The following is a 112,204-nucleotide window of genomic DNA, read 5'->3' as shown; positions in this document are numbered from 1 at the left end:
GCGAGCTGCGCGACGCGGGCGTGGTCCTCAGCGATCTGGGCGTCGCCACCTGGGTGGTGCCCTCGCTCATCGCCTACGGCACGGACGCCCAGCGCGAGCGCTTCCTGCTGCCGACGCTCCGTGGCGAACTGCGCTGGTGCCAGCTGTTCTCCGAGCCCGACGCGGGCTCCGACCTCGCCGCCCTGCGCACCCGCGCCGAGCGGACGGCGGAGGGCTGGTGGCGGGTCAGCGGGCAGAAGGTGTGGACATCGGGGGCCCGGACGGCGGACTACGGCATCCTGCTGGCCCGTACGAACCCGGAGGCGCCCAAGCACAAGGGGCTCGGCTACTTCCTGGTCGACATGAAACGGACGGCCGGGATCACCGTCCGCCCGCTGCGCGAGATCACCGGCGAATCCCTCTTCAACGAGGTGTTCTTCGACGACGCTCTGCTCCCGCCGGACGCGGTGGTGGGCGAGGTGGACGCGGGCTGGGCAGTCGCCCGTAACACCCTCGGCAACGAACGCGTCCACATGGCCGACCAGCTGACCTTCGACACCGGCCTGGAGGCGCTGATCGCACACGTTCCGGATACCGGCCCGGAGCGCGAGCGCGTCGGCGGGCTCATGGCCGAGGCGCACGCCCTCGCCTGCATCGCGCTGCGCACCACCCTGCGCCAGGTGTCCGGGGTGGAGCCGGGCGCGGGCGCGAGCGTCCGCAAGCTCGTCCAGACCGCCCACCAGCAGAAGGTCGCCGAACTCGCCCTGGAGCTGCTGGGACCCGGCGGCGCGGTGTGCGAGGGCGCGGGGGAGCGGGCCGTGCACGGCTTCCTGATGTCACGCTGTCTGACCATCGCGGGCGGTACGACCCAGGTCCAGCTGAACGTCGTCGCGGAACGGCTGCTCGGCCTGCCCCGCGACCCGGCGCCCACCGGATGACGGCCGCCCGCCGCTGGTCCGGGGTCCGCCGCTGGTCCTAGGACCGGCAACCGTCCGCAAATGCGCAGAATTGCCGATGCGTGGGGTCCGCACACAGTGCGAGCATCACCGCCATGCCCACCCCAACTCCGCCTCCGCCTGCCCTTCCCTCCACAGCCGACCCCGCCCCGCGCCCGCCGCGCGCCTCGCCGCCGGTCTGGGCGGTGCTGCTGGCCGCCTGCGCCGGACAGTTCGTGGTGGTCCTCGACATCTCGGTGGTCAACGTCGCCCTGCCGTCCATACGCACCGACCTGGGGCTCGGTGAGACCGCGCTGCAGTGGGTGGTCAACGCGTACGCGCTGACCTTCGCCGGGTTCCTGCTGCTCGGCGGCCGCGCCGCCGACCTCTTCGGACGCAAGCGGGTCTTCCTCACCGGGCTCGGGCTGTTCACCGCCGCCAGCCTGGCCGGTGGCATCGCCCAGCAGCCCTGGCAACTGGTCGCGGCCCGCGCCCTGCAGGGCCTGGGCGCGGCCGTGCTCTCCCCGGCCACGCTCACCATCCTCACCACCGCCTTCCCGCACGGCGCGGCCCGCACCCGCGCCATCGGCACCTGGACGGCGGTCGGCGCGGGCGGGGGCGCGGCGGGCGGGCTGGTCGGCGGGGTGCTCACCGAGTACCTGTCCTGGCGCTGGGTGCTGCTGGTCAACGTGCCGGTGGGCGTGGTGGTGCTGGTGGCCGCGGCGGTGTGGCTGACCGAGGGCCGCTCCGGGGCGGCGCGACGGCTCGACGTACCCGGCGCGGTGCTGGTCACGGCGGGCGTCGCGGCGCTCGCGTACGGCATCGTGCAGACCGAGCCGTACGGCTGGGGCGCCGCCGCCTCGCTCGGGCCGCTGCTCGCCGGGGTGGCGCTGCTCGCGGTGTTCGTGGCCGTCGAGGCGCGTACGGAGGAACCGCTGATGCCGCTGCGGCTGTTCCGCGTCCGGGCGGTCACGGCGGCGAACGCGGTGATGGTGGTGTGCGGCGGCGGCATGTTCGCGATGTGGTACTTCATGACGCTCTACTTGCAGAACGTGTTGCACTACAGCCCGGTCAAGGCCGGACTCGCCTTCCTGCCGCACGCCTTGTCGATCATCCTCGGCTCGAAGCTCGCGCCCCGGCTGATGGCCCGGATGGACGGAAAGCTGCTGGCCATGGCGGGCGGAACGCTGGCCGTCGTCGGGTACGCGTGGCAGAGCCGGATGGACGCGGACGGCACCTTCGCCGGTACGGTGCTGGGCCCCGCGATCGTCATGTCGTTCGGGTCCGGGCTGATGATGACTCCGCTGGCCGCCTCCGCCACCTCGGGCGCGGCCCCCTCCGAGGCGGGATTGGTGTCGGGCCTGGTCAACACCTCGCGGCAGATCGGCGGCGCGCTCGGTCTGACCGTGCTGGCGACGGTCGCGGCCGAGCGGATCACCGCCCGGGGCGGGGTCGGGCCGGAGGCGCTGGCGGCCGGGTACGGCCACGCGTTCGTCGTGGCCACGGGGATCATCGCGGCGGCGGTGGTGCTGATGGCCGTGGCCCTGCCGCGTACCCCGGCCGCGCCCCGCGTGGACACCGCCTAGGACTACAGCCAGCCGTTCTGGCGGGCGGCCCGGACCGCCTCCATGCGGTTGCGGGTCTGGGTCTTGCCGATCGCCGAGGAGAGGTAGTTGCGCAACAGCAGCGGGAAGTACAGCAGCCAGTTCCCGGCGTAGCCGATGCCCAGGGCGAAGGTGACCGCGGCCAGCCCGGCGAGGGCCAGGACCGGGGACGTTTGTCCCCGGTGCGGTGACGAACAGCCCGGCCTGACCGGACACCCGTAACTGACGGCCTGTCAGCAGTCTTCCTCCTCCAGGGGGATTGGGTTATACAGGTGCCATCGGCTAGAACGCGTTCTAAACGCGACGCGGCCCTGCCGACCAGTGACGACCCCGGCGCGGCCGACGGTGCGGACGGGCGGGCCGGGGTCTTCCCGCCCCTCCCGCCAAGGAGTGCTGTCGCCCTATGCCCATCGACGCCGCCACGGCCGTCTCGGCCGAGCCCCGGACCACCGCCCTCGCCTGGGGACACAAGGACATCCAGCTCTACCACCTGGGCATCGGCGCCGGAATCCCGGCCACCGATCCCGATGAGCTGCGCTACACGCTGGAGAGCGAGCTGCACGTCCTGCCCAGCTTCGCCACCGTCGCGGGCGGCCGCATGGCGCTCGCCGGGGGGCTGAACGGCCCGGGCGTCGACGTCGACCTCGCGGCCGTCCTGCACGGCGGCCAGACCGTCGAGGTGCACCGGCCGATCCCGGTGGCCGGGGACGCCACCCAGACGTCCCGGGTCGCGGCGGTGTACGACAAGGGCAAGGCGGCGGTCATCGTGCTGCGCACCGAGGCGGCCGACGCGGACGGTCCGCTGTGGACCTGCGACAGCCGCATCTTCGTCCGCGGCGAGGGCGGCTTCGGCGGCGAGCGCGGCCCCTCCGAGCGGCTGGAGACCCCCGCCCGCGAACCCGACCGCACGGTGGAGCGGGCCATCCGGGAGGACCAGGCGCTGCTGTACCGGCTCTCCGGCGACTGGAACCCGTTGCACGCCGACCCCGGGTTCGCCAAGGTCGCCGGGTTCGAGAAGCCGATCCTGCACGGACTGTGCTCGTACGGCATGGTCCTCAAGGCCGTCGTGGACACCGAGCTGGGCGGCGACGTCGCCCGCGTGCGCTCGTACACCACGCGCTTCGCCGGGGTGGCGTACCCGGGCGAGACCCTGCGCGTCCGGATGTGGCGGGAGGCCGAGGGGCGCGTCCAGGTGACGGCGAGCGCCGTCGAGCGGGACGACGCGCCCGTCCTCAGCGACACGGTCGTCGCACACGCCTGACCTTGTGATCCCACTCATTCAAGCTCATTCAAGAGGAGCCGCTGTGCGCGCAGCCGTAGTGCACGAGACGGGACAGGACAAGCTCGAAGTCCTCGACGACATCGAGGCGGTGGGCTTCGGCCCGGGCAAGGTCCGGCTGCGCATCCGGGCCACCGGGCTGTGCCACTCCGACCTCTCGGCGATGAACGGCGTCCTGCCGCAGCCCGCCCCCTTCGTCCCCGGCCACGAGGGCGCGGGCGAGGTCATCGAGGTCGGCGACGGGGTCACCGGGCTGAGCCCCGGCGACCGGGTGCTGGTGTGCTGGCTGCCCGCGTGCGGCGGCTGCCCGTCCTGCAAACGCGGTCAGAGCCAGCTGTGCCTGTCCGGGTTCATGAACGCCGGAACGCCCAACTTCAAGCGCGCGGGCGACGGCGCCGACCAGGTCTTCGGCATGGCCGGGACCGGCACCTTCGCCGAGGAGGTCGTCCTCCCCGCGCCCTGCGCCGTGCCGATCCCCGACGACGTCCCGTACGACATCGCCGCCCTCATCGGCTGCGGCGTGACCACCGGGCTCGGCGCGGCCCTCAACACGGCGCGGGTGGAGGCCGGTTCGTCGGTCGCCGTCATCGGCTGCGGCGGGGTCGGCATCAGCGTGGTGCAGGGCGCCCGGGCGGCGGGCGCGGCCCATATCGTCGCCGTCGACCCCGTCACCTCGCGGCGCGAGGCCGCGCTGCGCTTCGGCGCCACCGAGGCGGTCGCCCCGGAAGGGCTGGACGACGCCAAGAACAGCGTCACGGCGGGTGAGGGCTTCGACTACGTCTTCGAGGTCGTCGGCAAGTCCGCCACCGCCCGCCGGGCGTACGAGACCACACGGCGCGGCGGCACGCTGTGCGTCGTCGGGGCGGGCGCGGTGGACGACTTCCTGCAGCTCAGCATGTTCGAGCTGTTCTTCGACGAGAAGCGGATCCTGCCGTCCCTGTACGGCGGCGGCGATGTGCTGCGCTCGTACGAACGGACCATCGCGCTGTGGCGGGCGGGCCGTATCGACCTCGCCGGGCTCATCACCCACCGGGTGCGGCTCGCCGAGATCAACGACGCGCTCGACCAGATGCGGACGGGGGAGGCGCTGCGCACATGCATCGAGATCTGACGCGACCTCTGGCGGGCAGGACCGCGATCGTCACCGGCGCCGGGCGCGGACTCGGCCGCGCCGAGGCGCTGGAGCTGGGCCGGCTGGGCGCCGCCGTCGTCGTCAACGACTACGGGCAGGGCGGCCGCGACGGCTCGGGCGAGGCGTCCTCCGGCCCCGCCGAGGAGGTGGCCGAGGAGATCCGCGCGGCGGGCGGGCGCGCCACCGCCCACGTGGGCGACGTGGCCGACTTCGACGCGGCGCGCGGACTGGTCCAGCTCGCGGTCGACACGTACGGAGCGCTGGACATCCTGGTCAACAACGCGGGCATCCTCCGCGACCGGATGGTGTTCTCGATGTCCGAGGACGAATGGGACGCGGTCATTCGCGTCCACCTCAAGGGCCACTTCAACACCACCCGTTTCGCCGCCGCGCACTGGCGCGAACGCTCCAAGGCCGCCGGGGGCGGGCCGGTGCACGGCCGCATCGTGAACACCTCGTCCGAGGCCTTCCTCGCCGGGTCGCCCGGCCAGCCCAACTACGCGGCCGCGAAGGGCGGCATCGTCGGCCTGACCCTCTCCACGGCGGGCGCGCTCGCCAAGTACGGGGTGACGGCGAACGTCATCTGTCCGCGAGCCCGCACCCGCATGACCGAGGACGTCTTCCCTGACGCCGATCTCGGGGCGGACGGCCGCCCCGACCCGCTCTCCCCGGAGCACGTGGCCCCGCTCGTCGGCTACCTCGCCTCCCCGCGCGCGACGGGGGTGAACGGCCAGGTGTTCGTGGCCCACGGGGGCATGGTGGCGATCGTGGAACGGCCACGGGTGGCCGCGAAGCTGGACGCGAAGGGGGACGTCTTCGGCTTCGAGGAGCTGGACGGGCTGCTCACGCCGTACTTCGGGGAGCGGGCCGGGGAGGGGTTCGCGGCGGTGGAGGTGCTGAGCCTGAAGCGGGGGTGACGTCCCAGCGGGGGCGAAACGGCCCACCCCTCCCCACCCCACAGCCGTGCACGCGTGCCGCGTGTGCTGTGGGAAGGGGAGGGGTGGGGGAAAACGCGCTCCCGAGCGCCCTACGAGCCCCTACGAGGCGTTCTCGTTCGGACGACGGTGGCGGCCGTGCGCCGGAGCCTGCGGCTCCTCGGACGCGGCCTGCTGACCCCGGTGCTTGCCCTGGCCAGAGGCGGCATCGGCCTCGGCCGCCTCCTGCGAGCGTGCCTGGGTCATGTCTGTTCGGGCTTCGGACATGTGGGAAGTCACCCCGGTAAGTTCGCTCCGTACTCTGCGCGAGGGGCCCGCCACGACGTCGATACACGCCGTGCCAACCGGCTGCGCAACCCCAGCGGCCGAGTCTAACCAGGGCGGTGATCGCGGACCCAGCGGGGTGGCCGGGGCTCCGCTGACCTGGCGAGAGGCGCCTGCTGCAGCGGAACGGGCCGGGGGGCGACCACCGTCAGCCCGGAGTCCTGCCCGGTCTCCTGCTCAACCCCGGGCCAGCACCCCGTCCCCACCCAAGGCTCAACCCCGGACTCCCCGCGCGTGCCGTCGGCGCCCGCGCCGGGGGCCATGGTCACGCGCACACTCAAGCTCGCGCCCGATCCCAAGCCCGCGCCCGGGTCCAGTCTCGCCCGCGCCCCGGAGCCCGCGTGGGCCTCCATGCCCGCCCCCGGGCGAGCCCCGCCCGCACCCCATCGCGCCCCTGCACCCAAGCCCGGGCCCAGGTCCACGCCCGCACTGAGGCCCGCGCCCGCGCCCGCCGCGAGGTCCGTGCCCGTCGCGCCCGGGCCGATGCCCGCCCCCAAGCTCGCGCCCGCGCTGAACCTCACACGGGGGTCCGTGCTCACTCCCGGGCCCGCGCCCCTGCTCACGCCCGGGGCCGCGCCCGCTCCCGAGTCCGCCCCCGGGGCTGCGTCCAGGCTCATGCCCGCACCCGGGCCCCGGCCCGCGCCCCTGCCTGGGTACGCAGTCACGCCCGCGCCCGGGCCTCTGCGCGCGCCCGCGTGGGTCGCCGCCTCCGCGTCCTCGCCGGCGCCGCTCACCTGCCGCCATGGCGTGATCCCCGTCGTCTCCGCCGCGCGGGCGGTGGGGCGGGGGGTCCGGCGGATCACCCGCGGGGCGGCGGCTGCCCGCGGGGCGGGCTCCGGGAGCCAGACGCGGGCCAGGCCGCAGGGGGCCTGCCGGGTCGCGTACGGCAGCCACAGCTCGGCGTCCCGGGTCCACAGACCGGCTCCGGCCAGCCAGCCTTCCGGGGCCGAGAACTGGCGCAGCCGCCGCTCGGAAGGGCGCCAGACGCCCACCCATGGCCGCCCGCCCGCCGCGGCGTCGATCCGGAACGCCACCGCGCACGCCTCAGGCGTCAGCATCTGGCCCGGCTGGATCGCGACGGGGGTGGCTGTCGCCTGGGCGGCCGGGCGCAGGCAGTCCGGGAAGCGGACCGGGAGGGTGCTGCCCAGGACGCCCCACCCCAGCCGCTCGTCGCCGGGCGCGTCGGACCGTACGAGCAGCAAACCGCTGTCGGGGTCGGCGAGCAGCAGCCGGTCGTTGCTGCGCTCGGTGATCTGCAGCAGCGGGCTGGTCTCGCCGCCGCGCCCGAGGTCGACGACGATCGTCTTCGTACGGCCGTCCAGCTCGCGGTCGAGGGCGAGCAGCCGGCCCATGCGGTCCAGCCAGGCGCCGCCCGTGCAGCGGCCGGGCACCTCGGCGAGGTGCTGGAGCCCCCGGGCGCCGCCGTGGATCAGCCAGACGGACGTGGACCGGGGGCCGCGCCCCAGGGCGTACGCGCAGGTGCCGCCCGGCGCGGGCGGCAGCAACGAGACGTCGGCGCGGTCGATGCCGCCGAGCACCCGCTCGCCCGTCCCCGGGCCGGTGGGGTAGAGCAGCGAGAAGGCGTGGTGCCCGGCCACCCGTCGGTGGATCAGCACCTGCCCGTCGGAGAGCGGCAGCACGTCGCTGTCCGGCTCCTCGGGCTGGGTGCCCGGCAGCGGCACGGCGTACGGCTCGGGCCCGTCGAGCGTCCAGCGCTCGGGGAACCAGCAGCCGGTGTCGCCGCTGAGCGCGAGCCGCGCACCGTACGAACGGTCCGGGGTGATGGTGAAATCCGTGGGCCTTTCTCGTGGCCGGGCGCTGACTCCCGTGGTGAGGGCGGCGTCGAAGGCACAGGCGGTCATCGTTCAGTCACCTCCGGCCACTGAACGTAGGTTTCGTACCCCCTCCCGGTGGCCGATAAGAGGTCGGCTCCACCCTTACGTGTGGCTGTTGACCGATTCGACTGAGAGGTCGGGGATGAATGTGCTGTAAGGGTCCGATCGGCGGTGCGATTAAAGTAAGGCACGCCTAAGTGCCACCTTCCGCACGATCCCTGGAGCACCAGATGTCCGTACACCGCCGCGGCAGCGCCGCCCTCGCCCTGGCCCTGGCCGGGGCCCTCTCCCTCGCCGCCTGTGGCGCGTCCGACGGCGGTGGCGAGGACGGCGCCAAGGGGAACGGCGGCGGGGGCAAGTCCGTCGCGCAGGGCGGCAAGGACTTCGGCAAGGCCGCCGAGCAGACGGCGAAGATGGGCACCGACGCGAAGCCCGGCCAGTTCCCGCGCACGGTCACCCAGGCCATGGGGAAGACGGAGATCAAGAGCAAGCCGAAGCGGGTCGTGGTGCTCGACGTCGGCGAGCTGGACAACGTCGTCTCGCTCGGCCTCAAGCCGGTCGGCTACGCCCCCTCCGAGGGCGACCAGGCCATCCCCGGCTACCTCAAGAAGGAGGCCGGGAACCCGAAGAACGTCGGCACCATCAACAACCTCAACCTGGAGGCCATCAACGCCCTCCACCCCGATCTGATCCTCGGCAGCAAGCTGCGCGCCGAGCCGCTGTACGACGAGCTGAAGCAGATCGCCCCGACCGTCTTCTCCATCCGCCCCGGCTTCACCTGGAAGGAGAACTACCTCCTCAACGCGGCGGCCCTGGACCGCACCGCCGAGGCGAAGCGCAAGCTCGACGCGTACGAGGCGAAGGCGGAGAAGCTGGGCGAGGACATCGGCCCGAAGAAGCCGACCGTCACCATGCTGCGCTTCATGCCGGAGATGACGCGGCTCTACGCCAAGGCGTCCTTCATCGGCACGATCCTCCAGGACGTCGGCCTGCCCCGGCCGGGGAACCAGCGGGTCGACGATCTGGCCACGGAGATCGGCCCGGAGCGGATCAACGAGGCCGACGCGGACTGGATCTTCACCGGGGTCTACGGCGACGCCAAGGCCACCAAGCGGGACCAGGCGGAGTCCAACCCGCTGTGGAAGAAGCTCAAGGCGGTCAAGGCGGGCCGGGCCAAGAACGTGCCGGACGAGACCTGGTACCTGGGCCTCGGCGTCACCGCCGCCGACCGGGTGCTGGACGACCTCCGCGGCTACCTCGTCCGCTGACCCCCCTTCAGGTCCGTTCCCCGAGCGGGCGTCGCGCTGAGTGAAGGCAGGGGCAAGGCTTCCCGGTGATCTGGGAGGTAGCCTTGCCCCGTGCCCGCTCTCACCGATGTCCTCGCCGCCCTCGACGCCCTCTGGCCGCCCGAGCGGGCGGAACAGTGGGACGCCGTCGGGACGGTCTGCGGGGACCCCGATGCCCAGGTCAGCCGCGTGCTGTTCGCCGTCGACCCCGTCCAGGAGGTCGCCGACGAGGCGGTGGCGCTCGGTGCCGATCTGCTGATCACCCACCATCCGCTCTATCTGCGGGGCACGACCACGGTCGCCGCCTCCACCTTCAAGGGGCGGGTGGTGCACACCCTGATCAAGCACGACATCGCGCTGCACGTCGCGCACACCAACGCCGACCGCGCCGACCCCGGCGTCTCCGACGCCCTCGCGGGCGCGCTCGACCTGCGAGCCGTCAGCCCGCTGGTGCCGGACCCGGCCGACCCGACCGGACGCCAGGGGCTCGGCCGGATCTGCGAACTCGACCGTCCCGAGACGCTGCGCGAGTTCACCGAGCGCGCCGCCGCCCGGCTGCCCGCCACCGCGCAGGGCATCCGCGCCTCGGGCGACCCGGACCGTACGATCCGTACGGTCGCCGTCTGCGGCGGCTCCGGCGACGGCCTGTTCGCCGAGGCGCGCGCGGCCGGTGTCGACGCGTACCTCACCGCCGACCTGCGCCACCACCCGGCCTCCGAGGCGCGCGAGCACAGCGATCTCGCGCTGGTGGACGCCGCGCACTGGGCCACCGAGTGGCCCTGGACCGAGCTGGCCGCGGCGCAGCTCGACGAGGTCTCCGACCGGCACGGCTGGGGCCTGCGCACCCATGTCTCCCGTAAGGTCACCGACCCCTGGACGGCCCACGCCGCGGCCGCCGCCCCGTTCCGGGCCTTCGCGCCCGCCCCCGCCTCGGCCTCATCGGCTTGAGGCCCCGCAATCCTTCGTCCCCTTCAACCACCCCTGGAGCCCCCCGCTGAACGCCGCGCCCGCCGACCAGATCCGCCTGCTCGACGTCCAGGGCCTCGACGTACGGCTCTCGCAGCTCGCGCACAAGCGCACGACGCTGCCCGAGCACGCCGAACTCGACACCCTGACCGCCGACCACACCCAGCTGCGTGACCTCCTCGTCGCCTCGCAGACTGAGGAGAGCGACACCGCCCGCGAGCAGACGAAGGCGGAGCAGGACGTGGACCAGGTGCGCCAGCGCGCCGCCCGCGACCAGAAGCGCCTGGACTCCGGGGCCGTCACCTCGCCCAAGGACCTGGAGAACCTCCAGCACGAGATCGCCTCCCTGGCCCGGCGCCAGAGCGCCCTGGAGGACGTCGTCCTGGAGGTCATGGAGCGCCGGGAGTCCGCCCAGGAGCGGGCCGTCGAGCTGACCGGCCGGGTGGAGTCCCTCCAGGCCAAGATCATCGATGCCACGGCGCGGCGTGACGCGGCGGCCGAGGAGATCGACACCGAGATCGCGACCATCACCAAGGAGCGCGAGGTCATCGCCGGGACCATCCCCGCCGACCTGCTGAAGCTCTACGACAAGCTGCGCGGGCAGCAGGGCGGCGTCGGCGCGGCCCGGCTCTACCAGGGGCGCTGCGACGGCTGCCGCCAGGAGCTGGCCATCACCGAGCTGAACGAGGTCCGGTCGGCCGCCGCGGACGCCGTGGTGCGGTGCGAGAACTGCCGCCGCATCCTGGTCCGTACGCCGGAGTCGGGGCTGTAGGCGATGTCACGCCGCCGCTTCATCGTCGAGGCCGACGGCGGCTCCCGGGGCAACCCGGGGCCCGCCGGGTACGGCGCGGTCGTCCTGGACGCGGCGACCGGTGAACCGCTCGCGGAAGTCGCCGAGTACATCGGCACCGCCACCAACAACGTCGCCGAGTACAAGGGCCTGATCGCCGGTCTGCGGGCCGCCCACGCCCTCGACCCGGAGGCGGACGTCCAGGTCCGCATGGACTCCAAGCTGGTCATCGAGCAGATGTCCGGCCGCTGGAAGATCAAGCACCCGGACATGCGGCCGCTCGCCACCGAGGCCAAGGGGCTCGTACCGCCCGGCCAGGTGACGTACGGCTGGATCCCGCGCGAGAAGAACAAGCACGCGGACCGGCTCGCCAACGAGGCCATGGACGCGGGCAAGCGGGGCGAGCAGTGGCAGCCGAAGGTGCCCCCGGGCGGCACCCTCGCGGCGGCCGCTCCCGAGGCCCCCGCCGACGACGCCCTCGCCGAGCCCGCCGCCCCCGACGCCCCGTCGGCGGCGGTGGCCCCCGTCCGGGGCTGGGGCACCGCCGACCTCGGCGCGCCGACGACGTTCGTCCTGCTCCGGCACGGCGAGACGCCGCTCACCCCGGAGAAGCGCTTCTCCGGCAGCGGCGGCACCGACCCCGGCCTCTCGCCGGTCGGCCACCGCCAGGCCGAGCTGGTCGCGGCGTCCCTCGCCGCGCGCGGCACCATCCAGGCCATCGTCACCTCGCCCCTGAAGCGCTGCCGCGAGACCGCCGAGGCGGTGGGCGCGCGCCTCGGCCTCGACGTCCACGTCGACGAGGGGCTGCGCGAGACGGACTTCGGTGCCTGGGAGGGCCTGACCTTCGCCGAGGTCCGCGACCGCCACCCGGACGACCTCGACGCGTGGCTCGCCTCCGCGAAGGCCGCCCCCACGGGCGGCGGCGAGTCCTTCGCGGCGGTCGCCCGCCGGGTGGCCCTCTCCCGCGACAAGCTGATCGCGCGCTACGCGGGCCGTACGGTGCTCCTCGTCACCCACGTGACCCCGATCAAGACCCTGACCCGCCTGGCCCTCGGCGCCCCGCCGGAGTCCCTGTTCCGCATGGAACTCTCGGCGGCGTCGCTGTCGGCGGTGGCGTACTACGGCGACGGCAACGCGTCGGTCCGCCTCCTGAACGACACGTCACACCTGCGCTGACGGCACGTCCCACCTGCGCTGAGGCCCTATCGCAGGGCGGCTGCCTCCCGGGCCAGGGACTCGACCCGCTCCCAGTCGCCCGCCGCCACCGCGTCCGGGGGCAGCATCCAGGTGCCGCCCACGCAGCCCACGTTGGGGAGCGCGAGATAGCCGGGGGCGCGGGCGGCGTTGACGCCGCCGGTGGGGCAGAAGCGGGCGTCGGGGAGCGGTGAGGCGAGCGAGCCGAGGTAGGCCGTACCGCCTGCCGCCTCCGCCGGGAAGAACTTCATCTCGGTCACCCCGCGCTCCAGCAGGGCCACGACCTCGGATGTCGTCGAGACGCCCGGCAGCGACGGAATCCCCGAGTCGCGCATGGCCCCCAGCAGCCGGTCGGTCCACCCCGGGCTGACCAGAAAGCGCGCCCCGGCCGCGACGGCGGTGTCCACATGCCCGGGCGTGAGCACCGTCCCCGCCCCGACAACCGCCTCCGGCACCTCGGCCGCGATCGCACGAATGGCGTCGGCGGCGGCCGGGGTGCGGAAGGTGACCTCGATCGCGGGAAGACCCCCCGCGACGAGGGCCCGGGCCATGGGGACCGCGTCGGCCGCGTCGTCGATGACGACGACGGGGATGACGGGGGCGAGGTCGAGCAGGGAGGGGGAGGGCGCGTTGTCGTCAGTCACGGAACCATTCTGCGGGCGCGTGGCATGACCCGCAACGCACGTTGCGGAGGGCGCAATGAACGGGGTGGCGTCGGGCTCTCCGGGCCGCCGGGTAACCCCAGCTCCAGCCCGGACCAGGGCTACAGCTCCGTCACCACCACGTCCAGCGCCCACGGCCGCCCCGCCCGCTCCGGAGCCGTCGCTTCCACCACGTACCCGAACCCCCGCAGCGCCTCCACCAGCTCCTCGGGGCCCTTCGGCTCGGCGCCGGCCGTCAGCAGATCCCGCACCATCCGGCCCTTCGTCGCCTTGTTGAAGTGGCTCACCACGGACCGCTTCTCGACCCCGTCCACGATCTTCGACTGCAGCACCCGCACCGTCGCCGTGCGCTCGGCGACCTCGCCCTTCGGCTTCCACGCCGTCGCGTACGCCGCCGACCGCAGGTCCAGCACCAGCCCGTCCCCCGCGGCCTCGGGGAGCACGGTGGCCATCGGCGTACGCCAGTAGGCGCCCAGCGCGCCGAGCCCCGGCAGCTTGACCCCCATCGAGCAGCGGTAGGAGGGGATGCGGTCGTCGGTCCGGACCGCGCCCCACAGCCCCGAGAAGACCAGCAGCGAGCGTTCGGCGCGGCGCCGGGCGGCATCCGGGAGGGTGGCGAGGCCGAGCGCGTCGTACAGCACACCGGTGTAGATCTCCCCGGCGGGGCGCGTCCCGGCCGACCGCAGCGCCGCGTTCTTGGCGACCTCACCGCGCAGTCCCGCGCTCAGGCCCAGCACCTCGGCCGCCTTCGCCTCGTCGCCCGAGCACAGCGTGACCAGCTCGTCCAGGGCCCGGGCGCGCGCCTCGCCCAGTCCCGGCAGCGACAGCGATCCCAGGTCCAGCGGGGACCCGGAGCCTCCCGTGGCCTTTCCCTCGGACGGCGGCAGCAGGACGAGCACGGGTTCTCCTCGGAGCTTCGGCGGCGGTACGGCACGGGGGCGGCGCTGGACGGCGCCACCCCAGCCCCGCAGCCTACGGCCTACGCGCCCGCCTCCCGCAGCCAGACCGTGGCGTACGGCGCCAGCCGGGCACCGTCCGCCGCCCCCGGCTCGCTGCTCAGCACCACCTCGCCCACGGCGGGCAGCGGCACGGCGGACGCCGACAGGTTGGTGACGCTGTGCCAGCCCCCGGAGCGGCGGAAGTGCAGCAGCCCGGCGCTCAGCTCCGCGACCGAGCCCAGCCACTCCACGGACTCGTCCCCGCGCAGTTCCCGCCGCAGCCGCAGCGCCTCCCGGTACAGCTCCAGCGTCGAACCGGCCTCCCCGTCCTGCGCCTCGACCGACAGCTCCCCGAACCCCTCCGGCTGCGGCAGCCACGCGCCGCCGGTGCCGCCCGCGCCGAATCCGTACGACGGGCCGCCACGCGTCCACGGCAGCGGCACCCGGCAGCCGTCGCGCCCCTTGACCCGGTGGCCGCTGCGTTCCCACGTCGGGTCCTGGAGCGCGTCCACGGGGAGGTCGGCGACCTCCGGAAGGCCCAGCTCCTCGCCCTGGTAGAGATACGACGAACCGGGCAGGGCCAGCATCAGCAGCGTCGCGGCACGGGCCCGCCGCAGCCCGAGCGCGAGGTCGGCCTCCGGCTCCCGGCCGTCGGCCAGCAGCCAGGCGTCCCGGCCCGCGCTCGTCAGATCGTCCGGCAGGGCGAACCGGCTGCGGTGCCGGATCACATCGTGGTTGGAGAGCACCCAGGTGGCCGAGGCCCCCGCCTCGCGGGCGGCGGACAGCGCGCCGTCGATGACGGCGTGCAGGGCGGGGGCGGTGAGCGGGGCGCCCAGGAAGTCGAAGTTGAACGCCTGGCCCAGCTCGTCGGCGCGGGCATACGACACCCGGCGGGAGTTGCGCACCCACGCCTCGGCGACCGCGATCCGCGGTGGGTCGTACTCGTCGAACACCCTGCGCCACTCGCGGAAGATCCCGTGCACCTCGTCGCGGTCCCACAGCGGATGGCTGCCGTCCTCCGGCAGGTCCTCCGGCTCGTAGCCGGGCACGTCGCCGATGTCGCGCAGCGGCTCCGCCAGGTCCTTGGCCAGCCCGTGGGCGACGTCCACCCGGAATCCGGCCACGCCCCGGTCGGACCAGAAGCGCAGCGTGGTGAGGAAGTCGGCGCGCACCTCCGGGTGGTCCCAGTTGAGATCGGGCTGCTCGGGGGCGAAGAGGTGCAGATACCACTGCCCGTCGGGCAGTCGGGTCCACGCGGGGCCGCCGAAGCACGAGACCCAGTCGGTGGGCGGAAGCCCCCCGCCCGGCCCCCGCCCCTCGCGGAACACGTACCGCTCCCGGGCCGCGCTGCCCGGGCCCGCGCGCAGGGCCTCCTGGAACCAGGCGTGGTCGTCCGAGGTGTGGTTGGGGACGATGTCCACCATCACCTTGAGCCCGAGCCGGTCCGCCTCCGCGACCATGCGGTCGAAGTCCTCCAGCGTCCCGAGCCGCGGATCGACATCGCGGTAGTCGGCCACGTCGTAGCCGCCGTCGGCGAGCGCGGACGGATAGAAGGGGCTCAGCCAGACGGCGTCCACACCGAGCCCGGCGAGGTACGGCAGCCGACTGGTCACCCCGGGCAGATCGCCGATGCCGTCGCCGTCGGAGTCGGCGAAGCTGCGGGGATAGACCTGATAGATGACGGCCTGCCGCCACCAGTCGCTGTTGTTCTCGCTCACGATGTCCTCGCTCCTGGTGTCGGCGTTGGTGCCCAGCCGTCGAAGCAGTGTCCCGGGACACTGCGCGCCATGTCGAGAGGGCAAGATCGCCCGCCGGAGCCGCCCCGGCGTGCGCGCTTCTGTGCCACGATCGAGTGAGGAAGACTCTTTCCGCCGGGTATCGACCCCCTCGGTACCTAGGCTGGCGGCGAGACAGGGAAGAGGGTGGCATGAGCGCCATGGCACACGAACCGCTCACGCAGGACCACGACCACGTCCTGCTGGAGGGTTTCTTGGCCCTGGATACGCCGGAAGGCTTCCGGGCCGAGCTGATCGAGGGGGAAATCGTCGTGACACCGCCGCCGGACGGGGACCACGAAGATCACATCAGCGTGATCGCTGAGCAGGTGTTCATGCAGTCTGAGACGCGCATGCGGTTCTCGGGCAACAAGGGGCTCAAGGTTCCGCGTGGCGGGCTCTGCGTACGCAACCATGTGATCCCGGACGGCACCTTCGCACCCAGAGAGCTGAGGCTCTTCAGGGGCGCCGACTCCTGGATGCCCTGCGAGGGCGTGTCCATGGTCGTTGAGGTCACCTCGACCAAACCGGACCGGGACCGCAAGGCCAAGCGCCACTGCTACGCGCGCGGTGGCATCCCCCTCTACCTCCTCGTCGATCGGGACAACAGCGACCTGACGCTCTTCAGCGACCCGGAGGGCGCCGACTACCGCCAGCACGTCACGGTCCCCTTCGGCAAGCAGCTCGACCTGCCCGCTCCGTTCTCCTTCTCGCTGGAGACGACCGACTTCGTCTGAGCCGCCCCGCACGGGCCGGTACCATGGTCACTACGGCGGACGAGCCGGCCGGGCGGTCGCGTCGGGGTCCTTCGGGATCCCGCCGAGGAACGTCCGGGCTCCACACGGCAGGGTGGTGGGTAACGCCCACCCGGGGTGACCCGCGGGACAGTGCCACAGAAAACAGACCGCCGGGGCCGCAAGGCGCCCGGTAAGGGTGAAACGGTGGTGTAAGAGACCACCAGTGCCCAGGGTGACCTGGGCAGCTAGGTAAACCCCACCCGGAGCAAGGTCAAGAGGAGCCACCGCAAGGCGGCTCTGCGCGGATGATCGAGGGCTGCCCGCCCGAGTCCGCGGGTAGACCGCACGAGGCCGGCGGCAACGCCGGCCCTAGATGGATGGCCGCCTCCTCGCGGGCCGTAAGGCCCACGGGAGACAGAACCCGGCGTACAGGCCGACTCGTCCGCCCTTCCCCCTTCCGCCGTATGCGGCGTGCCGCCACGCACCTTGTCCGTGGCGCAATTCTCCGTGCCGTTATCGGGCGCACAAGGGAAAGAATCACGAAATTCCGCCGCCATATCGCCAGGGCAACGGGGACTGCCGCCAAATGGACAAGGGTGCCGATAGCGGGTGCCTGTGAATACTTTGTGGATGTGCTGTAAGGGATGTAATGGAAGTGGAGATCATGCGGTCGCGGCGCCCGGCCGCTCATTACGCGCTCACCCCCTCGCCGCAGAAAGCGGCAAGGGGGTGAGCGCGGTGTCGGCCTGAATTGGGCCGACACCACCCTCACCCCCGGAGCTGTGCGCGCAGGAAGGCGCAGCCGCGGCAGTCGCCGACTTACTTGCCGAGCTCGTGGTCGATGTTCTCGAAGGAGTCCGCCGCCTTCTCCAGGTACTGGGCCAGGCCGTCGAGACCCTCGTTGGTCTTCGACATGCCCTGCTTGAACTCGCTGAAGTCCTGGCCGAACTTCTTCGAGGCCGACCGGGTGACGAAGCCGTTCTCGAGCAGGTCGTCGATGTAGGACTTCAGGTCGTGAAGCTTCTCCTCGATGCGCTCCTTCTCGCGGTTCATCTTCTTCGCGGCGGCCCGCATGTCCTCATATGTGACATCAAGGTCCTTGGCCATAACGCTTGTTCCCTCCGTCAGACAACCGCGAGGTTCCCCCTCCCGGTATACGCGTGGCGTGCACCGGGTGGGGCACGCGCCGTTGGGCACCTTAGTCGCTAGTCCGCACAGGGTGCACATAAGGGCCGGACGACGGCCGTTATCTCGCTCAAAATGGGCGGTTGTTGACATATACGGCGGGTGCGCGGACGAGTTTCCGGGAGGATATTCTCTCCTCCGAGAGAGGTATTTCGAGGAGGAGCTAAGTGTGCGTTTGAAGCTGACTGTCGTCGATCTCTATACGAACGCCAGCAAAGACCTCGTCCTCGATGCCGATCCCGAGGCCCGAATCGACGCCGTCGCATGGGAGTTGGCAGTTCGGGTGCGCGGCGGGGTCGCGCCCGGACAGCCCGGTCCTGTGCTCTACGTCGACAACCACCCAGTGGACCCCCAGCACACCGTCGCCACCTCTCCGCTGCGCGACGGCGCGGTGGTGAGCCTGGACGACCCCTCCGGCACGCTGCCCGGCGAACACTCCGGTGTCATCGAGCTCCGGGTGGCCGGCGGGCCCGACGCCGGTGCCGTGTACCGGTTCGGCATCGGCCGGTACGACATAGGGTCCGGCGAGGGCTGCCAACTGATCGTCAATGACCCGGAGGTGCCCCAGCGCGTCCTGACGCTCTACGTGGTGGCCCCGGATGACCTCCGCCTGGCCGTGCACGTCGGTCAAGGCGGAGAGCCCGGCAAGCCCGGCGCGGCGCCCGGGAGCAAGGGGCCCACGCGCGAGGTGCGGGTCGACGGCAAGCCGATCGAGGGGCAGCAGCAACTGCGCGTCGACTCCCAGCTCGCCATCGGCAACACTCTGATCGACGTGGCCCATTACACGCCCCCGGACGCGGCCCTCAAGTGGTCCGACGACGGCTCCGGGCTCGACTACAACCGCCCGCCGCGGCTGCGCCCGCCGGAGCGCACCACCAAGTTCCGCCTGCCGGCGCCCCCGAAGGAGTTCGAGGCCCGGCCGCTGCCCTGGCTGATGGCGCTGTCCCCGCTCGCCATGGCCGTCACCATGGCGTTGGTGATGGGGCGCACGACGTACCTGCTGATCGCGCTCTTCAGCCCGCTGATCATGATCGGCAACTACTTCTGGGACAAGAAGCACGGCCGCAAGTCCCACGCCAAGCAGGTCAAGGAGTACGAGGAGCACAAGGCCAGGATCGAGCTCGACGCTCAGGAGGCGCTGGTCCTGGAGCGCGGCGACCGTCGCCTCGACCACCCGGACCCCGGCAGCATCTGGGCCAACGCCACTGGCCCCCGCACCCGTCTGTGGGAGCGCCGCCGCAGCGACGCCGACCACCTGCTGCTGCGGGTGGGCACCGGACGGCTGCCCTCCGCCGTCGTCCTCGACGACCCCGAGCAGGACGACCACCGCCGCCAGGTCACCTGGGACATCGCCGACACCCCCGTCGCCCTGCACCTGGGCCAGCTCGGTGTGATCGGCTTCGCGGGTCCCGACGACACCGCCCGCAGCCTGGCGCGGTGGACGGTGACGCAGACGGCCGCCCTGCACAGCCCGCTGGACGTGCAGTTCTACGTGCTCACCGAGATGAACGCGCAGCCCGGTTGGGACTGGGTCCGCTGGCTGCCGCATGCCCGTCCGACGGCGCAGGACACCAACGTCCTCATCGGGAACGACGCCGAGACCGTCGGCGCCCGAATCGGTGAACTCACCCAGATCCTTGAGGCCAGGCAGAAAGCCGCCCAGGAGAACCGCGGTCAGGTGGGCTTCTCCGACCCCGACATCGTCGTCGTCTGGGACGGCTCGCGTCGGCTGCGCTCGATGCCCGGCGTCGTACGGCTGCTGCAGGAAGGCCCGGCCGTATCGATGTACGCGATATGCCTGGACGCCGAGGAGCGCTTCCTGCCGGGCGAGTGCAAGGGCATCGTGATCGCGGAGCCGCGCACTGCCCGGCACGCCCGGCACGAGCAGAAGGCCGGCGGCGGCGCGAGCGACGCTGTCGAAGCGCTGCGGCAGGCCGCCGAAGCGGAGGAGCGGAAGAAGGCGGCGGCCGAGGCCGACAGGTCGCGTCGGAAGGGGAAGGGGAAGGGGAAGCGGAGGAAGTCGGCCGCGACGCCCGACAATCAGGGGCTGACCAACACCGCCGCCGTGCTGCTCTCCCTCGACAACCAGAGCGGCGCCCCCACACCCGCGGCGATGACGGCCGCGGATCAGATCGACCCCTCCGTGTTGCGGCTGCGCGTGCAGCAGGAGGGCAAGGACAAGATCCTGGGCGTACGGCCCGACTTCGTCTCGCCGGCCTGGTGCGCCCGGGTGGCCCGGGCGCTCGCCCCACTGCGCGACATCAGCGGTGAGGCGACGGACAGCGCGCTGCCGGACGCCAGCCGCCTCCTTGACGTCATCGGGATGGAGCCGCCGACGGCCGGGGCGGTGGTCGGCCGCTGGCAGACCGGCGGGCAGTCCACGCTGGCGATGGTCGGCGAGTCGTACGATGGTCCCTTCGGCATCGACATCCGCAAGGACGGGCCGCACGGCCTCATCGCGGGTACGACGGGTTCCGGCAAATCCGAGCTGCTGCAGACGATCGTCGCCGCGCTCGCGGTGGCGAACACGCCGGAGAACATGACCTTCGTGCTCGTCGACTACAAGGGCGGCAGCGCGTTCAAGGACTGCGTCCACCTGCCGCACACCGTCGGCATGGTCACCGACCTCGACGCCCACCTCGTCGAACGCGCCCTCGAGTCGCTCGGCGCCGAGCTGCACCGCCGCGAGCACATCCTGGCCCAGGTCGGCGCGAAGGACATCGAGGACTACCAGGACTTGGTGCGCCGTAATCCGGGGACGGCTCCGCTGCCCCGACTGCTCCTCGTCATCGACGAGTTCGCGTCCATGGTCCGCGACATGCCGGACTTCGTCACCGGCCTGGTCAACATCGCCCAGCGGGGCCGCTCCCTCGGCATCCACCTGATGCTGGCCACCCAGCGGCCGTCCGGCGTGGTCTCGCCGGAGATCCGGGCCAACACCAACCTCCGGATCGCGCTGCGGGTCACCGACGGCGGCGAGTCGACGGACGTCATCGACTCGCCCGAGGCCGGCAACATCTCCAAGAACAACCCGGGCCGCGCCTACGTGCGCACCGGCGCGGCCTCCCTCATTCCCTTCCAGTCCGGCCGCGTCGGCGGCCGCCGCCCCGGCACCGTGGACCCGATGGCCCTCGCCCCGTGGACCGGGGAGCTGGACTGGGCCGACCTGGGCCGCCAGGCGCTGGTGAAGCCCGCGGCCGCCAAGAGCGAGGAAGAGGAGATCACCGATCTGAAGGTCCTGGTCGACGCCATCCGGGAGGCCAACGCCCACCTGCAGATCCCGCAGCAGCACAGCCCGTGGCTGCCGGCCCTCGCGGAGACCGTGCTGCCGGAGGACCTGCCGCCGGTGCAGGGTCAGGGCGCACTGCCCCCGGTGCCGTACGGCATCGAGGACCTTCCGGCGAGCCAGTCCCGCCGCGCGGCCGCGATCGACTTCGCCACCTTCGGCCACCTGCTCGTCGCGGGTGCGCCGCGCAGCGGCCGCTCCCAGGTGCTGCGAACGATCGCGGGCTCCCTGGCCCGCACTCTCTCCTGCGCCGACGTCCACCTGTACGGCATCGACTGCGGCAACGGCGCACTGAACGCGCTGGCCAAGCTGCCGCACTGCGGCGCGGTGGTGGGCCGCAACCAGAGCGAGCGGGCCACTCGCCTGGTCCGCCGCCTTTCGGCGGAGACGAGCAGGCGGCAGGAGCTGCTCGCGCAGTACGGCTTCGCGGACATCGGCGAGCAGCGCGCCGGGGCGCCGCAGGACCAGCGGCTGCCGCACATCGTGCTGCTGCTCGACCGCTGGGAGGGCTGGGTCTCGTCCCTGGGCGAGCTGGAGCACGGCGAGTTGACCGACGAGTTGCTGACCTTGATGCGCGAGGGCGCGAGCGTCGGCATCCACTTGGTGATCACGGGCGACCGGCAGCTCCTCACCGGCCGGATCTCCTCGCTGACGGAGGACAAGCTCGCCCTGCGCCTTTCGGACCGTACCGACTTCTCGATGCTGGGCCTCAACAGCCGCAAGGTGCCGGACGAGATCGCGCCGGGTCGCGCGTTCCGCAACGAGACGGGTACGGAGATCCAGTTCGCGCTGCTGGGCGAGGACGCCACCGGGCAGGGCCAGAACGCGGTGATTGTGGCCATCGGAGAGGGGGCGGCCCACCGGGACGCGGCAGTGCCGCGGGCCCTGCGGCCGTTCCGGGTGGACTCGCTGCCCAGCCGCATCACCTTGAACCAGGCGTGGCAGTACGTCGACCCGGCGGTGTCCGCCTCGCGGCTGTGGAGCCTGGTGGGCGTCGGCGGTGACGACCTGACGGCCTTCGGCCCGGACCTGGCACAGGGACAGCCGGGCTTCGTGATCGCGGGCCCGGCGAAGTCGGGTCGCTCGACCGTGCTGATGAACCTGGCGGCCACGTTTGTGGGCCGCCGCAGCGCCCGCCTGGTCATCGCCGCCCCACGGACCTCTCCGTTGCGCCAACTGGAAGGCTACAAGGGGGTGTTGGCGGTCTTCACGGGCAGCGACATCGAGGAGGACGAGCTGAAGGAGGCCGTGGCCACGGCGTCTTTGGAGCATCCGATCGTGGTCCTGATCGACGACGGCGAACTCCTTGAGGACTGCGATGCGGAGGACGAGTTCAAGAGGCTGATCGCGACCGGCGCCGACCGCGGCATCGGCATCGTCATCGCCGGCGACGAGGACGACGTCTGCTCGGGCTTCAGCGGCTGGCAGGTCGACCTGAAGAAGTCCAAGCGCGGCCTGCTGCTTTCCCCGCAGGACACGTCGAGCGGCGAACTGATCGGCGTACGCCTGCCCCGGAGCGCGGTGGGCGGCCCGGTGACCCCGGGCAAGGGCCTGCTGCACCTGGGGAACGGCGAGGCCTTCACGGTGACTGTACCGGTGGGCTGAGGCCCATAGAACGAGCGATACGCCTGCCGGCCCGCGGGTGCGCGGGGCGGCAGGCGTCCCTTCCAGGAAACTCCACGGGGGCAATAGATGAGCAAGCTGATCGTCTCCTACGACGAGCTCCAAACGATCAAGAAGAACTTCGCAACCCTCAAAAGGGAATTCGAGTCATGTGCAGCCAATCAGGATTCGATGGCGGAATCGTACGGACATGATTCGATCAAGTATGCGATGCAGGACTTCGCCGACAGCTGGGACGAGTACCGCAAAGACCTCATGAAGCAGATGGAGGACGTGGAGAAGCGGGTAAGAAAAACCATCAGTTCGTTCAAGCAGGTCGACGGCGACAAGGAGTGAGGTTCTCGTGAGTAATCGTCCAGTGAATTGGTCCCCGCTCGCCGAAAAGGATCCGACCCCGGGCGACCCGCACGAGATCAGGGGTGAGGCCCGCCGGCTCGAAGGCATCGGGAAGACCATTCGGGAGCAATCGAAGAAACTCCGCGAGGTCGGCAAGGGCGAAAATCTCAAGGGAAAGTACGCCGATAAGCTCAAAGAAGGCGCGGACGATCTGGCCGGAAAGCTCGCCAAGGCCGAGGGCAGGTACGACGAGGTGGGCGGCCTGCTCCGCGAGTGGGCGGGCGAACTCGAACATGCCCAGAGCGAGACAAGTAAGGCTCGCACCAAAGCCCTGGCCGACGAGAAGGACGAGGATGCGCTGAAGGAGGCCAAGGACCGGATGGACGAGGCCGTGGCCAACTACACGACCGCCGGCTACAGAATCGCGAACCAAATTCGGCGGGCCCTCGACGACGCGGTCGAGGACAGCCTGTTCGACGACGTGGCCGGCTTCGTCGAGGAGCACGCCGACGACTTCAAGCTGGTCGGTGACCTGCTGAGCGATCTGACCGCGGTTTTGGGCACGTTGGCGATCCTCACGCTTCCCTTTCCGCCTCTCGCGGCGATATTCGGCACCGCCGCTCTCATCGCGGGTGCGGGCGCGCTGGCGGCGCACGGGCTGGCCAAGGCGGGTGGCGCCGATGTGAGCTGGCTGCAGATGGGGCTGGACGCGGTGGGGTTGCTGCCGGGAATCGGGTTGTTCGGTAAGGGCGTCAAGGTGGTCGGCAAGGTGGACGGCGTGGTCGCCAAGTTCGGCAAAGGGTTCGCGGCCACGAAGATTCCGCAGCGTGCGACGAAGATTATCGCCTGGGGAAAGGACTCGAAGGGTCTCACGGGCGGAATCGGCAAGGCTGGCCTGCTGAAGATCGGTGGCGGCTCCAACAAAATGTTCCAGATCGCGCATGAGAGTAGCGGTCTGATGTCCCGCATGGGTGGTGTCGCCAAGGCCGGATATCTCGATGGTCAGCTCATCGGATCCAAGGGGCTCAATATGATCCCGGGGGTGAATATCAACCCTGCGGGCGCAGGAATCGCCATCGATGCCGGAATCAAGATTGCCCCCAAGATCTTGAGTATCCCGCAGCACGTGGGAGAGGCCCTTTTCCCGGGTGACCAGCTCCAGAAGTCGGCTGCGGCTCACTGAGCGGCCCATCAGAATCAACGGATGCAGGCTCAGAGCCCTCACGCAGGAAGACGCATACGCACATGAGCATCTGGCAGCCCGAACCGGGTGAAACCCTCCTCGCCCGAACCCCCGTCCGGTTCGCCACGGGCGCGGCGATGACCGTCAAGGGCATGCGCTGGTTCCGCGACACCGAACGCCGCGACATCCAGAGTGAACTCCCGGGCTGGCCCGACGGTCCGAGCTACACGGCCCGCACCCAGGCGAACGCGGGAGCCCGTAACACCGTCAAAGGGGTTCTCATCGCGGTGGGGGTCATCGTAGGAGGGATCCTGACCTCACAGGGCGGGAGCCCTGGCGGCGGCACTTGGCGGGATCCTTCCGACCCGGACGCCGGATCGGACACCAGCCACGACCGGCCCGACGAGATCGAGGACTTTCCCGTGATGTGGGCGGCGCCCGGCACTGTCGCTCGTACCCTTCCCTGGCAGCTGGATCCTGGTCGCGTGGACGAGAAGAAGTACACCACCCACGCCATCGTCACCGACCGTCGCCTCGTGATCGTCGGACTGCCCGTTCACAAAGACACAGAAATCATCGAAGACGAGATGCTCTGGGAGGTGCCGCGCTCCGCCATGGCAGCGGTCGAGCGTAAGAACTTCAAGGACGGATGGGACATCAAATTCGTCTTCAAGGACGGCTCCTGGTGCAGGCTCCAGGCCCACTCGCGATCTGATCTCACCGAATACCTCATCGGTCCTCTCGACCTGATTCCGCTGGAATCGCTCCCACCGGCCCATCAGGCGACCGCCCAGGCCTTCGCGGCGGCCCAGCTCTGGGATGCCGGGCCTCCGACCGTCACTCGGTACACATGCGGGTGTTACCGGATTGCCGTGGCGGAGCCGACGACCGACTCACGCTTCGGTATCAGCGGCGACTACACAATCATGGATGCCGAGGGCACGGAACTCGAAGGACAGGCGCTTCTCGCCCACGTCCGGCACCTCTACTCCTCCTCCGCCGAGAATGGCCCTACCTCATGACAGCCCCCTCCGCGCCCGCCAGCCCCTCATTGCCGGTCTCAGCCGACGCGTTCGAGCGCCCTCCCATCTGGTTCCTCGTCCCCGACGGTTTTTTCGCGTTGCCCCTCGCCGACACGGCCGAGGAACGTGCCGAGCGGGCCCTGGAATTCGTCCGCGGGCTCTACTCCCGTGGTGACGAGAGTATCTGGGAACCCGCTGCGGAATATTACGCCGCGATAGCCGAGACCATGGAAGGTACCGGGGCTTCGTACGCCGCGATGGGTCTCTTTTCCACGGCGGAGGACGGCGCGCTGGAGGGCGCAACGGCGGAGGGCGACACTGCCGCATCGAAGGACCAGCCCGATGGCGGACACGAACCCGCCCTCGGCGTCGTCCAATGCGCCTTCACCCTGGCCGTCGTCCCGACGGAGCGGCACCCGAATGATCCGAGCCAGGCCGCTACGCACATTCTTGAGACTTTCTCTCGCGACCAGCACAACGACGCCCGTCCGCTCGATCTGCCGTGCGGTCCCGCGGTTTCCTGCGTCACGCTGACCGAGTACCGGCTCAATCCGGAAATCACGGCGACCGGCGAGGCGACAAAGCTTCTCACCGGACAGATCCAGGTCCATATCCCCTTCCCCTCGGGCCCGTTCACCGCGGTCTTCACCCTCCACACCGCATCCACGGACTACTGGGCCGAGTTCTGCGACGTCATGACGGCGATCCTCCAGACGGTGTCTTTTGAAGAGCCGGAGATCGAGTTCGTGGACGAGGACGGGGACGAGCCCGCGGGCGCGGAAAGGGATGCGAGCCGGGAGCCGGCCGAGAGATGATTGCGAGGCGCCGCAAGCTGCTGCCCGTGCGGGACTCCGGACTCTTCGACACCGTCATGACGACCTTCCGATGGAGCGCGGCATGAGCATGACGTACGCACTCGATTTCACCGAAGACCCGGCGGACGGGTGGATCGCCGTTCCCATCCTTGAGGGAAGGGGCGCCGGCTCGGTCAACTACGGATGGCGCGTCGACTCCTACGGCATCGATCTGTCTCTGCGCACCGTCAGTGACGACATCGACTGGGTGACCGCGAACGCCGACGCGTTCGACGCATTCGCTCGCAGCATGAAGGTGGTGCATCCGGGCGACATCGTCGTTGATTGACAGCAAGGGCGACTCCGTTGGTTACCCGGGTGGTTTTGTATCTGCGATGGCTGTTGTTCTACCTCGTGTGCTTGGCGTAGCAGGTTCTGCTGCCGCTCTTCATTGGCTCGGTGCTGGGTTTTGTGGCACAAGGGGCAGGCGAGAATGCAGCGTTGAGGGAGCGCGGCCGTTGGGTCAATGCCAAGGTCGTGGCAGTAGCGAATGACAATTCATTACCGCAGAGAGACAGTATGAGACACCCCGCCGATCCTCCTGTGACCCGTCACTCCAGCATTGTGCCCTCTCCCGCCACCGGTGACACTGCCTGGCAGCACGCAGCCACCCGTCGTGCCTGCCAGGTCCGCCTCGCGCTCCATCTCCTTGGCGTGCCTCTCGGACTTGTGGCAAGCGTCGTCGTCTTCTTCGTCATCTTGCCCACGCCGTTGTGGTTGATCTGGATTCTGGGGATGACGCACTTCGTCGCCGGAATCTACGGAGTCTGCGTCCTTCAAGTCCCCCGAGTCAGGCGCATGTTCGAGCTGCGCCGCATTCTGCGCACCTATCCGTGGCAGGTCCATGAGAGGGGCCTTCCGCACTCGAACGGTCAGCTCCATTCCGCCCATCGCGGAACGCCCTGGTTCCAGGTTCCGGATCCGGATAGACCGGAATCTTGGGTACGGGTCTACCTGGATCACAGTCGGCGCACCCGCTGGTGGCTTGAGCGGATGTCCCCGCAGGCGGGGCGCGAAGCCAAGGCGGAGATCGGGACGTTGTGGTTCGCCGGGGATCCGCGTTTCCGGGCCATCCTCGCGGTACCGGGCAAGCGCGGGCCGCAGCGCATGCTGGAGGTTCCGCGCGCGGTAGGGCGGGGCACCACCGTCACGGAGACGGGCCTGGCCTCTGACGAAGCGCTGACACGAGCCCTCAAGGCAGGTGTGCCCGTGTCGGAACTCGCCCGTCCGGCCGAGGCATCGGACCGTATCCCCATGGTGCGGGCTCCCGCACCACCACCGGGCCCGGCCTTGTCCTTTCCGGCCACGCGCCGCTCGATGCGGCTGCTGTTGCTGCGAGGTGCGGCCGTTCTGGTCGTCGCGCCGGTACCCTTCCTCGGGCTGCTCTCGCTCGGGCCCTACACCGTCGCCGGCGCCAAGGGCCTCGGCATGCTGCTGCTCGCCACCGTGGTCCCGGCCTTCCAGCGTTTGCGGACCCGCTTCAAGCTGCAGAGGAACGTGCGGGGCGACGGTCAGCCCTGGCGCACGCTGAATGTCGAGATACGGCACCGTGGGCGTGCTGTCGTGCTGGTCACCGGTAACGAGGCCTTGCGCACGCAGCTCGTTCTGCGCCGACCACCGGCTGGGAGGGCGCAGGTCTGGTTCGCGGGCCATCTCCATAGCGACGGCGTGGTGTCGCTGCGTGCCGACGGTGCCGTCGTCCCTGTGCGCTGCGTGGAGAAAGGACACGCACGGCTCAGGCGCGGGCCGGGCAGGAAGCGTAAGTGGCCACCAAAGTAGCCACGGAGGCGGCCGCCCGGCTGTTCCCGCAGGTGGTAGCGCTGAGGTGATGCTCCCATACAGGCCGACTCGTCCGCCGCCATCGCTCCCCACCTGGTCAAACCGGGTGGAGAGCGCTTCTGCATAACTCCCAGGGGGTTCTGAGGGGGTTCCAGAGGGCGTTGCACACCCGGCCCTCATTCGCTGGCCTGCGGGCTCTTCGGCCGGGCGACCAGTCGGACATCCGGTCCGGAGCGGGAGACGTCCACCAGCTCGCATCGCAGGATGTCGTCCATCGTCTCGATGGTGCCGCCCTGCAGCGCGCTCTTGCCACGGCCCAGGAGCGCGGGCGCGATGTAGGCGATCATGCGGTCGACCAGCCCGGCCGACACGAACGATGCGGCCAGGGTCGGGCCGCCCTCGAGGAACATGCCGCGCACGCCCCGCCCGTCCAGCTCGCGCAGCAGCGCGTGAAGGTCCAGGCCCTCCTTCGCTCGGGGGAGCCGGAGGACGGTCGCCACGTCGTCCAGGTGCGTGGCGTCCGCGTCGTCGGCGACGGCGATGATCGTGGGGGCCGCGTCGTCCAGCACCCGGGCGGCGGCGGGTGTCCGCGCGTTGCTGTCGACGATGACGCGCCACGGCTGCTCGTCGACCGGCACGGCCACCTTCAGCTCCGGGTCGTCCTTCGCCGAGCGGACGGCGAGGTGGGGGTTGTCGGCCTGCTGGGTGCCGGAACCGACCACCGTCGCCTGGCATGCCGCGCGCAGCGCGTGGACCTCTGCCCGGGACTCGGCGCTGGTGATCCACTGGCTGGTGCTGTCCGCCGCGGCGATCCGCCCGTCCAGCGTGGCCGCGTACTTGTAGACGACGTACGGCCGCCCTTCGACGGCGTGCCACTCGTCGGCGCCGACCAACTCGCTGATGTGCATGGGCTCCTCCAGCAGATCTTGGTTCCGGGCAGCCTAGTCACACCGCGGCGATGGCATCCGTCAGGTCGCGCACCATCGCCGTACGTCGCCATGGCGTCAGGCTGGTCACCACCCGGCGAAGCTCTTCGGTTGTCCGGCGCGACTCCGTCTCACGGCTGATGTTCAGCGCTTCCATGGCGGCGGTACAGGCTGCGTCCGGGGCCCGGTGGGCGGCGTGTGCGTTGGCGAGCCGGGCCAGATGCAGGCCGCGTTCACGTTGGTATATGGCGGGCCAGCGTTTTAAGGCCTGCTGGTAGGTGGCCACGGCGTTCGTCGGGTTTCCCAGGCGCAGATGGCACGTGGCGCGCTGGGCGTCGGCGTAGGCGTCATTGCAGTAGCCGCCGAGCTGATCGTTTACCGCTTCGTCGCCGTCGACGAGTTCCTGGGCGGCGTCGAGCGCGCGGAGGGCTGGCAGCTCGCCTCCGAGGAGAGCGTGGCCATGTGCTGCTTGAAGGTGGGCGGAGGCGCGGATACGTGCGGGCACGTCGCCACGGACTCGCAGGGCCGCCGCCGCCAGGCCGATGGCCCGCTGCCGCTGTCCGAGCCCGACGGACTGCTGCGCCTTGCGCATCAGAATGAAAGCTTGGCGCACGGGATCGTCGGCTTCCTGAGCCCATTCCATCGCCCGGTCGGACCACCACAGGGACTGCTCGGGGCGGCCGAGATCCTCGTACAGCCAACCGGCGAACTCGGCCCACTCCGCACCGGTTTTGAGGATCTCCCGGCGGAGGGGACCACGGGCTGCGGGCAGCAGTTGCTGCTCGATGACCGTGAGGTGGTCGTGGACGGCGCTGATCGCGGCGTGCGGTCCGTAAAGCCCGTCTGACTGGACCAAGGTGGCGCGGAGCTGCTGGAGGTGGCCAACGACAGCGGGGTTGACCGGGCGGCGGCGGGGCGCGGCGCTGGCCTGGAGGGGAAGGATCCCCAGACTTGCTGCTGCCGTTGTGCCCAGGAAGTCACGACGTTTCACGTCGGGATGGTGCGGGGCCTCTCCGGCGAGCCCGACTTCGGAAGGGGCCATACCGAGCCGGTCGGCGACGAGAGCAAGCACCTCGATGTCGCGCGCGGACTGTCGGCCGCGTTCCAGACGGCTGATCGTGCTCTGGCTGTACCCGCACACATCGGCCAGATGCTGCTGGGTCCAGCCGCGTTCGTGGCGGGCGGCGGCGATGGCCTCACCTGCGTGGTGGTTCGCTGACTGCACCATGTCCGGTCCTGGTGTGCGGTGGTGTGGCTCGACGATGGATACCCACAGTAGTGGCCCGGGTCGCTTGCGTATGCAGGTTCCGCATACGTGCAGCGTGTGCCGCATGCGCCTGAGACGGCGGCCGGGGAGTCGCGTTTGTCTGCATACACGAGGCGAAACGCACCCGCCGGAGGTTTCTGCATGACGTTTACTCAACCCGCGGCCAGGCCATGGACCCCGCCGCGTGGCGAGGTCGAGATGGTCAAGGTCGGCCCGTACTGGGACGTGGTACGCGCCCCCGTCGAGATCGGCGAACGAGCCCTGGAATTACTCGGAGACGAGACCGGTGCCGTCATCGCCGACTACGGCGTCATGTACTGGCTCATCCACACGGGAAGCGCCCAGCAGTGGCGGCGCCTGCGGCGTGGGATCCACGCTCTCGGCGGGCACGGCGCCGGGACCACCTACGTAGGCGCGCCGCCCGGGGATTGGACAGAAGGACCGCGCCTCCACTGGCGCGTCCCAGTGGGCCCCAACCGGTACCTGACCGACGCCAACCGGCTCCGCGAGGCCCTGGCGTGGGCGATCGCCGCCGAGTCCTCCGGGGAGGCGACGGCCCCGTGACTTCCCAGGTCTGCGCCCGCTGTCAGACGCCCACCAGGGAACCGGTCGTCGTCGCGATCGGGTACGGCGCGAGCGCCGGCGGCGGCACCGTCTACGCCTGCCCCGGCTGCGCACCCGACTTCCCGAAACAGCGCGACCCGTTCGACAGCCTCCTCGCCCGCCGCGAGCCCATCAGGCGACAGTCGTGAAGGCTTTCTGGAAGAAGGCCCGCCGGGAGCCCGTCATGCGCCCCACCCGTACGCCCTGGAGGCGGTTCCTCGGCCACGCCTTGGGCTGTGCCGAGTGCCGATCCGGCGCCTCGGCGCCAGGGGCTGGGCTTGATCAAGCCCGTCGCGGGACAGGGCCCGGCGTTACGGCCGACTCGTCCGGCGAGAGCCATTCGGGGGCGAGGATCGCCCAGAGTTGTTTGTCGTAGCGCACGCCCTCGTACGGCCAGGCCTCGCGCCGTACGCCCTCCAGCGTCATGCCGAGCCGCCTGGCCACCGCCGAGCTGCGGTTGTTGTCGGCTCGGCAGTGCCACTCGGCGCGGTGCAGGCCCCGGGTCGTGAAGGCCCAGTCCAGCAGCGCGGCACACGCCGGTGTGATCAGACCGTGGCCCTCGGCGGACGGCTCCAGCCAGCAGCCGATCTCGCACGAGCCGAAGGCGGCGTGGACATCGGTGAACATCACGCCGCCGACCAGTACGCCGCCCCGCCAGATGCCGCAGAGGCGGGCGCCGTCGGCGGCCTGGCGTTCGGCGTACCGCTGGAGGGTGGCGCGCGCCCCGTCCACGTCGTCGGTGACGAACGTGGGGCCGACCCAGGGGCGGATGTGTTCGCGGGCCCGGTCCAGGTGGTCGGCGAACTCCTCGGCGTGCCAGACCTCCAGCGGACCGAGGCGAGCACCGTCGCGCAGCGGCAGCGAGAACATCAGGGCCTCCCCATTCACGTAACAGGTGTTATGAAAATGTACCGTGGCGGCATGCCACGTACCAAGGGAGATCACGAGGCCCGCCGACGCGACGTCTCCGAAGCGGTCTGGCAGGTCATGGCCACGCGCGGCTTCGCCGGGCTGACGCTGCGCGCCGTCGCCGCCGAACTCGGGGCGACCACCGGGCTGCTCACGCACTACTTCCCCACCAAGAACGCCTTGGTGGAGTACGCCCTCGACCTGCTCGAACAGCGCACCATCTCCCGCCCCCGCCGTCAGACGGGCGACGGTCTGGCCGCGCTCAGGGGCGCGCTGCTGGACATCCTGCCGCTGACCCCCGAGGCCACCGACAGCAACCGCGTCTGGGTGTCCTCCTGGGACGCCGCGCTCTCCGACACCGGCCTGAGCGCCGACTACGCCCGCAAGTACGGCCAAAGCCGCGAGCGGCTGGGCGAGCGGGTGGCCGCGGCCCAGGAGTTGGGCGAGCTGGCCCCCGGCGACCCCGCGCGCATCGCGGCCGGGGCGCAGTCCTTCGTGCTCGGCCTGGTGGTGCAGGCGCTGTTCGACCCGGCGGCGTTCCCGCCAGCGCGGCAAGTCGAGCTGCTGGACGACTACCTGGCCGCTCTGGCCACGTAACGACCGGGCGCGTGCGATCAGCCTTTGGACGGCGGCCGCCCCGCGCTCCTGGTCCACGACACCGGCCACGGCCGCACCGTGCTGGCCACCTACCCGCTGGAGCACATGGCGGCCCGCACCGACCGCGCCAACCCCGAGCAGACCCACCGGCTGTACGAGGCGCTCGCCGACCTCGCCGGTGTGTCCCGCCCGGTGACGGTCGGCACCCCGTACGTCGGCGCCGATGTGCTGGTGCACGAGGACGGGCGGCGCTTCGTGTGGCTGATCAGCCAGTCCCCGGAGCCGCTGACGGCGCGCCCGTCGGCGGACGGCCGTCTGCACGACCTAGCGACGGGCGAACCGGTCGCGGACATCGGACTGGACGCGTACGGGGTGCGGGTCCTGGAGCTGATCTGAAGGCGGAGACGGAAGCCGGGGACCGCAACTGACGGACACCCTCACGGCGTCTGTACAGGACGACCAGAGGCACCGAAGGAGCACATCCCATGGCAACACCCCTGAGCGCCGACAGTCTTCTGAAGGCCCTGCGTGACGAGGGGCTGACCGTCCACGAAGTGCGCGACTGGCGCTCGCACAACCGCGACGACAAGGGCCCGTGGGGGCCGGTGAACGGCGTCATGATCCACCACACCGTCACCTCGGGCACCGAGAGTTCCGTCCAACTCTGCTACGACGGCCACGCGGACCTCCCCGGGCCGCTGTGCCACGGCGTCATCGACAAGAAGGGCGAGATCCACCTCGTCGGCAACGGCCGCGCCAACCACGCGGGCCTCGGCGACAGCGACGTCCTGAACGCGGTGATCAACGAGACCGAGCTGCCAGAGGACAACGAGGCCGAGGAGGACGGCAACGCCCGCTTCTACGGCTTCGAATGCGTCAACCTCGGTGACGGTGAGGACCCGTGGCCGGAGGAGCAGAAGCTGGCGATCGAGAAGGTCTCCGCGGCCCTGTGCCGCGCGCACGGCTGGAGCGAGCGGTCCGTGATCGGCCACCTGGAGTGGCAGCCGGGGAAGTCGGACCCCCGCGGCTTCACGATGGACTCCCTGCGCACGCGCGTCGGCGAGCGGCTCGGCGCCAAGCCGGACAGCACCGCGCCGGAGAGCGCCGACGAGACGAAGCCCCAGCCCCCGGCGGAGTACGTGCCCTTCCCGGGCGCCGACTTCTTCCGTGACGGCCGGGACAGCGAGATCGTCACCGCGATGGGGAAGCGGCTCGTCGCCGAGGACTGCGACCACTACGGGGAGGGTCCGGGCCCGCAGTGGACGGACGCCGACAAGGAGTCGTACGCGGCGTGGCAGCGGAAGCTGGGCTTCTCCGGCGATGACGCCGACGGCATCCCGGGTGAGAAGAGCTGGGACAAGCTGCGCGTCCCGAACGGCTAGCCCAGCGGCTAGCCGTCCGGCACCCAGGGCCTCGCGCCACGGCGCGAGGCCCTTCCCGTACTCCCCGGCCGGTCAGTCGAGGCAGAACTCGTTGCCCTCCGGGTCGGCCATCACGAGGTGGCCGGTGAAGAGCGGGGGAGCGGGCTCGTGGCGCTCCAGGCGCGTGGCGCCGTGGGAGACGAGCCGTTCGGCCTCCGCCTCCAGGGCCGCCATCCGCGCGTCGCCTTCGAGCCCGGGGGCGGCCCGTACGTCGAGGTGCACGCGGTTCTTGGCCCGCTTGCCCTCCGGCACCCGCTGGAAGAACAGCCGCGGCCCGGCGCCCTCCGGGTCGACCAGGGCCGAGGCGTCGTTGCGTCTCTCGGGCGGCACGCCCATCGCCGCCAGGGCCTGGTCCCAGGAGTCGAAGCCCTCGGGCGCGTCCTGCACCCGGTAGGCCAGGGCCTCGGCCCAGAACGCGGCCAGCCCGGCCGGGTCGGCGCAGTCGTAGGTGATCTGGATGTCGCGGGCCATCTCAGCTCGCCTCCCGTGGGGTCCGGTGGGTGTGCAGATACAGGTCGCGCAGCAGACACACCTCGGACAGATGGTGGATCATCTCCCGGTTGATGTGCAGCACGAGCGCCGCCATCGGAAGGTCGGCGTACGGACCCTCCGCCTTCCCGCAGGGGCGGGCGAGGCCGGATTCGCCGAGGGCCTCGACCCCGGCCTGCCAGGTGGCGTACTCCGCGTCGAGCTGGGCGAGCGCCTCGGCCGCGGTCGCGGCGTACGGATACGACTGGTAGTCGGTGGGGGTGCGGCCGAAGTGCGAGGCGTTGCGCATCGCCAGGACGCCGACGATCACGTGCCCGAGACGCCAGGCGATCGTCGAGAACGGCGGCGGGTCGGGCTCCGGCATCGCGAAGTCGATGGTCATCGCGCCGGACCCGGCCTGTACGGGGGCGGTGCCGGTGCCGCGCGGGCGCACGTTCCAGCAGTCGGGCACCGGCTCCCAGAAGTACTCGGCGTCGGTGAGTCCCTCGAGCCGGTCCCGCAGCTGATAGCTCCAGTGCCAGCCGATCTGGTCGCGCAGCAGGGTGTTCCACGTCTGGTCGGTCATGAGTCCAGCCTTCCGCAGATAGCGGACAGCTTCCTTCCGCGATCGGTGGAACGATGAGGACATGACCGTCGAGGGGACGACCGAACGGGTGCTGCGGCTGCTGGCGCTGCTCCAGCGCCGGGCGTCGTGGACCGCCGCCGAACTCGCCACCGAGCTGGGCGTCACCGACCGCTCGGTGCGCCGCGACGTGGAGCGGCTGCGTACGCTCGGCTACCCCGTCCACGCGGCGCCGGGCGTCGGCGGCGGCTACCAGCTCGGCGCGGGCACCCGACTGCCGCCGCTGCTCCTCGACGACGAGGAGGCGATCGCGACCGCGGTGTCCCTGCGGCTGGCGTCCGGCGGCACGGTCACCGGGGCGGGCGAGGCGGCGCTGCGGGCGCTCACCAAGCTCGACCAGGTGATGCCGCCCCGGCTGCGCGCCGAGGTGCGGGCGGTGCACGGCGCCACCGAGACACTGGTCGGCCCCGGCGTCGAGATCGACGCCGAACTGCTGGTGACCCTCGCGCGGGCCTGCCGCGACGCGGTGCGGGTGCGGTTCCGGTACGCCGCCCGTGGCCGCGACGAGCGCGAGCGCACGGTCGAGCCGGTACGGATGGTCACCACCGGCCGCCGCTGGTACCTGATGGCCTGGGACACCGACCGCGCCGACTGGCGCACCTTCCGGCTGGACCGGATGCGCGAGGCGGCGGCGACGACCTGGCGCTTCCGTCCGCGCGAGCACCCCGACCCGGTCGCCTATGTGCAGCAGTCCGTGACCGGCGCCCCGTACCGCCACGTCGCCCGCGTCCGCCTGCACGCCCCGCCCGACCGCGTACGCGAGCTGGTCCCGCCCCAGGTGGGGCGCGTCGAGGACGACCGCGACGGCTGGTGCGTACTCGTCGCGGGCGGCGACGACCTGGACTGGCTCGCCGTCCACGTGGCCCGCCTGCCCTTCGAGGCGCAGATCCTGGACCCCCCGGAGCTGCGCGAGGCCGCCACCCGGCTCGCCCGCCGCGTCGCGGCGATGGCGACCGGGCCCGGCTGACGGATGCCGGAACCCGTCAGCCGCCGGACGACGGGGTGAGGACGGTGCGGTCGAACGGCCCGCCGTGCGCGGCGGCGCAGGCGACGGTCGCGCCCGCCGCCGAAGACCTCCCCGGCGTACGGGAGGACACCGGCGGCGAGGACCCGCACCAGCACCTCGCCGCCGCCCGCCCCGGGGTCGGGGACCTCCCGCACCGTGAGCGGGGCACCGAACTCCGTCAGAACCGCTGCGCGCACCTGCCGACCTCCTTGGTCGTTCACTCGGTCTGTTGCGAGGTTAGGAAGGCGGGGCCCATGCGCCAAGCGACGATCTGGCATATCTGGTATGCGTAGGTCGCATGGACTTCTCCAGTACCGCTCTGCGGGTCCTGCGCCAGGTCGCGGAGTCGGGCAGCTTCACCGCGGCGGCCACCCGGCTGGGCTACACCCAGTCGGCGGTCTCGCGCCAGGCGGCGGCCCTCGAACGGAGCGCGGGCGCCGTCCTGTTCGAGCGCCACTTCGACGGGGTGCGGCTCACCCCCGCCGGTCTGAGTCCCGCATGGCGCCGGTGCTGCCGCAGGGCGTGAGCCTGCTGCGCGTCGAGGGCGCGCCCCCGGAGGTGCGCCGGATTCTCGTGGCACGGCTCCCCGGCCGCCCGGCCCCGGGGATCGCGGCCGTGAGCGAGGCGCTGAGAGCCCTGGTGTGAGCCGGCGGCCCGGCCGGCCGAAAACGCGGTGCCCTGGCCGGGCGGCTGCGCTATCGTGACCGCGTCCTGTTGTCTCCGATAGAGGTGGACGTTGCGCATCTGAGGTTCGCGATCACCGCGTGGTACGGCGTTGCCGTACGCGTGTGGCGACCTCGGTGCATGAGCCGTCCCTCACCCCGACAGGCACCGCACCCCCGCTCCTCCCGGCTTGGCCGCCGCGTGGTGCTCGCATACGACGCCCCTGCCCCAGCGCTGACGACTGCGAGAACACCATGGCTGATACCCCCACGTCCGGCGCCGCCGTGACCTGCTCCAACCTGACCTTCCAGTGGCCCGACGGCACGACGCTCTTCGACGGGCTGTCCCTCGGCGTCGGCCGGGGCCGTACCGGGCTGGTGGGCTCCAACGGCACCGGTAAATCCACCCTGTTGCGGCTGCTGGCCGGTCAACTGCGCCCCTCCCACGGGTCGGTGACCATCGGCGGCAGCCGCGCCTATCTGCCGCAGAACATCACCCTCGACACCGCGCTCCGCGTCGACGCCGCGCTCGGCATCGCCGAGCGCCGCGCCGCGGTGCGGGCCATCGAGTCCGGGGACGTGAGCACGGAACACTTCGAGACGGTCGGCGACGACTGGGACGTCGAGGAACGGGCGCTGGCGACACTCGGCTCGCTCGGGCTCGGCGGCCTCGGACTGGACCGCACCGTGGGCGAGATGTCCGGCGGGGAGACCGTCCTGCTGCGGCTGGCCGCACTGCTGCTGGAGCGCCCCGATGTGCTGCTGCTCGACGAGCCGACCAACAACCTCGACCTGTTCGCGCGCCGCAGGCTCTACGAGGCCGTCGACTCCTGGCGCTCCGGCGTGCTGATCGTCGTCAGCCACGACCGTGACCTGCTGGAGCGGGTGGATCGGATCGCCGAGCTGCGGTCCGGGGAGGTCGGCTGGTACGGGGGCGGCTGGTCCGTGTACCAGGAGGCCCTGGCCGTCCAGCAGGAGGCGGCCGAGCGCCAGCTGCGGGCCGCCGAGGCGGACGTCCGCCGCCAGAAGCGCGAACTGGAGGAAACCCAGGTCAAGGTGGCCCGCCGGGAGCGGCACAGCAAGAAGATGGACGCCCAGCGGCGGGCCCCGCGCATCGTCGCGGGGATGCACAAGCGGTCCGCCCAGGAGTCGGCGGCGGGGCTGCGCGGACTGCACGAGGACCGGCTGCGGGAGGCGCGCGAGCGGCGCGAGGAGGCCGCGGAGGCGGTCCGCGAGGACGCCGAGATCCGGGTGGACCTGCCGCACACCGCCGTCCCCGCGGGCCGCACCGTGCTGAACCTGAGCGCGCTGCGCCCCCGCTTCGGCCGGTTGCGCGGGGCCGAACTCACGGTGCGCGGCCCCGAACGCATCGCCCTCGTCGGCCGCAACGGGGCGGGAAAGACGACACTCCTGCGCACCCTCGCCGGGGAGGTGGGCCCGCTGTCCGGCGAGGCCACGGCCCTCGTACCGCTGCGGTTCCTGCCCCAGCGCCTGGACGTGCTGGACGACGCGCTGAGCGTAGCGGCCAACGTGTCCCGCATGGCGCCCGGCGTCACCGACAACCACATCCGCTCCCAGCTCGCCCGCTTCCTCTTCAAGGGCGCGCGCGCCGAACAGCCCGCGGGCACCCTCTCCGGCGGTGAGCGCTTCCGGGCCGCCCTCGCGGCCACCATGCTCGCCGCCCCGGCCCCGCAGCTGCTGATGCTGGACGAGCCCACCAACAACCTCGACCTGGCCAGTGTGCGCCAGCTGACCAGCGCGCTCGCGGCGTACCGGGGCGCGCTGCTGATCGCCGGTCACGACCTGCCGTTCCTCGCATCGGTCGGCATCACCCGCTGGCTGCTCGTCGGCGAGGAGCTTCGGGAGACGTCCGCCGAGGAGGTGCGCGCACTGCTGGAGGAGCCGGAGCCGGAGCCGGGCGAGGGCCCCGCATGACGCCTACGTGCCCTCGTTGCCGCGCAGCTCCTCCACGGCGGTACGGGCGGCGGCGCCGATGACCGCGTCGGCGCGCGGCAACCGGCTGTCGGCGCGCGCCGCCTGGGTGAACACCACGGCGGTGTACGCGCTGCCGTCGGCGAGTTCGATCACTCCGGCCTCGTGGCGCATCGACCCGAACGTCCCGGTCTTCCCCGACACCGTCACGTCGTCGTACGGAAACCCGGAGGCGAGCCGGTGCGTCCACGCCTGCCTGCCCATGGCGTCGCGCATGAACGCGCAACTGTCGGCGGACGCCGCCCGGCCGGTCCAGATGGCGCGCAGCAGCCGGGCCATGTCCGAGGGCGTGGCGGAGGCCTTGAGGAGGGGGCTGTAGACGACGGGCGGAACGGTCGCGTCGTTGTCCGCGAGGTGCCGCATCGCCGCGCCCAGCGACTCGGTCCCGGTCTCCGCCATCAACTGCGCGAACGTGGTGGCCACTCCGCCGTGGATACGGGTGAACGGCAGGCCGAGGTCCCGGCACACCGCGTCGACCGCCTCGGTGCCGACCCGGCGCAGCACCGCGTCGGCGGCGGTGTTGTCGGAGACGCTCATCATGAGGACGACCAGGTCGCGCAGGGAGAGGGTGATGTCGTCCCGCAGGATGGAGATGCCGGTGGGCCCGGGCATCCGGTCGGAGGGGCCGAGCGTCATCCGCTCGCGCGGATCGAGCGTTCCGGCGTCCACGAGTCGGCAGAAGGCGACCATCAGCGGCACCTTGTAGACGGAGCCGACCGGGACCGGCTCGTCGGGGTCGATCGCCACGCACGCCTCGGGGCGGTGCAGATCGGCCACGTGGAGCCAGCCGCGGACCCCGGCGTCGGCGAACATGCCGCGGATCGCGCGCCGCGCCCGGGCCTCCCAGCCGGTGGCCCCGCCCCCGGCCCCGTCATTGGCCCTGCTCATCGCGCCGCCTGTGCCGGTGCCGATGCCACGTCGAGGGCCGCCGCCTGCGCCGCCGCCTGCAGCGACAGGGCCTCCACCAGCAGCCGCGCCGTCCGCTCGGTCCCCTCGCCGTCCGGCTGCCGGGCGTCCCACACCACCCGCAGCCGCAGCGGCAGTGGCGGATCGACGGCCCGGGTGCGCTCGATGCCGTGGGCGGTCAGCGTGTGGTCGGCCGTGACCAGCACCGCCTGTCCCGCCGCCACCAGGGCGAGCCCGGCGCGTTCGTCGGTGACCGTGACGGTCTCCACCCGCCGCCCGCGGCTGGCCAGGGTGTCCACGAACAGGTCGTACGCCGCCGGAGCCTCCTCCCTCGGGCGTACGGCCACGGGCAGCCGCGCCGAGGCGGGTTGGTCGGCGGGCGAGAGCACCCAGGTGGGGAAGAGCACCACGCGGCCCGCCGCCAGGCCGTGGAGCACCGCCGGATGCTGCACCAGCGCGACATCGAGCCGCCCCGCCGCGGTCTCGGACAGCAGCGTCGCGGTCGGTGCCGTCACCACCGTGATACGGCCGCCCTCCCCGGCCCGGCCCGGTGCGGAGGCCACGGCCGCCGCGACCCACGGCGGCACCTCGGGGGCCAGCCCGAGCCGTAGCCGCCGGCCATCGGCCCGTTCCCGGGCCCCGGCCTCCCGCAGCTCCGCCAGCGCGGCCAGCGCGCGGCGCGCGTGGGGCAGCAGCAGGGCCCCCTCATCGGTGAGGGCGACACCCCGGGTGCGGTCGAAGAGGCGGACGCCGAGCAGCGCCTCCAGACGGCGAAGCCCCTGGGACAGCGGTGGCTGGGTGATGCCCACGCGCTGCGCGGCGGCGCCGAAGTGCTGCTCCTCCGCCAGCGCGACGAAGATTTCCAGATGTCGTTCCGTCAGCAACGAGCCCCCTGACATGCGCGGATATCCAGATGGAATCGCACGGGAGTCGAGAGTGTATTCGACAGGGCGGTGCGCCGGAGCTTCACTGACGGCGTGCGATTCCGGCACGAACCACGAACCCCACCCACCCGAAACGAGGACGCCTGTGCACCCCACCACACCCGCCCCCTCCCGCCGGAAAGTGCTGGCCCTGGGCGCCGGTACGGCTCTGGCGGCCCTGGTGTCCGTACCGGGCAGCGCATACGCTTCACCGTCCCGCACGGACATCACCGCGCGACTGCGCGCGCTTGAGGAGGAGTACGCGGCCCGGCTGGGCGTGTTCGCGTTCGACCCGGCCAGCGGGGCGGCGGTGTCCTACCGCGCCGAGGAGCGCTTCCCGATCTGCTCCGTCTTCAAGGCGCTCGCCGCCGCCGCGGTCCTGCGCGATCTGGACCGCGACGGCGAATTCCTCGCCAAGCGCGTCCACTACACCGAGGAGTTCGTCCGGAAGGCGGGCTACGCCCCGGTCACCGGGGAGCCGGAGAACATCGCGGGCGGGCTGACCGTCGAGCAGCTGTGCGCCGCCGCCGTCAGCGAGAGCGACAACGCCGCCGCGAACCTCCTGCTCCGCGACCTGGGCGGCCCGACGGCCGTCACTCGCTTCTGCCGTTCCCTCGGCGACGGGACGACCCGGCTCGACCGCTGGGAGCCGGAGCTGAACTCGGCCGAGCCGTGGCGGGACACGGACGTCACCAGCCCCGCCGCCATCGGGAAGACCTTCGCGCGCCTCGTCCTCGGCCGTGCGCTCACCCCCGGGGACCGCGGGAGGCTGACCGGCTGGCTGGTGGCGAACACCACCAACACCGAGCGGTTCCGCGAAGGGCTGCCCGCGGACTGGATCCTGGCGGACAAGACGGGCGGCGGCGCGCCGTACGGGGTGGCCAACGACGTGGGCGTCGTGTGGCCCCCGGAGCGCACCCCGCTGGTGCTGTCGGTGCTCTCGGTCAAGCACGACCCCCAGGGCCCGACGGACAACCCCCTGGTGGCGAGGGCCGCCGCCCTGGTGGCGGACGCGCTCACCTGACCCGGGTATCGCGGGGGTCAGATCACCGGCGGGCGGCCCAGCCTGGTCATCCGCCACACCGTGCGCCACCGCATCGGCCGCCGGGTGCCGCACGGGGTGCGGACGCCCTCCACGAAGCCGCCCGCCCAGGCCCGCAGCCCGTCGAGGGCGCGGGTGCGGGCGAGGGTGAGCAGCGTCCACGTACCGAGGTAGACGGGGACCAGGGGCAGCGGAAGGTGGCGGCGGGCCAGCCAGACGCGGTTGCGGGCGGTCATCCGGTGATAGACCGCGTGCCGGGCGGGGGAGGTGCGGGGGTGCTGGAGCAGCAGTTCGGGGGCGTACAGCACCTTCCACCCGGCGTCGAGCGCCCGCCAGGCGAGGTCGGTCTCCTCGTGGGTGAAGAAGAACTCGTCCGGCCAGCCGCCGACCTGGTCCAGCATCGGCACGGAAAGGGCGTGTCCGCCGCCGAGGAAGGTGGTCACCTCGCCGCCGCGCATCGGGTCGCCCGCCCGGAGCCGGGGGACGTGGCGGCGCTGGGTCTCGCCCAGCTCGTCGGCGATGCGGAAGCTGACGATGCCCAGGCTCGGGTCGTCCGCGTACAGGTCGCGCACGGTACGGAAGACATCGGCGTCGACGAGCAGTCCGTCGTCGTCGAGGTCGATGACGACGTCGACGTCACCGAAGGCGCGCAGCCGCCGCCAGGCGACGTTGCGGCCGCCGGAGACGCCGAGGTTCTCGTCCAGTTCGACCGCGGTCACGCCGTCCGGCATCTCGGGCAGCGGGGATCCGTTGCCCACGACGACCACACGGGTGGGCGGTACGTCCTGTTTCGCGACCGACTCCAGCAGGGCGGCCACCTCTCTGGGCCGGTTGCCCATGGTCAGGATGGCGACGCCCAGGCGTGGTTCGGACACGGTGGTACTCCAGAGGTTGGTTACGGTGCGGTGATCGTAACCAGTCGCCGAAGCGTCCTGTCGAAACACAGCGCATGTTCATCGACATACGCGAAAACGGTCATTCGTCGAGGGCGGAGAGAGCACTCTTCGCAGCGCTGATCGCTCCGTCGCGTACCACCTTGGACGAAGGGGCCTTGTGGCTCTCGAAGTCGCCGCCGTTGTAGGTGGCGACGATGGTCGCGTTGTCCTTGCGGACGGTGACCACCGCCTCGCGCACCTGCTGGTCGTCGTCGCTGGTGAGCTTGTCGCTCACGGTCGCCTTGTCGCCGAGGCCGGACACCGGGTCGCCGGAGCCCCCGGGCGCCCGGCCGGTGACGTCGAAGCTGATGTCCAGCCAGCGGTAGTCGAAGCCCTCCAGCGCGTGCCAGGAGCAGCCCGAACGGCGGGAGAGATCGCTGCTCTTCATCGCGTCGCCGCTGGTCTTCGCCCCCGGCACCAGCTTCTTGACGGTGGCGGCCGGGAGCGCGCCGCAGGCGTCGGTCGGCGGCTTGGAGTAGCGCCCCGCCGTACTCGCGCCGCCTCCGCCCCCGTCCGGGGAGATCCCGGACCCGCCCCCGTCCGGGTCGCCGCCCTCCGGGGGGCCGTCCTGGTCGGCGGCGGACGGGGTCGGGGAGGCGTCGGCCGCTTGAGGGCGCGCGTCGTCCGGGTCGGCAGGGGAGGTCATGGCCACGCCTGCGACGGCGAGGACGGCGACGGGCAGCAGCCGGGCGACCAGAGTGAGCGGAAAGGAACGCAATGCGGTCTTCTTCGATCGTGGGGCGGTCGGATCTGCGGGCGGGGCTGATCTCTTGGGGTGAATTTCCGCTCGGTCACATTATTCGATCGGGCCGGGGGTTATCTACGATCGGTGACGACCCACCGCCCGTCAGCCGCGACCGATGTACGGCATCGCCGTCGCCAGCACCGTCGCGAACTGCACATTCGCCTCCAGGGGCAGCGACGCCATATGCCGCACGGTACGTGCGACATCCGCCACGTCCATCACCGGCTCGGCCACCACCTCCCCGTTCGCCTGGAGTACACCGGCCTTCATCTGCCCGGTCATCTCCGTCTCCGCGTTGCCGATGTCGATCTGTCCACAGGCGATGGAGTACACCCGCCCGTCCAGCGACAGCGACTTGGTCAGCCCGGTCAGCGCATGCTTGGTCGCCGTGTACGCGACGCTGTGCGGACGCGGAGCATGGGCGGAAATCGAGCCATTATTAATGATCCGTCCGCCCTGCGGATCCTGATCACGCATCAGCCGGAAGGCGCCCTGCGCGCACAGGAACGCGCCCGTCAGATTGGTGTCCACGACCGCCTGCCAGTCCTCGTGGCCCAGGTCCTCCACCGGCACCCCGCGCGGGCCGAAGCTGCCCGCGTTGTTGAACAGCAGATCGAGCCGGCCGAAGCGGTCCCGTACGGCCGCGAAGAGCGCTTCCACCCGCTCCGGCCTGCTCACATCCGTCGGCACGGCGAGGAGCGAGGGGCCCTCGCCCGCCCGTCGCGCCGTCTCCGCCAGGGTCTCCTCGCGGCGCCCCGCGAGCACCACCGACCAGCCCGCCTCGCAGAGTTCGAGCGCCACCGCCCGGCCGATCCCGGAGCCCGCGCCCGTCACCACGGCGACCTTCGACACCACCGGCACACCATCGCTTGGGTTCATGGGGCCGGAGCGTACGCCACGTCACATCCCTTCTCGCGCAAGGTATATGACGGTAAACGCCCTATCCGGAAACGGACCTCACCCAGCCGACATGTGTGCGTCGTGTATAGGCAAGCGTGCGGCCTCCCCTCGACACTCCAATTCCTCTGACGTCACGAGCCAGGGGAGAGCACATGGCACACGCCGCACATCAGCAGGCGATACGAGCCGCGGCAGCACACCTGGGCCGCCGCCGCTTCCTCACCGTCACCGGAGCAGCCGCCGCACTGGCCTTCTCCACCAACCTGCCCAGCGCCCAGGCCGCGCAGGTTCGTACGGACGCGCTCACCGAAAACCCCTTCACGCTCGGCGTGGCATCCGGCGATCCACTGCCCGATGCCGTCGTGCTGTGGACCAGACTCGCGCCCCGCGCCTACGAGCCGGGCAACGGACTGCCCGAGGAAGGCGCCGTCAAGGTCGAGTGGCAGATCGCCCGCGACGAGCACTTCCACCGGGTGGTCCGGCGCGGAACCGCCACCGCACACGCCGAGTTCAACTACACCGTGCACGTGGACGCCAAGGGCCTCGACCCCGACCGCGTCTACTGGTACCGCTTCCGCGCGGGCAAGTGGACCAGCCCCGTCGGCCGCACCCGCACCACCCCGTCGTACGGCGCCCGGGTCCGTGACATGAGCTTCGGCCTGGTGTCCTGCCAGGCGTACCACGACGGCTACTACACGGCCCTGAAGCACCTCGCGACCGAGGACCTGGACGCCGTCTTCCACGTCGGCGACTACCAGTACGAGTACGCCGTCAGCGCGGTCGGCGGCGCCCGTAACTACACCGACCGCACCCTCCCCGCGCACTTCAACACCGAGACCATGACCCTCGGGGACTACCGGCTGCGCTACGCCCTCTACAAGTGCGACCCGGACCTCCAGGCCGCCCACGCCGCCTTCCCCTGGTTCGTCACCTGGGACGACCACGAGACCGAGAACAACTACGCGGGCGACATCGACGACAACGACGACCCGCCCGAGGAGTTCCTCATCCGCCGGGCCGCCGCCTACCGGGCGTACTGGGAGAACATGCCGCTGCGCATGCCGCAGCAGCCCGACGGCCCCGACATGCGGCTCTACCGGCGCTTCCACTACGGCCGCCTGGCCCAGTTCGACATCCTCGACACCCGCCAGTACCGCTCCAACCAGGCCTACGGCGACGGCTGGCAGTACCCGGGACCCGAGTCCGAGGACCCGTCCCGCACCCTCACCGGCGCCACCCAGGAGCGCTGGCTGCTCGACGGCTTCCAGCGCTCCACCGCCACCTGGAACGTCCTCCCGCAGCAGGTCACCTTCTCGCAGCGGAAGAACACCACCGCCGACCGCTCCAAGCTCTCCATGGACTCCTGGGACGGCTACCCCGCCTCCCGGGAGCGCATCATGGCCGGTGTCGAGCAGGCGGGCATCGAGAACTTCGTCGTCCTGACCGGCGACGTCCACGTCCACTACGCCTTCGACATCAAGAAGGACTTCAACAACCCGTCGTCCCAGACCCTGGGCGTCGAGTTCGTCGGCACGTCGGTCACCAGCGGCAAGGACGGCGCCGACAAGCCCGCCAACTGGTCCACCTACATGGCCGCCAACCCGCACATGAAGTTCTACAACGGGCGCCGCGGCTATGTGACGGTCCAGCTGGACGGCGACCAGGCGCGGGCCGACTACAAGACGGTCTCCGCGGTCACGACCCCGGGCGCGCCCCTCACCACAGCGGCGTCGTTCGTCAGCGAAGCCGGAAACCCTGGGCTTCAGCAGGTCTGACCGGTGATGGCCCGCGGCGCCGCGATCCGGGCGCCGCGGGCTCAGCCGACACTAGCCCTCGCCGGGGTAGCGGACGCCGATCTCCGCTCGGGCCCTGTCCAGGGTGCGCATGACCGCGAGGGTGCCCGACAGGGGGACCAGGGGGGATTCGCGTTCGCCGGCGCGCAGGCAGCGCATCACCTCGGCCGCCTCGCGCTGGTAGGCATGCAGGCCGTCGGGTGCCGTGAACTCCTCAGGGGCGCGGTCCGGGCGGTGGAGGACGAAGTGGTCGGGATGGAAGAAGCCGCGGGGGATCTCGATGCGGCCCGCCGAGCCCGTCACCGCGGCCGTCATGGGCGTATCGGCGGTGATCGAGCAGCTGAGCAGGGCCACCGCGCCGGTGTCCCAGCCCAGCAGCAGGCCCGTGTTCACGTCCACGCCCTCGGGGGACAGCTCGGCGTGGGCCTGGACGCTGGACGGTTCGCCCAGCAGGAGCTGGGCGAAGGACACCGGGTACACCCCGAGGTCGAGCAGGGCGCCGCCGCCCTGGGCCGGGTCGCGGAGGCGGTGGGCGGGTTCGAAGGGGCCGGGGAGGCCGAAGTCCGCGTGGACCGCGCGGATCTCGCCGATGGCGCCGTCCTGGATGAGGTCGGTCATGCGCCGGATGACCGGATCGCAGTACGTCCACATCGCCTCCATCAGGAAGCGGTCGTGGGTCCGGGCGAGGCCGACCAGCTCGTCCGCCTCGCGCGCGGTGAGGGTGAACGCTTTCTCGCACAGCACCGACCGGCCCGCCTCCAGGCACAGACCGGCCGCGGCGCGGTGGGCCGCGTGCGGGGTAGCGACGTATATCACGTCGAGTTCGTCGTCGGCGGCCAGCTCCGCCCAGCTGCCGTAGGAGCGGGGTATCCCGAACCGTTCCGCGAACCGCTTAGCGCCCTCGGGGCTGCGTGAGCCCACCGCCATGACCTGCGCGTCTTCCATCTCCAGCAGATCTTTCGTGAACGATGCGGCGATGCCGCCGGTCGCCAGGATCCCCCACCGCACGGGCTCGCTCTTCGGTCCGGACATCCTCGCCCCTGACTTATTCGGTCGTGAGCACTCCAATTCAGCTGAGAGCATAGACAACGATTCAACGACTCATGGAAGGTCAGCATGCAGCAGCCCGGCCTCACGGCCGCCGCTCCCGACCGGGCCCACAGACCCGAACTCTCTTCTTCTCCCTCCTCCGCCGCCGCGCCCCAGGTCACCGCTCCACTGACCGCGCAGCGCCGCGCGAGCCTCCTCGTCACCTTCGTCCTCGGTGGGCTCACCGCTCTCCCCGCCCTCTCGATGGACATGTACCTCCCGGCCCTGCCGGAGGTCACCGACGCGCTCCACAGCTCCGCCGCCACCGCCCAGCTCACCCTGACCGCCTGCCTGATGGGCATGGCGCTCGGTCAGCTCGTCGTCGGCCCGATGAGCGACAAGTGGGGCCGCCGCCGCCCCCTCCTCATCGGCATGGTGATCTACGTCATCGCCACCGCCATCTGCGCCTTCGCACCCTCCGCCGAGATGCTCATCGGCTTCCGGCTGCTCCAGGGGCTCGCCGGGTCGGCCGGGATCGTGATCGCCCGCGCCGTCGTCCGTGACCTGTACGACGGCATCGCGATGGCCCGCTTCTTCTCCACCCTGATGCTGATCTCCGGCGTCGCGCCCATCGCCGCCCCCGTCATCGGCGGCCAGATCCTGCGCTTCACCGACTGGCGCGGCGTCTTCCTCGTCCTCACCGTGATCGGCGCGCTGCTCACCCTCGTCGTCTGGCGCTTCCTGCGCGAGACCCTGCCGCCCGAGCGCCGCCACGACGGCGGGCTCGGCGAGACGCTCCGTACGATGCGCGGGCTGCTCGCCGACCGCGTCTTCACCGGCTACATGCTCGCGGGCAGCTTCGCCTTCGCCGCCCTCTTCGCCTATGTCTCCGGTTCGTCCTTCGTCGTCCAGGAGATCTACGGCGCCTCGCCGCAGACGTTCAGCCTGCTCTTCGGGCTCAACTCGATCGGCCTCATCGGCATGGGCCAGGTCAACGGCCGGATCCTGGTCGGCCGCGTCAGCATGGACAAGGTGCTGGCCGTGGGACTGGCCATGATCACGCTCGCGGCGACCGCGCTGCTGGCCCTGTCCGCCGGGCTCTTCGGCGAGGTCGGTCTCGTACCGGTCGCGGCCTGCCTGTTCGTGCTGATGTCGTCGATGGGCCTGGCGATGCCCAACACCAACGCCTCGGCGCTGATGCGCACCCCGCACGCCGCCGGTTCCGCGTCCGCGCTGCTCGGCACCTCCACCTTCCTGCTCGGGGCCACGGCCTCGCCGCTGGTGGGGATCGCGGGCGAGACCACGGCGGTGCCGATGGCCGTCGTCCAGCTGGTGTGCGCGCTGGCCGCCATGGGCTGCTTCATGGGACTCTGCCGCCCGTGGCAGCGACGCACGAAGCAGAGCGTGACGGTGGCCTGAGCCTCCTTCTGCGCACCGTGGAGGCGCTCCCCGAGGGGGAGCGCCCCTGGTGCGCGGGCGCGGTGGTGACGGCCGGGACCGGCTCCGGGCCCCTGGCGGAGGGCGCCTTCGGCTGGGCCGTGCGGTACGCCGCGTACGACCGTGAGCTGCCGCGCGCGCGATGGGTCCCGGCGCGCGCCGACACCGTCTTCGACCTCGCCTCGCTGACCAAGCTGTTCACCGCGATCGTGGCGGTGGGCTCGCTGGAGCGCGGGGAGATCGCGCTGGACGCGCCGGTCGCCTCGTACGCCCCCGAGTGCACCGCGGCCGCCGAGTACGGCATCACGGTGCGGCAGCTGCTCACCCACCGCTCGGGGCTGGTCCCGGAGCTGCCGCTGTACGACTGCGCGGGGGACGAGGCCCGGTGGGCGCGGCTGTACGCCGAGCCGCCCGGCACCCCACCGGGGACCGCGCGCCGCTACTCCGACCTCAACCTGCTGCTGCTCCAGCGGGTCCTGGAGCGGGTGACCGGCCGCCCGCTGGACGGCCTCGTCCACGACCGGATCACCGGCCCCCTGGCCATGGCGTCCACCCGCTTCCGCCCGCCCCGCGCCTGGCTGCCGCGCATCGCCGCGACCGAGGACCAGCGGCGTCCCTGGGGCAAGCTCGACCGGGGCATGCTGCGGGGCGTGGTGCACGACGAGAACGCGTACGCGCTCGGCGGTGTCGCGGGCCACGCCGGGCTCTTCTCCACCGCGGCCGACCTGGCCGTGCTGTGCCGTGCGCTGCTGGCGGGCGGCGGGCCGGTGCTTTTCCCCGCGTCCGTGGACCTGATGCTGACCGCCCCGGGGCTGGGCTTCGAGGTCGACCAGCCCTGGTTCATGGGCGAGTTGGCGGGTGGCGGCGCGGCCGGGCACACCGGGTTCACGGGCACCAGCCTGGTGCTGGACCGGTCCCGGGGCTGCTATCTGATCCTGCTCGCCAATACGGTCCACCCGCGCCGCCGCCCCGGCGACAGCGCGCCCCGCGCGGCGGCGGCCACCGCGCTGGCCCGCGCCCTGAGCTGAATCACTGCTCGGGCGGCGGCCAGGTGTCGCCCCACGTGGTGTCGCGGGCGGCGCGGTAGAGGGGGCCGTGGCGCTTGGTGAGGGTGCGGCGGGTGAGGCCCTCGTCGGGGGTGCACAGGTCCAGCAGCACCTGGCCCTTGCGGGTCTGGGGGTGGCGGGTGACGCGAGCCGTCCCGTCCGCCGCCGGGGCGGGGAAGCGGGTCGCCGCGACGTACGCGAACTTCTCGTCCTCGTACCCCAGCGAGCCCCCCTTCACCTGGCGGTGCAGCGACGAACGGCTCACCCGGGCCGCGAAGTGGCACCAGTCGGCGCCCGGTTCGATGGGGCAGGCGTCACTGTGCGGGCACGGGGCGAGGATCTGGAAGCCCGCCGATACCAGCTGGTCGCGGGCCTCGCGGACGCGCAGGTAGCCGTCGGGGGTGCCGGGCTCGACGAGCACCACGGCCTGGGCCGTCCGCGCCGCCTCGCCGACGACCGCGCGGCGGTCGGGCGCGGTGAGTTCGCCCAGCACGTAGGAGACGGTGACCAGGTCCGTCGCGTCGGGCAGGGCGAGGTCGGAGGTGAGGGCGCGGCGCTGCCAGCGGGCCTCGCGCAGCGGGGCGGCGGGGGACTGCCCGGCCAGCTCGCGGCCGAGGGCGAGGGCGGGTTCGGCCCAGTCCAGGACGGTGGTGCTGTGGCCCCCGTCCGGCCACGCGGCGGCCACGGCCCAGCTGGCCGCGCCCGTACCGCCGCCGATGTCGAGGTGCGAGGCGGGCTCCCACGCGGGGGCGCGCTCGCGCAGCGCGTCGAGGGCGGCGCGCACGGCCTCGAAGGTCGCGGGCATCCGGTACGCGGCGTACGCGGCGACATCGGAGCGGTCCCGCAGAACGGGCGCGTCGGTCGGGGTGCGGCCCCGGTAGTTGGCGATCAGCCGGTCGACCGCCTGGGCCGCCTGGCGGGGCGGCAGTCCGTCGAGAAGCCCGGCGAGCGCGGCGCGCAGCGTCTCGGCGGTGGGGGCGGCGTGCGGGGCGTGCATTCCGTGAATTCTACGGGGTGGCCCGCGCGGCCCCGGACGCGAGCCGGGCCCGGCCAAAAGGGGCGGCTACATTGACGTGCATGGCTCCCAACGCGACCCGCCGCAATGAACGTTCGCACCGCGCGATCCTCGATGCCGCGCTCGAACTCGTCGCCGAAGCGGGCTATCCCAAGCTCACCATCGAGGCCATCGCCGCCCGCGCCGGGGTCGGCAAGCAGACGATCTACCGCTGGTGGCCGTCCAAGGCGGCCGTCCTGCTGGACGCGTTCGTCGCCCTCGGCGAGCGGGCCGCGCGGGAGGCGGGGGAGGCCGGGAGCGGGGATCCGTACGCGGTCCCCGACACCGGGGACCTGGAGGCCGACCTCCGGTGCGTGCTGCGCGCGACGGTGGACGAGCTGCTGTCGCCCACGTACGACCTGCCCTACCGGGCGCTGGCCGCCGAGGGCATCATCAACCCGGAGATCGCCGCGGAGTTCGCGAGCCGGGTGCTGGAGCCGTCGGCCCAGCTCTACGTCGAGCGGCTGCGCGCCGCCCAGCGGGCCGGGCAGGTCGCGGCGGACCTCGATCCGCGGATCGCCGTGGAGCTGGTGATCGGCCCGATCACCGCCCGCTGGCTGCTGCGGACACTGCCGCTCACCCATGCGTACGCGGACGCCGTGGTCGGCATGGCACTGCGCGGCCTCAGCCCCCGCTGAGCGCCCGCGCCCGCACCGGGGTGGTGATCATCAGGCTCGGCGCGTCCGTGATGATCCCGTCGCACCCCAGCCGCACCATCCGGTCGCGCTGACCCGTGGTGTTGACGGTGTGCGCCCACACATGGGGCACGCCGGAGGCGACGGCCCGCCGTATGTCCGCGTCCCGGGCCCGGTAGTCGACGTCCAGCAGGTCCACGACGCCGCGCCAGTCGCCGGGCCGGTCGTGGCGCATCTGCCGGGCGGACCGCCACAGCTGGGCCAGCAGGCCCATCCGGTGGGCCTCGCGGGCCACGTCCGGGTGGTTGGAGTTCACGTAGACCGAGCGCGTCAGGTCCCGGTCGCGGATCATGCGGGCCAGCTCGGGCAGTCCGGCCGGGTCCTTCGTCTCGACCATCAGGGTCGTACGTCCGCCGAGCCGGTCCAGCGCCTCGGCCACCGTCGGCGGCCGCTCGGGCTTCCAGGTGCCGCGCAGGGCGCGGGCGGGGCGCAGGCGTACGGTGCGCCACTGGGCGGCGGTGAGGGCGTTCACGGGCCCGGCCTGGGACGTCGTACGGTCCAGCGTCGCGTCGTGCATCACGACGAGCGTGCCGTCGCGCAGAGCGCGGATGTCGAAGTCGAGGACCTGGGCGTCCTTGCGGGTCAGGGCGGTGGTCAGCCCGGTCATGCTGTTCTCGGGCACTTCGAGGGCGCCGCCGCGATGGGCCGTGTAGATGATCCGCGGGGGCGCGGGCAGCGCGGCGGGATGATCGCCAAGGCCTGTGCCGAGGTCTGTGCCGAGGCCCGCGTCGAGGCCTCGTACCGGCGGGCGGGCGGTCGGGGAGACGGCCGGCCGGGCGGTGGGGTCTGCCAGGAAGACCGCTGGTATGGAAAGGGTGAGGACCGCCACACCGGTCAGAAAATACCTGGTGATCATAAAGGGAACGCTAGGGGCGCTCGTTCGGTTATGTCCTGATATCGACACCCGGACGTGGGTCCCGGCGTCACCCCGGATGCGGACACCGGCCACCTCGGGCTCAGGATGGTGGCAGCATTGATCGGGTACCGGCGGTACCGCCGGTCGCGGCGGTGAAGCGAGGCGATAGATGGAACGCAAGAGCAGGTTCACCCAGTGGCTGCGCCGGCCGAGAAGCGCGACGGGCGGCGATAGCGGCTCGGGAGCGGTCGCCGCGAGCGCCCGCGAGGACCTGCTCATGGCCGCGGCCGCCGCCGGATTCCCGCTCGCGCCCGCCGCGTACCCCTCCGGCTACGGCTGTTCCTGCGACCGCATCGGCTGCCCGACCCCCGCCCGGCACCCCGTCTCCTTCGCCTGGTCGACCCAGGCATCGACCGACCCCGACAAGGTCGCCCACTGGCTGCGCACCGATCCGCAGGCCAACTTCATCACCGCCACCGGCCATGTCCACGATGTGCTCGACGTACCGATCGACGCGGGGCGGCAGGCCCTGGAGCGGCTGGGGGCCTCGGAGGTGGAGGTCGGGCCGGTCGCGACGAGCGGCGGGGACGTGCGGCAGGGGCGGATGCTGTTCTTCACGGCGACGCGCGGGACGCCGGATGACGAGGACGAGTGGTGGCCGTGTGAGCTGGACTGCCACCCCGAGACGATGGACGAGCACCCGGGGCTGCGGTGGCATTGCCGCGGGAGCTATGTGCTGGTGCCGCCCGCGCGGCTGCCGGGGGACGGGCGGGTGGCCTGGCTCCTCGGGCCGGAGCGGCCGTTGCCGGATCCGCTGACGCTGCTGGAGGCGCTCACGGACGCCTGCGCCCGCTTCGCCGCGGAGGAGGACGACGAGCACGAGTCCGCGGCGTGGCCGATAGGGCGCTAGCGGTCGGCGTCACTCGCCCTTCGCCGCTGTGACGCCTTCCAGACGGTTCAGGAAGACCACCTTCGGGTCGGCCGCGTCCTTCGCGGGGACGCGGACGGCCGACTCGGCGACCCGGGTCAGCGTCACCGCCCGCTTCGCCTCGCCCGTCATCAGCGCCTTGACCTGCGCATCCGGGTTGGGCCGGAAACCCTTCGCCATGGTCTGCTTCTGCCGGTGGTGCGAGGTGAAGAAGACCACCGCGCCGCCGTCCTCCGTCCGCAGGCCCACCGGGGCCTCGGAGCCGCCGCCGGACGCCGGGGTGTCGATGTACTGCGTCCAGAACTTCGGCGTCTTCTTGAACTTGCTCCGCGAGTCCCGCAGCCCCGACGTCGCCTGGCCGTCCGCGAAGGTGCCGCCCTCGCCCGTCATCAGGTAGTCGGCGTACGCGCCGCTCAGCTTGTCCGGCCGGACGGCGAGCCGGGGCGCCGCGCCCGCGGCCTTGACCGGCTTGGCCCAGCCGTCCTTGTCGGTCGCGAAGTCCGGTACCTCGTCCTGGCTGAGGATCGACAGGTACGCGGCCTTCCACGGCTCATCGATGCCGTCCCGGATGAAGACCACCAGCCACCGGTTGCCGTCCCGGTTGCTGTCGGTGTCCGCCACGAAGAACTTCGGCCACCCGATCTGCCGGGGGATGTGGAAGTTCGCGTCGGACAGCTTCAGTGCCGGGTAGTTCGGGTTGCCCTGCGGGGAGTTGGCGTGCTGTGCCTTCAGGTCGGCCGTGCTGATCGCCTTCAGCGGGCCGGTCTCCACCTGGCTCACCACCGACGGATCCAGCTCCTGGTACGCCTTGTTGTACGTGGCGGTGAAGTCGCGGAGCGCCTCGGCGGCCTCAGCCTTGTCCACCGACGGGATGTTCTCCCGCTCGCCGTGCACCGTCATGCAACCCGTCAGTGTCATCCCCAGCGCCAGCACCGCCGCTGCGGTCGGAAGGATGGACGGCCGGCGGGATGACCTGCGTGTCATGGGGCTGCGGCTCCTTCGGGGCTGCGTCGGACGGCGCCACCCTACCCGGGGTGAAGAAGAAGGTCAGCGTGGGGACCAGATAGAGCAGCCACACTGTGACCTGGAGCCAGGTGGGATCCGGCTGGAAGTTGAAAACGCCCTTGAGCAGGGTGCCGTACCAGGTGTCCGGCGAGATCGTGGCGCTGATGTCGAACGCCTGGGAGTGGAGCCCCGGAAGCCAGTTCGCCTCCTGGAGGTCGTGGAAGCCGTACGCGAGGACGCCCGCCGCCACCACGACCAGCATGCCGCCCGTCCAGGTGAAGAACTTCGCCAGGTTGATCCGCAGCGCGCCGCGGTAGAACAGCCAGCCCAGCACCACCGCGGTCAGCAGCCCCAGGGCCACCCCGACCAGCGGGTCCGCCGAGCCGTCGTTGCTCGACCGCACCGCGGCCCACACGAACAGCGCGGTCTCCAGGCCCTCCCGGCCCACCGCCAGGAACGCCGTGGCCACCAGCGCTCCGGTGCCCATGGCGAGCGCCGCGTCCAGCCGCCCGTGCAGCTCGTGCTTCAGGTGGCGGGCGGTGCGCCGCATCCAGAACACCATCCAGGTCACCAGGCCGACCGCGATGATGGACAGCGAGCCGCCCAGCGCCTCCTGCGCCTCGAACGTCAGCTCCTGCGTACCGAACTCCAGTACCGCGCCGAAGGACAGCGCCAGCGCGACCGCCGCGCCGATGCCCAGCCACACCGGCCGCAGCGCGCCCCGGCGGTCGGTCTTGACCAGGTAGGCGACCAGGATGCACACGATCAGGCTGGCTTCGAGCCCTTCGCGCAGCCCGATCAGGTAGTTGCCGAACACGGGGTTCGCCTTCCTCTCGTTCTCTGTCCCTGTGTGCTGTGGGAGGTCAGGTGAACAGCGCCCGGCCCCACCAGTCGTCCGCGTCCCGGACGCCCGGCGGGATGGCGAACAGCGCCGAACCCACGTGCTGGATGTACTCGTTGAGCGCGTCGGTGCGCGCCAGCCGCCGCTGCAGCGGTACGAAGCCCTCGCGCACGTCGTGCTGGTACGCGAGGAAGAACAGCCCCGCGTCCAGCCGCCCCAGACCGTCCGTACCGTCGGTGAAGGAGTAGCCGCGGCGCAGGATGCGGACGCCGCCGTTGGAGTCGGGGTGGGCGAGGCGGACGTGCGCGTCGGGCAGCATCGCCTTCAGGTTGGGCGTATCGCGCTCGTGCTGTTTGCCGTACGGCGCGCCCTCGCCCTTGTCCCGCCCGAACACGTCCTCCTGCTCCTTGAGGGAGGTGCGGTCCCAGGTCTCGATGTGCATGCGGATGCGGCGCGCCACCAGGTACGAGCCCCCGGCCAGCCACGCCGGGCCCGCCTTCTCGCTGACCCACACATGCCGCTTCAGGGCGGCGGCGTCGGTGCCGGGGATGTTCCGGGTGCCGTCCTTGAAGCCCATCATGTTGCGCGGTGTCTGCGCGTCCGGGGTGGTCGAGGACGTCTTGCCGAAGCCCAGCTGCGACCAGCGGACCGCGACCTTGCCCATGCCGATGCGGGCCAGGTTGCGGATCGCGTGCACGGCCACCTGCGGGTCGTCGGCGCACGCCTGGACGCACAGGTCGCCGCCGCTGCGCGCCGCGTCGAGGTCGTCGCCGGGGAAGGCGGGCAGGTCGATCAGCGCCTCGGGGCGGCGCCCCGCGAGCCCGAACCGGTCCTTCCCCTTCTGGTCCTCGAAGAGGGTGGGCCCGACGCCGAAGGTGAGGGTCAGCCGGGAGGGCTTGAGGCCCAGCGCCTCGCCGGTGTCGTCCGGCGGCGCCTCGACGAGGTCGCTGACGGCGCCGTCGCCGACCGCGTGCCCCTGCGTCATCCGGGCTGCCGCCCGCGTCCATTCCTTGAGCAGGGCGATGAGTTCGGCGCGGTCGTCGGTGGTGACGTCGAACGCCGCGAAGTGCAGCCGGTCCTGGACGGCGGTGGCGATGCCCGCCTGGTGGGCGCCGTGGAAGGGGACGGCGCCGCCGTTGTCGGCCACCGGCCCGCTGCCGTCGTCGCCGGTGAGCGCGGCGGCCGTGCCGCCCGCGGCCGCGGCGCCGAGCGCGAGCCCGGCACCGCCCCAGCCGATGAGGGCGCGGCGCGAGGGGGATGCGTCGGTCATGACCCGCCCCTCACTTCGAGACGACGGCGGCGGCGAGCTTGGACAGCGGCTCGGCCAGCGCGTTGACCCCGTCCGACAGCTCCTTGCGCTTCGTCTCCGAGACAGTGTCGTACGACACGAAGCCATCGCCCTCGCGGTACGCGTCCAGCTGCTTCTTCACCGCGGCGAACTGCTTGTCCAGCTCCTTGGCCAGCGCCGGGTCGTTCTTCGCGGCCACCGGCTTGAGCAGCTTGTACGAGGTCTCGGCGCCCTCGACGTTGGCCTCGAAGTCCACCAGGTCGGTGTGGCTGTAGCGCTCCTCCTCGCCGGTGACCTTGCCGGTCTGCACCTCGTCCAGCAGCTCCTTGGCGCCGTTCGCCATGCCGGTGGGGGTGATCTCGGCCGTGCCGACCCGCTTCTGCCAGTCCTTGAGGTCCGTGATCAGCTGATCGGCGAGGTCATGGTCGGCCTGGGTGATCTTCTTCGTCTGCCACAGCGACTTCTCCAGCCGGTGCCAGCCGGTCCACTTCTGCCCCTTCTCCAGCCCGTCCGCGCGGACGTCGACCTTCGGGTCGATGTCCCCGAACGACTCGGCGACCGGCTCGGTGCGCTCCCAGCCGACGCGGGAGGGCGCGTACGCCTTCTTGGCGGCCTCCAGATCGTCCTTCTTGACCGCGTCGGCGAACGCCTGGACCTTCGGCAGCGTCTCGTCGGCCTGCGCCTGTGCGTACGCGCGGTAGCCGGCCACCGCCTTGTCCAGCCGCGGATTCCGGTCGGCCGCCGCGCCCTTGCCGGTCGCGGACACCTTCTGGCGGATGCCGTGGCCCTTCATCCCGGGCTTGCAGGCGATCTCGTACGAACCGGTCTTCACCTCGGCGTTGACCACGGCCTTGGTGCCCGGCCCGATGTTCTCCCGCTCGGTGACGATCCGGTCGCCGGGGGCGTAGACGTAGACCTCGGTGACCTTGGAGCCCTTGTTCTCCACGGCGAGCTTCACGTGCCCGGCCGGGAACGAGGTTTTCGAGACCTCGCACGCGCTGTCCGACGCCGTGACCTGGACGGCACCGGAGCCCTTGGCGTCGGACTTCTCGGCGCAGCCTGCGACGGCGGTGAGGGTCGTCAGCGCCGATATGGCGGCGACGACGGAGGTGCGGGCGGCTCGCATGCGGGCGGCTCCAGACGCGGTTCAGAGGGTAAGGCGGGCCTAACTTAGTTGAGGCTTGCCTATGTAGCGTCTATGTAAGCCCAAGGAACTGCTTGCACATGGCAAATTTTCGGCCAAGTGGCCGGTATGCGGCATGGGGCCCTCGGGCGGGCCGCGATGGGCCCGCTCAGGCGCTGAGCGGGAATCGGTGGCCGAGGTCGTGCAGGAGCGCGGCGTTGAGGGCGTAGGCGTGCTTGCACTCGTCGACGACGCGCTGCTTCTCCAGGTCGTCCACCGGCAGGGCGTCCAGCAGGGTGCGGTAGTCGCGCTTGAACGCGGCCGGGTTGGGGATCGACTCGAAGACGTAGAACCGCACCCCGTCGCCCTTGCGGTCGAAGCCCCACGTCTTCTCGGCCATCCCGCGGACGATCTGGCCGCCGGAGAGGTCGCCGAGGTAGCGCGTGTAGTGGTGGGCGACCAGCCCGGCGGGCCAGTCCCGCGCGCACGCCGTTATTCGCTCCGCGTACTCCGCCGTGGCGGGCAGCGGCCGCGGGCCGGAGCGCCAGTGGGGGCCGCCGAGGTGGGCCAGGTCGCGCTCCAGCTCCGCGGTGCGGGCCAGGTCGAGCCGTACGAACGGACCCGCGACCGGGTCCTCCGCGAGGCGCTCGGGGGCCGACTCCAGGGCCCGGTAGACGAACCACAACTGCTCGGTGTACTGCCGATAGGCGTCCACGCCGAGCCGCCCGCCGAGCAGGTCGCCCATGAAGGCCGACCCGGCGACCTGGGTGTGCTGCTCGTGCGAGGCGGCGCGGAGGAGTGCGGAGAAGGGCGTGGGCGTGGCGTCCAAGACGGCCTCCGAGGTAGGTTAGGGCGACCTAACCACACCCTTCCCGACGCCCTGTCGGCAAAACCTCTGGCTCACGCTTCACTCACGGGATGACTCAGGGGAGCGTCAGGATCTCCGCCCCGGTGTCCGTCACCACCAGCGTGTGCTCGAACTGAGCCGTCCGCTTGCGGTCCTTGGTGACGACCGTCCAGCCGTCCTCCCACATGTCGTACTCGTACGTCCCGAGCGTCAGCATCGGCTCGATCGTGAACGTCATTCCCGGCTTGATCTCGGTCGTGTGGTGCGGGCTGTCGTAGTGCGGCACGATCAGGCCGGAGTGGAACGACGTATTGACGCCGTGGCCGGTGAAGTCGCGGACGACGCCGTAGCCGAAGCGCTTGGCGTACGACTCGATGACCCGGCCGATGATGTTGATCTTCCGGCCCGGCTTGACCGCCTTGATCGCGCGGGTGAGCGACTCCCGCGTCCGCTCCACCAGCAGCCGCGACTCCTCGTCCACGTCGCCGCACAGGTAGGTGGCGTTGTTGTCGCCGTGCACGCCGTGGATGAACGCGGTGACGTCGAGGTTCACGATGTCGCCGTCCTGGAGGACGGTGGTGTCCGGGATCCCGTGGCAGATGACCTCGTTGACCGAGGAGCACAGCGACTTCGGGAAGCCGCGGTAGCCGAGGGTGGACGGGTACGCGCCGTGGTCGCACATGTACTCGTGCGCGACCCGGTCCAGTTCGTCCGTCGTCACCCCCGGCGCGATCAGCTTCGCGGCCTCCTCCATCGCCCGCGCGGCGATCCGCCCCGCGATCCGCATCCGCTCGATCGTTTCGGTGTCCTGCACCTCGGGCCCCTCATACGGTGCGGGGCCCTCCTTCCCGACGTACTCGGGCCGCGGGATCGAGGCGGGGACGGGGCGGGTGGGGGAGAGCTTCCCCGGAACAAGGAGTGACTGGCCAGACATATCAGCGAGTGTATCGGCGCCGGATCGGGCACCATGGCCGCGAGGAAAGACCGCGGCGTGAGGTATCGAGACGGAGGCCAGGATGGCGCTGTTCAGGAAGGGTCCCGTCGGAAAGCCGGGCGAGTGGTACTACTGCGTCAAGCATCACAAGGTCGAAGAGGGCCCGGAATGCCGGGCGGCGGACCGCCTGGGCCCGTACGGCACCCCGGAGGAGGCCGCCCGCGCCCTCGAAACGGCGCAGGAGCGGAACGCCGAGTGGCAGAACGACCCCCGCTGGCAGGATGACGCCCCGGACGGCGGCGCGTCGCGGGGCGGCACTCCCCCGGCATGAGGCTCGCCTTGGTCCTCCCATCGGATCGGAGAACCGCCGCCCGAGACGGAGCGGGCCTATCAGCCGGACAGGATCTCGACGTACCCGTCGGTTCCGTGGACGCGGATCCGCTGGCCGTCCCGGATCAGCCGGGTGGCCTGCTCCACGCCCACGACGGCTGGCAAGCCGTACTCCCGGGCGATCACCGCGCCATGGGTCATCAGGCCGCCCACTTCCGTCACCAGGCCCGTGATGCCGACGAACAGGGGCGACCAACTGGGGTCCGTGTAGGTCGTGACCAGGATGTCGCCCGCCTCGAGATCGGCCTGCGCCAGGTCGAGGATGACGCGGGCCCGCCCCTCGATGGTCCCGGCGGAAACCGGTAGGCCGACCAGGGCGCCGGCCGGCACGTCGTCGCGCCGGTACGCCCCGGTGACGGCTTCGCCGTCCGAGGTGAGCACGCGGGGCGGTGTGAGCGCCTGGTACGACCGGAACGCGTCCTTGCGCTCCTGGATGAGCTGGTCATCCACCTGGTGCGAGCGCACGGCGTCGTGGAACTCGTGGAACCTGAGATAGAAGACGTCCTCCTTCTCAGTGAGCACGCCAGCCCGCACGAGGCGCTCGGCCTCCGCCAGCAGGGCCTGCTTGTAGACGAAGTAGCGGCTGACGATGGCGTACTTCGGGTACTCCCGGTACCCGATGAAGGTTCGGACCTGGTCGATCATCCGCTTGGCCTCGTCGGCCTTCCGGTCCCCGTCCGGCAGGGCCCGCAAGCGTGCCAGCACGTCCTGTTCCTTCTTCCGCGCCTTCTGCCGCCCTTGCTCGAAGCGCCGCTCGGCGGCGCCCGGCTCGAAGTTCCTGACGTTGTCGAGGATCACGGGCACGAGCGTGGTGGGGCGTTCGCGCCAGCGTGGCCTCGTGACGTCGATCTCGCCGACGCAGCGCATGCCGTACCGGTCGAGGTAGCCCTCTATGGCGTCGCGCGCCTCGGTCCCGCCCGCGAGCTTTGCCAACTCGTCCAGGAACGCCGCGTCCTCGACGCCCTCGATGTCCCGGAGGAACGCCACCACCTCCGGATGCGGGCGGATCACGTCCGCGACGTCGAGCAGCGCCAGCCCCATCTCCGACGTGATGTTGTCGGGGGCGGACAGCGTGAGCGTGTCAGCCGCGTTCTTCTCGCCCAGCCACTCGTGCAGCTTGTCGTTGAGCCACCACGTGGCTTCCATCCCCGCCATGATCGCCTGGAAGTTCAGCGGATCACCGAGGACCCGCTTGTGCTCCTCGAAGGCATCCAGCAGGAAGTCGAACAGCGCCGGTCCGGTCTTCGTCCGGATGCCGCGCTCCAGGGCGGCGATGGATGCCTGGCTGCGCTCGATCAGCTCGGCGACGATGGCCGGATCGGCCTCGACCGGGGCGTGTGCGTTGGCGGCCGACGGCCCGCCGGGCCGCGGCGTGCCGGGAGGGGCGTCCGGGAGCGACGGGACGAAGTCGTCGCGGTCGAGGACGGTCTCCAGCGCGTCCCTGACCAGCGGATCGCCTCTTCCCATGAGGTCCAGGAGACTGGCGCGGCTCGCGGGCGAGGCCAGGCGGCCGGTGACGTCGACGAACAGCCTCCCGGCGGCCTCGTACATCGGCGCCATGGCCGTCAGCCGCCACATGGAGAGCCCCAGGGGCTTCATGGGGTCGGTCATCATCTGCTGATGGCCGACGGACACGTAGACGTGATTCTCCTGGTCGTCGGTCTCGGGGATGGGGAACAGCGTCGTGATCGGCCGGCTCTGAACGATCTGGAAGTCCTCATCGACCAGGCACCATTCGATGTCCTGCGGGCGGCCGAAACGCGCTTCGATGCGCCGCCCGAGCTGCACGAGCCGCACGACCTGCGCATCCGTCAGCGCAGGCTCCCCCTGCCGCTGAGAGTCGATCGCCACTTCCCGCGTGCCGCCGGCCGGCAGGGCGTGAACGGCACGCTGTTTGGCGGCGATCGTCTTGGCGACGACTTCGCCGTCCCGGACCGTGAAGACGTCCGGGTTCACCAGGCCGGAGACCAGGGCCTCGCCGAGGCCGAAACCGGCGTCCACGGTGGCGACCTTCCGGTTGCCCGTGACGGGGTCGGCCGTGAACAGGATGCCGGCCGCATGCGGGAAGACCATCTGCTGCACGACCACGGCCATGTGGACCGTACGGTGGTCGATGCCGTTCCGCTGGCGGTAGGTCACGGCCCGCTCCGTGAACAGCGAGGCCCAGCACCGGCTGATGTGCTGGAGGATCGCGGTCGGCCCCACGACGTTCAGGTACGTGTCCTGCTGACCGGCGAAGGAGGCCGTCGGCAGGTCCTCCGCCGTCGCGCTGGACCGGACGGCGCAGGCGGCCTGCTCGCCGAGGCGGGCGAGCGCGCGGGTGACCGCCGCCGCGAGATCGCCCGGGATGGCGATCCCTTCGATGGTCCGGCGGATCCGGGCGCTGAGTGTGCGGATCGCCTCCCGGTCGTCGGGGCTCAGGCGCGACAGATGAGCGAGCTGATCGTCGAGCGACGGCGCTTCCGCCATGATCCGCCGGAAGGCGTCCGTCGTCACGCAGAAGCCCCCCGGCACGCGGATGCCTTCGATCCGCGACAGCCCGCCCAGGTGCGCGCCCTTGCCGCCGACGACCGCGACGTGCGTCTCGTCAGCCTCGTGAAGGTCCCACACATACTGCTCGATCATCGCGATACCTCCGAGGCAACCGTGTCCCGTCGCACCGCACCGGCCGATCGAATCACCGGTGCCTCCCATTTCGCCGACAACAGCACACGCACGTAGTGCCCCCCCATTTCCGCAGGTTGTGGCTTCGGCCGACGATTCTGGCCCGCGACCCGGGCCTTGCCGCAAGCCCCCCGGTGCGCTATAAGTTAAGAGTGGCGAGGAGAGGTCTCCTCGCCTTTGCCTTTTCCGTCCGCCGGCGCGAGAAGGGGACGGGCTGATGGATCGGCAGTCCGCACGAGACGGTTTCTATTGCTTTGAGCCGGTGTTCTCAGGGGGAGAGCAGATCGTCGCGTCGGTGGCGGCGCGTGTCCGTTCCGGATGGCTGAGGACATCGGTGCTGTCGACGAACTGGTCGACGGTGCCGATCGTCGGCAGGGAGCTGATGGCCGGGTCGGTGATGCGGGTGGTCAGTGCCTTGGTGAAGCGTTCGGCGTGCAGGACCTGAAAGGGTCTGGTGTGGTACGGCCGCGTGGCGGGGTCGACGGGGTCGGTGAGTCCGAGCTGGTTGTGTGCGGTCGCGACGGCCTCGTAGGCATGGGCCAAGTGGTGCTCGCGGGTGCGCCAGTCGGGGGCGGCCAGGGCCGCGCTGAGGACCGGTGTGAGGGTGGGGGCCTGGGTGGTGCGGGCGAAGGCGCTGCCGAGCCATTTGCTGTACGGCGGATAGCGGCGCTCCATGAGCAGGCAGAGCCGCATCAGGTCGCGCACCAGGCGGGCGGCGACGACGGCGGAGCCGAGTTCGTCGCCCACTTCGCCGCAGCGGCCGACGAAGGCTTCCTCCTGGGAGACGCGCTGCCACTGGCAGGCGAGCAGATAGAGCCAGAGGTCGTGGGGGTACCAGGCGAGGCTGGCCCGGGCTGGTGCGAGCTGGCCGAGTCCGTCGTGGAAGACGGCACCGGCCGTGACCTCGGCGAGGCGCTGGGCGGGGGTGGCGAGCCAGTCCGCCAGGGTGATGCCCTCACGCGGGTCGAAGCCCAGCCGCGCGGTGAACCAGGCGCCAGGGTCCGTGACGTCGACCCGGTGATGGACCGCTCCGTCGGTTGTCCGCATGACCCCGATGCCCGCTTCACCGGTGGGGGCGAAGTGGGTCGGGTAGCCGAGGAAGGTCTTCGGCAGGCGTTCGGAGAGCAGTGCCGCGATCCTCGTACCGTGGCGCGTGACGTCTTGGGGGAGCAGGAAGAGCTGGAGGCGGGGTCCCCCCTCGTGGTCGGCGGAGCGGGCGGTGTCGAATCCGAGGACTTCCGAGCCGCTGCCGAGGCGGGCGGCGGAGTGCGCGATCCCAGGGGCGGCCTCGTCCAGCACAGGCCGCACGGCATCGCGGTAGAAGCGGCGGGATAGCTCCAGCCCGGGGAGGAAGGACGGCGCGGTCATGCCGGGGATGGTGCCGCATGGGCGTCTGGCCGGTCGAAGGCTTTTCCCCGTCTGGTCCCCGTCCGGCACATCGCGGTCGACCGCGCACGGCAGGTCGGTCGATCCCCCACCGTGACTCTGACGCTGGCTCCCGGCCCATCAGGGACCGTGAAGTTCCGTCTCCCACGCCTGGAACGGCGGCTCGACCGGGTAATCCGGGTCGCAGTGGGCCCGTATCCACTGGGCGGCGCGGCACTGCGCCTCGCCCTCGTTCAGGACCTGTCCGCTCTCGTCGACTTGCAGCACATTGCCGTAGATCGCGAAGACCTGCTCCAGGGGCGAGCCGAACTGGAAGAGCGCCGGGCGGTAGTCGATGCCGTCCAGCAGGTCGACGTCGATGGTGCCATTGGCCAGGTAGAAGGCGAAGAGCCGGAGCGATGCACGCACGTCGACAGGGAGATGTGCCACCGGCCCATCATGCACGGTCTCCGCACGTGGAAATGCGGTTGCCCTTCTGGCCCGCGTCCCTAGGCTTCCCGCATGGCCACCGCACCCCGTTTAGAGAAGATCACCCCCGCCAACCTGGACGCCGCGATCGCCCTGAGGGTGCGGCCCGACCAAGAGCATCTGGTCGCTCCGGTCGTCACGTCCCTCGCCGAGGCCTATGTGCATCCAGGCGTCGCCTGGCCCCGGCTGATCCTCGACGGCGACCGGCTCGTCGGCTTCCTGATGGCCTTCTTCGACATCGACTTCGCCGGTGACGGCACCGGTACCGACATCCGCTCAGGGCTGTGGCGCCTGAACATCGCGGCCGGGGAGCAAGGCCGGGGCTATGGCCGCTTCGCCGTCCAGGCCGTGGCCACCGAGATCCGCCGTCGTGGCGGCTCCCGGCTGACCGCCTCCTGGCATCCCGGTGACGACGGACCCGAAGCCTTCTACCTCGGGCTCGGCTTCCGGCTGACCGGCGAGATGAGCGGCGACCAGCGCGTCGGCGAACTGGCACTCAACTCGGGTGCCCCAGCGGGGCGTTAGCCATGGGTTAGCCGGGCGACAGCCGATCGGCAGCGGCGGCGGCGAAGGTTGTCTCCAGGACGCGGAACGCACCACGGAAAGCGCTCCGCACACCGGACACACGTCGACCACCCTTGGGGGGACTCCATGTCGCGCAAGCCCGCTCTCCGCCGCGCCCGCACCATCGCCGCCGCCTCGCTGATCGCCGCCGCCGCGCTTTCGCTCACCGCCTGCGGGGGCGGCGACAGCGAGTCCGGTGCGAAGAAGGGCTCGTCCTCGACCTCCGCGAACGGCACGTCCGGCGGTTCCTCCGGCGGCTCCGACTCCACCGGCGGCGCCGGTGAGGGCGTCGACGCCAAGGCGGGCAGTGCCTCCGGTGGCTCCTCGTCGGCGAGCCGCTGCACCAGCGACCAGCTCGACGCCGCGTGGTCGGACTTCGAGGGCGGCCCGGACATGGACTACGACGGGCAGCAGACCGCCCGGGTGGTGCTGACGAACACCGGCTCGACCGACTGCACCATGGTCGGCTTCCCGGGCGTCCAGCTCCGGACCGCCCACGGCGAGACCTGGGACCTCGGGCGCACCAACGACAAGCCCCAGGCCGTACGGGTCGACGAGGGCGGGCACGTCACCTTCGACATCACCCTCCTGGCGTCGACCCGCGACGACGACAAGAAGTTCGAGCCGGACCAGGTAGTGATCACCCCGCCGAACGAGGACAAGAACCTCGTGCTGGACTGGCCGTACGGCGGCGCGCTGCTGGACCAGTCGGGAGCCACCCACCCGGGCACCTTCGTCGGACCGGTCAGCACCCCGGAGTAGGTCTGGCGGCGGGCACCGTCCGGGCTGGTCAGGAGCCGGGCGCGGCCGCGCGGGCGGCCTTCGCGTGTTCGTCCGTGCGCGCGTCGTAGGCCATCAGGCGGGGGAGGGCCGCCGCCAGCAGGGCTACCGAGGCCACGCAGGCCAGGCCGCCCGACCACACCGCGGTCCGTACGTCCGCGAGGGCGGCCGTGGTTCCGGCGCGGACCTGGCCCAGTTGGGGGCCGGTCGCGTACGAGAGCAGTTCGATGCCCGCCAGACGGCCCCGGAGCTTGTCGGGGATCGTCTGGTTCCAGATCGTGGAGCGGAACAGTCCGCTCACCATGTCGCCGCCGCCCGCCACCGTCAGGCACAGCAGCACCAGCCAGATGTTCGACAGCCACCCGGCGGCGGCCATCGCGAGCCCCCAGACCGCCGCGCCCAGGACGACCATCCGGCCGTGGCGGTGGACGCGGGACGTCCAGCCGCTGGTCGCGCTGACCACCACCGAGCCGACCGAGCCCGCCGCGTACATCAGGCCGAGCGCCCAGGGGGCGCCCAGGTCGTCGGCGAGGAAGGGGAAGATCGCGTTCGGGAAGGCGAAGAACATCGCGGCCATGTCCACCGCGTACGTCCCCAGCAGCTCCTTGCGCCGCCAGGCGTACCGCGCCCCCTCCGCGATCGCCCGCAGGGACGGCGGATCGGCGTCATGGGCGGGCGGGGCCGGGGTGAGGCCCAGGGTGAGGAGCAGGGAGGCGACGAAGGTCAGCAGGTCGAGGCCGTAGGCGAGCGGCACACCCGCGTACGCGACGACCACACCGGCGAGTGAGGGGCCCGCGATGGCCGACAGCTGCCAGCGCAGTGAGTTGAGCGCGGCCGCCGCGGTGAGCTGGTCGTGCGGGACGATACGGACCACGACCGCGTCGATGGCCGGGCGCTGCAGCCCCACCAGCGCGCTGGCCAGCGCGGCGACGACGTACAGCGGCCACAGCATGGGGTCCGGCAGCGCGCTGTTGACCAGCAGGAGAACGGCGAGCAGCCCGAGCCCGGCCTCGGTGGCGAGGATCAGTTTCCGGCGGTCGACGGCGTCGGCGAGCGCCCCGCCGTAGAGGCCGAAGACGATCAGCGGCACCAGCTCGACCGCGCCGATCGCCCCCACCGCCACCGTGGAACCGGTCAGTTCCTTGATCTGCAGCGGCAGCGCCACCATGGTGAGGAAGCTGCCGAAGGCGGTCACCAGGCCCGCCGTCCACAGGAGACGGAAGTCGCGGGAGGAGCGCCAGGGGGCGAGGTCCGGCAGCAGCGCGCGGGTCCGCTTCCGCGGGGGTTCTAGCGGGGTTTGGTCGTCTTCGCCGGTCAAGGTCACGAGGGCACATGCTCCGGCCGCGCCGACACCCACGGCAACCGAATTACGCCCCGGCACGCCCCGATCCGGCCTGCGCGGCGGAGGCCACGGTCACGGGAGGGAACAGGTCCTCACCAGCCGGGCGGGGGCGGGGACGTCAGCTGGTCGGCCAGCCGCGCCAGGCGGTCGCGGATGCGGCGGCGGCCGGGGCGCGGGGGCAGGGTGTTCTCCCCGGCGGCAGCGCTCACCAGGTGCTGGACCGTGTCGAGGTCCAGGTCGTCGCCCTCGGGGGCGGACAGCGCGTCGTGGGCCAGGGCGTGGAGTTCGGGGTCGCCGCCGTCGAGGGCGAGGACGGTGGCGCCGCCCCGGCGGGCGTCGTTGACGCGCTCCAGCAGCCCGGCGCCCGGGTCGCCCGGCGTGACCACGAGCAGCGTCTCGCCGCGCCCGGCGGCCTCCAGGCGGCCCAGCCCGACCGCGAGATGCGCGGGCACCGCGCGGCCGACGGGCACGCGGTGGCGGACCAGGGTGGGGGACAGTTCGGGCAGTCCGGACCAGGCGGCCTCGTCGTCGAGGTGTGCGGCCAGGTGCCAGGGCTCGTACGCCTCGCTCCCCACGAGCAGCAGTCCACCCTCGCGCGAGCCCACCGAGGCCCGCAGGGATTCCGCGAAGCGGCGGGTGGACTGCAACCACTCGGTTCCGGCGAGCACTTCGCGCAGCAGCGCGACCCGTACGGCGTCCATGGGTCCGGATCCTGCCGTGCCTGAGGGGCGGTTGCCGGGGGAATGGGGGGCCCTCACCCCTTTGGGGGCATTCGCGGTGGCCTGCGCGCCAACTGTTCATTGCGCCGTCCCTTGACGCTCTGTGAGGCAAACCCTATGGTCGCCGGACACAAGGGACGTCCTACGTCCCATTTTTCTGGCTGAGCACTCGATCGATTGCAACGGCGCATCGGGAGGGTTCGCATGGCACGCCCGTACGAGGTTTCGGTCCCGTTCCGGGCCGGGGCCGGGGGATACGCGAGTTACCGCATTCCGGCGGTGGTGGTGACGCGCGCCGGGACGCTGCTGGCCTTCGCCGAGGGGCGGGTGGGGTCGTCCGCCGACCACGGGGACATCGACCTGGTGCTGAAGCGGTCCGCCGACGGGGGCCGCACCTGGGGCGCGCCCGTCGTCGTCGCACAGAACGGGAACGGAACGGCCGGGAACCCCGCGCCCGTTGTGCTGGAGGACGGGCCGCACGCGGGCCGCGTCGTCCTGGTGCACGTCCGCAGCGCCGCGTCCGCGACCGAGGACCGGATCCGCCGCGGTGAGGTGTCCGCGGCGGACGGGCGGCGGGTGTGGCTGACGTACAGCGACGACGACGGCGTGAGCTGGAGCGCGGCCCGCGAGATCACCGCGCAGACGAAGCGCCCCGAGTGGCGCTGGTACGCCACCACCCCGGGCCACGCTCTGCGATTACGCCACGGCGATCACGCGGGCCGGATCGTCGTACCGGCCAACCACTCGCTCCCCCCGACCGTCCCCGGCGACATCGGCACCGAGGGCCGCTACAACGGCGGGCACGACCTGCTGAGCGACGACGACGGCGAGACGTGGCGGATCGGGTACGTGGACGACAACCCGGACGGCTACATCAACGTCAACGAGACGACCGCCGCCGAACTCCCCGACGGCCGGGTCTACTTCAACACGCGCAACGACGCGACCGCGCCCGGCACCCGCGCCGACGCCTACTCGTACGACGGCGGTGCGACCCTCGCCACCCCCTTCCGGCCGCAGGCCGGGCTGGTGACGCCGGTGGTCGAGGGGTGCGTGCTGCACCTCGGCGATCCGAGCGGCGATCCGGATCTCCTGCTGTACTCCGGGCCCGCCGCCCCCGGTTTCCGGGCCCTGATGACGGTGCGGACGAGCCGCGACGGCGGGGTCACCTGGCAGGCGGCGCACACCGTGGACGGGCTGCCCGCCGCCTACTCCGATCTGGTCAGGATCGATCAGGACACGGTCGGACTGCTCTACGAGACCGGCGACTTCAGCGCCTACTCGACCATCACATTCCGGCGCATTCCCGTGGAGGAGCTGGTATGAGCATGTCAGAAATCATGGGTCCCGAGGGGCGTCCCGGGCGGCGTGCCGTCCTCGGCGGTGCGGCCGCGGCGGCGGCCGGGTTCGCCCTCGCCGGATGCGGCGGGGACGACGACGGGGGCGACGAGCCCAAGGGCCGGAAGAAGGGTCAGAAGATCACCCTCACCTTCTGGTCCTGGGTGCCGGGCATCGACAAGCCCGTTGACCTGTGGAACAGCGAGAACCCCGAGGTCCGGGTCAAGGTCGAGAAGGTGTCGGCGGTCGAGGGCGCCCAGTACGCGAAGATGCACGCCGCGATCAAGGCGGGCAACCCGCCGGACCTCGGCCAGATCGAGTACCCGGTGGTGCCCAGCTTCCTGATCGACAACGGGCTGCTCGACCTCACGAAGCACGGGATCGACCGGTACAAGGACAAGTTCGTCGGCTGGCAGTGGCAGCAGTCGGTGTTCGGCAAGGGCGTGTACGCCGTACCGCAGGCGTCCGGGCCGATGGGGCTGTTCCTCCGTCAGGATCTGTTCGACACATGGGGCATCGAGCCGCCCGACACCTGGGACGCGTACGAGGCGGCGGCCAAGGCGATCCGTAAGAAGGGCGCCTGGATCGAGACCTTCTCGGCGACCAACGGCAACCGCTTCGCGGGCCTCGCCTGGCAGGCCGGGGCGCGCTGGTTCGGCGCCGAGGGCGACACCTGGACCGTCTCGATCGACGACGAGCCGACCCGTAAGGTCGCCGACTACTGGGACGCGCTGGTCAAGCAGAAGCTGATCAAGACCATCCCGGACCGGCAGAACGCCTGGTACAAGGACGTCCAGACCGGCGCCATGGCCTCCTGGCTCGGCGCCAGCTGGGGCGACGCGCTGCTGGTCGGCAACGCGCCCAAGACGGCCGGGAAGTGGCGGGTCGTCCCCATGCCGCAGTGGAAGCGGGGGGAGGCGGCGTACGCCAACTGGGGCGGCTCGACGACCGCCGTCTTCGCCAAGTCCCGGTACCCCAAGGACGCGCTGGACTTCGCGATCTGGCTCAACACCGACCCCGAGTCGATCAAGCTGCTGATCGAGAACGGCTACGGCACCCCCGGCGCCAAGCAGGGCTACGCCACCTCCGACCTCGACGTCCACAGGGACTTCTTCGGCGGCCAGGCGTACAGCAAGGTGTTCGACGCCGCGAGCAAGGGCGTGGACACCAGCTGGAAGTGGGGCCCGGCGACCGACACCCTCTACCAGCGGCTCGGCGACGCCTTCACGGCGGCCATCGGTGACGGGGCGTCCTTCCGGTCCGTGCTGAAGAAGGTGCAGCGGGACACGGTCAGCGATCTGAAGGAAAAGGGCCTGAAGGCGGAGGCCGGATGACGAGCCGGGCTCAAGGCCGGGCTCCGGGCCGGGCGGCGGGCCGGGCGATGGGCGGCCGGGTGCCGCGCATGACCCGCGCCGAGGCGCGCGGCGCGCGGGCGGCGGCCGGTTTCCTGCTGCCGTTCCTCGCGCTGTTCCTGCTCTGCTTCATCGCCCCCATCGGCTTCGCCCTCTACGAGAGTCTGCTCAAGGTGGAGCGCACCGGTCCGCTCGGCCTCGGCGGGGAGACCAAGGACGTGTGGGCGGGGCTGTCCAACTACACCCACGCCCTCCAGGACGGTCACTTCACCGCCGGGTTCGGGCGGGTGCTGCTCTTCGGCGTGGTCCAGATCCCGGTGATGATCGCCTTCGCCACCGCGCTCGCGCTGCTGCTGGAGGCGGCGTCGGCGCGCTGGGTCGGCTTCTTCCGCACCGCCTTCTTCCTGCCGTACGGGGTGCCCGGAGTGATCGCCTCGATCCTGTGGGGCTTCCTCTACGTACCGGGGATCAGCCCGCTGGTGGAGATGGCGCACTCGGCGGGCTGGGAGGTGGACTTCCTCGGCCGCTCCACCGTGCTGTGGTCCATCGCCAACATCGTCACGTGGCAGTTCACCGGCTACAACATGCTGGTGCTGATAGCCCAGCTCAAGGCCGTACCGGGGGAGCTGTACGAGGCCGCGAGGATCGACGGCGCGAGTGTCTGGCAGATCGCCCGGCACATCAAGCTCCCCCTGATCCGGCCCGCCCTCGTCCTCACCACGGTCTTCAGCCTCATCGGCACCCTCCAGCTGTTCGCCGAGCCCAAGGTGCTCAAACCGCTCACCAACTCGATCGACTCCGGCTACACCCCCAACCTGGCCGCCTACAACGAGGCGTTCACCAGCAACAACCAGCACATCGCCGCGGCCGAGGCGGTGCTGCTCGCGCTCGTCGCGTGCGTGCTGTCCTTCGGCTTCCTGCGGCTGGTGGGCCAGCGCGGCAAGGGCGGGGAGGACCGGTGAGCCGCCACAGCGAGCCGGGCGCGGCCCGGCCCCAGCCGCGGTACCGGATCATCACCGTCTCGCTGCTCGCCGTCGCCGCCGTGTACTTCCTCACGCCCGTCTACTGGCTCGTCGTCTCCTCGACCAAGTCCAGCAGCGACCTCTTCGGCACCTTCGGCTTCTGGTTCCACGACCCGGATCTCTTCGGGCGGCTGAGCCAGGTGCTGACGTACGACGACGGCATCTACGCGCGGTGGTTCGCCAACAGCCTGATGTACGCGGGTGTCGGCGCCCTCGCCGCCACGCTGCTGTCGGCCGCCGCCGGGTACGCCCTCGCCAAGTTCCGCTTCCCCGGGCGGGAGGGGATCTTCAACGTCATCCTGGCCGGGGTCCTCATCCCCGGCACCGCGCTCGCCCTCCCCCTCTATCTCCTCTTCAGCCGGATCGGCCTGGCCAACACCTACTGGGCCGTCCTCATTCCCAGCGTGGTCAGCCCCTTCGGGGTGTACCTGTGCCGGATCTACGCGGCGGCCGCCGTGCCCGACTCGCTGATGGAGGCGGCGCGGATCGACGGGGCGGGCGAGGCGCGGATCTTCTCCACCCTGGGGCTGCGGCTGATGACCCCGGCCCTGGTCACCGTCTTCCTGTTCCAGTTCGTGCACATCTGGAACAACTTCTTCCTGCCGCTGGTCATGCTCTCCGACTCCGACCTCTATCCGATCCAGCTCGGCCTGACCTCCTGGACGGGGTACGCGGACCGGCAGCCGGAGCTGTACCAGTACACGGTCGGCGGCGCCTTCCTGTCCGTGCTGCCGCTGATGGTGCTGATGGGCGTCCTCCAGCGGTACTGGCGCACGGGGCTGACGGAGGGGAGCGTGAAGGCATGACGTGGGCGTGACAGTATCGCTGTCATGACTACTCCTGACGGTACGACCGCCACGAACGAAGCCCCCGCCAAGAAGGCTCCCGCCAAGGACCCGTGGGACCTCCCGGACGTCTCCGGCCTGGTCGTCGGCGTGCTCGGCGGCACCGGTGACCAGGGCCGGGGCCTCGCCTACCGGCTGGCCCGGGCCGGGCAGAAGGTGATCATCGGCTCGCGCGCGGCCGAGCGGGCGCAGACCGCGGCCGAGGAGCTGGGCGGCGCGGAGCTGGGCATCGAGGGCGCGGACAACGCCGAGTGCTCGCGGCGCAGTGACATCGTGATCGTCGCGGTCCCGTGGGAGGGCCACGGCAAGACGCTGGAGTCGCTGCGGGAGGAGCTGAGCGGCAAGCTCGTCATCGACTGCGTCAACCCGCTGGGCTTCGACAAGAAGGGCGCGTACGCGCTCAAGCCCGAGGAGGGCAGCGCCGCCGAGCAGGCCGCGGCCCTGCTCCCGGACTCCCGGGTCACCGCCGCCTTCCACCACCTGTCGGCCGTGCTGCTCCAGGACCCGGAGATCGCGGAGATCGACACGGACGTCATGGTGCTGGGCGAGTCCCGCGCGGACACCGATCTGGTGCAGGCCCTGGCCGCCCGCATCCCCGGCATGCGCGGCGTCTTCGCGGGGCGGCTGCGCAACGCCCACCAGGTCGAGTCCCTGGTGGCCAACCTGATCTCGGTCAACCGCCGCTACAAGGCCCACGCGGGGCTGCGCGTCACGGACGTCTGAGCCGGACGTCGGAGGGCGACCCGTACGCCCCGGCGGGGCATGGGCGACAATGTCGGAAGCGTCACTCCCGGCAGGATGCCGGGGGCCTCACCCCCGACAGGACCCCACAGGAGCCATCCCCATGCCCCGCCTCGCCGTCTACGCCCTCCTCGTCTGCGCCCTCACCGTCGCGGCGGCCGTCGTCTCGTTCGCGCGGGGCAGCTGGCTCGGCGTCGTCTGGGTGCTGCTCGCCGGGATCTCGTCCAACATGGCCTGGTTCTACGTCCGCAGGGCCAAGGCCGAGCGGGACGCCGAGCGCGAGGCGGCGGGCGCCCCGGGCGCTACGAGCTGAGCCCGGGCAACTGCGGCTGGCCCTGCCAGAAGCGGAAGAACTCCTGGCCGAAGTAGGTCTCGAACGGTGTCACCCCGAGCCCCCGCATGATCGCGTCGACCGCGTCGAAGAAGACCTGGTTGACCTCGGGGATCCACAGGATGCCGAAGACCGCGAGCAGTCCGAACGGCGCGTACGGCTCGACCTGCCGCCGGACGCGGTGGGACAGCCACGGCTCGATCACCCCGTACCCGTCCAGCCCCGGAACCGGCAGGGAGTTCAGGATCGCGGCGGTGACCTGGAGCAGCGCCAGGAACGCCAGCGCGAAGCGGAAGACCACCGGCACCTGATCCGCGCTGCCGAGCCAGAACGGCGCGGTGAGCGCGGCGGCGAACAGCACGTTCGTCAGCGGTCCCGCGGCCGATATCAGACTGTGCCGCCAGCGGCCCTGGATCCGGTGCCGCTCGATGAAGACCGCCCCGCCCGGCAGCCCGATCCCGCCCATGATCACGAAGATCAGCGGCAGCACGATGCTCAGCGCCACATGCGTGTACTTCAGCGGGTTGAGGGTCAGGTAGCCCTTCGCGCCGATCGACAGATCACCGCCGTGCAGCGCGGTACGGGCGTGCGCGTACTCGTGCAGACACAGCGAGACGACCCAGCCGGAGACCACGAAGAGGAAGACGGCGAAACCGGGAGAGGCCGAGTAATCCGTCCACACCGCCCACCCGGACACGGCCATGATCGCGACCAGGCCGAGAAAGACAGGACTGATCCGCCGCTCACGGCGGCTGATGGCGGTGGTCATGCGCGAGGTGTCTCCGTCCGGTACCGGTCGTGGTGCGTCGTACGGTGCCCCGCTCGACGACCGGAAAACGTCGGACAGGGGCCCGGGAGTTCCGGGCCGGGCGGACGGATGGCGGATAAGGGTACGGGTGAGCGGTGAGCGGTGCCCGTCGACAACAATGGGGCCGTGCGCTACGCCATCCTCGGCACCACCCAGGCCCACCACGACGACGGCACCCCCGTCGACCTCGGCGGCGCACGGCTGCGCGCCCTGCTGACCGCGCTCGCCCTGACCCCGGGGCGGCTGCGGACGAACGGCGCGCTCATCGCCGAGGTCTGGGACACCGACCCGCCCGCCGATGAGAACGGCGCGCTGCAGGCCCTCGTCGGGCGGCTGCGGCGGGCCGTCGGCAAGGCGGCGATCGCGTCCGGTCCCGGCGGCTACCGGCTGTGCGCCGAGCCCGACGACGTCGATCTGCACCGCTTCGAGCGGCTCGCGGAGGAGGGCGCCCGCGCCCTCGCCGACGGCGACCCGGCCCAGGCCGCCGCCCGCTACGACGACGCCCTCGCCCTGTGGCGCGGCCCGGCGCTCACCGACCTGCCCGACTCGATGGCCGCGGCCGCCCGCGCCGAGGCCCAGCGGCTGGACGCGCGGCGCGGCCGGATCGCCGCCGGGCTCGCCCTCGGCAAGGCCGCCCAGACCCTGCCCGCGCTCGCCGAGCTGTGCGACGCCCACCCCCTGGACGAGCCGCTGCACGCGCTGCGCATCCGCGCCCTGCGGGACACCGGCCGCCCTGCCGAGGCGCTGGCCGCGTACGAGGCGATCCGGGCGGAGATCGCCGACCGGCTGGGCGCGGACCCGGGCCCCGAGCTGCGCGCCCTGCACGCGGAGCTGCTGGAGCCGGAGGAGCCCGCGCGCCGGGAGCCACCGCAGGCCCCGGCGCCGCAGCGGGCCGGGCGGCGCGGTGGCAATCTGCGGGCCCGGCTCACCAGCTTCGTCGGCCGGGAGGCCGATCTCGCGGTGCTGCGCACCGATCTGGCCGCGCACCGGCTGGTCACCCTCCTCGGGCCCGGCGGCGCCGGGAAGACCCGGCTGTCCCAGGAGGCCGCCGAATCGGTCGCGACCGCCTGGCCGGACGGGGTGTGGCTGGCCGAACTCGCCCCCGTGGACGACCCGGAGACCGTGCCCGAGACGGTGCTCACCGCGCTCGGCGCGCGCGAGACCGTCATCCGCGGCAGCGCCGCCGAGGGGCTGCGCGCCGCGGCCGACCCGACCGCCCACGATCCGCTCACCCGGCTCGTGGAGCACTGCGAACCGCGCCGGATGCTGATCGTGCTCGACAACTGTGAGCATCTGGTCGAGGCCGCGGCCCGGCTCGCCGACTCCCTGCTGGCCCGCTGCCCCGGCGTCACCGTGCTGGCCACCAGCCGCGAACCGCTCGCCGTCCCCGGCGAGCTGGTGCGCCCGGTGGAGCCGCTGCCGGACCCGGTCGCGCTGCGACTGTTCCAGGAGCGCGGCGCGGCGGCCCGTCCCGACTTCCGCACCGACGACGACCCGGCCGCGTGCGCCGAGATCTGCCGCCGCCTCGACGGGCTGCCGCTGGCCGTCGAACTGGCCGCCGCCCGGCTGCGGCTGCTCACCCCCCGGCAGATCGCCGACCGCCTCGACGACCGCTTCCGCCTGCTGACCAGCGGCAGCCGCACCGTGCTGCCCCGCCAGCAGACGCTGCGCGCCGTCGTCGACTGGTCCTGGGACCTCCTCGACGCCCGGGAACGCACCGTCCTGGCCCGCCTGTCGGTCTTCGCGGGCGGCTGCGACCTCCCACGGGCCGAAGAGGTCTGCGGCGACCCGCGCGACCGGACCCCGGTGGACCCCCGGGACGTCGCCGCGCTGCTCGGCTCCCTGGTCGACAAGTCGCTGGTCGTCGCCGCGCCGGGAGCGGACGGCGCGGACGGCGGGATGCGGTACCGGCTGCTGGAGACCGTCGCCGAGTACGCGGCGGAGCGGCTGGACGAGACGGGGGAGCGGGCGGTGGTCGAACGGCGGCACCTGGTCGCGTACCGGGAGCTGGCCCGTATCGCCGACCCCCTGCTGCGCGGCCGCGAACAGCGCGTCTGGCTGCCCCGGCTGGAGGCCGAGCACGAGAACCTGCGCACCGCGCTGCGCCGGGCCGTCGCGGCGGGCGACGAGCAGGAGGCGCTGTGCCTGGTGCTGTCGCTCGGCTGGTTCTGGAACCTGCGCGGCCACCGCGGCGACGGACGCCACTGGGCGACGGCCGCGTCGCGGCTGGGCCCCAACCCGTTCCAGTCGCCCGTCGCCCCCGCGCCCCCGCTGTACACGAGCTGCACGGCCGCCCCGCCGCCGATGGAGCCCGAGGTGCTGGTGGAGGCGCGGCGCGGGGTGCGGCTGTACGCCCTGGCCAACCTCGAAGGCAACATGCGGGCCATGGACGACGAGGAGTCCCGGCGGGAGATGCGGGGCATCGTCGAGGCCTACCGCCCGGGGCTGCCGCAGAACTGCCGGGTCCCCGGCGTCTTGTGGTTCTTCGCGGTGCTGCTGACGGGCGACCTCGCCCTGATGCGGGACGTCGTGGACGAGTCGGTGCGCACCAGCCGGAAGCTGGGTTACACCTGGGAGCTGGCCTTCACCCTCCAGATGCGGGCCAAGGTGATGACCCAGCGCGGTGGCGGCGATCCCGGGGAGCAGGCGCGCCGGGACGCCGACGAGAGCCTGAAGCTGTTCATCGAGCTGGGTGACGCCTGGGGCGTGGCCGAGGCGCTGTCCGGGCGCGGCGAGACCCTGGAGCTGGTCGGCGACGGCCGGGCCGCGGCCGATGACTACCGGGCGGCGATCCGCTACGCCGAGGAATTGGACGCGCATGCCCAGGTCGGGCTGCTGCGGGCCCGGCTGGCGGGGTTGCACGTCGAGCACGGGGACGAGCCGGAGGCGGCGGAGGGCGAGCGGATCCTGCGCGAGCTGCTGGCGGAGTCGCCGCAGGCGGGCGCCGAGGCCGGGTCGTACGTCCGCATGCACCTGGCCCATCGGTGCGGCGTCACGGGCCGGGTGGCCGAGGCCCGGGAGCTTCTGGCGGTGCTGCACGAGGAGTTCGCCAGCCGGGCGCTCGATCTGTTCCAGGGCCTGGTCGAGGGGATGATGGCGTGGCTGGACCTGATCGAGGGGCAGCCGGGGGAGGCGCTGACCCGGATTCGCGGGGCGCTGGCGAAGACCGGTGACTTCATGTCCCAGGTGGTCGCCCCGCAGGTGCCGTTGATCCAGCTGATGACGGCCGCGCGGGCGCTGGCCGCCCTCGGCGGCGCGGAGCGGGCCGCGGCCGCGGCCCGGCTGTTCGGCGCGTACGACGCGATGCGGCCCGGCATCCAGCGGATTCCCGTCAGCGAGCGGGAGGACCGGGAGGCGGGCGAGGCGGCGGCGCGGGCCTGGCTCGACGACGGGAGTTACGAGCGGGCGTACGCGGAGGGCGGCGGCCTCACCGTGCAGGAGGCCGCCGCCTTCGTCGACACCATCGCCTGACCCCTTCGCTCAGGTCTTGGTGCGGAACTTGCGCACCGCCAGCGGCGCCGTGATCACCGTGATGGCCACCGCCCACACCAGGGCGACGGTCACCGGATGGGCGATCGGGCCGTGGCCGCTGGTCAGCGACCGCGCGGCGTCGGCGAGCTGGGAGAGCGGGTTGTACTTGGTGAAGGACTGCAGCCAGCCCGGCATGGTGTTGGTCGGGGCGAAGATCGACGAGCCGAACTGCAGCGGCATGATCACCAGGAAGCCGAGGCCCTGCACCGCCTGCGGTGTCTTCAGGGACAGCCCCAGCAGCATGAAGATCCAGGTCAGCGAGGACCCGAAGATCAGGGCCAGGACGACGGCGGCCACCAGCTCGGCCGGGCCGGTCTTCAGCTCGAAGCCCATGATGAAGCCCATGACCAGCAGGATGAGGGTGGACACCAGCATCCGCCCGGTCTCCACGATCAGCTTGGCGACCAGCACCGAGGAACGGGCGATGGGCATCGTACGGAAGCGGTCCATCACCCCCTTCCGGAAGTCGTCGTTGACGCCCGTGCCGACCGACATCGCGATGTTGAGCCCGCCCATCGCCATCATCCCGGGGATGAAGTAGTTGACGTACTCGCCGCGGTCGCCGCCCGAGACCGCGCCACCGAAGACATAGGTGAACAGCAGCGAGAAGACGATCGGCATCATCAGCGCGTCGAACATCGACTCCGGATCCTGCTTGATCTGCAGGGCGTTACGGCGCACCAGCGCGCCGATGTGCCGGAGATTGGCGCGCAGCCCGATCCGCCCTTCGTCGGGCAGGCTCTTGGCGGACGCGGTCATCGTTGCCGCACTCATGCCGCAACCTCCTCAAGGGCCTTGTCGCTGTCGTCGGTCTTGGTGTCCTCGGGGGTCGAGGTCTTCTGGCCGGTGATGGCCAGGAACACCTCGTCCAGGCTGGGCAGATGGGTGTCGATCCCGGCGATCGCGAAGCCGCGCTCGCCGAGCAGCCCGATCACCGCGGTCAGCTGCTCGTCGCTGACGATCGGCACGTTGACCAGGCCCTCTTCCGCGTCGGCGGTCGCGCCGCCGACACCGTCGAGCCCGGCCTGCGCGATGGCGCCGACCATGCGGTTCAGCTCCCCGGGGTCGGAGGGGCGGATCTGCAGGGTGCGCCCGCCGACCTTGGCCTTCAGCTCGTTCACCCGGCCCTCGGCGATTATCTTGCCGCGGTCGATGACCGTGAGATCGTGCGCCAGCTGCTCGGCCTCCTCCATGTACTGGGTGGTCAGCAGCACCGTGGAGCCCTCGGCGACCATGCGCTTGACCTCGTCCCACACCTCGTTGCGGGTGCGCGGGTCAAGACCGGTCGTCGGCTCGTCCAGATAGAGCACCGCGGGTCGGCCGATCATGGAGGCGGCCAGGTCCAGCCGCCGCCGCATACCGCCGGAGTAGGTGGCCGCGGCCCGCTTCGCGGCGTCCGTCAGCGAGAACCGCTCCAGCATGGCGTCCGCGCGCGCCCGGGCCTCCTTGCGGGACAGATCGAGCAGCCGCCCGATCATGTACAGGTTCTCCCAGCCGGAGAGCTTCTCGTCGACCGAGGCGTACTGCCCGGTCAGACCGATCGTGCGGCGCAGCTGCCGGGGCTGCCGCACCACGTCGTACCCCGCCACGACGGCGGTGCCCGCGTCCGGCACCAGCAGGGTGGACAGACAGCGGACGAGGGTGGTCTTCCCGGCACCGTTGGGACCGAGCACACCGAGGACGGTGCCTTCCGGCACGTCCAGATCCACTCCGTCGACCGCCTTGGTGTCGCCGAAGTGCTTGACCAGCCCCCGTACTTCGACGGCGTTGCCGTCCCTGATCTTGTGTTCCTGTCGCGTCATGGAGTAAGCGTGACACCCGCCGCCGACAGATCACCGACAAGCAGCAGACAGCCCGCCGACGGGGGACGGTCGGCGGGCTGTCGATGTACCGCGATGGCTCTGTACCACCGGGGTGGCCGCTAGTGGAACGAGTGCTCCTCGGCCGGGTACGCCCCGCCGACGACATCCTCGGCGAACGCCCGCGCCGCGTCGCCCAGCACCTCCCGCATCTTGGCGTATTGCTTGACGAAGCGCGGCACCCGGCCGCCGGTCAGGCCTGCCATGTCCGTCCACACCAGCACCTGGGCGTCGCACTCGGGGCCCGCGCCGATGCCGATCGTCGCGATCTGCAGCGAGCGGGTGACCTCGGCGGCCAGTTCGGCCGGGACCAGCTCCAGGACGACGGCGAAGGCGCCCGCGTCCTGCACGGCCTTGGCGTCGCGCAGCAGCTGCTGGGCGGCTTCCTCGCCGCGGCCCTGCACCGGGTAGCCGCCGTACGCGTTGACGGACTGCGGGGTGAGGCCGACGTGGGCCATGACCGGGATGCCGGACTGGACGAGCAGCTCGATCTGGTGGGCGGAGCGCTCGCCGCCCTCCAGCTTGACCGCGCCCACCCCGGCCTCCTTGACCAGCCGGGTGGCGTTGCGCAGCGCCTGGACCGGGCCCTCCTGGTACGAGCCGAACGGCAGGTCGCCCACGACGAGGGCGCGCTTGGTGCCGCGTACGACGGCGGCGGACAGCAGGGCGATCTCGTCCATCGTGACGGGCACGGTGGACTCGTAGCCCAGATGGCAGTTGCCCATCGAGTCGCCGACCAGCATGACGGGGATGCCCGCCTCGTCGAAGACGGAGGCGGTCATCGCGTCATAGGCGGTGAGCATGGGCCACTTCTCGCCGCGCTCCTTGGCGGCGGCGATGTCACGGACGGTGACACGGCGGGACCCCGTCCCCCCGTACAGCGCCTTCGACGGCCGCTTCTCCGGCGTCTGCGGCGTATCCGGCTTTTCTGGCTTGTGCGCAGGGCTGACGTGCGTCATTACGACGGCTCCTGTTCGTCATCTCGAGGCGCCCTGACGGCGTCCCCGGACCACCCCCATGCTGGCACGCCGCCCGGCACTCCGAAAGTAGGGACATTCGAGTACGGATGGATATTCGATGGACAAAGGCTCGCAAAGTCTTGCCCATACGAGACGGGGCCGTATCGAAACGGTCTTAGCCTGGGCCGCATGGCAGCAGCACCCTCCGCCGAGGCGATCCACCGCAGGCGCTGGGCGATCCTGGTCGTCCTCATGGTCAGCGTCCTGGTCGTCGTCCTGGACAACTCGATACTCAACGTGGCGATGAAGACCATCGCCACCCCGAAGCCGACCGGTCTCGGCGCCACCCAGAGCCAGCTGGAGTGGGCCATCAACGCCTACACGCTGGTCTTCGCGGGACTGCTGTTCACCGCCGGACTCCTCGGCGACCGGCTCGGCCGGAAGAAGGTGCTGCTCGGCGGCATGGCCGTGTTCGGCATCGGCTCGGTGCTCGCCGCGTTCTCCTCCTCGCCCGGCGAGCTGATCGGCTTCCGGGCGCTGATGGGTCTGGGCGCGGCCTTCGTGATGCCCGCCACCCTGGCCATCCTGGTCAACGTCTTCGAACGCGAGGAGCAGGCCAAGGCCATCGGCATCTGGGTCGCCGCGGTGGGTCTCGCCATCGCCATCGGGCCGATCACCGGCGGTCTGCTGCTGGAGCACTTCTGGTGGGGCTCGGTCTTCTTCGTCAACGTTCCCGTCGTGGCCGCCGGGATCATCGCGATGGTGCTGCTCATCCCCGACTCCCGGGACCCCGCGCCCGGCCGGCTGGACCCGCTGGGCGTGCTGCTGTCCGTCGTGGGTCTGGTGCTGCTGGTCTACGGCATCATCAAGGGCGGCCAGCTCGCCGACTTCGCCGACGCCCAGGTGCTGGCCACGATCGGCGCCGGCCTGGTCGTCCTGGGCCTGTTCGTCTGGCACGAGAAGCGCAGCGACCATCCGGCCATTGATATCGATTATTTCCGGAACCCCGCCTTCTCGGCCGCCATCGCCGCCGTCGCGCTGGTCTTCTTCGCGCTCATGGGCGTGACCTTCTTCATGGTCTTCTACATCCAGAGCGTGCGCGGCTTCAGTGCCCTGGACTCCGGGCTGCTGCTCCTGCCGCTGGCCGCCGCGCAGCTGCTGTTCGCGCCGCGCGCCCGGCTGGTGGTGGAGCGGTTCGGCGCCCGCGTCGTGTGCACGGGCGGGATGCTGCTGGTGGCCGCCACCATGGCCGGGTTCCTGCTGCTGGACACCGACTCGCCGCTGTGGGTGCTGGAGGTGCTGTTCTTCTTCCAGGGCGCGGGGATGGCGCACATCATGCCGCCGGTCACCACCGCGATCATGCAGGCGCTGCCGCGTGAGAAGGCCGGTTCCGGCTCGGCCCTCAACAACACGTTCCGGCAGGTCGGCGGCGCGCTCGGGGTCGCCGTCCTCGGTTCGGTGCTCTCCGCCACGTACCGCGAGGGCATCCAGGACACCCTCGCCGCCGTTCCCGGGCTGTCCCCCTCCGCACGGCACTCGGCGGGCGAGTCCATCGAGGCCACCGTCGGCCTCGCCGAGCGGCTGGGGCCCGCGGGGCACGCGCTGCTGGGGCCCGCGCATGACTCCTTCGTCCACGCGATGCACCTCACCGCGCTCGGCTCGTCCGGTGTCGCCCTCTTCGGCGCGCTGGTCGTGGCGGCCTTCCTGCCCGGCAAGGACACGGACGGCGGCGGCCCGGACAGCGGGCAGCCACGGGAGCAGGCCGGGGCGGGAGCCGGACGATGACCGCGCCCCCGGCCGGTGCCGCGTCCGCCGGGCTCCCGGCTCACGGCCTCCCGGCTCACGGCCTCCCGGCGCGCGGGCGGCCGCGCAGCGCCGCCACCGACGCCGCGATCATCGAGGCCGTGCTGCGGCTGCTGGAGGAGGGCTCATCCGTCGGCGCGCTGTCCATCGAGGGGATCGCGCGCGCGGCGGGTGTGGGCAAGGCCACCGTCTACCGCCGCTGGTCCGGCAAGGACGCGCTGATGCTGGACGTCCTGCGGTCGCTGGAGGAGCCGGGCCCCGAACCGGCCGGGGTCTCGGTACGCGACGACCTCGTCACCATCCTGGAGTTCATGCGGCGGCGCGGGCTGGCCAAGCGCAACTCCCTGGTGCTGCGCGCGATCCTGGCCCAGATGCACGCCGACCGGAAGCTGTGGCGGGCGTACGACGAGAGCGTCATCGAGGTCCGCCGGGAGCTGCTGCGGTCGGTGCTGCGGCGGGGCGTAGCGAACGGTGAGATCCGGGCGGACACCGATCCCGAGCTGCTGGCCGACCTGTTCACCGGGCCGATGCTGTCGCGCGCGATCCTGCACGAGTGGCGGGAGCTGCCCAACGGGCTGGCCGAGCGGATCGTGGACACCGTTCTGGAGGGGGTCTCGGCGCGCGGCTGAGAGCGCGTATGCGAGCGTAGGACGGACGGCGCGTCCCGGTCCTTGGTGCCGCTCTGCGGCGGTGCTGTGCCTGTGCCTTTGTGCCTGTTACGTCACAACCGCCCCTGTCGCCGCGGTATGCGGAACCCGGGCATACCGGTTGGGCGTCCACCGGGCAGGGACGCCCGGTGGGGGCGTCGGGAATGCCCTGGTCATCGCCTAGGGTCTTGACCGATAGGCGGGCAGCGGCAAGTGAGGGACGGACAGCGCATGGTGCAGGCGTACACGCAGGAGACCGGACAGCCCGGGGGCGCACCCCAGTCGGCCGGCTCCCGGTCCGGTCGCCTGCGCGACCGGATCCGGCACAGCCGCGGAATCTGGCGGCGCGGCCTGGTGCTCGCGGCGTTCGCGGTCCTGCTCACGCTGATCATGGTCTTCCACGCCGACATCCCCAACCGCGTCGGCAACCTGGGCAGCCTGCTGGAAACCTTCCTGCCGTGGCTGGGCGTGTTCCTCCCGGTGCTGCTGGTGCTCGGCCTGGTGCGGCGGTCGGCGAGCGCGCTGGTGGCGCTGGTGCTGCCGGTCACCGTCTGGCTGAACCTCTTCGGCGGGCTGATGTTCTCCGACAAGTCCGGCGGCGACGGCGACCTGACCGTCGTCACCCACAACGTCAACGCCGACAACTCAGACCCGGTCGACACCGCGAAGGACGTGGCCGCCTCGGGCGCCCAGGTGGTGGCGCTGGAGGAGCTGACCGACAAGGCCGTGCCGACGTACCAGAAGGCGCTCGCGGGCGAGTACCGCTACCACGCCGTGCAGGGCACGGTCGGGGTGTGGAGCAAGTACCCGCTGTCCGGGACCAAGCCGGTCGACATCAAGATGGGCTGGACCCGGGCGCTGCGCACCACGGTCACCACGCCGGAGGGTGAGGTCGCCGTCTACGTCGCCCATCTCCCCTCGGTGCGGGTGAAGTTCAACGCGGGCTTCACCGCCGGGCAGCGCGACGCGAGCGCCGAAGCGCTGGGTGAGGCCATCCGCGACGAGCCGATGGACAAGGTGGTCCTGCTCGGCGACCTGAACGGCACGATGAACGACCGTGCACTGGCCCCGGTCACCTCGCAGATGCGCTCCGCGCAGGGCGCGGCGGGTGACGGGTTCGGCTTCAGCTGGCCCGCCTCGTTCCCGATGGCCCGCATCGACCAGATCATGGTGCGCGGGGTGAACCCGGTCTCGGCCTGGGCGCTGCAGCAGACGGGCAGTGATCACCTTCCGCTGGCGGCGTCCGTTACCCTCTGAGCCTGCCAATCGAAGATCTAACAAGCTGTTCACCTTGAGGCTGGTGCTCGGGAAATAAGTGCGTGAGAGGCTTTGTTCCGGTAGAGAACATACGCACGATTGCTCGACCGCACCCTCTCCTCCTCACCGCTTGTTGAAAGGTCTCTCATGCCCCTGGCACTGCTCGCTCTCGCGATCTCTGCCTTCGGTATCGGCACCACAGAATTCGTGATGATGGGCCTGCTGCCCAACGTCGCCGACGATCTGGGCACCTCGGTGCCGACCGCTGGCTATCTCGTCTCCGCCTATGCCATCGGCGTCGTCATCGGCGCCCCGCTGCTCACCGCCCTCGGCGCGCGCATCCCGCGCAAACGCATGCTCGTGCTGCTGATGGGGCTCTTCACGGTCGGCAACCTCGCCTCCGCCCTCGCCCCCTCGTTCGGGCTGCTGCTCGCCGGGCGGGTGCTCGCCGGACTGCCGCACGGCGCGTTCTTCGGCGTCGGCGCGGTGGTCGCCTCCCGGCTGGTGCGTGAGGAGAAGCAGGCCCGCGCGGTCGCCACCATGTTCCTGGGGCTGACGATCGCGAACATCGTCGGCGTCCCGGTGGGCACGGCGCTCGGCCAGGGTCTGGGCTGGCGCGCCACCTTCCTGGTCGTCACCGGCATCGGCCTGCTGGCCATGGCCTCGCTGGCCCGGCTCGTGCCGCAGGTGCCGCGGGACCAGCACGGCGGCCTCGGCCACGAGCTGCGCGCCCTCGGCAACCGGCAGGTACTGCTCGGGCTGCTCACCGCGGTCTTCGGCTTCGCCGGTGTCTTCGCCGTCTACAGCTACCTGGCCTCGATGGTGACCGAGGTCACCGGCTTCGCCGAGTCCTCCGTCACGATCGTGCTCGCCCTGTTCGGCATCGGCATGACCCTGGGCGCGCTGGTCGCGGGCCCGCTCACCGACCGCGCGCTGCGGCCCACGCTGTACGGGTCGCTGGCGGCGCTGGCCGTGATGCTGGTGGTGTTCAACTTCACCGTGCACATCAAGTGGGCGGCGCTGGTCTCGGTCGTCCTGCTCGGCGCGGTGGGCTTCATGACGACCACTCCGCTGCAGATGCTCGTCATGAACAAGGCGAAGCACGCCCCGACCATCGCCGCCGCCTCCAACCACTCCGCGTTCAACCTCGCCAACGCGGGCGGCGCCTGGGTCGGCGGCGTCGCCATCTCCGCCGGCTGGGGCTGGACCTCCCCGACCCTGGTCGGCGCGGTGCTCGCGGTGGTCGGCCTGGCGATAGCGGTGACCGCGGGACTGCTGGACCGCGGCTCCTCGGAGAAGTCCCGCGTCGTGGCGGGCAGCGAATCGGTGCCCACGCTGTCCGAGGTGCGCTGACCTTCCGCCGCGTACCTGCGCAGGCGCGCCCCCGCCGTTGTGGCGGGGGCGCGTTCGTGGTGTTACGGGACGGTGAGCACGATCTTCCCCCGGACCCGGCCGGTGGCGCTCAGCTCATGGGCCTTCGCCGCGTCCGCCAGCGCGAACACCTCGTGCAGCGGCACCCGGAACCGGCCCTCGGTGGCGAGCCGCGCCGCCACCGCGAGCCCGTCGTAGCCGGGCGCGTCCCCGCTGCGCTCCCAGGTCAGGTGAACGCCGTGCTCATGGGCGCCCAGGTCGGCCACCGTCACCACCCGCCGTGGGTCCCCCGCGAGGGCGACGAGGTCCGGCAGCGAGCCCGAGCCCGCCGCGTCCAGCACCGCGTCGACCCCGCCGGGCGCCAGCGCCGCGACCCGTTCCGCCAGGCCGGGTCCGTACGTGGTGGGCGTCGCGCCGAGCCCGGCCAGGAACGCGTGGTTCGCCTCCCGGGCCGTGCCGATCACCGTGGCCCCGCGGGCGGCCGCGAGCTGGACCGTCACCGTGCCGACGCCCCCGGCGGCGCCCTCGATCAGCAGCGTCGTGCCCTGTGTGACGCCCAGCAGGTTCAGGGCGCGGGTCGCGGTCTCGGCGTTGCCCGCCGCACCGCCCGCCTCCTCCCAGCTCAGCGCGTCCGGCTTGGCGGCCCAGACGGTCAGCACGGCGAACTCGGCGGCCGCGCCACCGAACCGGGCGGCGTCGACCAGTCCGAAGACGGCGTCCCCGACCGCGACCCCCGTGACGCCCTCGCCGATCTCGTCCACGGTCCCCGCGGCGTCTATCCCGGGGATGTGCGGCAGTTCGAGGCTGAGCCGCAGCTCCTCGGGGATCGCCCCCGAGCGCAGTTTCCAGTCCGCCGGGGTGACCCCGGCGGCCCGTACGGCGATGCGGATCTGGCCCGGTCCGGCGTGCGGCTCGTCGGCCTCGCCGACGGTGAGAACGTCCGGCGGGCCCAGTTCTGAGTACTGAAGTGCAAACATGTGGCTGACGCTAACAACGAAACGGAACAGAGCGTCCGTTTGAGCGTAAAGTGAGAGAGGTGATCGACGAACCGTCTCGGAAGCGCACCGACGCCCGCCGCAACCGCGACCGCATCATCGAGGTGGCCGGTGCCACCTTCGCCGCCCAGGGGCTCGATGTGCCGATGCGCGAGATCGCCCGCCGCGCCGGTGTCGGGCCCGCGACGCTCTACCGCCACTTCCCCGCGAAGGGAGACCTGGTCGCCGCGACCTTCGCCGATCAGCTCGCCCACTGCGTGGCGACCCTCGACGCCGCCCTCGCCGACCCCGACCCCTGGCACGGTTTCTGCGTGTTCATCGAGAAGGTGTGCGCGATGCAGGTCGATGACCGAGGCTTCACCGCCGCCTTCCTCGCCACCCTCCCCGGCGCGCTGGCCACCGACTTCGAGCGCCTCCGCGACCACCACCTGCGCCGCTTCGCCGAGCTGACGCGGCGCGCCAAGCAGAGCGGACACCTGCGGGCCGACTTCGTACCGGACGACATCAAGCTGCTGATCATGGCCAACGGGGGCATCGTTACGGAGTCCCCCGCCGCCGCGCGCGCCGCCTCCCGCCGCCTGGTGGCCATGCTGCTCCAGTCCTTCCGCGCCCACCCGACCGACCCGCCCGCCCCGCTGCCGCCGCCGGTCGCGCTGGACTCTTACCTGGATATGCGGCTTTAGCGTCCCTGCCGACCCGCACCGTTCGGGGCGCGGGCCCCGAACGCCTGCTGGCCCACGGAGCCGCCGGGAGCCGCCTCCCGGCGGGCGGGGGCGGGGCCGGATCCGCCCCCGCCTGACGCTCGCCACCGGGCCGGGCCACCGGCGGGAGTCGCCGCTCGGCGCCGGGGCCAGGGGCCTGAGCCGGGGGCCCGAGCCCGGCACCGGGGCGTGCGGGGTCGGGGGCGGAGCCCCGCCACGCGGCGGGGCCGCAGGTCGGTACTGCGGGAAGGGGCGGGTGGGGGAAAGCCCCGCCGTCCTCAGGGGTGTTCGCGCCAGCGGTTGGTGATCGGCAGGCGGCGGTCCTTGCCGAAGCCCTTGGCGGAGATCTTCGTCCCCGGCGGGTACTGGCGGCGCTTGTACTCCGCCGTGTCGACCAGCCGCAGGATCCGCGTCACCAACTCATCGTCGTAGCCCGCCGCGACGATCTCCTGCCGCCCCCGGTCGCGGTCGACGTACAGCTCCAGGATGCGGTCGAGCACGTCGTAGTCCGGGAGCGAGTCGGTGTCGACCTGCCCCGGCCGCAGCTCCGCGCTCGGCGGCTTGCTGATGGAGTTCTCGGGGATGGGCGGGGTCTGGCCCCGCTCGCCCGCCGCGCGGTTGCGCCACTTCGCCAGGCGGAAGATGGACGTCTTGTAGACGTCCTTGATGGGGCCGTACGCACCCACGGAGTCCCCGTAGAGCGTGGAGTACCCGCACGCCAGCTCGGACTTGTTGCCCGGGGCGAGGACGATGTGGCCCTCCTGGTTGGAGAGCGCCATCAGCATCGTGCCGCGCAACCGCGACTGCAGGTTCTCCTCGGCGAGCCCGGTGAGGTGCAGCGAGCCCATGTAGGCGTCGAACATCGGGGCGATCGGGACGGTGCGGAAGTTGAGCCCGGTGCGGCGGGCCAGCTCGGCCGCGTCGTCGATCGAGTGCTCGGAGGAGTAGCGGGACGGCATGGCCACGCCGTAGACGTTCTGCGCGCCGACCGCGTCGCACGCGATGGCGGCGACGAGGGCGGAGTCGATGCCGCCGGAGAGCCCGATCAGCACGCTGCGGAAGCCGTTCTTCGCGACATAGGCCCGCAGCCCCACCACCAGCGCGGTGTAGATCTCCTCGTCGTCGCCGAGCCGCTCCGCCTCGCCGCCCGCGAGGCCCGGCTCGGGGTCGTAGGCGGGGAGGGGGTCGGCGGAGAGGGTGCGGTGGTCGATGCGCAGCCCGTCGTCCACGATGCCCTCCGGAACGGCGTCCGGGTCGGCGGCGGGCAGGTCGAGGTCGACCACGACGCACCCCTCGGCGAACTGCGGGGCGCGGGCGATCACTTCGCCGTCGCGGCCGACGATGATCGAGTCGCCGTCGAAGACCAGCTCGTCCTGGCCGCCGATCATCGCGAGGTAGGCGGTGGTGCAGCCCGCCTCCTGGGCGCGCTTGCGGACCAGGTCCAGGCGGGTGTCGTCCTTCTCGCGCTCGTACGGCGAGGCGTTGATCGACAGCAGCAGCCCGGCCCCGGCGGAGTGGGCGGCGGGCACCCGGCCGCCGTCCTGCCAGAGGTCTTCGCAGATGGCGAGCGCGACGTCGATGCCGTGGACGCGGACGACGGGCATGGTGTCGCCGGGCACGAAGTAGCGGAACTCGTCGAAGACGCCGTAGTTCGGCAGATGGTGCTTGGCGAAGGTGAGCACGACGGAGCCGCGGTGCAGCACGGCGGCGGCGTTCTGCGGGGAGCCGGCGGGCTGCCCGTACCGCCGGGCCCGCTCGCTGCGGTCGAGATAGCCGACGATCACCGGCAGCTCGCCCAGGCCCTCGGCGTCCAGCCGCTCGGCGAGCGCGCGCAGCGCGGCGCGCGACGCCTCGACGAAGGAGGAGCGCAGCGCGAGATCCTCGACGGGGTACCCGGTCAGCGCCATCTCGGGGAACGCCACCAGATGGGCGCCCTGCTCGGCGGAGTGCCGGGTCCAGTGGACTATCGACTCGGCGTTCCCGGCGAGGTCGCCGACGGTCGAGTCGATCTGGTTCAGAGCGAGGCGAAGTTGAGGCACGGCGCCCAGTGTAATCGTCTGTCTGACGCGATAGCCGGTGCGTGACCGAGGACACCTCCTTGGGGCAGGGCCTGGCCGTTACTTCTGGTAACCGAGGATCGTCATCATCCCCGACTCCGAGTGGTAGACGTTGTGGCAGTGGACCATCCACAGCCCCGGATTGTCCGCGTCGAAGTCGACGCTCACCTTCCGGTGCGGCAGCAGGATCGTGGTGTCCTTGCGCGGCCCGCCGTCCGGCAGGGCGTAGGTGTGGCCGTGCACATGGACGGGATGCCACATCGGGGTGCCGTTGATGAAGGTCAGCCGCACCCGCTCGCCCGCCCGCACCGGATAGCGCTGTGACGGGTCGTACGGCTTGCCGTTGATCGCCCAGTCGAACTTCCGCATCGAGCCCGTGAGCCGCAGCCTGATCGTGCGGTCCGGCGCGCGCGACTCCAGCCGAACCGATTCGGCGGCCTTCAGCTGGCCCGCCCAGACCAGCTTGCCGTCCAGCTCCTTGGGGCGCTTGAACTTCTTCGCGCCCTTGCCGCTCGTGTGGAGCACGGCCAGTGTGGACCGCTTCTTGCCCTCGGCGAGGGCGGCCAGCGGGAACACCCCGCTCTTCGCGGTCACCAGCACGTCGTACCGCTCGCCCATGCCCAGCAGGAGCGCGTCGGTGGTCTTGTGCTTCACGGGATAGCCGTCGGTGTGGGTGACGGTCATCTTGTGGCCGCCGAGCGCCACCCGGAAGGCGGTGTCGCCGCCCGCGTTGATGATCCGGATCCGGATGCGGTCGCCGCGCTTGGCCCGGAAGACCTGCGGGGAGTCGGGGGTGCGCCCGTTGATGAGGTAGTACGGGTACGTCACGTGGCCCGCGTCGCCGCCCAGCAGCCTGCTCGTGCCGCCGGTCGCCAGGCCGGACCCGGCGGAGCGGGCGGGGGAGGGGGACGGCTTGCCGCCGTGCCGGGCCACCGGCGGCGCGCCGGTCGCCGCTGCCGCCGCACCGGTCGCGCCCGTCGTGCCCGTCGCCGTCCCGTGGTCCATCCCGTGGGCCATGGGGCGGCCGCCGTTCAGCTGCCGCAGCACCTTGTCCGGGGTCCGGCCGCCCACCCCGTCGAGCCAGTCGTCGAGGACGACGATCCACTCCTTGTCGTACTTCAGCGGCTCCTTGGGGTCCTCGACGATCAGCGGCGCGTACAGCCCCCGGTCGAGCTGGACGCCGGTGTGCGGGTGGACCCAGTACGTGCCCGGGTTGACCGCCGTGAAGCGGTAGTCGAAGGCCTCGCCGGTCTTGATCGCAGGCTGAGTGACGCCGGGGACGCCGTCCATGTCGTTGCGCAGCCGGATGCCGTGCCAGTGCAGCGTGGTGGGCTGCGGCAGCTGGTTGACGAGGGTGAGGGCGAGGGTCTCGCCCGCGGTGACCCGGAGCGCCTGGCCGGGCACCTGGTCCTCGTACGCCCAGGACTTCACCTTGCGGGCGCCGAGGTCCAGCGTGGTGGCGGTGGCGGTGAGCCGGACCCGCCGGACCGGTCCCGGCCCCCGCCGGTGCTCGCGTTCCTGGACCTCCTGGCCGTGCGGGGAGATGTACTCCGACGGGGGCGCGGCGGCCGGTCCCGCGTGTCCGCCCAGCCCGGAGTTGTCCATTCCGTAGTCGCCGCCCGAGGGACTGCAGGCGCCGAGCAGACTGCCGCTCGCGGCGGCGATTCCCGCGCCGAGCACGGCGCGGCGAGAGTGATCGTTCATGAGTGAGCACCCCAATGCTGGTGGGAGATGTGCGCGGGAGCGGTCGGCGCGTCCGCGGTCTCCCGCGCTCCCTATCGGGGCGGGACGCGGCGGACGCGCCGCTCTATGCGCTGCACCAGCAGCCGGTGGCGTTCGCGCACCGCCGTCTCCCCGGGCTCCGGTCTCATTCTCTGATGATCACGACAATATGACAGCTTACCCCTAAGGGGTATGAAAAAGGGCATTGCCGGTCCCGGGATGGGCTGGAGTCGTCGACCGTGCGGGTCCGGGAGCGGGCCGCATGAAAGTACGATGCACACATCGTGTCGGAGCGCGGAGAGCGGGTCGGGGCGGGTTGGAAACCTCGCCGAAACCCCGTCGCGTGATACTGGGGCCGTCGAGGTGCCCCGCGCCCGTTGAAAGAGCCGTTTGACCTGCAAGGATAGGGGACCATGGATAAGCAGCAGGAGTTCGTGCTCCGTACTCTCGAAGAGCGCGACATCCGGTTCGTGCGGCTGTGGTTCACCGATGTCCTCGGTTTCCTCAAGTCCGTGGCCGTCGCACCCGCCGAGCTGGAGGGTGCCTTCGACGAGGGCATCGGCTTCGATGGCTCCGCGATCGAGGGCTTCGCCCGGGTCTACGAGTCCGACATGATCGCCAAGCCGGATCCCGGTACCTTCCAGATCCTGCCCTGGCGCGCCGAGGCCCCCGGGACCGCCCGGATGTTCTGCGACATCCTGATGCCGGACGGCTCGCCCTCCTTCGCCGACCCGCGCTTCGTGCTCAAGCGCATCCTCGCCAAGACCTCCGACCTCGGCTTCACCTTCTACACCCACCCCGAGATCGAGTTCTTCCTGCTCAAGCAGAAGCCCATGGACGGCACCCGACCGGTGCCCGCCGACTCCTCCGGCTACTTCGACCACACCCCGCAGAACATCGGCATGGACTTCCGCCGCCAGGCGATCACCATGCTCGAATCGATGGGCATCTCGGTCGAGTTCTCCCACCACGAGGGCGCCCCCGGCCAGCAGGAGATCGACCTGCGCTACGCCGACGCGCTCTCCACCGCCGACAACATCATGACCTTCCGCCTGGTCATGAAGCAGGTCGCGCTGGAGCAGGGCGTCCAGGCCACCTTCATGCCGAAGCCGTTCTCCGAGTACCCCGGCTCGGGCATGCACACCCACCTCTCCCTCTTCGAGGGCGACCGCAACGCGTTCTACGAGTCGGGCGCCGAGTTCCAGCTCTCCAAGGTCGGCCGTTCCTTCATCGCCGGGCTGCTCCGTCACGCGGGGGAGATCTCCGCCGTGACCAACCAGTGGGTCAACTCGTACAAGCGCATCTGGGGCGGCTCCCAGCGCACCGCGGGCGCGGGCGGCGAGGCTCCTTCGTACATCTGCTGGGGCCACAACAACCGCTCCGCCCTGGTCCGGGTCCCGCTCTACAAGCCCGGCAAGACCGGCTCCACCCGGGTCGAGGTCCGCTCCCTGGACTCCGGCGCCAACCCCTACCTCTCCTACGCCGTCCTGCTGGCCGCCGGTCTCAAGGGCATCGAGGGCGGCTACGAACTCCCGGCCGGGGCCGACGACGACGTCTGGGCGCTGTCCGACGCCGAGCGCCGTTCGCTCGGCATCGAGCCGCTGCCGCAGAACCTCGGCGAGGCCATCAACCTGATGGAGCGCAGCGAACTGGTCGCCGAGACGCTCGGCGAGCACGTCTTCGACTTCTTCCTGCGCAACAAGAAGCAGGAGTGGGAGGAGTACCGCTCCGAGGTGACCCCCTTCGAGCTGCGCAAGAGCCTGCCGGTGCTGTAGGCCGCCGCCGCACGGCCCGCCCGCGCCGGGGTCTTAGGGGTCGCGGGGCGGGCCGGTGCTGCCGCGGACGACGAGGGTGGGGTTGACGATGATGTCCCGGTCGACGGTGCGTGCCTCGTCGAGTCGTTCGACGGCCGCCTGGACGGCGAGCCCGGCCACCTCGGCGGCGTCCTGGCGCACCGAGGTGAGGTCGATGAAGGACAGCTGGGCGAGCTGGCTGTCGTCGTAGCCGACGATGGACACGTCGGCCGGCACGGTGAGACCGGCGCGCAGGAACGTGTTGAGCACGCCGTGGGCGCAGCGGTCGTTGCCCGCGATGACCGCGGTGGGCAGCTCGCCCTGGCGCAGGAGTTCCCGGGCCGCCCGGGCGCCGGACTCCTCGGTGTAGTCGCCGGGGAGGATCCGGATGTGCTCGGCGAGCCCGTGGCGCCGCATGGCGGTGCGGTAGCCGCGCCGCCGCTCGTCGGCCGCGGGCATCGTGCCGCCGTCGATGTGGGTGATGGCGCGGTGGCCGAGCCCGGTGAGGTGGTCGACGGCCTGCCGTATGCCCTTGCTGTTGGCGGTCCGGACGACGTCCACGCCGGCGGCCCGTGTGCACGGGTTGATTTCTATGAGCGGCACCTGGCCCGCGACCGCGGCCAGGTGCCGCGGGCTGGTCTCGCCGCCGATGATGATGATGGCCTCGCAGCGCAGCCCGAGCAGCTGCTCCACGGCCTGACGCTCGTCCCGGGTGGCGACCATGGCGCTGAGCGCGAGGTGGTAGCCGTGCTTCTGGGCGGCGGGGTAGAGGGCCTCGACGATGCCCACGTCGTACGGGTGGCGCATGGTGAACAGCACGCCCAACTGGCGGCTGCGGGTGCGGCGCAGGAGCTGGGCGGCGGTGTCGGGGCGGTAGCCCAGCTCCTCGGCCGCCTGGAACACGCGCTGTCGGGTCAGGGAGCTGGCACCGGGCTGGTTGCGGAACACCAGGGACACGAGGGCCTGTGAGACCCCGACCCGCGCCGCGACATCGGACATGGTGGGGCGTTTCGGGCGCCCCGGGGGAGATTCGGGCTCGCCCGGACGGCCGGTGACCCCTGGATCCCGCATGTGCGCCTCCCGCCTTCAGGTATTGACATGCATAACACCGCGGCTCATAGTACCGGGGAACTAGTACGTACTAGTAGTACGAACAAGCGCCCGGCAGTTCGTCACACACGACGAGTGGGCGCCGACTACAGCGGTTGAACCCTGCCCGCACCCACTCGGCACCGGGACAACCGCACCCGTCGAGGGCCACCCCGCCATCGCCGCGCCGTCCGTCCCGCCGAGGCCGGACGGCCGTACGGCCCCCACGCACAACACGGTTCCCACCCCCTCAACACGGTCCCCCACGCCCTCAAAGAGGAGACACGAGCATGGACATCGGACTGATGACCGACAGCGTCGCGGCGCTGAGCACGGCCGAAACGCTGGACCTCGCCGCCGACCTGGGGCTCGACACCGTCGAGTTCGCCACCGGCAACTGGTCCACCGCGCCGCATGTCGACCTCGACCGCCTGCTCGCCGACGAGGCCGCCCGCGCCGAACTGGGCGCGGCGGTGAGCCGCCGGGGGCTGCGCATCTCGGCGTTCAACGCCAACGGGAACCAGCTCCACCCGGTCACCGGGGCCGAGCAGGACCGCGTCGTCCACGACACGATCCGCCTCGCCGGTCTGCTCGGCGTGGACACGGTCGTCCTCATGTCGGGACTCCCGGCCGCACCGGGCGACCGCACCCCGAACTGGATCACCACCTGCTGGCCGCCGGAGAACACCGAGGTGCTGGAACGCCAGTGGGAGGCCGCCCTTCCGTACTGGCGGCGGCTCACCGGCTTCGCGCGGGACCACGGTGTGCGGCGGCTGGCCCTGGAGATGCACGCCCACCAGCTCGTCTACAACGCGCCGACCCTGCTGCGGCTGCGCGAGGCGGTCGGCCCCGTCGTCGGCGCCAACATGGACCCCAGCCATCTGATGTGGATGGGCGCCGATCCGATCCGCAGTGTCGAAGCGCTCGGCGACGCCATCCACCACGTGCACGCCAAGGACACCCGGCTCGAAGCCGAGCGGCAGGGGCTGACGTCCCGGCTGGAGACGCTGCCGTTCGACCGCGTCCACGACCGGTCCTGGAACTACGTCACCCTCGGCGACGGCCACCCCGGCGGCACCGGCTTCTGGTCCGCGTTCATCACCGCGCTCCGCGCCTCCGGTTACGCCGGAACGCTGAGCATCGAGCACGAGGACCTCGCCCGCACCCCCACCGACGGAGTCCGCCGGTCGGTCGACCTGCTGCGCGCCGCGCTCACCGCCGGACCGGTCGCGGCGGCACGGTGAACCGGCGGACCCCGGGCCCCACCTTCCCTGACCCCTCAACTCCCTCACGAACGCGCGAACGCCCGCCCCAAGAGGAGCCACAGGCATGACCAGGACCAGCCCAAGCCCCGCCTCCCACGGACTGCCTCCGGACGCACCGGGTCCCCACTCGCGACGGCTGGGCCTGGTCTCCGTCATCGTGACCTTCGGCGGCCTGCTGTTCGGTTACGACACCGGCGTGGTCAACGGTGCCCTCGAACCGCTCACCGCCGATCTCGGTCTGACCGCGTTCACCGAGGGAGTGGTCGTCAGCATCCTGGTCTTCGGCGCCGCCTTCGGTGCCATGATCGGCGGAGCCCTGTCCGACCGGTACGGGCGCCGCCACAACATCCTCACGCTGGCCCTGGTATTCATGCTCGGCACCGTGGGCTGCGTCCTGGCACCGAACTGGCAGGTCCTGTCCCTCTTCCGGTTCATCCTCGGGCTCGCCGTGGGCGGCGCCTCGGCGACGGTTCCCGTCTATCTGGCCGAGATCGCCCCGGTCGAGCGCCGCGGCAGCATCGTCACCCGCAACGAGGTGATGATCGTGAGCGGCCAGTTCGCCGCGTTCGTCATCAACGCGCTCATCTTCAACATCTGGGGCGAGAGCGACGGCATCTGGCGGCTCATGCTGCTGGTCGCCGTGCTGCCCGCGATCGGGCTGTTCATCGGGATGCTGCGGCTGCCGGAGAGCCCGCGCTGGCTGGTCGCCCAGGGCCGGGACGACGAGGCGCTCGCGGTCCTGTCCCAGGTCCGCACCGCCGAGCGCGCCCAGGCCGAGATGGCCGAGGTCCACCGGCTCGCCGAGGAGGAGCGGGCCGCGAAGACCGCCGGGGCGGTGGACCTCGGGGTGCGGTGGGTCCGCGTGCTCATCCTGATCGGGGCCGGTCTGGGCATCTGTCAGCAGTTCACCGGCATCAACTCCGTCATGTACTACGGCACCCAACTCCTCGGCGATGCCGGGTTCTCGGGCGACTCGGCCATCATCGCGAACACCCTGAACGGCGCGTTCAGCGTCATCGGCATCACCGTGGGTCTGTCGGTCATCAACAAGCTCAAGCGGCGCACCATGCTGCTCGGCGGGTTCGCCCTGACCACGACGTTCCACCTGCTCGTCGGGCTCTCCGCGATGCTGATGCCCGACGGCGGCGCGAAGGCCTGGTTCATCCTCGTGTTCGTCGTGCTCTTCGTCTTCTCCATGCAGGCCACCATCGGACCGCTGGTCTGGCTCATCCTCTCCGAGATGTTCCCGCTGAAGATCCGCAGCATGGCCATCGGCATCAGCATCTTCGTGCTGTGGATGGCGAACGCCCTGGTGGCGCTCGGCTTCCCGCCTCTCGTCAAGGCCATGGGCATCTCGAACACCTTCCTCGCCTTCGCCGCCTTCGGTGTGCTGGCCCTCGTGTTCATCGGGAAGTGCGTCCCCGAGACCAAGGACCGCTCGCTGGAGGAGCTGGAGGAGCACTTCCGCGCGCGCTACTCCTGATCTTCTGATCTTTGAGAGAAGGGTTCACCCATCATGACCGTCATGACTGCCGTCGCCGAGGGCCGCGAAGGGGACCACGCCCTGGCCGCGGGCATCGCCGAAGCCCGGCTGCTGGGCACCGATCTGGTCGTCGTCAACCTGCGCCTGTCGGCGCTGGACCACACCGGCCTGCCCGACGACCTCACGATCACGCTCGTCGAACGCAGCGGCCCCGGCGACCGGGACCCGGTCGACGCCGTCCTGGACGAAATCGAGGCCCGCCCCGGCATCGAACGGCTCGTCATCGGCATCCGGCGCCGCTCCCCGGTGGGCAAGGCCCTGCTGGGCAGCGTCAGCCAGCGGCTGCTGCTGCAGAGCCCCGTCCCCATCGTCGCGGTCAAGCCCCCGGCCGACCGGTCCCCCTGAACGGGCGGCTCCGCTCTGTCCCGCTTCACCGTCTGGAATGTCGACACCGGCGGCTCGGTCGCCGACTGCGAGCGCCGGTTGCTGCCGCCCGGCGCGCCGCCCGACGCGCCCTGCCCGGACGTACGGCCGTAGGGCGGCGCGCGTCAGTCCTCGTAGTCGTAGAACAGCCGCTCCACAACCGCCCGCGCCCGCCGCGTCGTGCGGCGGTAGTCGTCCAGCATCTCGCCCACGTGCCCCGGGCCGTAACCCAGGTAGCGGCCCACCGCGGCCAGTTCGCGCGAGTCGCTGGGGAACGTGTCGCCCGGGCGACCGCGGACCAGCATCACGCCGTTACGGACCCGGGTGGCCAGCACCCAGGCCTCGTCCAGGATCTGGGCGTCCTCCGTGCCGATCAGCCCGGCCGCGTGCGCCGCGGCCAGGGCGCGGCGGGTGCGGGTGGTACGCAGCCCCGGCTCCGCCCAGCCGTGGCGCATCTGGAGCAGCTGAACCGTCCACTCCACATCGCTGAGCCCGCCGCGGCCCAGCTTGGCGTGGGTGGTCGGGTCCGCGCCCCGGGGCAGGCGCTCGGACTCCATCCGGGCCTTGAGACGGCGGATCTCGCGGATCGCGTCATCGCCCAGCCCCTCGGCCGGATACCGCAGCGGGTCGATCAGCTCGATGAACCGAGCCCCGAGGTCCGGGTCGCCCGCGACCGGCTCGGCGCGCAGCAGCGCCTGGCTCTCCCAGACCAGCGACCAGCGACGGTAGTACGCGGCGTACGAGGCGAGGGTGCGCACCAGCGGGCCGGACTTGCCCTCCGGGCGCAGATCGGCGTCGATGAGCAGCGGCGGATCGGCGGTGGGCAGCTGCAGCAGCCGCCGCATCTCGTTGGCCACGGCGAACGCCGCCCGCGAGGCCTCCTGTTCGTCGGTGCCCTCGCGCGGCTCGTGGACGAACAGCACGTCCGCGTCCGAGCCGTAGCTCAGCTCATGGCCGCCGAACCGGCCCAGGCCGATCACCGCGAAGCGGGTCGGCAGCTCGTCGCCCCAGGTGTCCCGTACCGCCGCGCGCAACGCGCCCGCGATCGTCGCGGCGTTGAGGTCGGAGACGGCGTCGCCGACCAGGTCGGCCAGGTCCGCCGCGTCCGTCGGCTCCTCGGCCGGTGCCGGATGGGCGGTGGGACGGGCCGGAACGTGCGGCTCCGAGTCGCGCAGCGCGCGCGGCACCTCGGGCGCCTTCGACGGCACGGCGGCGTGCGGGGCTGGGTGCGTGGTGGCGCGCGGTGCGGACGTCGTGGCCTTGGCGGCCGTGCCGGTCGTCTCCTCGCCCGGTGGCGGCCAGCTCACGGTGGGCCGTACGGACCCGTTGGCCAGCCGCGCGCTCTCGATCACATCCGCCGCCGCCGTACGGAACAGCTCGCGCCGCCGCACCCCGCGCGCCGCGGCCACCGCCTGCTCGGCGCCGGCCGCGCGGCCCACCGCGGCCAGCACCTCCTGCTCCAGATGGTCCCGGCCGCGCGGCCGCAGCCCCTCCGGATCGCCCAGCAGGGCGACCGCCTCGGGGGCGCGCAGCAGCAGATCGGGGGCGAGGCGCCCGGCGGAGAGCACCCGCGCCAGATTCTCCGCGGCCGCGCCCTCGTCCCGCAGCAGCCGCAGATACCAGGGCGTCTTGCCCAGCGCGTCCGAGACCTTACGGAAGCCCAGCAGCCCGGCGTCCGGGTCTGCGGAATCGGCGAACCAGCCCAGCAGCACGGGCAGCAGCGTACGCTGAATGGCCGCTTTCCGGGTCACACCGGACGCCAAAGCCTCCAAATGACGTAGGGCGCCGGACGGATCCGCGTAGCCCAATGCCTCAAGCCGCTGCCCCGCCGCCTTGGAGCTGAGCCGGGCCTCGCCCGGCTCCAGCTGGGCGACCGCGTCCAGCAGCGGCCGGTAGAACAGCTTCTCGTGCAGCCGCCGCACCTCGCGCGCGTACCGCCGCCACGCCGTCCCCAGCTCGGCCACCGGCTCCGTACGGAAGCTCAGCGAGCGGCCGAGCCGCCGCAGATCCGCCTCGTCCTCCGGCACCAGGTGGGTGCGGCGCAGCCGGTACAGCTGGATGCGGTGCTCCATGGAGCGCAGAAAGCGGTACGCCTCGTCCAGCGCGGCCGCGTCCGAGCGCCCCACGTAGCCGCCCGCGGCCAGCGCGGCGAGCGCGTCCAGGGTGGTGCCGCTGCGCAGCGACTCATCGGACCGCCCGTGCACCAACTGCAGCATCTGTACGGCGAATTCGACGTCCCGCAGGCCGCCAGGACCCAGCTTCAGCTCCCGGTCGACCTCGGCGACCGGGATGTTCTCGACGACCCGGCGGCGCATCTGCTGCACATCGGGTACGAAGTTCTCGCGCTCGGAGGCCTGCCAGACCAGCGGCGCCACCGCGTCCACGTACGCCTGCCCGAGCGCGCCGTCGCCCGCCACCGGCCGGGCCTTCAGCAGCGCCTGGAACTCCCAGGTCTTGGCCCACCGCTGGTAGTAGGCCAGGTGGCTGGAGAGCGTCCGCACCAGCGGCCCGTTGCGCCCCTCCGGCCGGAGATTGGCGTCCACCGGCCAGATCGTGCCCTCGATGGTCACGTCCGAGCAGATCCGCATCAGCCGCGCGGCCAGCCGGGTGGCCGCCTGCACGGCCTTGCCCTCTTCCACCCCGTCCACGCTCTCCGCCACGAAGATCACGTCGACGTCCGAGACGTAGTTCAGCTCGCGCCCGCCGCACTTCCCCATGCCGATCACCGCCAGCCGGCACGCCGCGGCGTCCTCGGGCTGCTCCTCGGCCGCGATCTCCAGCGCCGCCCGCAGCGTCGCCGTCGCCAGATCCGCCAGCTCGGCCGCCGCCTGCGTCACGTCGGTCGTCCCGCACACATCCCGCGCCGCGATCGCCAGCAGCGCCCGGCGGTACGCGACCCGCAGCGCGTCCGGCCGCGGCATCCCCGCCCCCGGCTCGCCCCAGATCCCCTCGGCCAGCGCCTGCTCGAACTCGGGCGTCGTCGGATGCAGATCCGCCGGTTCGTAGGTCACGAGCGACTGCCAGGCCTGCGGGTGCCGGGCCAGGTGATCACCCAGCGCCTCGGACGCCCCGAGCACCCCCAGCAGCCGGTCCCGCAGCGGCTTGGCGGTGACCAGCGTGTCCAGCAGCGCCTGCCGCGACCCCGCCTCCTCCCCGCCCCCGGCCTCCTCGGGCAGCGCCTCCACCAGCCGCACCAGCCCGTGCAGCGCCAGATCCGGATCGGCGGTCCCCCCGAGCGCGTCCAGCAGCACGGAATCCGCCCGCACCCCCGCCACCTCGGGCGAGTCCAGCAGCCGCTGCGCGGCGGAGGGGTCGGTGAAGCCGTGCCGCAGCAGCCGGGTGAAGGTGCTGCTCCTGCGTCCCTGCGGTACGGCCATGCGTGCCGCCTCCGTCCCGTGTCTCCGTCCCACGCCCTGCCGTGATCAAGGCCCGCGACCGAGCCTAAGCGACCCGGGGGGAGAAGTGGCAGGTCCCGGCCGCCCTCGGTACCCCGCCCTCGGGCAGACACGCCACCCGGCAGGGGCCGGTCGGCGGCCCAGGCAGGTCAGCCACTCCCAGGCACCCACGATGCGGAGCGGACCGGAGGCGTCGCCGCCGGGCAACGCCCTGGCGACGGACCGGCCACCGTAGTGGCCACGGCGAGACGCGACCGATCACCGAGCCCCGCGGCCACCGCCACCGCATGGCGACACCCGCCCGAGCGGTGCTGCTGACATGCGCCTGCACCTGCGTGCCTAACAGGGGCGGAAGTGACCGCATGCGAAACTCAGTTCGTACCTATATCCAGCGAACACGCATACGTAATCGGGGGGATGGAGAACGTGGCCGTCACGGTGCCGGATTGGGCCGACACGCTGCTGGACCTGATCGGTGTCTCGTGGCCGAACATCGACGAGGACGCCTACCGGGACATGGCGGACTCCCTGCGGGAGTTCGCCGAAGACCTGGAAGACGACGGGCAGCTGGCCAACGGGCATGTGGAGCGGCTGCTGTCGTCCGGGTACGGCGAGGCGATGGACGCTCTCAACCTTCACTGGGGCAAGGTCAAGGGCACCCACATCAAGGACATCGCGTCGGCGGCCCGCACGATCGCCGGGGGCATGGACACCGCTGCGACAGCGGTCGAGGGGATGAAGGGCGCGGCGCTGGTCCAGCTCGGCTATCTGGCGAGTGAGGCCGGTATCGCGCTGTCGCTGATCCCGGTGACCGGTGGTCTTTCGGCGCTGCTGGGCGCGGGGGCGATACGGGCGACGCAGGAGGCGGTCCGGCGGCTGATCAAGGAGTGCGCCGAGGAAGCGGTCGGCTACATCGTCGCGGCGCTGACCGAACCGGCCGTCGCCGCCCTGGAGAACCTGGCCGCCGACCTCGTCGTCCAAGTGGGCGCAAGCGCCATGGGGTTGCAGGACGGGGTGGATCTCGGCCAGGCCCAGCAGGCGGGCAAGGAGGGGTTCAAGGATGGTGTGCAGGGCGCGAAGGAGGGCATGCACCTGGCCTCCGCGGGAGGTCCTGCTGGTGGTGGGGGCGGCAATTCCAAGGGCCTGCGCATCGACCACAGCGAGCATGACCACGCCTCCACCCAGCTCAGCGGCCTGAGCGTCAACTTCCACACCAAGACCGCGGGCAAGCTGGGCAAAGCGAAGTCGCATCACAGCCGCACCCGTGGGCGCGACAGCATCGCGCAGGCCATCGACCCGGTCGCCGACAAGGCCGTGGACGCGCTGGAGAAGGCGCTCAAGACCATGGGCGACCACGTCAGCACCAAGCTGCCCAAGGCCGTCAAGCAGATCTCCACCGACCACAAGAACAACGACATCGACATCGGCGCGAGCTTCGGCAAAAAGGGGCGCAACGACGACGGATGGAACGGTGGCAAGGGCGGCGGCAAAAAGGGCGCTTCCCACGTCAAGCCGAACTCGCTGCGCGACGCCAAGGACGACCCTCGTGGCAAGGGCATCCCGCTGAACAAGCGGCGCTGTGCGACCGACCCGGTCGACGTGGCCTCGGGCGAGATGGTGCTGGCCCAGACGGATCTGGCCCTGCCGGGCGTCCTGCCGCTGGTGCTGCGCCGTACGCACCTCTCCAGCTACCGCTACGGCCAGTGGTTCGGCCGCAGCTGGGCCTCCACGCTCGACGAACGCATCGAACTGGCGCCGACGGGCGGTCCCGTCCTGGCGTGTGAGGACGGCTCACTGCTCGCCTACCCCAGGCTGCCCCGCGACGTGGATGATCAGGTATGGCCGATGGCGGGAGCTCGTTTGCCGCTTGAGCTCGCTGAATCCGAAGGGGTCGGCGAGGTCACCTACACAGTGACCGATCCGCATTCGGGTATCACCCGTCGATTCGTTGGCAGTCCCTACAAGGGAAGCCCGTTCTACTGGATCCAGTCGATCGAAGACCGCAACGGCAATTGCGTATGGATTCAGCGAGATGAGAACGGCGTTCCGCAATCCGTGGTTCACGAGGGCGGATACCGGGTCGCCGTGGATACCGATGCCGACAGCGGCCGAGTCACCGGCCTCTCGCTGCACACTCCGGACGGTCTGCGGCAATTGACCTCGTTCGGATACGACACAGCTGGGAATCTGGTGACCGTGTCCAATTCAACGGACCGGCCACCGCTGAGGTTCACATATGACGAGCAGGGCCGCATCACGTCGTGGACGAGCAGGAAGGGGGCGACATACCGTTATGTTTACGACGCGGTGGGACGAGTTGTGGCCACCGAGGGCCCGGACGGCGTTCTCTCTTCCCACTTTTCCTACGACACCGAGAATCGCATCACCCGCTTCAGCGATTCCACAGGTGCGGTGACGGTCTTCCACCTGAACGAGCTCGGGCAGGTGATCGCCGAAACCGATCCGCTGGGACACACGGTTCAGAGGCAGTGGGACCCGAACGACAACCTCCTCTCGCGGACTGATCAGCTCGGGCACACCGCGTACTTCACGTGGGACGAGCATTCCAATCTCACGGCGATACGCCTGCCGGACGGAAGCGAGTCACGGTCCGCGTACAACGCCATGAACCTGTTGGAGGAGGCGATCGGCCCCGACGGGACGAACTGGCGTCAGAGCTATGACGACCGCGGAAACCGCCTCAGTATCACCGGCCCGGATGGTTCGGTGTCCCGGTTCCACTACGACGGGCTGGGTGCCCTCATCCGGAGGACGGACCCGACTGGTGCGGCCGAGACGGTCTCCCACGACACCGTCGGCGTTCCGCTGTCGGTCTCGGACGCCCTCGGAAACGGCTATGCGGTCGTCCGGGACGCCTTCGCGCGGCCGGTTGAGGCAACCGACCCCAGCGGAGCGGTTTCCACCATGGAGTGGACCTACGAGGGATGGCTCGCGCGACGCGTCGGGCCAGACGGCACCGAAGAAACCTGGACCTGGGACGACGAAGGCAATTGCACATCCCGCACTGACGCGACCGGCGCCACGACCCACTTCGAATACACCCATTTCGACCGCCTCGCGGCACGGGTCGGCGCGGATGGGGCCCGCTACGAGTTCACGTACGACACCGAACTCCGGCTCACCCAGGTCCGCGGTCCACAGGGCCTGACGTGGGTCTACGCCTATGACGCGGTGGGCAACCTGATATCGGAAACCGACTTCGACGGCCGCACCATCACCTACACCCATGACCCCTGTGGCCGGGTCGTCTCCCGCACGACACCGCTCGGCGAGCAGATCACCATCAGCTATGACTCCTGCGGTCGCGTCGAATCGAAAGTCGCGGCCGGACAGATCACGCGGTACGCCTACGATGCGGCCGGCCGTGTCACGACGGTGAGCTCCCCCACGTCTACGGTGCAGCTCGAGCGGGACGCTCTGGGGCGACTGTTGTCCGAGACGGTGGACGGGCGCACCGTGCGGTACTCCTACGACCTGGCGGGGCGTGTCACCCGACGCACCACGCCCACCGGGGCAGTGTCGGAATTCGCCTACGACGTGGTGGGCAACCGTATCGCTCTGAGCAGTGGCGGCCACGCGCTGTCCTTCACGCGTGACGCATTGGGCCGTGAACTCACCCGTACATTGGGTCCGCATGACGAGCCCATCACGCTCACTTCGTCCTGGGACCAGGCCGGACGTCTGATCGCGCAGTCCTTGGTCACCTCCGACCGGACCGTGCGCTCCCGTGGATACCGCTACCGCGCCGACGGATTCTTGGAAGAGATCACCAACCACGTGGCCGGTACCAGCCAGTCCTTCGAACTCGACGCCGTAGGCCGACCGTTGAGTGTCACCGCTGAGAATTGGACGGAAAGTTACGCTTACGACGCCGCGGGAAACCAGACCCTGGCGCAGTGGCCCGACCGTGCGCGCCACGGTGAAAGCCGGGGAGTGCGGACGTACGCGGGCACCCGCGTGCTCACCGCTGGTTCGGTCCGGTGCGAGTACGACGCGGCGGGGCGCACTGTAGTACGGCGAAAGGCCCGTCTCTCGGGAAAGACCGAAAGGTGGCGATACACATGGGATGCGGAGAACCGTCTGGTGTCCTGCCGCACACCCGACGGTGTGCTGTGGACGTACACCTATGACCCCTTGGGGCGCCGCACGGCCAAGCGCCGTATGGCGGACGATGGGCAGACGATTCTCCACTCCCTCCACTTCGTCTGGGACGGGACCCGTCTCGTCGAACAAACCGATACGGCCAACCGCACCACCATCACTTGGGACTACGACGGGTACCGCCCGCTGACGCAGCTCGAACGCCGCACGGGCTGCGGCGACGATCCGCAGGCGGATGTGGACTCCCGCTTCTTTGCCATAGTCACCGACCTTGTCGGCGCACCCAGCGAACTCATCGATGAAGAAGGGGAAATAGCTTGGCGAGCCCGGTCCACTGTGTGGGGCACCACCACCTGGAACCGCGGCGCGAACGCCTACACTCCCCTCAGGTTCCCGGGGCAGTATGACGACGGAGAAACGGGGCTCTACTACAACTGCTTTCGCCACTACGATCCTGAAACCGCCCGCTATGTCAGCCCGGACCCGCTCGGGCTTGACCCGGCGCCCAACCCGGTCGCCTACGTCACCAACCCGCATAGTCGTATGGACCCTGAGGGGCTGATCTCCAAAGGCTGTACGGAGGATGGGGGGTGGTACAGCGGCATGAAGCCCTCGAACCTCAAGGACGCGAACGGGAATTTCCGCAGTCCAGTGAAAATGGAAATCAATCACATCCCGCCTAAGGATGCATATCATCACTTGGGCGAACCTGGCTTCAAGGTGACGAGAGACAAGAACGGAGAAATTAACGGCGGAGCGGGGATGGGGCCGGCAATCAGGATGGAGTACGACGATCACCGAGACGTGACGAGCACCGGCGGTGGTGCAGAATCGAAAAAATGGCGGGCAGAGCAGCGCGCGTTGATTGATAGCGGGCGGTGGGACAAGGCCATGATGATGGACATCGAAGAGATTCGTGACCTTTACGGCGATAAATATGATGTGCATATTGCGGATATGATCGAAAGTCTCAAGCATAATAGAAAATTCCAGGCCATGCTGGAGCGGCGTGGCTGGGCGATAGACTATGACATCCTGAAGTAGAGCGAAGTGAGTGATGGTCAATGGACCTTGTGCTGGATCCACCTCGCGGGGTAGCGCCCGTGCGGCTTGGGATGACGCTCGACGAAGCGGTCGCCGCAGTGGCTCCTTGGGGGGAGCCCAAGGTGCGTACCCGCCGAAATCGGATTTTTGTAAATATCTCGACATCCCTTGATCAAGTCGGATTTCAGGTCCTCCTGGAGAAAGAGAACTCCGTCACGGCGGTCGAGCTATGGTGGCCCGGTGAGGGAGAGGAATCGAGTACGCGTGTCCTTCTGGACGGCGATGATGTATTCCAGACGCCCGCCGACGAAATCCTGCGGCGTGCAGTCGCGCGTGGCTGGACAGTGGATAATTCGAGCGTCGAGTCTCCGTTCATCCCCGGCGTTTCATTGGGATTCACCCGGCAGACCTCGCAAGAAATTCCTCGGGATTCCAGCGGACTTCCTGTGTGTTTCACCTCAGTTCTCGTCGGAGATGAAAACTATTACGACTTCCTCTATCAGAGCTGAAGCTGAAAGAGTCTCCTGTAGGGCTGTGCTCCTCAAGTGCTGACGAAGCGGCCGCTCGGTTCGCCGTGCAGGTGGCCCGGCGGGAGTTTGCGGCCGTAGGCGACCAGAAGCAGGTCCTGGGCGGCGCCGGTCACGGGGGCGCCCGTGCCGTAGGCCCAGTCGAGGTCGTCGGCGCGGAGCTGGACGCCGGTGAGGTCGGCGCCGAAGAACTTCAGGGTTCGGGCGTTGACCGCGCCCAGGAGGGTGCGTACGCGGTCCTCGGGGACGCGGCGGTCCAGGCCCAGCGCGACCGTGATGTCCAGGCCGTGGATCACGTCGTGGCCGAGCGCCGACGTGAGGCCGCCGACCGGGGGCTTCCAGGGGTGGTGGGCGTTGTCGCGGAGGTGCGCGGCGAGCTGTGCCGTCGAGGCGGTGGCCGCGTCCGCGCGGGCGAGGCGGTCGGTCATGCGGTGCAGGCTGCCGCGTGCCTTGAGGAGTTCGAGCAGCGTCCGGGGCAACGGGTAGCGGAACCCCTGTGACATGTGCGCTGCCACCTCCCGCACCCGCCACCCCGCGCACAGCGACGGCATGTCCCACCGCGCGGGGGTCAGGGTGTCCAACAGGTCGGCCAGCTCCCGCCGTTCGGCCGCGATCGCGTCCTTGATGTTCCCCGTTGTCTCCATGTGTTCCAGGGTGCCGGGGCGCACGATCATAAGTCCAAGAGATGGTTCTTCTGGCAGCCAGAAGCGATGAGTATGCGGCGGCCCGGAAACGCGGTGTCATAGGCTGCCTCGATGAGCCTCTTCGACGGACTGACCGGCACGAAGCGACCCGTCAGCGGTCTCGTGCCGCGTTCCGCCAAGGAGGTCCGGGCCGCGCTGCTCGCCCTGGGTGGGCCGGACGCCCCGTACGTCATCCGCGACGGCACGCCGGAGGGCGCCGATCTGGTCGCCGAGTGGCGGATCATGGAACCGGCCTGGCGGACCCTTTTCGTCACGGCCCAGCTGAGCCACGCCGTTGAGATCCGCATGCGGATCGCGCCGGAGGAGCACGAGGTGCGTGCCCTCGACCGGCAGTGGGAGGTCGAGTGGGCCGGGGACATGCCGGTGGCGAAGAAGTACGGCCGTGGGCCGGTGAAGACGACGTCCCGGCAGTGGACGATCGGGCGCGGGACCGAGGGCCGTCTGGAGATGACGGAGGCGTTCCGCTTCGACAGCGCGGAGCTGAAGGAGCCCCTGCGGAACGCGGTCCTCGATGCGGGATGGACCTGGCGCGGAGTGGTCTTCGGCCAGCCGTGACCGGATGGTGTGCGTGTCAGCGTTTCCATACAGCGTGGTCGTGGGCGAAGAGCACACGGCGTGGGCCGAAGTCGGTGAGGCGGTCCAGCCAGGGCGGGTACGGGGGGAGCGGCTGGGGCAGGCCGTCGAGGGTGGCGTGGCGGGCCAGGTGGTCGGAGGCGAACTCGGACGCGACGTCGTGGGCCTGACCGGCCAGGACGACCGTGCCGTCCGGCTGACGGACGACGAGCGACTGGTGGCCGTCGGTGTGGCCGGGGGTGGGGACGATGTGGACACCGGGCCAGACCTCGGCCTCACCGGCCAGCTCCGCGTACGTCGCGCCCGGGAAGTCGATCAGCTCGTCGATGGTGTGGCCGCCCCGGCGCGCGGTGGCGAGTTCGGTGGCCTGGACGAGGATGGGGGTGCCCGCCAGGAGGGGATTGCCGCCGCAGTGGTCGAAGTGGAGGTGGCAGTTCACCACGAGGGTGATGTCGTCGAGGGCGGCACCGGCCGCCGCCAGCGCGGCCGGGAGGGCGCGGCGGTGGGGGCGGTAGTGGGTGTCGGTCTCGGGGCTGCCGGTGCCGATGCCCGTGTCGAAGAGGAGCAGGCCCCGCTGATGCCGCACCAGGTAGCCGAGCACCGGCTCGACTCGCGGGTGCGGGCCGCCCGTCTCCGAGGCCGGACGGATGAAGCGGCCGAGGTCGAGCCGCCGGATGTGGATGTCGTTCGCCATGGCCCCAGCGTGGCGGGCCGCCCCTCGTCGCGGCGCCCCCCTCTGCCCAGAGCAGAGGCGGGCGCCGCAACGAGGGGACGGGGTCCGCAGGTCAGGACCGGGACCCCGGGAGCGGGAGCAGCTTGCGGACCAGCGGCCAGGTCACGATCAGCGCGATCACCACGTACACGGTCACCGCGAAGGGCGTGTTGACCAGGCCCGTGAGGCTGCCGTCGCTGAGCTGGAGGGCTCGGCGCAGCTGGAGTTCGGCGCCGGGGCCGAGGATGACGCCGATGACGGCGGGGAGGACGGGGAGTCCGTAGCGCCGCATGAGCAGGCCCAGCAGGCCGATGATGAGCAGGATGACGAGGTCCAGCGGTTCGCCGCCGACCGCGTACGCGCCGACCGCCGCGAAGAAGAGGATGCCCGCGTACAGGTAGGGCCGGGGCACCTTCAGCAGCTTCGCCCAGATCGGGGCCAGCGGGAGGTTGAGGACGATCAGCAGGGCCATGGCGATGAAGAGCGAGGCGATCAGGCCCCAGACGAGGTCCGGTTCGCGTTCGAAGAGCAGGGGGCCGGGCTGGATGCCGTACTGCTGGAACGCGGCGAGCATCACCGCGGCGGTGGCCGTGGTGGGCAGGCCGAGGGTGAGCATGGAGACGAGCGTGCCCGCGGCGGACGCGGAGGCCGCGGACTCGGGGCCCGCGACGCCCTCGATGGCGCCCTTGCCGAACTCGTCGCGGTGTTTGGAGAGCCGTTTCTCCGTCACATAGGAGAGGAAGGTCGGGATTTCGGCGCCGCCCGCCGGGATCGCGCCGAAGGGGAAGCCGATCGCGGGGCCGCGCAGCCAGGGGCGCCAGGTGCGGCGCAGTTCGGCCTTGCCGAGCCACGGGCGGCCGACGGGGATGGGCTGGTCGGGGCGGGTCCGCAGATGCAGCGCCACCCACAGCGCCTCGCCGATGGCGAAGAGCCCGACCGCGACGATCACGACGTCGATGCCGTCCGCGAGCTGCAGTGAACCGAAGGTGAGCCGCTGCTGTCCGGTGAGCCGGTCCAGGCCGACCAGGCCGAGGGTGAGGCCGATGAGGAGGGAGGCGAAGCCGCGGATGCGGGAGCTGCCGAGGACGGACGTCACGGCGACGAACGCCAGGACCATGATGGCGAAGTAGTCGGGGGCGCCGATGTCGACGGCGAGGTCGGCGACGGTCGGGGCGAGGAAGACCAGCAGGATCGTGCCGATCATGCCGCCCGCGAAGTGCCCGATGGCGGCCGCGGCGAGGGCCTGCGCGCCGCGCCCGGCCTTGGCCATCGGATGGCCTTCCATGGCGGCGACCACGGCCGCCGTCTCACCCGGGGTGTTGAGCAGGATGGACGTGGTGGAGCCGCCGAACATGCCGCCGTAGTAGATGCCCGCGAACATGATGAACGCGGCCGTGGGGTCCAGCCCGTACGTGACGGGCAGCAGCAGCGCGACCGCCATCGCCGGGCCGATGCCGGGCAGCACGCCGATGGCGGTGCCGAGGAGCACGCCGACGGCCGCCCACAGCAGGTTGATGGGGGAGAGGGCGGTGCCGAAGCCGTCGAGGAGGGAGTTCAGGGAATCCATCGGTCAGAGCACCCCCATCAGCGGGCCGCCGGGCAGCGGCACCGAGAGCAGCTGGTCGAAGACGACGAACGTGACCACGGACAGGACGGCCGCGATGATCGGATCACGCGAGAAGGAGCGGCTGCCCAGCGCGTACGCGGAGCCCCAGAAGAGCAGCGCGCCGGAGATGGGGAAGCCGAGCGGCTGGATGAGGACGGCGTTGCCGAGGAAGACCCCGCCGAGCAGGAGCACGGTGCGCCAGTCGCCGGGGGCGTCCAGGTCGATGTCCTCACCGCCCTCCGCCTCGCCGCGCCCGCCGCGCAGGACGTCCACGGCCAGGAGGACGGCGACCAGCAGCAGCCCCGCGCCGACGACGAGGGGGACGGTCTTCGGGCCGACCGGGCCGCGCTGCGTGAAGCCGGTGTCCATGGTGAGGGCGTCGGTGAGGACGAGGACGCCGAGGACCAGCAGCAGCGCGCAGACGCCGAGTTCGGAGCGGCCGCGCAGGCGCTCCGCGAGAGGAGGGCTTTCGGGGGTGGCAGTCAAAGTCCCAGCTCCTTCAGCACGGTGTCCACGCGCTTGTCCTGCGCGTCCAGGAAGCGCCCGAAGTCCTCGCCCGGCAGATAGGCGTCGGTCCACTGGTTGCGCTTGACGGCGTCCTTCCACTGCTTGGACGCGTGCAGTTTGGCGATCAGGCGGGTCAGCTTCTCGCGTTCGCTGTCGCTCAGGCCGGGCGGCGCGACGACGCCGCGCCAGTTGGTGAACGTGACGTCCACCCCGGACTCCTTGAGTGTCGGGGCGTCGAGCCCCTTCGGCCGCTCGGCGCTGGTGACCGCGAGCACCCGCAGATCGCCGGACTTGATCTGGTCGAGGTATTCGCCGATGCCCGAGACGCCGAAGGCGACCTTGCCGCCGAGGACGGAGGCGAGCAGCTCGCCGCCGCCGTCGTAGGCGATGTAGTTGACGGTCTTCGGGGCGATCCCGGCGGCCTTGGCCATGAGCATGGGGGCCAGGTGGTCGGGGCCGCCGGGCGAGGAGCCGCCGCCCACCGGGAGGGCGTGGGGCTTCTTGCGCCAGTCCGCGAGGAGCTGCTGGAAGGTCCGGTACTTGGAGTTCTTGGCGACGACCACGATGTCCGGCTCTTCCGTGAGCCGGGCGATGGGCGTGGTGTCGGCGAGGGAGGAGGGCGCGTGGTTGGTGTGGACGGCGCCGACGACGCCGAGCCCCATCGACATCGCCAGCTTGCCGTTGCCGCGCTCGGCCACGAGCTGGCTCAGCCCCACCGTGCCGCCGGCGCCGGGGAGGTTGAACACCTCGATGTTGTTGCCGAGACCCGCGTCCTCGGCGCTCTTGGCGGCCGTGCGCGCGGTGATGTCGTAACCGCCGCCGGGCGTGTTGGGCACCATGACGCGCAGACCCGGAATGTGGGTGCCGCCCCCGGAACCGTCCCCGGAGCTGAGCAGCGGCGGCGCGAGGAGGACGAGCAGGGCCGCCGAGAGCACGGCGAGCGGGGTACGCAGGGCAGGACGCAGCGGCAGGCTCGGACGCTGTCGCACCTGGTGACACCACCTTTCGGGCTTGCGTGTGAAGTGGGCCACATGTTGCCTATGGGTTACCGGGCTGTCTCGCTTCCGGTATTAAGAGACGTTGTGGTCGTTGAGTTCGCGGTGTGATCGCGGGCCTGTACGCCGGAAAGGGGACACCCGGTGACGACAGTGCTGGTCGTCGATGACGACTTCATGGTCGCCAAGCTGCACAGCCGCTATGTGGCGGCCACGGAGGGCTTCACGGTCGCCGGGGTCGCGCACACCGGAGCCGAGGCGCTGCGCGCCGCCGAGGAGCTGCGCCCCGACCTCGTCCTCCTCGACATCTATCTGCCGGACATGGACGGCATCAGCGTGCTGCGCGAGCTGCGCGCGAAGGCGGAGGACGGCGGCCATCATGTGGACGCCCTGTTCGTGACCGCCGCGAAGGACGCGCATGTGGTGCGCGAGGCGCTGCGCGCGGGGGCGCTGCACTACCTGATCAAGCCGTTCGACCGGGCCGCGCTCCGGGACCAGCTGCGGCACGCGGCGGCCCTGCGTGCCCGCCTCGACACCCTCGGCGAGGCGCGCCAGGCGGACGTGGACCAGATCTTCGGCGGACGCCCGCGCGCCTCCCGCGAGCTGCCCAAGGGGCTGGCCCCGCACACCGCCGACCTCGTCGAGCGCACCCTGCGGGCCCACGCGGGCGGGCTGTCCGCCGCCGAATGCGCCGAGGCGGGCGCCTTTTCGCGGGTGAGCGCGCGCCGCTATCTGGAGTACTTCGCCGATACGGGCCAGGCCGAGGTCACCTTGCGCTACGGCGGTACGGGCCGTCCCGAGCACCGCTACCGCTGGATTGCTTGACCGTCCCAGGGCCCGGGTATAGCGGGGGAAGGCGAGCCACGGGGGGCACGATGGGGAGCGGCCTGTACAACCTCAGCCGCGTCATGGACACGCTGGCTCCGGCGCTGCTCGGGATGCCGCCGGGCGGCGGCCCGTGGGTGAAGCGGACGTTCCCGGCGGGCGAGCCCGTGGTCGAGGTCACCGGCGGCCGGGCCACCGGCAAGACGGCGCTGCTGGACGCCCTGTACGACGGCTATCACGCCTGGGTGCCCACGGCCCGGGTGGACCTGCGGGAGGCCCCGTACTCGGCGGACGATCAGGGCGACCGCGCCCGGCTGGACACCGCGCACGCGTCCCCGGTGACCAATCTGCTCTTCACCGTCTCCCATCAACTCGGCTACGAACGCGACGGCAACAAGCGCACCCTGACCTTCCCCCGGCTCGCGCCCGCGCTGCTGGTGATCACCGCGTGGCGGCCGGAGGCCCAGGAACGGGACGCCCCGGGCCGGGACGAGGTGGCGCCCGCCGATCTGGTCGCGGCGGAGGAGGAGTTGGGGCACATCCTCGCGCAGCGCGACCCCGACCCGCAGGCCCGGAAGGTCGTCATCGGCCGGTGGCTGAACGCGCTGGGCGGGGTCGTGGCCGGGCTGCTGCCCGGGGTGCCGGGGCTCCAGGAGGTGCTGAGCGCCGCCACCGACACCCTGCTCGCGCGGAGCGACGACGGCCGGGACGGCTCGTCGTGGTGGCGCGCCCATCTGGACCGTATCGACGGCGACGCGGTGCAGCGGCTGTTCGCGCTGGTACGGAAGTTCCGCCGGGGCGGGGCGGACCGGGCCGAGGTGGAGGCCGACCTGATCGCCGCCCTGCTGGCGGACATCAACGGCGCGTACGGCGCCTGGGCGCGCCGGACCCAGCATCCGTCCCTGATCCTGCTGGACAACGTGGACGAAGCGCTGCGCGAGCGCTTCCTCGTCCCGTTCACCGCCCGGTACGCCCGGGACAGCCGGGAGTGGCGCAAGCGGGGGCGCGTCATGCTCCCCGTCGTCTTCG

General features: G+C 71.4%; 98 protein-coding genes, 1 other RNA gene and 3 pseudogenes (2 of these 102 only partly in view). 57 read left to right on the top strand and 45 right to left on the bottom strand.

Annotated features, from left to right (window positions below; genetic code table 11):
- Both ACZ6CL_RS11180 and ACZ6CL_RS11175 read left to right on the top strand, forming a co-directional pair.
- Positions 1–917, top strand: partial view of an acyl-CoA dehydrogenase gene (locus ACZ6CL_RS11180; protein WP_468934119.1) — the 3' end only. The gene continues 1,282 nt to the left of window position 1, outside the view; the window shows 917 of its 2,199 coding nt (coding positions 1,283–2,199); its start codon lies beyond the left edge, outside the window; the stop codon is at positions 915–917.
- 113 nt (positions 918–1,030) lie between these two features.
- Positions 1,031–2,500: an MFS transporter gene (locus tag ACZ6CL_RS11175; RefSeq protein ID WP_468934110.1), complete on the top strand. Its 1,470-nt coding sequence runs from the start codon at positions 1,031–1,033 to the stop codon at positions 2,498–2,500.
- 2 nt (positions 2,501–2,502) lie between these two features.
- Here the strand turns inward: ACZ6CL_RS11175 and ACZ6CL_RS11170 are convergent.
- Positions 2,503–2,595 (bottom strand): annotated as a pseudogene (locus tag ACZ6CL_RS11170) (DNA-binding response regulator); the annotation flags it as partial.
- A gap of 326 nt (positions 2,596–2,921) precedes the next feature.
- Between ACZ6CL_RS11170 and ACZ6CL_RS11165 the strand changes: the two are divergent.
- Genes ACZ6CL_RS11165 through ACZ6CL_RS11155 form a run of 3 tightly spaced genes read left to right on the top strand, consistent with a single transcriptional unit; the run spans position 2,922 to position 5,846 of the window.
- Positions 2,922–3,779, top strand: a complete 858-nt coding sequence (locus ACZ6CL_RS11165; protein WP_468934107.1) for a MaoC/PaaZ C-terminal domain-containing protein — start codon at positions 2,922–2,924, stop codon at positions 3,777–3,779.
- A 43-nt stretch (positions 3,780–3,822) separates the two neighbouring features.
- Positions 3,823–4,908, top strand: a complete 1,086-nt coding sequence (locus tag ACZ6CL_RS11160) for a Zn-dependent alcohol dehydrogenase (protein ID WP_468934105.1) — start codon at positions 3,823–3,825, stop codon at positions 4,906–4,908.
- Positions 4,893–5,846: a 3-oxoacyl-ACP reductase gene (locus ACZ6CL_RS11155; protein WP_468934102.1), complete on the top strand. Its 954-nt coding sequence runs from the start codon at positions 4,893–4,895 to the stop codon at positions 5,844–5,846. The genes ACZ6CL_RS11160 and ACZ6CL_RS11155 overlap by 16 nt, the downstream gene beginning before the upstream one ends.
- A gap of 120 nt (positions 5,847–5,966) precedes the next feature.
- Here ACZ6CL_RS11155 and ACZ6CL_RS11150 read toward each other — a convergent pair whose 3' ends face one another.
- Both ACZ6CL_RS11150 and ACZ6CL_RS11145 read right to left on the bottom strand, forming a co-directional pair.
- Positions 5,967–6,131: a hypothetical protein gene (locus ACZ6CL_RS11150; protein ID WP_468934100.1), complete on the bottom strand. Its 165-nt coding sequence runs from the start codon at positions 6,129–6,131 to the stop codon at positions 5,967–5,969.
- Between the two features lie 104 nt (positions 6,132–6,235).
- On the bottom strand, positions 6,236–8,050 hold the full coding sequence (locus tag ACZ6CL_RS11145) for a hypothetical protein (protein ID WP_468934098.1): 1,815 nt from the start codon (positions 8,048–8,050) through the stop codon (positions 6,236–6,238).
- Positions 8,051–8,253: 203 nt separating this feature from the next.
- Between ACZ6CL_RS11145 and ACZ6CL_RS11140 the strand changes: the two genes are divergently transcribed.
- The 4 genes from ACZ6CL_RS11140 (at position 8,254) to ACZ6CL_RS11125 (ending at position 12,241) form a co-directional block, all read left to right on the top strand.
- Positions 8,254–9,291, top strand: coding sequence for an ABC transporter substrate-binding protein (locus ACZ6CL_RS11140; protein WP_468934095.1), 1,038 nt, complete (start codon positions 8,254–8,256; stop codon positions 9,289–9,291).
- 90 nt (positions 9,292–9,381) lie between these two features.
- Positions 9,382–10,257, top strand: a complete 876-nt coding sequence (locus ACZ6CL_RS11135) for a Nif3-like dinuclear metal center hexameric protein (protein WP_468934092.1) — start codon at positions 9,382–9,384, stop codon at positions 10,255–10,257.
- 46 nt (positions 10,258–10,303) lie between these two features.
- On the top strand, positions 10,304–11,047 hold the full coding sequence (locus tag ACZ6CL_RS11130; RefSeq protein ID WP_468935203.1) for a zinc ribbon domain-containing protein: 744 nt from the start codon (positions 10,304–10,306) through the stop codon (positions 11,045–11,047).
- A 3-nt stretch (positions 11,048–11,050) separates the two neighbouring features.
- Complete coding sequence (locus tag ACZ6CL_RS11125; protein WP_468934090.1) at positions 11,051–12,241, top strand: bifunctional RNase H/acid phosphatase; 1,191 nt, start codon at positions 11,051–11,053, stop codon at positions 12,239–12,241.
- Positions 12,242–12,267: 26 nt separating this feature from the next.
- Here ACZ6CL_RS11125 and eda read toward each other — a convergent pair whose 3' ends face one another.
- The 3 genes from eda to ACZ6CL_RS11110 all read right to left on the bottom strand — a co-directional run bounded on the left by eda (position 12,268) and on the right by ACZ6CL_RS11110 (position 15,577).
- Positions 12,268–12,903: a bifunctional 4-hydroxy-2-oxoglutarate aldolase/2-dehydro-3-deoxy-phosphogluconate aldolase gene (gene eda / locus ACZ6CL_RS11120; protein WP_468934087.1), complete on the bottom strand. Its 636-nt coding sequence runs from the start codon at positions 12,901–12,903 to the stop codon at positions 12,268–12,270.
- A gap of 119 nt (positions 12,904–13,022) precedes the next feature.
- The gene (yaaA, locus tag ACZ6CL_RS11115; protein WP_468934084.1) at positions 13,023–13,820 is read right to left on the bottom strand and encodes a peroxide stress protein YaaA; all 798 of its coding nucleotides are present in this window, start codon (positions 13,818–13,820) and stop codon (positions 13,023–13,025) included.
- An 80-nt stretch (positions 13,821–13,900) separates the two neighbouring features.
- Positions 13,901–15,577: a glycoside hydrolase family 13 protein gene (locus ACZ6CL_RS11110; RefSeq protein ID WP_468934081.1), complete on the bottom strand. Its 1,677-nt coding sequence runs from the start codon at positions 15,575–15,577 to the stop codon at positions 13,901–13,903.
- Between the two features lie 218 nt (positions 15,578–15,795).
- Here ACZ6CL_RS11110 and ACZ6CL_RS11105 point away from each other — a divergent pair, with 218 nt between their 5' ends.
- Complete coding sequence (locus ACZ6CL_RS11105) at positions 15,796–16,371, top strand: Uma2 family endonuclease (protein WP_468935201.1); 576 nt, start codon at positions 15,796–15,798, stop codon at positions 16,369–16,371.
- 40 nt (positions 16,372–16,411) lie between these two features.
- An RNA gene (gene rnpB / locus ACZ6CL_RS11100) (RNase P RNA component class A) lies at positions 16,412–16,816 on the top strand.
- A 374-nt stretch (positions 16,817–17,190) separates the two neighbouring features.
- Here the strand turns inward: rnpB and ACZ6CL_RS11095 are convergent.
- Positions 17,191–17,478, bottom strand: coding sequence for a WXG100 family type VII secretion target (locus ACZ6CL_RS11095; protein WP_385438490.1), 288 nt, complete (start codon positions 17,476–17,478; stop codon positions 17,191–17,193).
- A 247-nt stretch (positions 17,479–17,725) separates the two neighbouring features.
- Between ACZ6CL_RS11095 and ACZ6CL_RS11090 the strand changes: the two genes are divergently transcribed.
- From ACZ6CL_RS11090 to ACZ6CL_RS11060, 7 genes are all read left to right on the top strand, one after another.
- Positions 17,726–22,447: an FtsK/SpoIIIE domain-containing protein gene (locus tag ACZ6CL_RS11090; protein WP_468934077.1), complete on the top strand. Its 4,722-nt coding sequence runs from the start codon at positions 17,726–17,728 to the stop codon at positions 22,445–22,447.
- Positions 22,448–22,534: 87 nt separating this feature from the next.
- Complete coding sequence (locus tag ACZ6CL_RS11085) at positions 22,535–22,801, top strand: hypothetical protein (RefSeq protein ID WP_468934074.1); 267 nt, start codon at positions 22,535–22,537, stop codon at positions 22,799–22,801.
- Between the two features lie 7 nt (positions 22,802–22,808).
- Complete coding sequence (locus ACZ6CL_RS11080; protein ID WP_468934072.1) at positions 22,809–23,984, top strand: enoyl-CoA hydratase/isomerase family protein; 1,176 nt, start codon at positions 22,809–22,811, stop codon at positions 23,982–23,984.
- 62 nt (positions 23,985–24,046) lie between these two features.
- A complete protein-coding gene (locus ACZ6CL_RS11075) occupies positions 24,047–25,006 on the top strand; it encodes a hypothetical protein (RefSeq protein ID WP_468934069.1) in 960 nt (319 codons plus the stop codon).
- Positions 25,003–25,821 (top strand): hypothetical protein, encoded by an 819-nt coding sequence (locus ACZ6CL_RS11070; protein ID WP_468934066.1) that lies wholly within the window; start codon positions 25,003–25,005, stop codon positions 25,819–25,821. The genes ACZ6CL_RS11075 and ACZ6CL_RS11070 overlap by 4 nt, the downstream gene beginning before the upstream one ends.
- An 82-nt stretch (positions 25,822–25,903) precedes the next feature.
- Positions 25,904–26,149, top strand: a complete 246-nt coding sequence (locus ACZ6CL_RS11065) for a hypothetical protein (protein WP_468934064.1) — start codon at positions 25,904–25,906, stop codon at positions 26,147–26,149.
- 380 nt (positions 26,150–26,529) lie between these two features.
- The gene (locus ACZ6CL_RS11060) at positions 26,530–27,639 is read left to right on the top strand and encodes a hypothetical protein (protein WP_468934061.1); all 1,110 of its coding nucleotides are present in this window, start codon (positions 26,530–26,532) and stop codon (positions 27,637–27,639) included.
- Between the two features lie 176 nt (positions 27,640–27,815).
- Here ACZ6CL_RS11060 and ribD read toward each other — a convergent pair whose 3' ends face one another.
- Complete coding sequence (ribD, locus tag ACZ6CL_RS11055) at positions 27,816–28,547, bottom strand: bifunctional diaminohydroxyphosphoribosylaminopyrimidine deaminase/5-amino-6-(5-phosphoribosylamino)uracil reductase RibD (RefSeq protein WP_468934058.1); 732 nt, start codon at positions 28,545–28,547, stop codon at positions 27,816–27,818.
- Positions 28,548–28,584: 37 nt separating this feature from the next.
- Complete coding sequence (locus ACZ6CL_RS11050) at positions 28,585–29,793, bottom strand: helix-turn-helix domain-containing protein (protein ID WP_468934056.1); 1,209 nt, start codon at positions 29,791–29,793, stop codon at positions 28,585–28,587.
- 180 nt (positions 29,794–29,973) lie between these two features.
- Between ACZ6CL_RS11050 and ACZ6CL_RS11045 the strand changes: the two genes are divergently transcribed.
- Positions 29,974–30,396 (top strand): hypothetical protein, encoded by a 423-nt coding sequence (locus ACZ6CL_RS11045; RefSeq protein ID WP_468934053.1) that lies wholly within the window; start codon positions 29,974–29,976, stop codon positions 30,394–30,396.
- Positions 30,393–30,584 (top strand): hypothetical protein, encoded by a 192-nt coding sequence (locus ACZ6CL_RS11040; protein ID WP_468934051.1) that lies wholly within the window; start codon positions 30,393–30,395, stop codon positions 30,582–30,584. The genes ACZ6CL_RS11045 and ACZ6CL_RS11040 overlap by 4 nt, the downstream gene beginning before the upstream one ends.
- A 133-nt stretch (positions 30,585–30,717) precedes the next feature.
- On the opposite strand, the gene ACZ6CL_RS11035 is transcribed toward ACZ6CL_RS11040, so the two are convergent.
- Positions 30,718–31,305 (bottom strand): GNAT family N-acetyltransferase, encoded by a 588-nt coding sequence (locus tag ACZ6CL_RS11035; protein ID WP_468935199.1) that lies wholly within the window; start codon positions 31,303–31,305, stop codon positions 30,718–30,720.
- Positions 31,306–31,356: 51 nt separating this feature from the next.
- Between ACZ6CL_RS11035 and ACZ6CL_RS11030 the strand changes: the two genes are divergently transcribed.
- The 3 genes and pseudogenes from ACZ6CL_RS11030 to ACZ6CL_RS11020 all read left to right on the top strand — a co-directional run bounded on the left by ACZ6CL_RS11030 (position 31,357) and on the right by ACZ6CL_RS11020 (position 33,323).
- Entirely contained in the window at positions 31,357–31,941 is a 585-nt protein-coding gene (locus ACZ6CL_RS11030) for a TetR/AcrR family transcriptional regulator (protein WP_468934048.1), read from the top strand.
- Positions 31,942–31,974: 33 nt separating this feature from the next.
- Positions 31,975–32,337, top strand: a pseudogene (locus tag ACZ6CL_RS11025) (beta-mannosidase); the annotation flags it as partial.
- A gap of 89 nt (positions 32,338–32,426) precedes the next feature.
- Positions 32,427–33,323 (top strand): peptidoglycan-binding protein, encoded by an 897-nt coding sequence (locus tag ACZ6CL_RS11020; protein WP_468934045.1) that lies wholly within the window; start codon positions 32,427–32,429, stop codon positions 33,321–33,323.
- A gap of 72 nt (positions 33,324–33,395) precedes the next feature.
- Here ACZ6CL_RS11020 and ACZ6CL_RS11015 read toward each other — a convergent pair whose 3' ends face one another.
- Together ACZ6CL_RS11015 and ACZ6CL_RS11010 are read right to left on the bottom strand one after the other, a co-directional pair.
- Entirely contained in the window at positions 33,396–33,833 is a 438-nt protein-coding gene (locus ACZ6CL_RS11015; protein ID WP_468934042.1) for a VOC family protein, read from the bottom strand.
- A 1-nt stretch (position 33,834) separates the two neighbouring features.
- A complete protein-coding gene (locus tag ACZ6CL_RS11010) occupies positions 33,835–34,416 on the bottom strand; it encodes a DinB family protein (protein ID WP_468934039.1) in 582 nt (193 codons plus the stop codon).
- A 61-nt stretch (positions 34,417–34,477) separates the two neighbouring features.
- Between ACZ6CL_RS11010 and ACZ6CL_RS11005 the strand changes: the two genes are divergently transcribed.
- The 4 genes and pseudogenes from ACZ6CL_RS11005 (at position 34,478) to ACZ6CL_RS10990 (ending at position 38,076) form a co-directional block, all read left to right on the top strand.
- Entirely contained in the window at positions 34,478–35,440 is a 963-nt protein-coding gene (locus ACZ6CL_RS11005; protein WP_468934037.1) for a helix-turn-helix transcriptional regulator, read from the top strand.
- A 337-nt stretch (positions 35,441–35,777) separates the two neighbouring features.
- Positions 35,778–35,972, top strand: a pseudogene (locus ACZ6CL_RS11000) (helix-turn-helix domain-containing protein); the annotation flags it as partial.
- A gap of 14 nt (positions 35,973–35,986) precedes the next feature.
- A complete protein-coding gene (locus ACZ6CL_RS10995; protein WP_468934035.1) occupies positions 35,987–36,124 on the top strand; it encodes a hypothetical protein in 138 nt (45 codons plus the stop codon).
- 272 nt (positions 36,125–36,396) lie between these two features.
- A complete protein-coding gene (locus tag ACZ6CL_RS10990; RefSeq protein ID WP_468934032.1) occupies positions 36,397–38,076 on the top strand; it encodes an ATP-binding cassette domain-containing protein in 1,680 nt (559 codons plus the stop codon).
- Between the two features lie 3 nt (positions 38,077–38,079).
- On the opposite strand, the gene ACZ6CL_RS10985 is transcribed toward ACZ6CL_RS10990, so the two are convergent.
- Positions 38,080–39,021: a serine hydrolase gene (locus ACZ6CL_RS10985; RefSeq protein WP_468934029.1), complete on the bottom strand. Its 942-nt coding sequence runs from the start codon at positions 39,019–39,021 to the stop codon at positions 38,080–38,082.
- Positions 39,018–39,923, bottom strand: coding sequence for a LysR family transcriptional regulator (locus tag ACZ6CL_RS10980; protein WP_468934026.1), 906 nt, complete (start codon positions 39,921–39,923; stop codon positions 39,018–39,020). Before ACZ6CL_RS10980 ends, ACZ6CL_RS10985 begins: the two co-directional genes overlap by 4 nt.
- A 145-nt stretch (positions 39,924–40,068) precedes the next feature.
- On the opposite strand from ACZ6CL_RS10980, the gene bla reads away from it, so the two are divergent.
- The gene (gene bla, locus ACZ6CL_RS10975; RefSeq protein ID WP_468934023.1) at positions 40,069–40,986 is read left to right on the top strand and encodes a class A beta-lactamase; all 918 of its coding nucleotides are present in this window, start codon (positions 40,069–40,071) and stop codon (positions 40,984–40,986) included.
- A 17-nt stretch (positions 40,987–41,003) separates the two neighbouring features.
- Here the strand turns inward: bla and ACZ6CL_RS10970 are convergent, their stop codons facing one another.
- The 3 genes from ACZ6CL_RS10970 to ACZ6CL_RS10960 form a co-directional block, all read right to left on the bottom strand.
- Positions 41,004–41,879, bottom strand: a complete 876-nt coding sequence (locus tag ACZ6CL_RS10970) for a glycosyltransferase family 2 protein (protein ID WP_468934021.1) — start codon at positions 41,877–41,879, stop codon at positions 41,004–41,006.
- Positions 41,880–41,979: 100 nt separating this feature from the next.
- Positions 41,980–42,657 (bottom strand): hypothetical protein, encoded by a 678-nt coding sequence (locus tag ACZ6CL_RS10965; RefSeq protein ID WP_468934018.1) that lies wholly within the window; start codon positions 42,655–42,657, stop codon positions 41,980–41,982.
- A 129-nt stretch (positions 42,658–42,786) separates the two neighbouring features.
- The gene (locus tag ACZ6CL_RS10960) at positions 42,787–43,563 is read right to left on the bottom strand and encodes an SDR family oxidoreductase (protein ID WP_468934015.1); all 777 of its coding nucleotides are present in this window, start codon (positions 43,561–43,563) and stop codon (positions 42,787–42,789) included.
- 173 nt (positions 43,564–43,736) lie between these two features.
- Between ACZ6CL_RS10960 and ACZ6CL_RS10955 the strand changes: the two genes are divergently transcribed.
- Positions 43,737–45,359, top strand: coding sequence for an alkaline phosphatase D family protein (locus tag ACZ6CL_RS10955; protein WP_468934013.1), 1,623 nt, complete (start codon positions 43,737–43,739; stop codon positions 45,357–45,359).
- A gap of 51 nt (positions 45,360–45,410) precedes the next feature.
- On the opposite strand, the gene ACZ6CL_RS10950 is transcribed toward ACZ6CL_RS10955, so the two are convergent.
- Entirely contained in the window at positions 45,411–46,409 is a 999-nt protein-coding gene (locus ACZ6CL_RS10950) for a Gfo/Idh/MocA family protein (protein WP_468934010.1), read from the bottom strand.
- 84 nt (positions 46,410–46,493) lie between these two features.
- Here ACZ6CL_RS10950 and ACZ6CL_RS10945 point away from each other — a divergent pair, with 84 nt between their 5' ends.
- Entirely contained in the window at positions 46,494–47,825 is a 1,332-nt protein-coding gene (locus ACZ6CL_RS10945) for a multidrug effflux MFS transporter (protein ID WP_468934007.1), read from the top strand.
- The gene (locus ACZ6CL_RS10940; protein ID WP_468934004.1) at positions 47,786–48,871 is read left to right on the top strand and encodes a serine hydrolase domain-containing protein; all 1,086 of its coding nucleotides are present in this window, start codon (positions 47,786–47,788) and stop codon (positions 48,869–48,871) included. The genes ACZ6CL_RS10945 and ACZ6CL_RS10940 overlap by 40 nt, the downstream gene beginning before the upstream one ends.
- 1 nt (position 48,872) lies before the next feature.
- Here ACZ6CL_RS10940 and ACZ6CL_RS10935 read toward each other — a convergent pair whose 3' ends face one another.
- A complete protein-coding gene (locus tag ACZ6CL_RS10935) occupies positions 48,873–49,886 on the bottom strand; it encodes a small ribosomal subunit Rsm22 family protein (RefSeq protein ID WP_468934001.1) in 1,014 nt (337 codons plus the stop codon).
- An 80-nt stretch (positions 49,887–49,966) separates the two neighbouring features.
- Between ACZ6CL_RS10935 and ACZ6CL_RS10930 the strand changes: the two genes are divergently transcribed.
- Positions 49,967–50,581 (top strand): TetR/AcrR family transcriptional regulator, encoded by a 615-nt coding sequence (locus ACZ6CL_RS10930; RefSeq protein WP_468933999.1) that lies wholly within the window; start codon positions 49,967–49,969, stop codon positions 50,579–50,581.
- Here ACZ6CL_RS10930 and ACZ6CL_RS10925 read toward each other — a convergent pair.
- Entirely contained in the window at positions 50,568–51,494 is a 927-nt protein-coding gene (locus ACZ6CL_RS10925; RefSeq protein WP_468933997.1) for a glycerophosphodiester phosphodiesterase, read from the bottom strand. The genes ACZ6CL_RS10930 and ACZ6CL_RS10925 overlap by 14 nt on opposite strands.
- Positions 51,495–51,663: 169 nt before the next feature.
- Between ACZ6CL_RS10925 and ACZ6CL_RS10920 the strand changes: the two genes are divergently transcribed.
- Complete coding sequence (locus ACZ6CL_RS10920; protein WP_468933994.1) at positions 51,664–52,404, top strand: bifunctional DNA primase/polymerase; 741 nt, start codon at positions 51,664–51,666, stop codon at positions 52,402–52,404.
- Positions 52,405–52,413: 9 nt separating this feature from the next.
- Here ACZ6CL_RS10920 and ACZ6CL_RS10915 read toward each other — a convergent pair whose 3' ends face one another.
- From ACZ6CL_RS10915 to map, 6 genes are all read right to left on the bottom strand, one after another.
- Entirely contained in the window at positions 52,414–53,340 is a 927-nt protein-coding gene (locus ACZ6CL_RS10915) for an SCO2278 family lipoprotein (RefSeq protein ID WP_468935196.1), read from the bottom strand.
- Positions 53,273–54,244 carry an iron uptake transporter permease EfeU gene (efeU, locus tag ACZ6CL_RS10910; protein ID WP_468933991.1) on the bottom strand — a complete coding sequence of 324 codons (972 nt, stop codon included), beginning with the start codon at positions 54,242–54,244 and terminating at the stop codon, positions 53,273–53,275. Before efeU ends, ACZ6CL_RS10915 begins: the two co-directional genes overlap by 68 nt.
- 46 nt (positions 54,245–54,290) lie before the next feature.
- On the bottom strand, positions 54,291–55,538 hold the full coding sequence (efeB, locus tag ACZ6CL_RS10905; protein ID WP_468933988.1) for an iron uptake transporter deferrochelatase/peroxidase subunit: 1,248 nt from the start codon (positions 55,536–55,538) through the stop codon (positions 54,291–54,293).
- A gap of 10 nt (positions 55,539–55,548) precedes the next feature.
- On the bottom strand, positions 55,549–56,682 hold the full coding sequence (gene efeO, locus ACZ6CL_RS10900) for an iron uptake system protein EfeO (protein WP_468933985.1): 1,134 nt from the start codon (positions 56,680–56,682) through the stop codon (positions 55,549–55,551).
- 166 nt (positions 56,683–56,848) lie between these two features.
- On the bottom strand, positions 56,849–57,508 hold the full coding sequence (locus ACZ6CL_RS10895) for a biliverdin-producing heme oxygenase (protein WP_468933982.1): 660 nt from the start codon (positions 57,506–57,508) through the stop codon (positions 56,849–56,851).
- A 94-nt stretch (positions 57,509–57,602) separates the two neighbouring features.
- A complete protein-coding gene (gene map / locus ACZ6CL_RS10890) occupies positions 57,603–58,460 on the bottom strand; it encodes a type I methionyl aminopeptidase (protein WP_450872521.1) in 858 nt (285 codons plus the stop codon).
- Between the two features lie 82 nt (positions 58,461–58,542).
- Here map and ACZ6CL_RS10885 point away from each other — a divergent pair, with 82 nt between their 5' ends.
- Complete coding sequence (locus ACZ6CL_RS10885; RefSeq protein WP_468933978.1) at positions 58,543–58,791, top strand: hypothetical protein; 249 nt, start codon at positions 58,543–58,545, stop codon at positions 58,789–58,791.
- A 59-nt stretch (positions 58,792–58,850) separates the two neighbouring features.
- On the opposite strand, the gene rph is transcribed toward ACZ6CL_RS10885, so the two are convergent.
- From rph to ACZ6CL_RS10870, 3 genes are all read right to left on the bottom strand, one after another.
- Positions 58,851–61,475, bottom strand: a complete 2,625-nt coding sequence (gene rph / locus ACZ6CL_RS10880) for a rifamycin-inactivating phosphotransferase (protein WP_468933976.1) — start codon at positions 61,473–61,475, stop codon at positions 58,851–58,853.
- A gap of 285 nt (positions 61,476–61,760) precedes the next feature.
- Complete coding sequence (locus ACZ6CL_RS10875; RefSeq protein WP_468933973.1) at positions 61,761–62,882, bottom strand: DUF4037 domain-containing protein; 1,122 nt, start codon at positions 62,880–62,882, stop codon at positions 61,761–61,763.
- 138 nt (positions 62,883–63,020) lie between these two features.
- Positions 63,021–63,308: a DUF7677 family protein gene (locus ACZ6CL_RS10870; protein ID WP_468933970.1), complete on the bottom strand. Its 288-nt coding sequence runs from the start codon at positions 63,306–63,308 to the stop codon at positions 63,021–63,023.
- A 93-nt stretch (positions 63,309–63,401) separates the two neighbouring features.
- On the opposite strand from ACZ6CL_RS10870, the gene ACZ6CL_RS10865 reads away from it, so the two are divergent.
- Both ACZ6CL_RS10865 and ACZ6CL_RS10860 read left to right on the top strand, forming a co-directional pair.
- A complete protein-coding gene (locus ACZ6CL_RS10865; RefSeq protein ID WP_468933967.1) occupies positions 63,402–63,893 on the top strand; it encodes a GNAT family N-acetyltransferase in 492 nt (163 codons plus the stop codon).
- Positions 63,894–64,019: 126 nt separating this feature from the next.
- Positions 64,020–64,694, top strand: a complete 675-nt coding sequence (locus ACZ6CL_RS10860; protein ID WP_468933964.1) for a DUF4232 domain-containing protein — start codon at positions 64,020–64,022, stop codon at positions 64,692–64,694.
- 28 nt (positions 64,695–64,722) lie between these two features.
- On the opposite strand, the gene ACZ6CL_RS10855 is transcribed toward ACZ6CL_RS10860, so the two are convergent.
- Both ACZ6CL_RS10855 and ACZ6CL_RS10850 read right to left on the bottom strand, forming a co-directional pair.
- On the bottom strand, positions 64,723–66,030 hold the full coding sequence (locus tag ACZ6CL_RS10855; protein ID WP_468935193.1) for an MFS transporter: 1,308 nt from the start codon (positions 66,028–66,030) through the stop codon (positions 64,723–64,725).
- A 116-nt stretch (positions 66,031–66,146) separates the two neighbouring features.
- On the bottom strand, positions 66,147–66,755 hold the full coding sequence (locus ACZ6CL_RS10850) for a hypothetical protein (RefSeq protein ID WP_468933962.1): 609 nt from the start codon (positions 66,753–66,755) through the stop codon (positions 66,147–66,149).
- Positions 66,756–66,977: 222 nt separating this feature from the next.
- Here ACZ6CL_RS10850 and ACZ6CL_RS10845 point away from each other — a divergent pair, with 222 nt between their 5' ends.
- From ACZ6CL_RS10845 to ACZ6CL_RS10820, 6 genes are all read left to right on the top strand, one after another.
- Positions 66,978–68,099: a sialidase family protein gene (locus ACZ6CL_RS10845; protein ID WP_468933960.1), complete on the top strand. Its 1,122-nt coding sequence runs from the start codon at positions 66,978–66,980 to the stop codon at positions 68,097–68,099.
- Positions 68,096–69,445, top strand: a complete 1,350-nt coding sequence (locus ACZ6CL_RS10840) for an ABC transporter substrate-binding protein (RefSeq protein ID WP_468933958.1) — start codon at positions 68,096–68,098, stop codon at positions 69,443–69,445. Before ACZ6CL_RS10845 ends, ACZ6CL_RS10840 begins: the two co-directional genes overlap by 4 nt.
- 47 nt (positions 69,446–69,492) lie before the next feature.
- On the top strand, positions 69,493–70,425 hold the full coding sequence (locus ACZ6CL_RS10835; RefSeq protein WP_468935191.1) for a carbohydrate ABC transporter permease: 933 nt from the start codon (positions 69,493–69,495) through the stop codon (positions 70,423–70,425).
- Positions 70,422–71,291: a carbohydrate ABC transporter permease gene (locus ACZ6CL_RS10830; RefSeq protein WP_468933957.1), complete on the top strand. Its 870-nt coding sequence runs from the start codon at positions 70,422–70,424 to the stop codon at positions 71,289–71,291. The genes ACZ6CL_RS10835 and ACZ6CL_RS10830 overlap by 4 nt, the downstream gene beginning before the upstream one ends.
- Before the next feature lie 24 nt (positions 71,292–71,315).
- The gene (gene npdG, locus ACZ6CL_RS10825; protein WP_468933954.1) at positions 71,316–72,053 is read left to right on the top strand and encodes an NADPH-dependent F420 reductase; all 738 of its coding nucleotides are present in this window, start codon (positions 71,316–71,318) and stop codon (positions 72,051–72,053) included.
- 121 nt (positions 72,054–72,174) lie between these two features.
- Positions 72,175–72,384, top strand: coding sequence for a hypothetical protein (locus ACZ6CL_RS10820; protein WP_450872540.1), 210 nt, complete (start codon positions 72,175–72,177; stop codon positions 72,382–72,384).
- On the opposite strand, the gene ACZ6CL_RS10815 is transcribed toward ACZ6CL_RS10820, so the two are convergent.
- A complete protein-coding gene (locus ACZ6CL_RS10815; protein WP_468933951.1) occupies positions 72,374–73,171 on the bottom strand; it encodes a site-2 protease family protein in 798 nt (265 codons plus the stop codon). The two genes, ACZ6CL_RS10820 and ACZ6CL_RS10815, sit on opposite strands and share 11 nt — an antisense overlap.
- A gap of 165 nt (positions 73,172–73,336) precedes the next feature.
- On the opposite strand from ACZ6CL_RS10815, the gene ACZ6CL_RS10810 reads away from it, so the two are divergent.
- Positions 73,337–76,681, top strand: a complete 3,345-nt coding sequence (locus tag ACZ6CL_RS10810; protein ID WP_468933949.1) for an AfsR/SARP family transcriptional regulator — start codon at positions 73,337–73,339, stop codon at positions 76,679–76,681.
- Positions 76,682–76,690: 9 nt separating this feature from the next.
- On the opposite strand, the gene ACZ6CL_RS10805 is transcribed toward ACZ6CL_RS10810, so the two are convergent.
- The 3 genes from ACZ6CL_RS10805 to panB all read right to left on the bottom strand — a co-directional run bounded on the left by ACZ6CL_RS10805 (position 76,691) and on the right by panB (position 79,559).
- Complete coding sequence (locus ACZ6CL_RS10805; RefSeq protein WP_468933944.1) at positions 76,691–77,515, bottom strand: ABC transporter permease; 825 nt, start codon at positions 77,513–77,515, stop codon at positions 76,691–76,693.
- A complete protein-coding gene (locus tag ACZ6CL_RS10800) occupies positions 77,512–78,543 on the bottom strand; it encodes an ATP-binding cassette domain-containing protein (protein ID WP_468933941.1) in 1,032 nt (343 codons plus the stop codon). The genes ACZ6CL_RS10805 and ACZ6CL_RS10800 overlap by 4 nt, the downstream gene beginning before the upstream one ends.
- 119 nt (positions 78,544–78,662) lie before the next feature.
- Positions 78,663–79,559: a 3-methyl-2-oxobutanoate hydroxymethyltransferase gene (gene panB, locus ACZ6CL_RS10795; RefSeq protein WP_468933938.1), complete on the bottom strand. Its 897-nt coding sequence runs from the start codon at positions 79,557–79,559 to the stop codon at positions 78,663–78,665.
- A gap of 189 nt (positions 79,560–79,748) precedes the next feature.
- Between panB and ACZ6CL_RS10790 the strand changes: the two genes are divergently transcribed.
- The 4 genes from ACZ6CL_RS10790 to ACZ6CL_RS10775 all read left to right on the top strand — a co-directional run bounded on the left by ACZ6CL_RS10790 (position 79,749) and on the right by ACZ6CL_RS10775 (position 84,619).
- Entirely contained in the window at positions 79,749–81,344 is a 1,596-nt protein-coding gene (locus ACZ6CL_RS10790) for an MFS transporter (protein WP_468933935.1), read from the top strand.
- Positions 81,341–81,991, top strand: a complete 651-nt coding sequence (locus ACZ6CL_RS10785; protein WP_468933934.1) for a TetR/AcrR family transcriptional regulator — start codon at positions 81,341–81,343, stop codon at positions 81,989–81,991. Before ACZ6CL_RS10790 ends, ACZ6CL_RS10785 begins: the two co-directional genes overlap by 4 nt.
- Positions 81,992–82,240: 249 nt before the next feature.
- Positions 82,241–83,266 (top strand): endonuclease/exonuclease/phosphatase family protein, encoded by a 1,026-nt coding sequence (locus ACZ6CL_RS10780; protein WP_468933931.1) that lies wholly within the window; start codon positions 82,241–82,243, stop codon positions 83,264–83,266.
- Positions 83,267–83,413: 147 nt separating this feature from the next.
- Positions 83,414–84,619, top strand: coding sequence for an MFS transporter (locus tag ACZ6CL_RS10775; RefSeq protein ID WP_468933929.1), 1,206 nt, complete (start codon positions 83,414–83,416; stop codon positions 84,617–84,619).
- A gap of 62 nt (positions 84,620–84,681) precedes the next feature.
- Here ACZ6CL_RS10775 and ACZ6CL_RS10770 read toward each other — a convergent pair whose 3' ends face one another.
- Positions 84,682–85,614, bottom strand: coding sequence for an NADP-dependent oxidoreductase (locus tag ACZ6CL_RS10770; RefSeq protein WP_468933926.1), 933 nt, complete (start codon positions 85,612–85,614; stop codon positions 84,682–84,684).
- Between the two features lie 59 nt (positions 85,615–85,673).
- Between ACZ6CL_RS10770 and ACZ6CL_RS10765 the strand changes: the two genes are divergently transcribed.
- Positions 85,674–86,315: a TetR/AcrR family transcriptional regulator gene (locus ACZ6CL_RS10765; RefSeq protein ID WP_468933924.1), complete on the top strand. Its 642-nt coding sequence runs from the start codon at positions 85,674–85,676 to the stop codon at positions 86,313–86,315.
- A gap of 296 nt (positions 86,316–86,611) precedes the next feature.
- On the opposite strand, the gene ACZ6CL_RS10760 is transcribed toward ACZ6CL_RS10765, so the two are convergent.
- Together ACZ6CL_RS10760 and ACZ6CL_RS10755 are read right to left on the bottom strand one after the other, a co-directional pair.
- Positions 86,612–88,372: an NAD+ synthase gene (locus ACZ6CL_RS10760; RefSeq protein WP_468933922.1), complete on the bottom strand. Its 1,761-nt coding sequence runs from the start codon at positions 88,370–88,372 to the stop codon at positions 86,612–86,614.
- 78 nt (positions 88,373–88,450) lie between these two features.
- A complete protein-coding gene (locus ACZ6CL_RS10755; RefSeq protein WP_468933919.1) occupies positions 88,451–90,094 on the bottom strand; it encodes a multicopper oxidase family protein in 1,644 nt (547 codons plus the stop codon).
- A 431-nt stretch (positions 90,095–90,525) separates the two neighbouring features.
- Between ACZ6CL_RS10755 and glnA the strand changes: the two genes are divergently transcribed.
- Positions 90,526–91,887, top strand: a complete 1,362-nt coding sequence (glnA, locus tag ACZ6CL_RS10750) for a type I glutamate--ammonia ligase (RefSeq protein ID WP_468933916.1) — start codon at positions 90,526–90,528, stop codon at positions 91,885–91,887.
- A 33-nt stretch (positions 91,888–91,920) separates the two neighbouring features.
- Here the strand turns inward: glnA and ACZ6CL_RS10745 are convergent, their stop codons facing one another.
- Positions 91,921–92,904 carry a LacI family DNA-binding transcriptional regulator gene (locus ACZ6CL_RS10745; protein WP_468933914.1) on the bottom strand — a complete coding sequence of 328 codons (984 nt, stop codon included), beginning with the start codon at positions 92,902–92,904 and terminating at the stop codon, positions 91,921–91,923.
- Positions 92,905–93,284: 380 nt separating this feature from the next.
- Here ACZ6CL_RS10745 and ACZ6CL_RS10740 point away from each other — a divergent pair, with 380 nt between their 5' ends.
- The 3 genes from ACZ6CL_RS10740 to ACZ6CL_RS10730 all read left to right on the top strand — a co-directional run bounded on the left by ACZ6CL_RS10740 (position 93,285) and on the right by ACZ6CL_RS10730 (position 96,147).
- Positions 93,285–94,238, top strand: coding sequence for a sugar phosphate isomerase/epimerase family protein (locus ACZ6CL_RS10740; protein WP_468933911.1), 954 nt, complete (start codon positions 93,285–93,287; stop codon positions 94,236–94,238).
- A gap of 85 nt (positions 94,239–94,323) precedes the next feature.
- Entirely contained in the window at positions 94,324–95,742 is a 1,419-nt protein-coding gene (locus ACZ6CL_RS10735; protein WP_468933908.1) for a sugar porter family MFS transporter, read from the top strand.
- Between the two features lie 33 nt (positions 95,743–95,775).
- The gene (locus ACZ6CL_RS10730; protein WP_468933905.1) at positions 95,776–96,147 is read left to right on the top strand and encodes a universal stress protein; all 372 of its coding nucleotides are present in this window, start codon (positions 95,776–95,778) and stop codon (positions 96,145–96,147) included.
- 143 nt (positions 96,148–96,290) lie between these two features.
- Here ACZ6CL_RS10730 and ACZ6CL_RS10725 read toward each other — a convergent pair whose 3' ends face one another.
- On the bottom strand, positions 96,291–99,542 hold the full coding sequence (locus ACZ6CL_RS10725) for a bifunctional [glutamine synthetase] adenylyltransferase/[glutamine synthetase]-adenylyl-L-tyrosine phosphorylase (RefSeq protein WP_468933902.1): 3,252 nt from the start codon (positions 99,540–99,542) through the stop codon (positions 96,291–96,293).
- A 444-nt stretch (positions 99,543–99,986) separates the two neighbouring features.
- Between ACZ6CL_RS10725 and ACZ6CL_RS10720 the strand changes: the two genes are divergently transcribed.
- The gene (locus tag ACZ6CL_RS10720) at positions 99,987–104,726 is read left to right on the top strand and encodes a DUF6531 domain-containing protein (protein ID WP_468935189.1); all 4,740 of its coding nucleotides are present in this window, start codon (positions 99,987–99,989) and stop codon (positions 104,724–104,726) included.
- Positions 104,727–104,746: 20 nt separating this feature from the next.
- Positions 104,747–105,235 carry a hypothetical protein gene (locus ACZ6CL_RS10715; RefSeq protein ID WP_468933899.1) on the top strand — a complete coding sequence of 163 codons (489 nt, stop codon included), beginning with the start codon at positions 104,747–104,749 and terminating at the stop codon, positions 105,233–105,235.
- Between the two features lie 32 nt (positions 105,236–105,267).
- Here the strand turns inward: ACZ6CL_RS10715 and ACZ6CL_RS10710 are convergent, their stop codons facing one another.
- Positions 105,268–105,897: a maleylpyruvate isomerase family mycothiol-dependent enzyme gene (locus tag ACZ6CL_RS10710; RefSeq protein ID WP_468933897.1), complete on the bottom strand. Its 630-nt coding sequence runs from the start codon at positions 105,895–105,897 to the stop codon at positions 105,268–105,270.
- A gap of 111 nt (positions 105,898–106,008) precedes the next feature.
- Between ACZ6CL_RS10710 and ACZ6CL_RS10705 the strand changes: the two genes are divergently transcribed.
- Complete coding sequence (locus ACZ6CL_RS10705) at positions 106,009–106,512, top strand: hypothetical protein (RefSeq protein ID WP_468933895.1); 504 nt, start codon at positions 106,009–106,011, stop codon at positions 106,510–106,512.
- A 16-nt stretch (positions 106,513–106,528) separates the two neighbouring features.
- Here ACZ6CL_RS10705 and ACZ6CL_RS10700 read toward each other — a convergent pair whose 3' ends face one another.
- The 4 genes from ACZ6CL_RS10700 to ACZ6CL_RS10685 all read right to left on the bottom strand — a co-directional run bounded on the left by ACZ6CL_RS10700 (position 106,529) and on the right by ACZ6CL_RS10685 (position 110,308).
- Entirely contained in the window at positions 106,529–107,224 is a 696-nt protein-coding gene (locus ACZ6CL_RS10700) for an MBL fold metallo-hydrolase (RefSeq protein WP_468933892.1), read from the bottom strand.
- A gap of 91 nt (positions 107,225–107,315) precedes the next feature.
- A complete protein-coding gene (locus ACZ6CL_RS10695; RefSeq protein WP_468933890.1) occupies positions 107,316–108,809 on the bottom strand; it encodes a tripartite tricarboxylate transporter permease in 1,494 nt (497 codons plus the stop codon).
- A gap of 3 nt (positions 108,810–108,812) precedes the next feature.
- Positions 108,813–109,334, bottom strand: coding sequence for a tripartite tricarboxylate transporter TctB family protein (locus tag ACZ6CL_RS10690; protein ID WP_468933888.1), 522 nt, complete (start codon positions 109,332–109,334; stop codon positions 108,813–108,815).
- Positions 109,331–110,308, bottom strand: coding sequence for a Bug family tripartite tricarboxylate transporter substrate binding protein (locus ACZ6CL_RS10685; protein ID WP_468935187.1), 978 nt, complete (start codon positions 110,306–110,308; stop codon positions 109,331–109,333). Before ACZ6CL_RS10685 ends, ACZ6CL_RS10690 begins: the two co-directional genes overlap by 4 nt.
- Positions 110,309–110,494: 186 nt before the next feature.
- On the opposite strand from ACZ6CL_RS10685, the gene ACZ6CL_RS10680 reads away from it, so the two are divergent.
- Positions 110,495–111,175 carry a response regulator gene (locus tag ACZ6CL_RS10680; protein ID WP_468933886.1) on the top strand — a complete coding sequence of 227 codons (681 nt, stop codon included), beginning with the start codon at positions 110,495–110,497 and terminating at the stop codon, positions 111,173–111,175.
- Between the two features lie 50 nt (positions 111,176–111,225).
- A protein-coding gene (locus ACZ6CL_RS10675; protein WP_468933884.1) for a hypothetical protein crosses the window boundary here: on the top strand, positions 111,226–112,204 show its 5' portion. It continues 1,190 nt past the right edge of the window; only the first 979 of its 2,169 coding nucleotides appear in the window; its start codon is at positions 111,226–111,228; its stop codon lies beyond the right edge, outside the window.

It is taken from the genome of Streptomyces sp. NPDC041200 (assembly GCF_055591805.1).
The sequence above is the reverse complement of the archived record's forward strand: the minus strand, read 5'-3'. Positions and strand labels throughout refer to the sequence as shown.

What these genes read in the sequence shown, in the direction of transcription:
- ACZ6CL_RS11150 (WP_468934100.1), bottom strand. Translation starts at nt 6,131, where the DNA reads ATGTCCGAAGCCCGAACAGACATGACCCAGGCACGCTCGCAGGAGGCG.
- efeO (WP_468933985.1), bottom strand. Translation starts at nt 56,682, where the DNA reads ATGCGAGCCGCCCGCACCTCCGTCGTCGCCGCCATATCGGCGCTGACG.
- ACZ6CL_RS10715 (WP_468933899.1), top strand. Translation starts at nt 104,747, where the DNA reads ATGGACCTTGTGCTGGATCCACCTCGCGGGGTAGCGCCCGTGCGGCTT.
- ACZ6CL_RS10700 (WP_468933892.1), bottom strand. Translation starts at nt 107,224, where the DNA reads ATGGCGAACGACATCCACATCCGGCGGCTCGACCTCGGCCGCTTCATC.
- ACZ6CL_RS10755 (WP_468933919.1), bottom strand. Translation starts at nt 90,094, where the DNA reads ATGAACGATCACTCTCGCCGCGCCGTGCTCGGCGCGGGAATCGCCGCC.
- ACZ6CL_RS10925 (WP_468933997.1), bottom strand. Translation starts at nt 51,494, where the DNA reads ATGATCACCAGGTATTTTCTGACCGGTGTGGCGGTCCTCACCCTTTCC.
- npdG (WP_468933954.1), top strand. Translation starts at nt 71,316, where the DNA reads ATGACTACTCCTGACGGTACGACCGCCACGAACGAAGCCCCCGCCAAG.
- ACZ6CL_RS10745 (WP_468933914.1), bottom strand. Translation starts at nt 92,904, where the DNA reads ATGTCCGATGTCGCGGCGCGGGTCGGGGTCTCACAGGCCCTCGTGTCC.
- ACZ6CL_RS10930 (WP_468933999.1), top strand. Translation starts at nt 49,967, where the DNA reads ATGGCTCCCAACGCGACCCGCCGCAATGAACGTTCGCACCGCGCGATC.
- ACZ6CL_RS10840 (WP_468933958.1), top strand. Translation starts at nt 68,096, where the DNA reads ATGAGCATGTCAGAAATCATGGGTCCCGAGGGGCGTCCCGGGCGGCGT.
- ACZ6CL_RS10815 (WP_468933951.1), bottom strand. Translation starts at nt 73,171, where the DNA reads ATGACCACCGCCATCAGCCGCCGTGAGCGGCGGATCAGTCCTGTCTTT.
- ACZ6CL_RS10875 (WP_468933973.1), bottom strand. Translation starts at nt 62,882, where the DNA reads ATGACCGCGCCGTCCTTCCTCCCCGGGCTGGAGCTATCCCGCCGCTTC.
- ACZ6CL_RS10740 (WP_468933911.1), top strand. Translation starts at nt 93,285, where the DNA reads ATGGACATCGGACTGATGACCGACAGCGTCGCGGCGCTGAGCACGGCC.
- ACZ6CL_RS11045 (WP_468934053.1), top strand. Translation starts at nt 29,974, where the DNA reads ATGACGTTTACTCAACCCGCGGCCAGGCCATGGACCCCGCCGCGTGGC.
- ACZ6CL_RS11155 (WP_468934102.1), top strand. Translation starts at nt 4,893, where the DNA reads ATGCATCGAGATCTGACGCGACCTCTGGCGGGCAGGACCGCGATCGTC.
- ACZ6CL_RS10920 (WP_468933994.1), top strand. Translation starts at nt 51,664, where the DNA reads ATGGAACGCAAGAGCAGGTTCACCCAGTGGCTGCGCCGGCCGAGAAGC.
- ACZ6CL_RS10955 (WP_468934013.1), top strand. Translation starts at nt 43,737, where the DNA reads ATGGCACACGCCGCACATCAGCAGGCGATACGAGCCGCGGCAGCACAC.
- ACZ6CL_RS10800 (WP_468933941.1), bottom strand. Translation starts at nt 78,543, where the DNA reads ATGACGCGACAGGAACACAAGATCAGGGACGGCAACGCCGTCGAAGTA.
- ACZ6CL_RS10845 (WP_468933960.1), top strand. Translation starts at nt 66,978, where the DNA reads ATGGCACGCCCGTACGAGGTTTCGGTCCCGTTCCGGGCCGGGGCCGGG.
- ACZ6CL_RS10705 (WP_468933895.1), top strand. Translation starts at nt 106,009, where the DNA reads ATGAGCCTCTTCGACGGACTGACCGGCACGAAGCGACCCGTCAGCGGT.
- ACZ6CL_RS11075 (WP_468934069.1), top strand. Translation starts at nt 24,047, where the DNA reads ATGAGCATCTGGCAGCCCGAACCGGGTGAAACCCTCCTCGCCCGAACC.
- ACZ6CL_RS10985 (WP_468934029.1), bottom strand. Translation starts at nt 39,021, where the DNA reads ATGAGCAGGGCCAATGACGGGGCCGGGGGCGGGGCCACCGGCTGGGAG.
- ACZ6CL_RS10835 (WP_468935191.1), top strand. Translation starts at nt 69,493, where the DNA reads ATGGGCGGCCGGGTGCCGCGCATGACCCGCGCCGAGGCGCGCGGCGCG.
- ACZ6CL_RS10960 (WP_468934015.1), bottom strand. Translation starts at nt 43,563, where the DNA reads ATGAACCCAAGCGATGGTGTGCCGGTGGTGTCGAAGGTCGCCGTGGTG.
- ACZ6CL_RS11035 (WP_468935199.1), bottom strand. Translation starts at nt 31,305, where the DNA reads ATGTTCTCGCTGCCGCTGCGCGACGGTGCTCGCCTCGGTCCGCTGGAG.
- ACZ6CL_RS10695 (WP_468933890.1), bottom strand. Translation starts at nt 108,809, where the DNA reads ATGGATTCCCTGAACTCCCTCCTCGACGGCTTCGGCACCGCCCTCTCC.
- ACZ6CL_RS10730 (WP_468933905.1), top strand. Translation starts at nt 95,776, where the DNA reads ATGACCGTCATGACTGCCGTCGCCGAGGGCCGCGAAGGGGACCACGCC.
- ACZ6CL_RS10990 (WP_468934032.1), top strand. Translation starts at nt 36,397, where the DNA reads ATGGCTGATACCCCCACGTCCGGCGCCGCCGTGACCTGCTCCAACCTG.
- ACZ6CL_RS11145 (WP_468934098.1), bottom strand. Translation starts at nt 8,050, where the DNA reads ATGACCGCCTGTGCCTTCGACGCCGCCCTCACCACGGGAGTCAGCGCC.
- ACZ6CL_RS10725 (WP_468933902.1), bottom strand. Translation starts at nt 99,542, where the DNA reads ATGGCCGTACCGCAGGGACGCAGGAGCAGCACCTTCACCCGGCTGCTG.
- ACZ6CL_RS11085 (WP_468934074.1), top strand. Translation starts at nt 22,535, where the DNA reads ATGAGCAAGCTGATCGTCTCCTACGACGAGCTCCAAACGATCAAGAAG.
- ACZ6CL_RS10775 (WP_468933929.1), top strand. Translation starts at nt 83,414, where the DNA reads ATGCCCCTGGCACTGCTCGCTCTCGCGATCTCTGCCTTCGGTATCGGC.
- ACZ6CL_RS11030 (WP_468934048.1), top strand. Translation starts at nt 31,357, where the DNA reads ATGCCACGTACCAAGGGAGATCACGAGGCCCGCCGACGCGACGTCTCC.
- ACZ6CL_RS10860 (WP_468933964.1), top strand. Translation starts at nt 64,020, where the DNA reads ATGTCGCGCAAGCCCGCTCTCCGCCGCGCCCGCACCATCGCCGCCGCC.
- ACZ6CL_RS11005 (WP_468934037.1), top strand. Translation starts at nt 34,478, where the DNA reads ATGACCGTCGAGGGGACGACCGAACGGGTGCTGCGGCTGCTGGCGCTG.
- efeB (WP_468933988.1), bottom strand. Translation starts at nt 55,538, where the DNA reads ATGACCGACGCATCCCCCTCGCGCCGCGCCCTCATCGGCTGGGGCGGT.
- ACZ6CL_RS10885 (WP_468933978.1), top strand. Translation starts at nt 58,543, where the DNA reads ATGGCGCTGTTCAGGAAGGGTCCCGTCGGAAAGCCGGGCGAGTGGTAC.
- ACZ6CL_RS11010 (WP_468934039.1), bottom strand. Translation starts at nt 34,416, where the DNA reads ATGACCGACCAGACGTGGAACACCCTGCTGCGCGACCAGATCGGCTGG.
- ACZ6CL_RS10710 (WP_468933897.1), bottom strand. Translation starts at nt 105,897, where the DNA reads ATGGAGACAACGGGGAACATCAAGGACGCGATCGCGGCCGAACGGCGG.
- ACZ6CL_RS10915 (WP_468935196.1), bottom strand. Translation starts at nt 53,340, where the DNA reads ATGACACTGACGGGTTGCATGACGGTGCACGGCGAGCGGGAGAACATC.
- ACZ6CL_RS10850 (WP_468933962.1), bottom strand. Translation starts at nt 66,755, where the DNA reads ATGGACGCCGTACGGGTCGCGCTGCTGCGCGAAGTGCTCGCCGGAACC.
- ACZ6CL_RS10820 (WP_450872540.1), top strand. Translation starts at nt 72,175, where the DNA reads ATGCCCCGCCTCGCCGTCTACGCCCTCCTCGTCTGCGCCCTCACCGTC.
- ACZ6CL_RS10805 (WP_468933944.1), bottom strand. Translation starts at nt 77,515, where the DNA reads ATGAGTGCGGCAACGATGACCGCGTCCGCCAAGAGCCTGCCCGACGAA.
- ACZ6CL_RS11070 (WP_468934066.1), top strand. Translation starts at nt 25,003, where the DNA reads ATGACAGCCCCCTCCGCGCCCGCCAGCCCCTCATTGCCGGTCTCAGCC.
- ACZ6CL_RS10785 (WP_468933934.1), top strand. Translation starts at nt 81,341, where the DNA reads ATGACCGCGCCCCCGGCCGGTGCCGCGTCCGCCGGGCTCCCGGCTCAC.
- ACZ6CL_RS10780 (WP_468933931.1), top strand. Translation starts at nt 82,241, where the DNA reads ATGGTGCAGGCGTACACGCAGGAGACCGGACAGCCCGGGGGCGCACCC.
- ACZ6CL_RS10770 (WP_468933926.1), bottom strand. Translation starts at nt 85,614, where the DNA reads ATGTTTGCACTTCAGTACTCAGAACTGGGCCCGCCGGACGTTCTCACC.
- ACZ6CL_RS11125 (WP_468934090.1), top strand. Translation starts at nt 11,051, where the DNA reads ATGTCACGCCGCCGCTTCATCGTCGAGGCCGACGGCGGCTCCCGGGGC.
- ACZ6CL_RS10865 (WP_468933967.1), top strand. Translation starts at nt 63,402, where the DNA reads ATGGCCACCGCACCCCGTTTAGAGAAGATCACCCCCGCCAACCTGGAC.
- ACZ6CL_RS10790 (WP_468933935.1), top strand. Translation starts at nt 79,749, where the DNA reads ATGGCAGCAGCACCCTCCGCCGAGGCGATCCACCGCAGGCGCTGGGCG.
- ACZ6CL_RS11050 (WP_468934056.1), bottom strand. Translation starts at nt 29,793, where the DNA reads ATGGTGCAGTCAGCGAACCACCACGCAGGTGAGGCCATCGCCGCCGCC.
- ACZ6CL_RS10945 (WP_468934007.1), top strand. Translation starts at nt 46,494, where the DNA reads ATGCAGCAGCCCGGCCTCACGGCCGCCGCTCCCGACCGGGCCCACAGA.
- ACZ6CL_RS10735 (WP_468933908.1), top strand. Translation starts at nt 94,324, where the DNA reads ATGACCAGGACCAGCCCAAGCCCCGCCTCCCACGGACTGCCTCCGGAC.
- ACZ6CL_RS10950 (WP_468934010.1), bottom strand. Translation starts at nt 46,409, where the DNA reads ATGTCCGGACCGAAGAGCGAGCCCGTGCGGTGGGGGATCCTGGCGACC.
- panB (WP_468933938.1), bottom strand. Translation starts at nt 79,559, where the DNA reads ATGACGCACGTCAGCCCTGCGCACAAGCCAGAAAAGCCGGATACGCCG.
- ACZ6CL_RS11105 (WP_468935201.1), top strand. Translation starts at nt 15,796, where the DNA reads ATGGCACACGAACCGCTCACGCAGGACCACGACCACGTCCTGCTGGAG.
- ribD (WP_468934058.1), bottom strand. Translation starts at nt 28,547, where the DNA reads ATGCACATCAGCGAGTTGGTCGGCGCCGACGAGTGGCACGCCGTCGAA.
- rph (WP_468933976.1), bottom strand. Translation starts at nt 61,475, where the DNA reads ATGATCGAGCAGTATGTGTGGGACCTTCACGAGGCTGACGAGACGCAC.
- ACZ6CL_RS11175 (WP_468934110.1), top strand. Translation starts at nt 1,031, where the DNA reads ATGCCCACCCCAACTCCGCCTCCGCCTGCCCTTCCCTCCACAGCCGAC.
- ACZ6CL_RS11095 (WP_385438490.1), bottom strand. Translation starts at nt 17,478, where the DNA reads ATGGCCAAGGACCTTGATGTCACATATGAGGACATGCGGGCCGCCGCG.
- ACZ6CL_RS11020 (WP_468934045.1), top strand. Translation starts at nt 32,427, where the DNA reads ATGGCAACACCCCTGAGCGCCGACAGTCTTCTGAAGGCCCTGCGTGAC.
- map (WP_450872521.1), bottom strand. Translation starts at nt 58,460, where the DNA reads ATGTCTGGCCAGTCACTCCTTGTTCCGGGGAAGCTCTCCCCCACCCGC.
- ACZ6CL_RS11065 (WP_468934064.1), top strand. Translation starts at nt 25,904, where the DNA reads ATGAGCATGACGTACGCACTCGATTTCACCGAAGACCCGGCGGACGGG.
- ACZ6CL_RS11015 (WP_468934042.1), bottom strand. Translation starts at nt 33,833, where the DNA reads ATGGCCCGCGACATCCAGATCACCTACGACTGCGCCGACCCGGCCGGG.
- ACZ6CL_RS11165 (WP_468934107.1), top strand. Translation starts at nt 2,922, where the DNA reads ATGCCCATCGACGCCGCCACGGCCGTCTCGGCCGAGCCCCGGACCACC.
- ACZ6CL_RS11140 (WP_468934095.1), top strand. Translation starts at nt 8,254, where the DNA reads ATGTCCGTACACCGCCGCGGCAGCGCCGCCCTCGCCCTGGCCCTGGCC.
- ACZ6CL_RS10935 (WP_468934001.1), bottom strand. Translation starts at nt 49,886, where the DNA reads ATGCACGCCCCGCACGCCGCCCCCACCGCCGAGACGCTGCGCGCCGCG.
- glnA (WP_468933916.1), top strand. Translation starts at nt 90,526, where the DNA reads ATGGATAAGCAGCAGGAGTTCGTGCTCCGTACTCTCGAAGAGCGCGAC.